Consider the following 103,269-nt stretch of genomic DNA (forward strand, 5'->3'; position numbering starts at 1 on the left):
GTCGCGGCATCCTGCGCGGTCAGCGTCACCAGGCGGCCGATCAGCTGCGCCCGCTCGCTCTCGAGCGCCGCGAGCCGCGTGGCCGAGCCGCTCGCGGTCGCCTCGGCGCGCACGCGGTCAAAGCCGGGGGCGATGCCTGCGTCCTCGCGCACCTTTGCCAGCGCGGCGAGCTGGCGCGCAGCCTCGCCGTCGGCTTTGATCGCCGCGGCGCGCGCGTCGAGCACGCGCCAGTCTGTGATGCTCGCGGCGATCTCGGCGAGCAGCGCGAGGCGCACGCCCTGCGCCTGTGCGGTGGCGCCGTCGATCCGCGCGAGCGCGGCGCGTTCCTGCGCCTTCAACTGACCGAAGATGTCGGGGTCCCAGCTGGCGGTGATGTTGGCGCCGTAGGAGGTCTGCTCGCGGGGGATGAAGCCCTGCTGCCCGGCCTGCCCGAACTGCGCGGGGTTGATGCGATTGCGTGTGACATCGGCATCGGCGGTGATGTTCGGCAGGCGCGCCGCGCTCGCGCTACGGGCCCCGGCGCGTGCGGCATCGATGCGCGCGGCGGCCTCGGCGAGGTTGGGCGCATTTTCGAGCGCGGCCTGCGACAGCGCGGCATAGGCCGGATCGCGTGTTGGCATCAGTGCGGCAAGCGCGGTGCCGGTCGCGGCCTCGGGCTGATTGAAGAAGGCGCGCGGCATTGCGGGCTGCGGCGTGGCGACATCCGGGACGCTCGCGCAGGCGGCGAGCAACAGGGGGAGCAGCGTGGTCCCCGCAAGTGACAGGCGGCGCATCGCCTCAGCCCTCGCTCTTGGCGGGTGCGCCCGCGCGGGCCGGGATGAAGGCGTCGATCTGCTGTCCGACCCGGAAGGCTTCCGAGGGCGGCAGGGCGTAGATCAGCTGGAGCACCCGCACGTCGACGCGCTCGGCGGCCGAATTGGTGAGCGAGCGCTTGGGCACCACCTGCGGCTCGGCGCGCACGAAGCGGGCGTTGACGTGGAGCTCGGCCGCTCCGCGTGGGGAGACCACTGCCGGCTCGCCCAGCGCGACGCGGGCGATCTCGTTCTCGTCGATGTCGATGCGCACGTGGAGGGGGTTGGTCTCGCCCATCTGGATGAAGGGGGAGCTGTTGCCGCCACCCTGCGTCGAGACGAACTCGCCGGGGCGGATATTGACCGCCAGGATCTCGCCCGAGATCGGCGCGCGCACGGTCAGCCGGTCGATCTCGGTGCGGGCCGCGGCTGCGGCGGCCTGGGCTGCGGCAAGCCGCGCGCGGGCCGAGCCGAGGCGGCTGGTGGCGGCGGCCTCGTCGCCCTCGGCGCGGATCACCTCGGCGCGGCTCACCGCCGCCGGATCGGCGAGACTGCGGTAGAGCGCGAGCTGCTGGCGCGCGGTCTTCTGCGCGGCGCTCGCCTCGGCGATGGCGGCGTGCGCCTCGCCCATCTGCGCCGTGGCCTGATCGAGGCTCGCGCGAGCGGCGCGGGCATCGACGAGGAACAGCACGTCGCCCTTCGCCACCCGCTCGCCGGGCTGGACCCGCACCTCGGTGACGAGACCCGACAGCGCCGAGCCGATGTCGATCACCTCGCTTGCCGGCTCGACCACGCCCGCTCCGGCCACGCGCGGGCCGTTCGCGAGCTTGCCGACCGCCTTGGCCGGTTGGGCTGCGGGCTGCGTGATCGAGCGGTCGGGCAGCCCGGCGACGACATAGGTCGTCGCACCGAGCAGGCCGATCACCGCTGCGACTGGCAGGATCTGGCGGGAAAAGCTCACGTTGCGGGGCAGGAGGGCCATGGGTCGTCTCGAAGCAAAGGGTGAGAGGGGAGGGCTCAGTGGTCGTCCGGCATTTCGGTGCCGTCATGGGTGACGCGGCCGTCCTCAAGGACGAGGATCCGGTCGGCGAGATCGAAGATGCGGTTGTCGTGGGTGACGATGATGCACGCGCGGTCGGGGGCGACCGCGACCTCGCGCAGCAGGTCCATCACGCGCCGGCCCGAGGAGGCGTCGAGCGCCGCAGTCGGCTCGTCGCAGACCACGAGGCGCGGCTCGTGCACCAGCGCGCGGGCGATGGCCACGCGCTGCTGCTGTCCGCCCGAAAGCTGACGCGGCAGCTTGTCTGCCTGGTTGCCGATGTTGAGCTTGTCGAGCAGCACCTTGGCCCGCTCGCGCGCTTCTTCGACCGGCATCCCCTGCGCGATCAGCGGCACCGCAGCGTTGGCAGCCACGTCGATGGAGGGGATGAGGTTGTACTGCTGGAAGATGAAGCCGATGTTCTTGAGGCGGAAATTCACGAGCTCGGTGTCCGACAGCTTGTAGATGTCGGTGCCGAACACCTTCACCTCGCCTTGCGTCGGCCAGAGGATGCCGCACATGATCGAGATGAGCGTCGTCTTGCCCGATCCGCTCTCGCCCACGACATAGGTCATCTCGCCCGGGCGAATGTCGGTGTCGATGCCGTGGAGGACGCGGATGGTCGATTGCCCTGCCTCGAAGTCGCGCACGATGCCGCGCGCGCAGATCGCCGCCTCGGCCCCGCAGCCGCCGATCGCCCTCGTGTCCATGATATCTGCCTCGCTCACCGGAACACCGCCGCCGGTTCGGTGCGCATGACGCTGCGCAGCGACACCCAGCCCGTGAGCGCGAGGATCAGGACCACCGCGACGAGACTGATGAAGGGGATCTGCCAAGGGATGTAGAAGGCCTTGAAGGTGGGATTGCCCGAAAAGCCCCAGATGAACAGCACCGTGCCGATCACCCCGAGCGCATAGCCGATAGCGCCCACCATGCTGGCTTGCACGATCACCATCCGCACGATCTTGCCGTTGGTCACGCCGATCGCCTTGAGCGCGCCGAACTGCTTGATGTTGTCGCGGATGAAGAGGCTGAAGGTCAGCCCGACGATCGCCACGCCGACCAGGAAGCCCAGGGCCACGGTGATCCCAAAGTTGAGCGGGATGCCGGTGTTCTGGATGATGAAATCGACCCCGGCCTGCGCGAAGTCCTCGCGCGGCATGGCCTTGAGCCCGGTCTGCGCCTCGATCCGCTTGGCGACCACGGCCGGGCTCTCGCCTTCGCGCACGCCGGCCAGCACGAAGGTGAGACGGTTGCGCGTGCCGGGCACGTAGTTCAGCGCGTTGCTGTATTTGGTGTAAAGCGTGACCTGGCTGGTGAAGCTCGGGATCGCGTCGGCAATACCGCGGATGACAGCGCGCTGGTCGTTCAATTCGAGCCGCTGTCCGATCGGGCTCTCGCCCTTCTCGAACAGCTTTTCGGTGCCCACATCGTCGATCACCACCGTGTCGGGCATTGATAGGATACGCTTCTGCCCCTCCGCGAAGCGATTTGGGAGACCGATCAGCGTGGCATCGTCGACCCCGACGATGAACACCCCCTCGAGATCGCCGGTGGCCGTGCGCACCGAGGCGCCTGCGCGCAGATGCGGCACGGCCCATTCCACCCCGTCCACCGACCGCACCTCGTCGAGCGCCGTCGAGGGCATGGCGTAATTGACCTCGGTGGTGCGGCTCACCGGGTCCATGACCCAGATCTCGGCCTCGGGCGCATTGTAGACCGCGCTCGCCCCGCGCTCGATCAGGTTGACGAAGATCGTCAACTGCTGGGTGATGAGGAGCGTGGAGAATGCGATGCCGAACAGGAGCCCATAGAACTTCTGGGCATCCCCGGTGAGCATCCTGATGGCGATCCAGAGCACGTGAGCGAACACCTTCTGCGTGGCGTCCAAGGTTGCACCAAGGAGCGAATCGGCGCATTACTGAACGGCAGCGTTTAACTGAACGGAGCCGTTCACTTTGTCAATCGGTCGTTCATCCGATCCCGAAAAAGAAGCGCCTCGCCGTCGGGTGGGACGCCCGCTCGATGCCGCCAAACGCGCGGCGATCGTCAATTGTGCCGCGCACCACTTCTTTCGTAATGGCTATGCTGCGACCGCGATCGAGCAGGTCGCTGCCGATGCCGGCGTGTCCAAGGTCACGATCTACAACCAGTTCGGAGACAAGCGCGCGCTGTTCACCGCGGCAGTCGAGTGCGAATGCGAGAAGATTCGCGGGCACTTCTCGCTCGATGATGCCGACCGCGGGCCTGTCGGGCAGCGGCTCACCGCAATCGGGCAGGCGATCTTCGCCTTCCTGTCCCGGCCCGAAATGCTTCGCTTCGAACGCCGCGTCGCCGCCGAAACCGAGGAAGATCCCGCGATCGGCGTCGCGTTCCTCGAGGCCGGGCCGTGGCGGATGAAGCAATCCTTCGCAGCATGGCTCGCACGCGAGGTGGAGGCCGGCGTGCTCGCGATCGACGACCCCATGCTCGCCGCCGAGCAGTTCGTGTCGATGTGTAAGGGCATGGGCGATCTCGAGCGCCGCTTCGGCTCGACCGTCTGCGCCGAGGCGCGGGACCGGCGGATTGCAGGCGCGGTCGAGGTGTTCCTCGCCGCCTATGGCCTCGCGGACGAGGGCCGCGAGGATCGATGAAACGCATCAGCGTGTTCGATTCTTCTCACCATACGCGAAGCCGCGCATTATCTTGCCATTCACCCGCGCTCTCCTACATTGCGCGGGACGAAAGGAATCTCCGGCGATGAGTCAGCAGAACGATCCGCAGCCCCAGGGCGATGGGCCCAACCCCTGGGTCAAGCAGCTGATGATCTGGGGCGGGATCTTCCTCGCCCTGCTGCTTGTGGTCACGATGTTCAGCAATGCCGGGCAGAGCTCCGGCACCGCGATCCGCTATTCCGACTTCCGCGCCGCCGTGGCCGAAGGCAACGTCCAGGACGTGCAGATGGGCCCGGAGCTCATCACTGGCACGCTCAAGAACGGCGAGAGCTTCAGCACCGTCCCCGTGCCCAACGATGTCGAAATCACCAAGCTTATGGAAGACAACGGGGTGCGCTTCACCGGCAAGCAGCGCGAGGGGCAGAACGTGCTTCTCTTCATCCTGCTCAACTCCTTGCCCTTCATCCTGATCCTCGGGATCGCCTTCTTCGCGCTGCGCCAGGTCCAGAAGGGCGGCGGCGGCGGGGCGATGGGCTTCGGCAAGTCCAAGGCCAAGCTGCTCACCGAACGCTCGGGCCGCGTCACATTCGACGATGTCGCGGGCATCGACGAGGCGCGCGAGGAGCTTCAGGAAATCGTCGAGTTCCTGCGCGACCCGCAGCGCTTCTCGAAGCTCGGCGGCCAGATCCCCAAGGGTGCGCTGCTGGTCGGCTCGCCCGGCACCGGCAAGACCCTGCTCGCCCGCGCCATCGCGGGTGAGGCGGGCGTGCCGTTCTTCACCATCTCGGGTTCGGACTTCGTCGAGATGTTCGTCGGCGTCGGCGCCAGCCGCGTGCGCGATATGTTCGAACAGGCCAAGAAGAACGCGCCCTGCATCGTCTTCATCGACGAAATCGACGCGGTCGGCCGTTCGCGCGGGCACGGCCTTGGCAATTCCAACGACGAGCGCGAACAGACCCTCAACCAGCTCCTCGTCGAGATGGACGGCTTCGAGGCCAACGAAGGCATCATCATCATTGCCGCCACCAACCGGCCCGACGTGCTTGACCCGGCGCTGCTGCGTCCGGGCCGCTTCGACCGTCAGGTCGTGGTCCCCGTGCCCGATATCGACGGGCGCGAGAAGATCCTCGCTGTCCACATGAAGAAGGTGCCGCTCGCCCCCGACGTGAACCCGCGCGTGATCGCCCGCGGCACCCCCGGCTTCTCGGGCGCGGACCTTGCCAACCTCGTCAACGAGGCTGCCCTGCTTGCCGCGCGCCGCAACAAGCGCCTCGTCGCCATGCAGGAGTTCGAGGACGCCAAGGACAAGGTCATGATGGGGGCCGAGCGTCGCTCCATGGTCATGACCGACGACGAGAAGCGCATGACGGCCTATCACGAAGCCGGCCACGCGATCGTGTCGGTGCACGAGGCTGCCTCGGATCCGATCCACAAGGCGACGATCATCCCGCGCGGCCGCGCGCTGGGCATGGTGATGCGCCTGCCGGAGCGGGACAGCTATTCCTACCACCGCGACAAGATGCACGCGAACCTGTCGGTCGCGATGGGCGGGCGCGTGGCGGAGGAGATCATCTTCGGCCACGACAAGGTGAGCTCGGGCGCCTCCTCCGACATCCAGTACGCGACGAACCTCGCGCGAAACATGGTCACCCAATGGGGGATGTCCGAAAAGCTCGGCCCGCTCCAGTACGAGGAGCAGTCGGAAGGCTATCTCGGCATGGGCGCCGCACAGCGCACCTTCCGCTCGGGCTCGACCAACGAGCTAATCGACACCGAGATCAAGGGCCTTGTCGAAGGTGCGCACAAGCGTGCCACCGATATCCTCACCACCCACGAGGATCAGCTCCACCTGCTTGCCCAGGCGCTGCTCGAATACGAGACGCTGAGCGGCGAGGAGATCAAGTCGCTGCTCGAAAGCGGCAAGATCGATCGCCCCGATGCCCCACGCGGGCCGATTGTGGCCAATCCGGTGCGCGGCTCGGCGATCCCGCGGGCGGGCAAGCGCTTCGGCGGCCAGACCGGCGGCGACGAGGCACCGCAGGGGGCCTGAGGCCAGCCGCAGTCGGCATCTTTACCAAGGGGGCGTCCGGAGTGGTCCGGGCGCCCCTTTTCGCGTGTTCTCAGCGCCTGTTCATCATTGCAAATCAATCAGTCGGGGTGGAGGTCGACAATGAGAAGTGCTGTTCCTTCCCTCGCACTATGTGTCGCCGTGATGGCGCTCATCCCGCCGGTCGAGGCACAGGTCGCTGCCGAGCAAAGACAGACTCACCCTACCCTTTTGGAATGGATCCAGCGCGATCAGGCTGTGGGCCGCATGGTCGATTCGCCCGAGCGCGCCGCAGCTGGGGCAACTTTGCATCGCGATGTCATCGCGGCGGTGAAAGCGGTGCGGGTGGCCGAGGATGCCAAGGCCGCCGCCGGTCTGAAGAGCGCCCTGTGTTTACCGGCGCCGGGCACGACTGAATTGGACTCAGCCGAGATCGGGAAGTGGTTCTATAGCCGCCCGCCAAGCGAATACAGCGGGACGCTGGATCAAGTTATTGCAGGCTTTCTCGCCGATCGTTTCCCCTGCCCCTGACGCCTAAAACGCCCCCAGCACGCCGAGGATCAGCAGGAACGCCGTCAGCACGATCTGGATGCAGAACAGCAGCACGAACCAGCGCCACAGCGCCGAGAAACGCGACAGGCCGTAGGCGTTGCGTAGCTGCTTGTAGAGGTGCAGCGGTCCGCCGATCACAAACAGCAGCGCCGCCCAACCCGCTCCGCCAGGAACGGTGCTGAGGATCGACATGGCGATGAACAGCAGCGACATGAAGCTCAGCGAATAGGTGACGAACACCGCGTGATCGTAGGCCTTGTACTGCCGGCGCCATGCGAACAGCAGCCACAGGAAAGGGATCGATAGCGGGATCAGCAGCCAGCTGAATTTGTAGCCATTCGACTGGAGCTTATAGAGCATCAGCCCGGGGTTCTTCTTCCACTTTTCGGTAAGGTGCTTGCCGAACCAACTGTTGCCGGTCTTTACAGAAATCCCGCTATCTGATTTGACCGAATTGGTAACTTCGGCGAGAACAAGGTTGAGACCCTTGAGCTTGTCGTCCAGTTCTTTCCGCCGCGGATCCGCCGAGGCGAGCGCGGCACGCTCCTGCTCGAGCTTGGCGATCTGCTGCTTTATGTTGCGCGTGACGGGCGTGTTCTCGTCGGTGAGCCCGTCGAATACCCCCTGACCGAAATCGGTGGGTGCCGTCACACCGACCATCTGGAACACCGCGAACATGGCGAAGACGGTGAACAGGAACATCGACATCGGGCTGACGAACTTCGCGCGCTCGCCGGCGATGAAGCGGCGGGTCAGCTCGCCCGGCCTCATGACCAGCATCGGCAGCGTGTTCCAGAGCTTGCCGTCGAGGTGCAGCACCCCGTGCATGATGTCGTGGCCGATCTCGGCAAGGCTGCGATGAAGATGCGCCTTCTGCCCGCATTCGGGGCAGAAATTCCCCCGGAAACTGGTCCCGCAATTGGGGCAGTCGGTCTGCGTTGCGACGTGCCGTGCGGCCTCGCCTGCGCGCGGCTCCACTGCCCGGCCGAGCAGTCCGCCCTCGACCATCGTCCCGATGCTGTCGCCGATATCGCCCATCGCGGGTGCGCCCCTGTGGCCCTTGATGGAGCGGGTATATCCGCAATCCGGCGCTTGCCATAGCGGCTATTCGCCCGCCCTCACAGCCGCGCGAGCTTCCTTTCGATTGCGGTCCAGAGGGCGGCCATGGCGCGCGCGGCGGGGGAGCGCGGAGCGAAGGCGCCGACTGGGCGCCGCTCGACGGCGCATTGCTCGACCGCGCTGGCGAGGGGGATGGCGGGCCAGGTCGGGTTCGCCTCGCGCGCCGCCTTGTGCAGCGAGCGGCGCAGGTCGAGCATCGAGAGCACCGGCAGGATCGGCGGGTGGCCTTTGCCGGTCCCGCGCACCCCTTCGACCACCACCTCGAAGGCGCGTGCGGACAGCGGCGAGGGCGGCAGGGGGACGATCACGAGGTCGGCGGCGCGGATCACCTGTTCGCTCAAGCTGTTGAGAACAGGCGGACAATCGAAGATCACCCGGTCGTAATCCTTGCCCAGCATCGCGCCCAGCTTGGCCAGCCGTTTCTTCTTCCCGAGCCGGTCTAACTGCCGGTCGAGCGCGCGTATGCTTTCGTCCGCCGGAAGCAGGTCGAGCCCGGGATAATCGGTCTGCCGGATCAGCCGCGCCGGGTCGCTCCCGTCGGCGAAGATACTGTCTGCGCTGCGTTTCTTGCGCGGATCGACCCCCAAGAGAAAGCCCGATCCGCTCGAGGCGTCGAGGTCCCACAGCAGCGTCCTGCGCCGCGAGATGCTCGCCGCGGCCCATGCAAGGTTGACCGCAAGGGTGGTCTTCCCGACCCCGCCCTTGACGCTGTAGATCGCGATCGATGCCATGCGTCCTGCGACCCCCGAATGTTGCAGATCGATTACAAAAGCCCATCGTGACCGCTCCAAAAGCCCATGGCAAGCGCGGTTTAAGGCCCGTCAAGAAGTGGTCAACCGGGGGTCTGGAGGGGTGCGAGGCAAGGTCAAACGGGGTCTGAAAGGTGGCTGAAACAGGCACGGAAACGAAAAAGGGCGGCCCGAACCTCGCGTCCGGACCGCCCTTCGAAAACTGGCGTCGCTGTCAGGAGAGCCGCAGTTTACCCGTCGTAATCCCCGCCCAGCGAGGAGGTGCGCGCCGGGGCCGAGGCGGTGATCCGCAGCGCTTCGGCCGACTGGCTGAGCGAGCCGATCTCGTCGGCCTCGTCCTCGTCGTCGGGCAGGATCTTCTGGAGTCCGGTGACCAGCGATTCGTGCAGGCCCGCCGGCGTCACCGTCTGTTCGGCGATCTCGCGCAGCGCCACGACCGGGTTCTTGTCGCGGTCGCGGTCGATGGTCAGCTCGCTCCCGCCGGAGATCTCGCGCGCGCGCTGTGCCGCGAGCAGCACGAGGTCGAAGCGGTTCGGAACCTTGTCGACGCAATCTTCAACGGTAACGCGTGCCATGGGCAGCCTTCTGACAGAATCGGGGGGAGGGGCGAGCTAAGAGCGCGCCTGCGCAAAGTCAAGGACAAGGGCCCGCACCGCGACCGCTCAACCCGCGGGGAAGCTCGCGCGGGTGCGGTTGGCGATGGCGACCAGCGAGAGCATCACCGGCACCTCGACGAGCACGCCCACCACCGTCGCCAGCGCCGCTCCGCTCCCCAGCCCGAAAAGCCCGATGGCGACCGCGACCGCCAGCTCGAAGAAGTTCGAGGTCCCGATCAGCGCGCAAGGGGCGGCGATCGCGTGGGGGACGCGCCACGCCTTGGCCCAGCCATAGGCGATGAAGAATATGCCGTAGGATTGGAGGATGATCGGCACCGCGATCAGCGCCACCAGCAGCGGGCGGGTAACGATGGTTTCGGCCTGAAAGCCGAACAGCAGCAGCACGGTCGCGAGCAGGCCGACGATCGAGAGCGGCTTGATCCGCCCGGTGAAGTCGGCGACCGCGGCCTCGTCCCCGCCGCTGCGGGCGAGCAGCCGGGCGCGCACCCAGGCCCCCGCGGCGAGGGGCACCACCACATAGAGCACGACCGACAGCAGCAGCGTCTCCCACGGCACGGCGATGTCGGTGACGCCCAACAGCAGCGCGACGATGGGCGCGAAGGCGACGATCATCACGAGGTCGTTCGCGGCCACCTGCACCAGCGTGTAGGCGGGGTCGCCGCGGGTCATCTGCGACCAGACGAAGACCATCGCGGTGCAGGGCGCGGCGCCCAGGAGGATCAGCCCGGCGATGTATTCCCGCGCGTCGGCGGGCGTGATGAGATCGGCGAAGACCACCTCGAAGAACAGCACGCCGAGCGCGGCCATGGTGAAGGGCTTGACCAGCCAGTTGACCACCAGCGTGATGACGAGCCCGCGCGGCCGCTCGCCCGCGCGCCGCACCGCGCCGAAATCGACCGCGACCATCATGGGCAAGATCATCGCCCAGATCAGCACCGCGACGACGAGGTTGACCGAGGCATATTCGAGCGCGGCGAGCGCGGCGAAGGCCCCCGGAACGACATTGCCCAGCGCGACCCCGGCGAGGATCGCGGCGGCGACCCACAGGCTCAGCCACTTCTCGAACAGGCCGAGCCCGGCGGCGGTGGCGGCGGCTTCGGCTTGCGGAGAAGGGGCGGCGAGGGTGCTCATGCGGTCTCGGCCCTCTTGCCGATGGCCTTGAGTTCGGCGGCGAACGCCTCGGGCGCAAGGGTTTCGAGCGGCAGGGCGAGCAGCCGTTCGATGCGGCTTTTCATCCGTTCGAAGGCGAGCGCGAAGGCGGCCTCCTTCTCGGCATCGCTGCCGGTGACCGCGGCGGGATCGGGGATGCCCCAATGCGCCGAGACCGGGCGGCCCGGCCAGACCGGGCAGGTCTCGGCCGCGGCGCTGTCGCAGACGGTAATGATGAGGTCGAATTCGGGCCCTTGCGCGAAGGCATTCCAGCTTTTCGAGCTGAAGCCGCTTGCCGGATAGCCGCGGCCCTCGAGGGTGCGGAGCGCATAGGGGTTGACCTTGCCCGCGGGCTGGCTCCCCGCGCTGTAGGCGGAAAAGCGCCCCGCCCCGTCATGGGCGAGGATCGCCTCGGCAAGGATCGAGCGGGCGGAATTGCCCGTGCACAGGAACAGCACCTTCATCGGGCGGGCTCTCAGCAGCAAAAAGAGGCGGGAGCAGCGGGGGCGGCGGCGGCTTCGGCCGTGCCTTGGGGCACGCAGCAGGCCCCCGCCGCCGCGCCGGCATTGGCGAGCTGTTCGAGATCTGGGCTGCCGCCATAGGTCGTGCTGCCGCCGGTGGTGAGGAAAGCCTCCCACACCACCCCGTCGGGATCGGCGATCCAGCTCTTCTCCGAACGGGCATAGCAGCAGGTCGTCGCGCCTTCCTCCAGCACGGGGCGGTCGGCCGCCTTCATTCGCGCATAGACCTCGGCAAGCTCGCCTGCGTCCTCGACCTGCAGGCCGACGTGTTCGATCCCCTTGACCGCGCCCTCGCGCATCGAGATCGCGAAGTTGATGCGCGGGTCATCGAGCATCCACTTGGCGTAGTCCGCCTTCGCCACCGACGGCGCGGCGCCGAACAGGTGGGTGTAGAAGGCGATCGAGGCCTCGAGGTCGGTGACGCCGACGTGCAGGTGGAAGCGTGTCATCGGGCATTCTCCCTTGCGGCTTGCGGAGCGCAGCTTGCGGCATCGGAGCAGGAAACGCCGCCGCAGCAGTTGTCGGTGAGGTATTGCATCAGGCCGTTCATCGCGCCGTAGTCGGCAGCGTAGATGATGCTGCGGCTTTCGCGGCGATGGGTGACCAGCCCGGCATTGGCGAGCTGGGCCAAGTGGAAGCTCATCGAGGATGCGGGCACGCCGATCCGCTCGGCGATCGAGCCGGCGGGTATGCCCTCCGGCCCGGCTTCGACCAGCAGGCGGAAGGCGGCGAGGCGGTGCTCCTGTGCCAGCGCGGCGAGCGCGCGGATGACGTGATCGGCCTGCATTGTCGCTCCGATAATTCAAGAATTATCGAAATACACGCGTCGGCGTCGTAGTCAAGGGTGGCGGGGCCGGTCAGGTTTGCGGCGCGTCGGAGCCCGGCCTGAACCTGACCCGCCCGTTCTCGACGCCGGTCGTCAGGCGGGTGATGAACACCGGCACGGGCTCGGCAAGGTCGATGCGCTTGTCGGGCAAGGGATCGCTGCCGACGATCTCTCGGCCGAACAGCCAGCGGGCGAGCCTTGCGGCATCCTCCGCCCGCACGCAGCCCGAACTGAGGCGACGGTCGGCGCGCTGGATCAGGCTCTTGTCGAGGGTGTCGTGGAGGTAGATGCCCATGTAGTTGGGCAGCATGAACTTGACCGCGCCCATCATGTTGCGCCCGCCGGGCAGCTGGCGCACCCACACGCCGGCGCGGCCCTCGGCGACGGCCCGCCAATCGACGGCGGCGGGATCGAGCCGCCCGGTCGATCGCCAGTCGGCGCACAGGACATAGCGGCGCCGGGCGAGCACCCCGGTGCCCTCGCGCCGCACCGCCGGGGCGACGGTGCGGCGGACGAGGTTTGGCGGGATGTTCCAGTAGGGATTGACGATGGCATAGCGGATGAAGCCGGCAACCAGCGGCGTCGCCATGCCGGGCTTGCCGACCACCACTCGCATCGCGTCGACCTGCCGCCCGCCCGCGATCAGCAGCAGCTGCGCGGCGGCGGTGTCGACGACGATGTGGCGGCGCCGGTCGGCGGGCAGGCCGCACAGGCGATCGAGATCGGCGAGGATGCGCGCTTCGTAGGCGGGAGCGCCGCGGTTGAGCGCGGCGATCGCTTCGCCGTCGGCGATGGGTCGCGCTGCGAGCCCGTGGGCGACGCCGCCGCCGATCGCGGCCAGCGTGGGCCGCGCACGCGGCAGATACCGTGGGACGGGTGAATCCGGCGCTTGTCAGCCGCGCTCTCCGGCGCCGGTCGTGGTCGTCGGCGTGCCCGTGGTGGTCTGCGTTCCCGTGGTGCCGGTCGTCCCGGTCCCGGTGGTCGACTGCGCGACCGTGATGGTGGTGGTGAGGAAAGCGGCCGCGGCAACTCCCGCGTAGAAGATCTTGCTGGTCATGACGTGTTCCCTTGTGCAGTTTCGCCGCGATGGCATGAACCAACCGGCTCCGGAGAGCCAAAGCTCCGGCGAAGGCCACGTCTCGTCCGACACCGCAGGAAACTGGGCGATCAGCTTCTTTGTGTCTGAAGAAGCTCGATTTCTTGGTGATCCATGGCCCTTCGATCAGGTTGCATTCCAACGTGCCTTAGGCCGTCGGCCGGCACTGCGCGGCAGCCACCCTCTTGCGCGCGGAGCGGGGCTTGCTTAGCATCGTGTGCACGGGGTTCAGCAACCTCCCGTCCAGGCCTTCGGCGAAGGCCCAAGCGTTGCCTCGTCATCACCCCTTGCCGTGCCGGTTGTCGCGGCAAGGCTTGCACACGAGGTAGGCATGGCCGGACCCGACGTTTCGCTCACCTTTCCAGCCGCGGCCCCGCAGGCACCCGCGCAACCCGCCTTTTCCGAGCTGCTGCGCGTCTTCGCGCGTATCGGCCTGCTCAGCTTCGGGGGCCCCGCCGGGCAGATCGCCCTGATGCACCGCGAGCTGGTCGAGGAGCGATGCTGGGTCGTCGAGGAGGACTATCTGCACGCGCTCAATTTCTGCCACCTCCTGCCCGGCCCGGAGGCGCAGCAGCTCGCCACCCTGGTCGGATGGCGGTTGCACGGCTGGCGGGGCGGGCTTGCGGCGGGGCTGCTGTTCGTCATCCCCGGCGCCGCCATCATTCTCGCGCTCTCGGTGCTCTATGCACTCGCCGCGAATCTCGGCTGGGTGGCAGCGCTGTTTCTGGGCGTGAAGGCGGCGGTGCTCGCGATCGTGGTGCAGGCGCTGCTCAGGATTGCCGGACGCGCGCTCGACACGGGGGTGAAGCGCGCGCTGGCAGCGGCGGCCTTCGGAGGGCTGTTCCTGTTCGGCCTCCCCTTCCCGGTGATCGTCCTCGGCGCGCTGGCGGTCGGCATGGCGATCGCCCGCACCCGGCCGGACCTCCTCGCGCTAAAGCCGACCACGCGCGCCGGCACCCTCCCGGCGCGGCCGTGGCGGACCACCATCACCGCCGTGCTGGTGTGGGGCGCGATCTGGGCCGCGCCGATGGTGCTGATCGCCGCGACGCTGGGCCGGGGGCATGTCCTGTGGGAGATCGGCGCGTTCTTCTCGCAGCTCGCGGTCGTCACCTTCGGCGGGGCCTATGCGGTGCTCGCCTACATGGCGCAGGAGGCGGTGCAAGGCTTCGGCTGGCTCGAGGCGGGCGAGATGGCGGATGGGCTGGGCCTCGCCGAGACCACCCCGGGGCCGCTGATCCTGGTGACCCAGTTCGTCGGCACCCTCGCCGCCTTCCGCGCGCCCGAACCCTTCACGCCGCTGGTGGCGGGGCTGCTCGGCGCGGGGCTGACCACCTGGGTGACATTTGCGCCCTGCTTTCTGTGGATCTTCGCGCTCGCGCCGTGGATCGACCGGATGGGGCGGGCGGTGTGGCTGAAGGGCGGGCTTGCGGCGGTGACGGCGGCGGTGGTCGGCGTGATCGCCAACCTGACCGCGTGGTTCGCGCTTCACGTGCTGTTCGGCGTTGTCGAGGACGCGCGCTACGGTCCGCTCAAGCTGAGCTGGCCAGACCTCGCCAGCTTCGACTGGCGGGCGGGCGTTCTCGCCGCGCTCGCGCTGGGGCTGGCATTCGGGGCGAAATGGTCGGTGCTGCGGCTGCTCACGGTGTGTGCGGCGGGCGGCCTGCTCCTCGGCGCGCTCTAGAGCCAGCCCGCCGCCCAGGCGATCGCCACCGCGGCGGGCACCAGCAGCACCTGCGCGGCGAGCGTGCCGGCGAGGCGGCTCAGCGAGACCCAGATCATCGCCCGGCGGAAGGTCGCCTCCGACACGCTCCCGTCGACCACGTCGTCGGTCAGGGCGGAAATCTGCGGGTCGATCAGGGCGAACAGCAGGATCGTCGCGAAGCCGTTGACGATCGCCGTCATCTGCGAGGCGGTGACCCGGAACTCGGGCACGAGGTAGCCCGCATAGAGCGAGGCAATGACGCCCACCGCCAGCAGCCCCTGCGCCACGGCGTTGGCGGCGAGCACGCCCCAACTCACCCCGCGCGGGGCCTTGAGCGACTGGAGTGTCTGCTTCTTCGGGATGGCGACGGATTCCCGGATGGTCCGCAGCCCCGCCGGGGTCGCGGCGCGCAGCAGCAGGCGGCCCGTCGAGCGGGTGTGTTGGAACGAGGTGATGGCTGCCGCGAACAGGCGCTGGAAGCTCGGCACCAGCAGGATCCCGACGAGCACCGCCCCCGCTGCCGAGGCGAGCACCAGCCTCAAGTCGAACAGCAACGCGTCGCCGTTTCCCGCCGCCAGCGCCGTCTCGATCCGCTTGGCGAGGAAGGGGCCGAGGAAGCCGTTCGAGGTCCGGCTGACCAGTAGCAGCACGTTGAAGAGGGCAAAGGACAGCGCGATGCGCCCGGTCCGCACCCCGGCGATGCGCGCCGCATAGGCGAGCGCGCCGATCAGGTTGATCACGCCCGTGAGCGCGCAGATGAGCAGAAGGTCGGTGTCCATCGGGGAGCTCCGCCGGCCCCTAGACAATGGGCCAGGCTTTCCAGATGCTGTAGGCGCTGGTGACGATCAAGACCAGCGAGACCGCGAACAACAGTGTGCGCGGATCGACGCGGGCGGCGAGCACCGCGCCGAACGGAGCGGCAACTACGCCGCCCAGGATCAGGCCGACGGTGATGAGCGTGAAGGCTGCCGGGCCGAGGGTCAGGAGGAAGGTCAGCGAGATCGACAGGGTGAGCAGGAACTCCGCCGTGTTGACCGTGCCGATCACCTTGCGGGGGTCGCCGCCCTGGATCAGCAGGTTGGAGGTGACCACCGGCCCCCACCCGCCGCCGCCGGCCGCATCGAGAAAGCCCCCGGCGAGCGCCAGCGGCGCGGTGTAGCGCGGGTCCTCGAAGCGCGGCTTGGCGAGGCGGATCGCGCGCCACAGCAGGTAGAAGCCGATACCGGTGAGATACAGCATCACGAAGGGCCGCGCAGCGCTCGCGTCGATGTTCGACAGGAGGTAGGCCCCCGTCACCCCGCCCAGCACGCCGAACGGCACCAGCCGCCGGAACAGCGGCCAATCGACATTCCTCTGCCAGGCATGGCTGACGCCCGAAGCGCCGGTGGTGAACAGCTCGACGAGGTGGACGCTCGCCGATGCACTCGCCGGGGGCACGCCCATCGCGCTCACCAGCAGGGTCTGGGTGGTGACCCCGAAGGCCATGCCGAGCGCCCCGTCGATCATCTGCGCGGCAAAGCCGATGGCAATGAACGGGGCGATCTGCATGAGGAGCGCGGTAAGGTCGGGCATGAGGTTGTCCTCTCTGCGGATGCGGGTTGTGTCAGGTCAGAAGGTGACGCTGACGGTGCCGCCCCAGGTGTGCGGGTCGCCGGGCAGGCCGGCGATGAGTCCGGTGTTGCCCGGGGCGATGAAGAGCTGCTCGAAGTAGTCCTCGTCGAAGGCGTTCCTCACCCAGGCGAAGATGTTGAGTCCGCGGTCGCTGCGGAAGCCCGCGCGGAAGTTCGAGAGGCTGTAGCCTGCCACCCGCGTTGCCGGCGAGGGCGAGGCGTTGGAGGAGAAGTCGGAGCGGTAGCTGCCGTCGTAGCCGAGGTAGAACTGCCCCGCCTCGCCGAACAGGCTGCCGGGCGCGTTGGCCTCGGCACCGAAGGCGAAGGCCCATTTGGAGACGCCCGGCAGGCGCTGGCCGGAGATATCGCAGTTCGCCGGGCTGAGGCCGCCGGGCGTGCCGGCCGGCGAGGGCGTCTGGCCGGGGCCGACGGTGGTGCCGCCTGCAAGCTCGGGCGGGCAGGGCGCGTCGACGAAGCGGACATATTTCGCGTCGGTGTAGGCCCCGTTGGCATAGGTCGAGAATCGCGCGCTCGGGCGGACCGAGACGTCCGCCTCGATCCCCTGCGAGCGCACCTTGCCGGCATTGGCGAGGAAGCCGCGCAGCACCCCGAACTGGCCGTTGGTGACGGTCGCCTGATAATCCTTGATGTCGGTGCGGAAGGCCGCGAGGTTGAGCGTCACCCGGCGATCCCACACTTGCGACTTCAGGCCGATCTCGAAGTGGTCGACCTGCTCCGGCCGGATCGTGCCCGCCGCCGCGATCGGCACGCCATTGGCGTCGGTCGGCAGGCCGTTCTGGTTGATGCCGATGGTCTTGAAGCTCCTCGCATAGGTGCCGTAGGCAAGCACATCGGGGGCAAGCCGATAGCTCAGCGTCAGGTCGTAGGTGAAGTTCCAGTCGCTGTCTTGCGGCGCGCTCAGCTGCGGCTGGAAGATGCCGAGCTGCGCGCGGCTCCGGGCGTCGGTCTCGGTGCCGCGCAGTTCCACGCCCGTCCCGGTGAACACGCGGCGCTGATAGAAGCCCTCCTTCTTGTCGTAATTGATCCGCGCACCGGGCTGGATGGTGAAGGCGTCGGTGACCTTCCAGCTCAGCTGGCCGAACAGCGCCGCGCTGGTCGACTTCAGGAACTGCGTGTTCCGCGCTGTCAGGCCGTCCAGAACTGTGGGATCGAAGGCCAGCGCATTGTTCGGCGCGATCGACCAGCGGCTCGCCGCCGCGCCCTGGCTTTCGGTGCCTTGCGTGTCGATCCGCTGGTGGAAGGCGAAGGCGCCCACCACGAAATCGAAGCGGGTGCCGGTGTAGGCGTAGCGGAATTCCTGCGTGTACTGGTCCTGCTGCGAGGGGTTCTGCGAGCGCGCAACGATGGCGAGGCCGGTGAAGTCGCGGTCGTTCTGCGGCTTCCAATCCCAGTGCCGCCAGGCGCTCACCGAGGTGAGGGTGCCGGGGCCGACGTCCCAGTTGATGCGCAGCGACACGCCGCCGATGACGTTGCCGGCCTCGAGCGTGGAATCAAGGTCGGTCAGGCGGTCGAAAGGATTGCGGCTCGGCGGGGCGTAACCCAGTGCGCTCGCGAGCGCGGCGAACTGGCGGTTGAGGGGACGCTGGGTCGCGACCGTGCGCACGAACACCGATCCGCAGCAATCGGCGTCCTGCTTGTTATAGTCTCCGGCCAGCGTTACGCGCAGGTTGTCGGTCGGCTGCCACAGCACCTGCGCGCGCAGGCCGAGGTTGTCGAGGCTCTGGATGTCCTGCCCGCTGGTCACGTTGAAAATCGTGCCCCGCCGGTCGGTCAGCGAGGCCGCCACGCGCACCGCGATGGTGTCCGACAACGGCCCGGATACGGCGGCGCGGGCCTGCTTGAATTCGTAGTTCCCCAAGGACAGCTCGGCGTTGCCCTCGAAGGTGAAGGTCGGCTGGTTGGTGCGGATGTTGACCGCGCCCGCCGTGGTGTTCTTGCCGTAGAGCGTGCCCTGAGGCCCGCGCAGCACCTCGACCTGCGCGATATCGAGGAAGTCGAAGGTCGCGGCGGCCACGCGCGAATAGTAGACGTCGTCGATATAGATGCCCACGCCCTGCTCGAAGCCGTCGCTGGTGAGGCCGAAGGGCACGCCCAGCCCGCGGATGTTGAGCGAGGTGTTGCGCGGGTTGGAGGAATAGAGCTGGAGCGTCGGGGCGATCTGCTGGAGGCGGGCGACGTTGAATGCCCCGGTCTCGGCCAGTTGCTGCGCGCCGAGCACGGTGACCGCGAGGGGGATATCCTGCGCGCTTTCGGAGCGGCGGCGCGCCATGACAAAGATCTCGCCGCTGTCCTGCGCGGCGGTAGCGGTTTCGGGTTGATCGGCGTCCGGGGCTACATCCTGCGCATGGGCAGGAAGGGCGGCCAGCCCGGAGAAAGCTGCCCCGCCAAGCAGCAGGGTGGTGCGGGATGCATGGAATGTCACGATGTCTCGCCTTTGCAAGCGGGCATGCATCCGGCGGTCCGGTTTGCCAGTCCCCTGTTGATGGGTGTGTCCTGAAACCTGTCCTCAGACGGACAGGCGCTTTCTTTCGGTGACGTCGATCTGCATCACCCGGCCATCATGGACGGTCAGCTGAATCGTGCCGTAGCGCAGGCGCGCAAGCGCCTCGTCGACGACGGCCAGCGCCTCAGGGATGGCCGCGCGGGTGGCAGAACCTGTCTCGTCTCGGTCCATGGATGGGCCTTTCGTTGCGCGGGATCGGCCCGCACCGCAGGAATTAAATTCAAGCGATGTGGTTGACAATAGGCCGGCGAGACAGAAATTCTGTTGCGGGCTGAAAGGTGGGCTTTGTGCGGCAGGGCGCCGCGGCGCTCAGCTTGTCTCTTCCGAGAAGGATGGCACCGGCGTGATCGGGTCCGACAGGCGGATGCCGTCGAGGATCTGCGCTGTCCTGTCCCGCACGTCGAGCAGCAGCGCCCGAGTGCGGCATTCGCCTTCCTCGAGACAGTTGTTGCACTTCTCGTGCGCATAGCGGCTGGCGCAGGGCACCAGCGCGAGGCTGCCGCGCATATGGCGGATGAGATCGCCGTAGGTGATGTCGATCGGCGGGATCGCGAGCCAGTAGCCCCCGTCGCGCCCGCGCTGGGACTCGACTAGCCCCGCCCGGGTCAGTTCGGAGAGGATCACCGTCAGGAACTTGGCCGGGATCTTCTGCGCCTCCGCGATCGCGCCGAGTTGCACTGGCCCTTCGCCATAATGATCGGCAAGATGCTGCATGGCGCGGATCGCATAGCGGGTCTTCTGCGAGAGCATGGTCATTGTCTATCGTGGGGGTAGGCAATGAGGTCAAGGCCTGCGCCGCAATGTTGCCGCAATCCTTGCGCGGCTTGCGCGGTGAACCGTTCGTCGCATGGCGCTGTCCCCTTGCCCCGGACGCGTCCTACACGCGGTGCCCATGGCCGCCGCTCCCGACCGCAATGCACCCAAGCCCGACGATGGAGCGCCGGACTATTGCGACCTCGATCCGTTCACCGTCTCAGCGGCCGGGCACGACTTCACCTTCTATCCGCATGGGCAAGACCGGCTGAAGGCGCTCGTCGAAGAGATCGACAGCGCGCGCGAGAGCCTCAGGGTCTTCTACTACCTGTTCGATTCCGACACCTCGGGCACCATGGTGCGCGACGCGCTGATCCGCGCGGTGCGGCGCGGGGTGTCGGTCGATCTCATCGTCGATGCCTTCGGCAACGATGCGGGCGCGGCCTTCTTCGAGCCGCTGGTCGAGGCGGGCGGGCATTTCGCGGTGTTCTCGCCCAAGTGGGGGACGCGCTATCTGGTGCGCAACCACCAGAAGTTCACCATCGTCGACAACGCGCGGGTGATGACCGGCGGGGCGAACATCTCGGACCATTACTTCGCGATCCCTGCCGAGAACGGCTGGTGCGACCTGTCGGTGCTGGTCGAAGGGCCGGTGGTCGAACAGTTCACCCGCTGGTTCGGCCTGCTGAAGAACTGGGTGGCGAGCGCGGCGGACGGCCGCACGCGCCAGCTGCGACGGCTGCGCGGCATCGTGCAGGACTGGCAGGGCGGCGATGGTCCGGTGCGCCTGCTGGTCGGCGGCCCGCTGGTGCGCAAGGGGCACTGGGCCTGGGTGTTCCGCAAAGATTTGGTCGCCGCGCGGCGGCTCGATGCGGTGTCGGCCTATTTCTCGCCGCCAAGGAGCTTCCGGCGTCTCATCGCACGCGTCGGGCGCCGGGGCGAGGCGCGCTTCATCATGGCCGGCAAGTCCGACATTTCCGCCGCGATCTCGATGGCGCGGATGCTCTACGGCCAGCTCCTGCGCGCGCGGGTGAAGATCTACGAATTCGCGATCTGCAAGCTCCACATGAAGCTGCTGGTGGTCGACGACAAAAGCTACTTCGGCAGCGCCAATCTCGACAAGCGGTCCTTCCGCATCAATGTCGAACTGATGGTGCGGGTCGAGGATGCGGGGCTTGCCGCCAAACTGCGCGAGATGATCGACCACCTCGAGGAATCGAGCGATCCGATCACGCCTGCCTGGTATGCGAAGAACAGCACTCCGCTCACCCGGCTGCGCTGGCGGATCGCCTACTGGATGAGCCTCGCCGATTACCGGATCAGCAAGGTCGGCACGCGCTAGTCTGGATCAGCGGCAGCCATGCAGCGCCCGGTCGATCTCGCGCTGGGCGGCGAGGAGATCGAAGGTTTCGTGCAGGATCGCCATCGTCCGGTCCTTCGACCCGTCATTGACGACGATCACTACAAGGTCGGGGTATCGCAGCGACTGGATCGACAGGTGATCGCAATCGACCGGCCCTTCGCCCAGCACATAGGGCGCAAGCTCGCGCACCGCGAAAAGGTTCGCCGCGTGGCGGGTCTCCTGCCGCCGCGCGGCACCGATGCGGCGGATCATCAGCACGGCGCACAGGCCCGCCAGCAGCGCACCGCCGGCCATCGCCGCCCACGCCCCACTGCTCGCGCAAGGGCTCGCCGCCGCTGGCGGAGACCTGGAGAGAAGCCGCGGTGCCCTCCGCAACCTGATAATCGTGGGGAAATTCGGTGCGAACAATGGTGAGGCCGGGGCGCGCGGTGCGCTGCATCCCGACGACCGCGACGCCGCGCTCGGCCGTGTTGAACGCGGCCCCGGCGCTGGTCAGCGAACACGTGCTGTCGCGGCCGCGCAGGTCCACAAAGGAGACGGAGGTCGATCCGACAACGGTGCGCAACGCCGGGCGAGCGGGCGGCGACTAGGCAGAATGGTTAAGATCTGCGTGGATCAATAGCTTGCGGGGCGAAGGGCAGGCCACCTATCCTTTCGCGCTGATACCAATGCGATAGCTTTCAGAAGACGTGCTTTGCAATTTTTAGCGCTGTCGATGCCAATTCTCCGCGAAGCCGTGAAGGCGTCAACCTACGCTTGACGTTTAGCCGTCAATGAGGCATTGACGATTCGTCAACATGGAATTGACGGAGAGTGTCATGAACTACATAAGGGAACAGGATATCCGCGACCAGACAGCGGCGGTGATGGTCGCATGGGCGCAAAGTTGCGATCCGCCCTTCACCGGCGAGACGATTGACGGGTACCGCGAAGCAATCAGCGCCGCCCACTGCATTGCCGACGAAGGACGTCTGATCCTCCACCGCTGGGTCGATGCCGCCCGTCGCACCGGCATGAGCTGGGCCGAGATCGGCGCGGTGCTGGGCATTTCAAAGCAGGCCGCGCAGCAGCGGTTCCGCCCCGCAGCCGACCTTGAGGAGTTCGGCGTGGACGAAGGCGAGATCGTCGTGCGCTCGGGCGCCACCGCGTTCAACGAGATGACCATCCTGCGCGAGGAGGGTCGCAAGGGCAACGAGCTGATCGGCGTCGGCCCGCTGGTGCTCAGATTTCGCCGCACCCCGCAAATCTGGGAGTACCGCCGCGACATCGGGCTCGCCTCGTTCGTCGATCTCGAGCGGCAGGGCTGGACGCTTGCGGCAAGCTGGCTGCCGTTCCGCTACTGGAAGCGGCCCGTCGCCGCAGACTGACCCGCCGCGCGCTATTCGTGGCCCCAGTCCGAATAGTCCTTGAAGTTGGGCGAGGTGAACTTGGTGATGTCGCTCTGGAAGTGGAGCGGCACGTTGCCGGTCGAGCCGTGGCGCTGCTTCGCGACGATCAGCGTCGCGCGGCCCACGAGCCCCTCGAACTTCTCCTCCCACTGGCGGTACTTCTCTTGCACGTCGGGCGTCGAGGAGGCGTCGGGCGTGTCGGGCTTGACCAGCAGGTGGTAATAGTCCCCGCGGAAGATGAACCACACCATGTCCGCGTCCTGCTCGATCGAGCCTGATTCTCTGAGGTCTGACAGCTGCGGGCGCTTGTCCTCGCGGCTTTCAACGGCGCGGCTGAGCTGCGAGAGCGCGATCACCGGGACCTGCAATTCCTTCGCCAGCGTCTTGAGGCCGCGGCTGATCTCGGAGATTTCGTTCACGCGATTGTCGTTCGCCCGGCCCGAGCCCTGCAGCAGCTGCAGGTAGTCGACGATGATGAGCCCGATATCGTGCCGCCGCTTCATCCGGCGCGCGCGGGTGCGCAGCGCGGCGATGGTCAGCGCGGGGGTGTCGTCGATGTAGAGCGGCAGTTCGGCGAGGCGCTGGCTGGCGTAGGAGAGCTTCTGGAAGTCCTCGCGGGTCAGCTTGCCGCTGCGCAGGGCTTCGGAGGAAATCTCGGCCTGTTCGGCGAGGATACGCGTCGCCAGCTGGTCAGAGCTCATTTCGAGGCTGAAGAAGGCGACCGGCGCGCCGTAGTTGAACTCGCCGCCCTCGCGCTGCCAGTTGAGGTGGGCCTCTGCGCAGTTGAAGGCGATGTTGGTGGCGAGCGAGGTCTTGCCCATGCCCGGGCGCCCGGCGAGGATCACGAGGTCGGAATTGTGGAGGCCGGATGTCTTCTGGTCGATCGTGGCAAGGCCCGTCGTCTTGCCCGACAGGCCCCCGCCCGAGTTCATCGCGGCCTCGGCCATCTTGATCGCGGTCATCGCCGCTTCGCGGAAGGTCGCGGCCTCGCGCCCCGTCGCCGCCCCTTCCGCAACCTTGAACAGGTCCGCTTCGGCCTGCGCGATGCGCTCCATCGGCGAGGTGTCTTCCGAGGTATCGAGCGCGCCTTCCACCAGGCCCCGCCCGACGCTGACCAGCTCGCGCAGGAGGGCAAGGTCGTAGACCTGCTGGGCCAGCTCGCGCGGCACCAGCAGGCCCGCACCGCTCGCGGTGAGCTGCGCGAGGTACGACGTGCCACCCAGTTCCTTCAGCGCCTCGTCGGCCTCGAAGAACGGGCGAAGCGTCACCGGCGAGGCGGTGGCATTGCGCTCGATCAGGGTGAGCACGCGGTCGTAGATTCGGCTGTGCAGGGGCTCGAAGAAGTGCTCGGGCCGGATCGGGACCTGCAATTCCTCGATCACCCGGTTGTCGATCAGCACCGCGCCGAGAAACGCAGCCTCCGCCTCGAGGTTGGCGGGCAGCTTGCGCGCGACGAGGTCGCTTTCGCCGGCTTGCGGCTTGATCGGGGTCACTTTTTCGGGTTCGGCCATGGCCCGCCTGATGCGCGCGTGGGACGCGCGCGGCAAGGGCTCGGGGCGGCGATATTTTTTTCGCGCGCTGTGGATAGTGGGGAGAGCGTGTCGAAGTGCTTGAAGTGCGTGCCCTCCATCTGCGAAGGCGTGACGTCATGGCCGAGCCGCCGTCCGATTCCCTGCCTCCCTCCCTCGCGCCCGGCGGTGCGGGCGCGCATCGCATCGCCCACATTACCCTGGACGAGGCGACGATCCTGTGGCGCAATGCCGATGTGGAGCAGGAGCGCCGGGTCGCGATCTACGACCTGATCGAGGAGAACACCTTCAAGCCGCTGCGTTCCGCCGAACGCGGGGCGCCGGGTCCCTATCACCTCCACCTGTCCGTCACCGACGGGCGACTGGCGATGGATATCAAGGACACGGGCGAGCAGCTGCTCGAGACTCTGCTGATCGGCATGGCCCGCTTCCGCCGCCCGATCCGCGAGTATTTCGCGATCTGCGACAGCTATTACCAGGCGATCCGCAAGGCGACCCCGGCCGAGATCGAGACCATCGACATGGCGCGCCGCGGCATCCACAACAACGCCGCCGAGCTGTTGCTGGAGCGGCTGGACGGCAAGGTCGCGACCGATTTCGCCACCGCGCGGCGGCTGTTCACGCTGATCTGCGTGCTGCACATCAAGGGCTGAGGGGCATGGCAAGAGGGGGCAAATCGCGCGCGCGCGGCGCGCCGCGGCGCTGGTTGTGGCGCCTTGCGGCTCTCGCGGCCCTGTTCGGCCTCGCCTTCGCCGCGTGGCTGTGGTGGGACATGCGCTCATGGCGTCCCGACCCCGGCCTCTACCCCGAACAGGGCGCCTTCCTGCCCGCGGGCGGCGGTGAGGTGCGCTTCGCGACGCTGAAGGCGGTCGGCGCGCAGTTCGTCTACCTGCCGCTTGCGCCGGGCGATCCCCGGGCCGAGGCACCCGGCGGCTTCGCCGATCGCTTCGTGCGCGCCCGCGCGGCAGGCCTGAGGGTCGGCGTGGTGCTGGAGTTCGACCCATGCCTCGGCGCCGACGCGCAGAGCGGCGTGTTCGCGCAGATGGTGCCGCGCGACGCCGATCTGCTGCCGCCGGCGCTGGGCCTTTCCTCGCTGGCCGAGAGCTGCGCGCCCAAGGTCAGCGATGCCGCGGTGGAGAGCGAGCTGATGACGCTCATCAACCAGATCGAGACCCATGCGGGCAAGCCCGTGATCCTCAAGCTGTCGCGCGGCTTCCAGGAACGGCACGGCACCGCCACGGCGCTCGCGCGAGACCTGTGGCTGTCGCGCGACCGGGCGCGGCCCGACTATGCAGGCCGCCCCTGGCTGCTATGGAGCGCCAACGGCGCGCTCGTCACCGAGGCAAGTGCAAGCCCGGTGGAGTGGGTGGTGGTCCAGAAATGAGCCTCTCGGACAAGCAGGAAGCCGATCTCATCGCCGCCGCCCAAGCTGCGGCCGAGCACGCCTATGCGCCCTATTCCGATTATCCCGTGGGCGCCGCCCTGCTGTTCGAGGACGGTGCGGTGATCACCGGCTGCAATGTCGAGAACGCCAGCTACGGCCTTGCCCTGTGCGCGGAGACGGTGGCGGTGGCCAAGGCCCTGGGCGAGGGCCGGCGCGGGGGGCTCGCGGCGGTGGCGGTGGTCGGCCTCAAGGCCGATGCCGAGCCGATCACGCCGTGCGGGCGTTGCCGCCAGGTGCTGAACGAGGTTGCGGCGCTCGGCGGCACGGACCCGCTGGTGCTCTGCGTGAGCAAGGACGACGTGCGGCGGGTCAGCCTGTCCGAGCTGCTCCCGCACGCTTTCGGACCGGGGCACCTCGGCTGATCCCGTTCGCCTCAAGCGCAGTCGAGAGGCCGAGCGCAGGTGTCTCGACTTCGCTCGACACGAACTGACCAAGACTTAGGCGTCGCGATCCTCCAGCCACTCGACCAGAGCGGCGAGGCATTCGCGCCCCAGCAGCTTGCAGCGTTCCGGCGACCAGCCCTGTTCGGGCTCCGGGAAATCGGCCAGATCCTTGTAGGGCATCTCCAGCGTCATCGACACCGCGCCGAAGCGTTCGGCGAGCTGGTTGGTGCTCATGCTGAGGTTGGCCTTGCCCGCAGGGGCCTTGGGATACCCGAGCTTCGTCTGGAAATCGGGCGTGCGGCGCTCGAGGATGCGCTGGTAGCGGTAGAAGCCCTCACCCTGTTCGTCCTTCCACGAAGGGATGCCCTCGAACCCGGCGAGGAACACCGCCGGGATCGCCTCGTCGGCATGGACGTCCATCGCGAAGTCGACGCCGGTCTGGTCCATGCGGCCCCGGATGGCGAGCACTTCGGGTGACCGATCTGCCGAGGGTTCGGCCCATTCACGGTTGAGGTTGGTGCCGACCGCGTTGGTGCGCAGGTGCCCACGGCGCGAACCATCGGGGTTGCAATTAGGCACGATATGCAGGCGGCACTTGGCCCGCAGCGCGCGTGCGACCGGATCGGCGGGATCGGTCAGGCAATCGAGTGCGCCTTCCATCCACCATTCCGCCTGCGTCTCGCCCGGGTGCTGGCGGGCGTAGAGCCACACCTTGACCGGCCCCTCGCCCATCTCGAGGCAGTCGATCGGCTGGCCGTCGAGCGTGGTGCCGAGCCGGACGTAGTCGACCCCTTCGCAGGAGGCGGCGTCGGCGATGAGATCGTGGTGGCGCTCCATCGAATAGGGCGCAAAATAGGCGCACCAGAAGACGCCGCCTGACGGCAGGAAGCGGATTGTCAGGGTGCCGCCGTCCTCGTCCTTGTCGTAGGTCGACCGGGCGCGCTCCCAGTAGTCGCGGTCTTCCGAGACGCAGGCGTCATAGCCGGGCCAGCCGCCCGGATAGGCGCTGGCGCCAAGGCCGGTGAGCTTCAGCACCACCTCCTCGCCGGCGGGCGAGGAGACGCGGAAGTGGAACCACTGGAAGAACTCGGAACCGTGGTCGCGGCGGATCGCGAGGCGGGCGGTCCGCCCCTCGATCCCCAGCACGTCGATATTGCCGCTGTCGAAGCCGGCATCGATGAAAAGAGCGGTCATTGGGTTCCTTGCAGCTTCCGGACGTCGATCGTCACGGTCTCGCCATTGCCACCGGGGAAGTCCCGGAACAAGGCCGCGGCGAGCGTGCGGGCGCTGGCGTCGACCTGCGCATAGGGCGACTTCACCCCGGTCGCGATCTGCGCCCGGCCTTCCCACAGGGTGGTCCCGCCGCTGCGGGCGATGCGCAACTCGAGCGTGGTCGTCGCCTGAGGGCTCTCGCGGCCGCCGCCGAGATTGAGCCCGACGCCGACCCCGGCGCCCGATCCGAAACCGCCCGTTCCGCCGCCGACACCGACGCTGACCGGCCCGCGCCGGTCGACGGGGGCGGCGACGATCGGCGCGCGAGAGGTGCGGATCGCGGCGGTCTGCGCGCCAGGCGCACCTTCGGGAACGACGGTGTAGCCGAGCCGCGTCAGCTCGCTCGTCACCGCTGCCGCAAAGGCGCGCCGCGCGGCCTCGTTGGCGATCGGTTCGGGGAAGGTGATGGCGATCGTGCCGCTGCCGAGACCCTCCCGCTCGGCCGGGGGTGCGACAAAGCGGGTCACCTCGACCGGGCCGGTGTAGGGGGTGGTCGCGCAGGCCGAGAGGATGAGCGCGGCGGCGGCGGGGGCGATCAGGGGAAGGCGAGGCATGGGGCGTGTCCTTTCGTCGGGGGGCGGCAGTATAGGCCGCTACCCGCGCCTGCGACACCTACCGTTTGTCTGCTTCAGGTTGAGATTTTGTCGACCGGTTTCGTGCTAAAGGCCCGCGCCATGACAACACAAAGCAAACCTTCCGTCCTCGTCACCGGCGGTGCCGGCTATATCGGCAGCCACGCTGTCCTCGCTCTCAAGGACGCCGGTTGGCCCGTGGCGGTGATCGACAATCTCACCACCGGCTTCCGCTTCGCGATCCCCGAAGGCGTGCCGCTCTACGAGGGCGATATCGAGGACGCGGACCTTCTCGCCCGGATTTTCGCCGAGCAGGGGACGGGCGCGATCATGCATTTCGCGGGCTCGATCGTGGTGCCGGAGAGCGTCGAGAACCCGCTCAAGTATTATCACAACAACACGGCCAAGAGCCGCGCGCTGATCGCTGCGGCGGTCAAGGCGGGCGTTGCGCACTTCATCTTCTCATCGACCGCGGCGACCTACGGCATCCCCGATGTCGCCGCTGTCTCGGAGGACACCTCGCAGCGCCCGATCAACCCCTATGGCTGGTCGAAGCTGATGACCGAGCAGATGCTCGCCGACGTCGCCGCGGCGCATCCGATGAACTACGGCGTGCTGCGCTACTTCAACGTAGCGGGCGCCGATCCGCAGGCGAGGAGCGGGCAATCGACCGCCGGGGCGACCCACCTCATCAAGGTCGCGATCGAGGCGGCGCTCGGCAAGCGCGAATCGGTGAGCGTGTTCGGCACCGATTACGCAACGCCCGACGGCACCGGGGTGCGTGACTACATTCACGTCAGCGATCTTGCCGCCGCCCACGTCCTGACGCTGGAGGCGCTGATTGCCGAGCCGGACCGATCGCTGACGATGAATTGCGGCTATGGGCGCGGCTTCTCGGTCAACGAGGTGCTCGATGCGGTCGACCGGGTGACGAACCGCAAGCTCGATCGCCGCATCGAGGGGCGGCGCGCGGGCGATCCCGATTCGCTGATTTCCGATCCCTCGCGATTGAAGGCGACGCTCGGCTGGGAGCCGAAAAACGCCGATCTCGACACGATCATCGCCCATGCGCTCGCCTGGGAGCGCCGATTGACCGACTTGCGCGGGTGACTCGGGCAGACTCGCATTGACGCCGCAGGGGCTTGCCGCTATCGGCCGCCCTCGAATTTCCGCGCGTCGGACCCATCCGGCGCGCTTTGCATTTGGAAAAGAGCCATGAAGATCGTCAACAGCCTGAAGTCGCTGAAGGGCCGTCACCGCGACAACCGCGTGATCCGTCGTCGCGGCCGCACCTACGTGATCAACAAGACCGACCGTCGCTTCAAGGCCCGCCAGGGCTGAACCGGCGCGGCTGCCCGGAAGGGCGGCTGAGGGATTGGCGGCCCGCCTCCTTGCCGGAGCGCGGGCCGCAGGCTTTTGGGGCGGTGTACCCGGGGGATCGCGATGGGCAAGGCGCCAAACCAGCGAGCGGTAGTGTTCGACATCGGGCGGGTGCTGTTCCAGTGGCAGCTGCGCGTGCTGTTTGCGAAGCTGATCGACGATCCGCAGGAGCTCGACTGGTTCCTCGAGCATGTCGTGACCGAGGACTGGCACTACGAACACGATCGCGGGCGCCCGCTGGCCGAGATGGTGCCCGAGCGGATCGCCCTCTACCCGCGCTACGAAAGCCACATCCGCGCCTATGTGCAGCGCTTCACAGAGTCGATCCCCGGCCCGGTCGAGGGCTCGCACGCGCTGGTGGAAAGGCTCGCCGAACGCGGCGTGCCGCTTTACGGCCTCACCAATTTCGGTGACGAGTTCTGGCAAATGTTCCGCCCGACCGCGCCGATCTTCGATCTGTTCGATGACATCGTCGTCTCCGGGGTGGAGAAGCTCGCCAAGCCCGACCCGCGCATCTACGCCATCTTGGAAGCACGCGCCGGGCGTAGTGGGGCCGAGCTGTTTTTCACCGACGATAGCCCCGCCAATGTCGCCGCTGCCCGGGCACGGGGATGGGATGCGCACGTGTTCACCGATGCCCGGTCGCTGGAAGCGCAGCTGACGGCGGCGGGGCTGCTCTGAGGCTGGGCCGCACGGCACGGGCGAAAAAAATCCCCCGGCGCGCTTCGGGAACGGCGCGCGCCGGGGGTTCTGGAAGCTCCATCCGGTGGAGAGAGGGGGACAGTTCCGGACGGAGGATGCGGATCAGGCCGCTATCAGGCGTTGCACTTCGCCAGTTCTTCGGCCTCCAGCACTTCGCCGTTGACCTTGAACTCGGCGACTTCGCCGAACTTGCGGTTGAGGCCGCGGCACACGCGCAGCGGGCGCGCCGAGGCCTTGTTGGCGACGCAGGTCGCGTCCTTGCAGGTCCAGGCGACGCTGTCGCTGACCAGGCGGGTTTCGCTCGCCGGAGCGACGAGCTTGGCGCTGTAGTAAGGCGCGCCCGCGGCTTCCACCGGCGAGGCGCCGGTGGCGACGGTGAAGGTCAGGCCGGTGTAGATCAGCGCGGAGGCGAGAACCGCGAACTTGCCGGTGCGGGGGAGGGCGGAGAAGCTGTCGATCATTGTGGGTCCTTTGCCTTTTCTGAGGGGCATTTGCCCCGTGGTCTCTGTGACCGTGTTTTGCAATGCAACATTTCGATTCGAAACCAGTTGCTATTCACCACTTACATACCTAAGTTGCGAGTTGCAACTGAAAACTGAAAAATTTTGTGAGGCGCTCGAAAAGCGGTTACACACAACCCCGGAAGGGGAAGGGACGAGACGATATGGGCGAGCTTAGAGAACCGCTGCGGGAACTGATCGAATGCGGCTTGCCGCAAGCGCTCGAAGTGATGGGCGAGCGCTGGTCGTTCATGATCCTGCGTGCGAGCTTCAACGGGCTCAAGCACTTCGAGGAATTCCTCACCGAACTCGGGATCGCCCGCAATATCCTCTCCAACCGCCTCGCAAAGCTGGTCGAACACGGTATCTTGAAGCGCGAGCCGTGCGCCGACGATCGCCGCAAGATCGAATACCGCCTGACCGAGAAGGGCTTCGATCTGCTGCCCGCGATGGTCGCGCTGCGCCAGTGGGGGCAGAAATACGGCGGCGAGCGGGTGGTGGAAGACCCCGTGCTGGTCGACGAGCGCGATCGGCTGCCGATCGGCCCGGTCTCGATCCTTGCCCATGACGGGCGCATCCTCGGCCCGCAGGATCTCTGGCTGGTTCGCCCCGCCAACCTCGGCAAGCGCGCCGATGGCAGCATCGCCACGCCGGCGAGTGCGCTGACGACCGGCGACGTGGTCGACCTTGCCGCCAAGAAGGCCTCGATCGCCCGATAATTCGGGGGTAGCCGCGCCGTATCGGGTGCCGTTGGGCGCCCGGCTGCGCTATGGGCCGCGACCATGAGCGCGGTCGCCCACCCTGACATCCTCGGCATCCTGCGCCGAACCTTCGGCTACACCGCCTTTCGCGGCCAGCAGGAGGCGGTCATCGACCGCGTCATGGCGGGCGAGCATACGCTGGCGCTGATGCCGACCGGCGCGGGCAAGAGCCTGTGCTACCAGATCCCGGCGCTCGCCCGGCCCGGCACGGCGGTGGTGATCTCGCCCCTGATCGCGCTGATGCACGACCAGATTCGCTCGGCAGAAGCGGCGGGCATCCGCGCCGCCTCGATGACCTCCGCCGACACGGGCAATGCCGCGACTGCCGACGCCTTCCGCCGGGGCGAGCTCGATCTTCTCTACGTCGCCCCGGAACGCGCCTCGACCGCGGGGTTTCAGGCGCTGCTCGACGAGGCGCGAATCGCGCTCTTCGCCATCGACGAGGCCCATTGCGTCTCGGAGTGGGGCCACGATTTCCGCCCCGATTACCGGATGCTGCGGCCGGTGCTCGACCGCTTCCCCGAGGTGCCCCGCCTGGCCCTGACCGCCACCGCCGACCGGACGACGCGGGCCGATATCCTCAAGCAGCTCGGCATCCCCGACCGGGGCCTGATCGTCGCTGGCTTCGACCGTCCCAACATCCGCTACGCCATCACGCCGCGCGATTCGGGCGCCCGCCAGATCGTCGACCTGCTGCGCCGGCTCGAGGGGGCGGGGATCGTCTATGCGCCGAGCCGCAAGGCGACCGAGGATCTCGCGGCCCAGATTGCCCGCTCCGGGCGCGAGGCGGCGTTCTACCACGCGGGACTCGAGCCGGAGCGCCGCGCCGCGGTGCAGCGCGCCTTCGTCGCCTCCGAGGACATGGTGATGGTCGCGACCATCGCCTTCGGCATGGGCATCGACAAGCCCGACGTGCGCTTCGTGATCCACGCCGCGATCCCCAAATCGATCGAGGCCTATTACCAAGAGACGGGCCGCGCCGGGCGCGACGGAGACCCGGCCGAGGCGCACCTGTTGTGGGGCGCGAGCGACTTCCTTCTCGCCCGGCAGCGCCTGTCAGAAGTCGAGCCTGCGCGCCTGCCGGCCGAACAGGCGCGCCTCAGCGCGCTCGCCGCGCTGGTCGAGGCGCCGACCTGCCGCCGCGCGATCCTGCTGCGACACTTCGGCGAAGACCCGCCCGAGGCTTGCGGCAATTGCGACAATTGCCTCGTCCCGCCGCAGGTCGTCGATGCGACCGAGCTGGCGCGCAAGCTCCTTTCGGCGGTCTATCGCACCGGGCAGAGCTTCGGCATCGGCCATATCGAGAAGGTGCTGACCGGCCAGAGCGACGAGCGGATCGCCGCGCGGGGCCATGACGCGCTGTCGGTGTTCGGGATCGTCGGGCCGGGCGAGGCTGGGCTGCTGCGCCCGCTCGCCCGCACGCTCACCGCGCGCGGGATGCTGGCGACGACCGAGCATGGCGGGCTGATGCTGGGCCCCGCCGCGCGCGCCGTGCTCAAGGGCGAGGCCGGCGTGCAGATCACCGAACCGCCGCCCCGCCAGCGTCGCAGCCGCCGCGGGGGGGCGCAGAGCGAGGCCCTCCCCAACCCGATCGGCAACCCGCTGTTCGAGGCGCTGCGCGCCAAGCGCAAGGAACTGGCGAGCGCCAACGGCCTGCCCGCCTATGTCATCTTCCACGATTCGGTGCTGCGCGACATGGCGCACCGCTGCCCGGAAACGCTCGGCGAACTGGCGAGCATCCCCGGGGTCGGTGCGAAGAAGCTCGAAACCTGGGGCCCGGACTTCATCGCCGTGGTGCGCGAGCACCTCGCGGCGTCAGGCTGACGGTTTACTCGTCGCCGCCATCGTCGCCACCATCGTCATCGCCGCCGTCGTCATCGCCGCCGTCGTCATCGCCGGCGTCGTCGGCGTCATCGGCCTCGTCTGCGTCACTTTCCTCGGCCGCTTCGGCGGTCTCCTCCTCTTCGGAGCTTTCCTCGACGGAAGTCTCTTCCGATGAGGTCTCCTCAATGGACGATTCCTCGGTCACTTCCGAGGTCATCGTGGATTCGAAGCTCGAAGATTCGACGGTCTCGGTGATGACGGTCTCCGAATAGGAATACTCCTCGACGATCACCGAACTGTATTGGGTATAGTATTCGGTGTAGCTGAAGCCGCCGTAGTCGTAGTAGCCCCACGAGCCGATCGTGGCGAGGTCGATCACCGCATCGAACAGCGCCAGGGTGATCTGCGCGGCGGTGTTCCACGGGTTCCCGCCGCGATTGCCGGTGAACTGGAAGGCGGTGTCGCCCTTCTTGAGGTAGTAGAGCACGTGGGTGTCGACATCGATCGGCTTGGCGACCGGCCGGCCCCGGATGTCGGTGATGACGTCGCCGGGCAGGATGTTGTTCTTGGCCGCGATGCCCGTGGGGTCGGTCGAGAGCACCAGCACGCCCCGCACGTTCGGCTTGATCCCGAATTGCGACCGGACCGCCGGGGTCAGCTCCATCAGCGTGGCATCGACCGCGCGCGACACGTAGGGCTTGGGCAGGCTCGCGGCAGCGCCTTGCGCCGCGGCTTGCGGGACCCCGAAAGTACCCTCGAGGATGGCTGGCCCAAATGCGCCCAATGCGATGGCCGACGCGGACACTACAAGCGCGCGCGGCAGGCGGCGCCCCGATACAATCTTCATATTGTTGCCCCCATGATTTTGTCAGCCCGGCTGACGCGCTGCGCGGGGGGTGAGCCGAGCGACTCGCATCCTCTGGGCCCGCCCAATAGCCACAAGCCGCCGCGCCATGGCAAGGCCATGGGGCATCGTCCTTCACGTCCGTGAGAACATCAGCGCGATCTTTGGCGCACCGAATAGGTGATCTGGATCCGCACCCACGAGCCGAACTGCTCCTGCCCGCCGATCCGCGCCGGTCGCACCCGGAACTGCCACGCGGCGGCGAGCACGGCGCGGCCGATCTGCGAGCCTTGCGGGCTTTCGCTCAAAAGCACGCAGTCCTCGACATAGTAGCCGCTCACCGTCTTGCAGGCGATCAGCGCCACCCCGGGGCCGCTGGCGGTGGAGAGGTAGCCGGCGAGCTCCTGGTCGGTCGGTTCGCGATACCAGCGCGCGGCGTAGAGCGGCTCGCCGTTGGGCGCGGTGCCGACGCGCTCGCTGTCACCGGCGGTGCGCGGGTTGCCGGTGTCGACCGGGCCGTAGCTCTGGCTCGGATTGACCCGTGCGCCGATCCTGGGGCGCGCCGGGGCTGTGGTGGGCTGCGGTTCGGGCGCGGGCTGCGGCTGCGGCGGAGCGGGGGGCGGGGGCGACGGTGCGGGCTGCGGGTTCAAGGACAGCGGCGAGGGGCGCATCGGCTGCGGCGGGCTGACCGGGGTGGTCTGCTGCGGCGTCTCGGCGCTGGCGGTTTCCTGTGGCTGCTCGGGCGCGGCCTCAGGCGGGGGCGGGGCGGCGAATTCGACCGACTTGAAGGTGGTGACCTTCTCCTTGCCGTCCTCCACGCCGGCGATCTTGGCGCCGATCGTCAGCAGCAACAGCAGGAGCAGCGCCTCGAGCCCGATCGCGATCCCGAGCGCCGTGAGCTTGCGCCGCCGCGAGGCGTCGCGCACCGCCGCCACGAGCGCGGCCAGCCCGCGCGGCGCTTCGCTCGCCTGTGCCGAAGAAAGGTCGGTAATCGCCACTGCGCCCTTGATCGCAGCCACGCGGGAACGGGGGGAGGGGGTGCGCGGCCTTGCGCTGGCCCTTAGCCCGTCATCAGCCGATAGGATAGCGCCTCGGCGATATGCGCGCGCCCGACGGTCTCGGCCCCGGCCAGATCCGCGATCGTGCGCGCCACCCGCAGCATCCGGGTGTAGCCGCGAGCCGAGAGCCGCAGCTTTTCGGCCGCCTGGAGGAGCAGCTTGCGTCCCGCTTCGTCGGGCGCGGCGAAGGTGTCGAGCTTTCCGCCCTCCAGTTCGGCGTTCGAGCGCACCCCGCGCGCGACCTGCCGGGCGCGGGCGGCGGCGACGCGGCGGGCGACCTCGGCGCTACCCTCCGCCGGGGGCGGCAGGGTCATGTCGAGCGCGCTCACCGCGCCGACATGGACGTGGAGATCGATACGGTCGAGCAGCGGCCCGGAAAGGCGCGCCTGATAGTCGCCGATGCAGCGCGGATACTTGTTGCAGTTCCTTGCGGGATCGCCCGCATAGCCGCAGCGGCACGGGTTCATCGCCGCCACCAGCTGCACCCGCGCCGGGAAGGTCACGTGGGCATTGGCGCGGGCGACGTCGACCGACCCCGTCTCCAAAGGCTGGCGCAGCGAATCGAGCACCGGGCGCTGGAACTCGGGCAGCTCGTCGAGGAACAGCACGCCCAGATGGGCGAGGCTGACCTCTCCGGGTCGCACCTTCAGCCCGCCCCCGGTCAGCGCCGCCATGCTCGCCGAATGGTGCGGGGCGCGGAAGGGGCGGGAGCGGCTGATCCGGCCGGCCTCGAGCGTGCCGGCCACCGATTGCACCATCGACACCTCGAGCGCCTCGGCCGGGGTCATGGGGGGGAGGATGCCGGGCAGGCAGCTGGCGAGCAGGCTCTTGCCCGATCCGGGCGGGCCGACCATCATCAGGTTGTGCCCGCCGGCGGCCGCGATCTCCAGCGCGCGCTTGGCGGTCTCCTGCCCGCGCACTTGCCTCAGGTCATTGCCCTCCACCGTCTCGGCAACCTCGCCGCGCGGGGGTTCGGGCAGAACCAGACTGCCCTTCAAGTGGCCGAGCAGGCCGACCAGATCGCGCGGGGCGAGCACCGGCACCCCGCTCGCCCAGCGCGCTTCGGGCCCCTGCGCGGCGGGGCAGATCAGCCCGCTGCCGACCTCGCTCGCATGAAGCGCGGCGATGAGCACGCCGGGGCTCGGCACCACCCGGCCATCCAGCGCGAGTTCGCCGACCGCGATCCAGTCGCCAAGCTGCTCGGCATCGGTCACGCCCATCGCGGCGAGCAGGGCGAGGGCGATCGGCAGGTCGTAGTGCGACCCGTCCTTGGGCAGGTCCGCAGGGCTGAGGTTCACCGTGATCCGCTTGGGCGGCAGCGCGAGGCCCATCGCCGCGAGCGCCGCCTGCACCCGCTCGCGGCTCTCGCTCACCGCCTTGTCGGGCAGGCCCACGAGGTTGAAGCGCGGCAGGCCCGGCCCGACCTGACACTGCACCTCCACGCTGCGCGCCTCGAGCCCGAGGTAGGCAACCGTCTTCACCAGCGCGACCATGCTGCACCCCCGATTGTCCGCCCTGGGCGCGATTGTGCAGGCTTGTGAGGGGCTTGTCGAGCGTTCCCGGTGGCGCGGCCAAGTTGACGAAAGTCATGCGCTTTCCGGTTTCGCGCGCGCAGGCTGTTGGAATGCCCCCGGGCGTTTCCAACTGTTGGACACCCTGGCTGTCTCACCGCGAACTTGCGGCCGCCCTCCGCAACACCACGCAGGCAAATCGTAAGGATAAATCTTGGCGAATTGGCAGGGTGCCGCAGGCGACACAGGCTGCGATGAAACGCGCATTCGCCCTCTGCCTTGCCGCCCTCGCGCTGCTGCTGCCGCACGCGGCAGCGACCGCGCAGAGCCATGCGCCGGGCGGCCGGGTGGTCTCGGTGACCCGCTGGGTCGAGGAATGGGACCCGGCCAGCCGCCAGTGGGTGAGGGTCGCCGACGCGCCCGCTGGCCTCGCGCTTGCCGGGTTCGAGAGCGCCGCGGCGCGTCCCGCCGCGACCCACCGCAACGGCAGCGCCGTCGTCGCCGAGACCGTCTTCGAGGAGCCGATACGCTTCATCGCCGCCCCGCGCGGCGCGATGGCGGGCGCCCGCGCCCCGATCGCCCGCTTCGGGCCTTTCGCGGTGCTCGATTCCGGGCGCGCTGCCGTGGTCGACGCCACCGACGCCTCGAGCCCGCAGGCCTTCGCCGCGATGATGGCCGCCTATCCGAACCTTGCCGTTCTCGAGTTCCTCGATGCGCCGGGAACGAGCCACGATCTCGCCAACCTGAAGCTGGGCCGCGCGATCCGCAGGGCCGGGCTCGCCACCCACGTGCCCGCCGGCGGCTCGGCGCGATCGGGCGCGGTCGAGCTGTTCCTCGCCGGCACCCGCCGCACGGTCGAGCCCGGCGCGATGTTTGCCGTCCATTCGTGGCGCGACGGGCTCGGCCGCGAACCAGCCGACTTCGCCCCCGACGCGCCCGAGAACCGGCTCTACCTCGATTACTACGCGGAAATGGGCATGAGCCCTCAGCAGGCGCGCGCCTTCTACGCCATGACCAACTCGGTCCCCCATGCCGGCGCGAAGTGGCTGGACGGCGCGGAGATGGCGCGCTGGATCGCCCCTGCCGAGCGGGAAAACCGCGCGCCGGCGGACCGACTGCTCGAGCCTCGCCTCGAACAGGCCCTCCGCGTCGCGCTCGCCCGGTCGGGCGAGGCGCTGGCCGGCGCCTTCCGCCCGTCCGTCCGCCTGCCGGCCGCGCTGCCCGCACCCGAACCCGCCCCGCGCCTTGCCTATGCGCTCGGCACCACGGGTCTGCTTGACTCGGGGGCGGCTTTCCCATAACGGCCCCGGTCTGTTTTGCGGCTCGCTTGTCGGTGGGCCCCGGCTCCCCATGCCGGTCTGCTTTTTCGAGGATGACATGAAGCGTACCTTCCAGCCCAGCAATCTCGTGCGTGCCCGTCGCCACGGTTTCTTCGCGCGCAAGGCCACCCCGGGCGGCCGCAAGGTGCTCCGCGCCCGCCGCGCCCGCGGCCGCAAGAAGCTCTGCGCGTAACCTGTTTTTCGCACCCGCATCCGCGGGTCCGATCCTCGCTCGTGCGACCTGAAGGTCGCGTCGCTGCGGGCGCGCGTTCGCGCTTGCGGGCTCCCTTCGGGAGCCCGTTTTGCGTATGGGAACCCCAATGATCTCGGTTCTTACCAAGCGCGCCGATTTCCTCGCGGCCAATTCCGGCACCCGCAACGCGCGGGCCGGCTTCGTGCTGCTGACCCGGCCGAACGGGGGGCAGGGCATCCGCTACGGCATCACCGTCACCAAGAAGATCGGCAGCGCCGTCACCCGCAACCGCATGAAACGGCGCTTTCGGGAACTGCTGCGCGCCGCGCTCCCCGTGCAGGGCCTTGCCGACCACGATCACGTCCTGATCGGCCGCGCGGGCGGGATCGAGCGCGACTTCCACCTGATGGCGGACGAACTCGCCAAGGCGCTCGAGCGCGCCCGCGAAGGCCGCGGCGATCCGGCGGGCGGGCGCCGCCCGCGCAAGGGCAACCGGGGCGGGAGCGGGCGGAGATGAAGCAGCTCCTCATCCTCGTCGCGCGCGCCTGGCAGATCGGCCCCTCGCGCATCCTGCCGCCTTCGTGCCGCTACTATCCCTCGTGCAGCCAATACGCGATCGAGGCGATCGGGAAGCACGGCGCACTCAAGGGTGGATGGATGGCCTTCAAGCGGCTAATGCGCTGCCACCCGTGGGGCGGGCATGGTCACGATCCCGTGCCCTAGGCGATCGCGCCGGGGACTGGAAACGAGACTGTTCTATCCCCATAACACACCAACTTGCCGCAATTCTCGAGAGTGTCACCTTGGACAACCGCAATCTTCTCCTTGCCGTCGTGCTTTCGGGCCTGCTGATCCTCGGGTGGGACGTGGGGTTGCGCTATTTCTACCCCGAGGCCGCGATGTCCGGGCAGGCGACCCCGCCCAGCGCCGCGCAGACGGCGGCGGCGACCCAGTCGCGGGGCGGCAGCGGGACCGCCACGCTCGGCCCCGATGCGGCAGCGGCTGCGGCGGCCCCGCGCAAGGTTGACCTGACGGCCGCGCTCTCCGGCGGCAACCGGGTCGCGATCGACACGCCCCGCCTTGCCGGCTCGATCAACCTCGTCGGCGCGCGGATCGACGATATCGAACTGAAGGACTACCGCGAGACGGTGAAGAAGGATTCGGGACCGGTCCGCCTCTTCGCGCCCGAGGGCACGCCGAACCAGTATTTCGCGGAGTTCGGCTTCGTCAGCGGCGGGGTGCGCCAGCCCTCGACCACGCTGTGGCAGGCCGACGGCGCCAAGCTCACGCCCGCGAGCCCGGTGACGCTCACCCACACCGACGCGGCCGGAACCACCTATCGCATTCGTTTCGCGGTCGATGCCAACTACATGATCACCGCGACGCAAAGCGTGAGCAACACCGGCGGCAATGCGGCGATCGTCCAGCCCTTCGCGCTCATCAAGCGCACCGACAGGACGGCGACCATCGACCAGTTCGCCTCGCATTCCGGCCCGGTCGGGGTGTTCGGCGGCACGCTGTGGGACCCGCATTCCTACGCCGAACTCGCCGAGCTCGGTGCCGACAAGGGCGAGGGCAAGCCCGACTGGCTCGGCTTTGTCGACCAGTACTGGCTCGCCGCGCTGGTCCCGGGCGACGGCAAGGGCAATGTGAACGTCGACGATGCGGGCTTCCGCTCGCTCGGGGGCGGGCTGTTCCGCACCGACCTGCTCTATAGCGCCACCACCGTTCCCGCCGGCGGCAGCCTGTCGCAGGAGACCCGGCTCTACGCCGGCGCCAAGGAGAGCGAGGTGCTCGACGCCTACGAGGCGAGCGGCATCACCCGCTTCGGCCTCGCGATCAGCTGGGGCTGGTTCTGGTTCTTCGAGAAGCCGATCCTGTGGCTGCTGCGCACCCTGAACGGGCTCGCCGGCAATTTCGGCGTGGCGATCATCCTGCTGACGGTCGTGATCCGCGGCCTGATGTTCCCGATCGCGCAGAAGGGCTTTGCCTCGATGGCGGCGATGAAGGCCGTGCAGCCGAAGATGAAGGAGATCCAGGAGCGCTTCAAGGACGACAAGCAGCGCCAGCAGCAGGAGATCATGAAGCTCTACAAGGACGAGAACGTGAACCCCTTGTCCGGCTGCCTGCCGATGCTGATCCAGATCCCGGTGTTCTTCGCGCTCTACAAGGTGCTGCTGCTGTCGATCGATATGCGCCACGAACCGTTCATCCTGTGGATCCGCGACCTTTCCGCGCCCGATCCGGCGCATATCCTCAACCTGTTCGGCCTGTTGCCCTACACCGTCCCGGCCGGGTTCCTGGCGATCGGGCCGCTCGCGGTCCTGCTGGGGATCACCATGTGGCTGACCTTCCGCCTCAACCCCACCGCGATGGACCCGGTGCAGAAGCAGGTCTTCGCGATCATGCCGTGGATGCTGATGTTCGTGATGGCGCCCTTCGCCGCGGGCCTGCTGCTTTACTGGATCACCTCGAACATCCTCACCGTGGCGCAGCAGAGCTACCTCTATTCGCGCCACCCGCAGCTGAAGGCGGCGAACGCGGCGGCGGCTGCGGCGGAAGCGAAGAAGACCTGAGGGCGCGCTTTGGACGAAGCCGAACAGCAGGCCCGCGAGGAAGCGGCATCGCGGCTCTTTTCCGGGCCGGTCGATTTCCTGCGCTCGGCGCCGGCGCTCCAGTTCCTGCCCGACCCGCAAGTGCCCGAGATCGCCTTCTGCGGGCGCTCCAACGTCGGCAAGTCATCGCTCCTCAACGCGCTCACCGGCAGGAAGGCGATCGCGCGGGCCTCGGTGACGCCGGGGCGGACGCAGGAGCTCAATTTCTTCGACGTCGGCAGGCCCGAGGAAGAGGGTGCGCTGCCGCTGTTCCGGCTCGTTGACATGCCCGGCTATGGCTTTGCCAAGGCACCGGTGAAGGTCGTCGAGAAGTGGAAGGCGCTGGTCAATTCCTACCTGCGCGGGCGGCAGGTGCTGGCCCGCACGCTGGTGCTGGTCGACAGCCGGCACGGCCTCAAGGAGGTCGACCGCGAGATGATGACGATGCTCGACAAGGCCGCCGTCGGCTACCGGATCGTCCTCACCAAGACCGACAAGATCAAGGCGAGCGAGCTTGCCGCCGTCGCCGAGAAGACGGCGGCCGAGGCCAAGAAGCACGTTGCCGCTCATCCCGCAATCCACCTCACCAGCTCCGAGAAGGGCATGGGCATCGCCGCCCTCCGCGCCGCAGTCCTCGCCGATGCCCTCGGCGAAGGCTGGGCAGGCTAGGACGAGCCCGCCGCGCGACGACCTCCTCAGGTCGTCGCGGCAAGGGTACAAAACGGTTGTCGCCCGGCCTTCAGGCTCTAAGGTCCCCCCACCCAAGTGGATGACCCCAATCCGGGTCCTGCGACACGACATAAGGGACTCAATGCCGACATCGATCGACAAAGCCGGTCCGCAGACCGTCGGGCAGATCAGCTTTCGCCAGCTGGCCGACGCGATGCCGCAGATGGTCTGGTCGACCCTGCCCGACGGCGCGCATGATTACTACAACGCCCAGTGGTATGCCTTCACCGGCGTGCCCTATGGCTCGACTGACGGCGAGGGCTGGAACGGAATGTTCCACCCGGACGATCAGGAGCGCGCCTGGGCCGTGTGGCGGCACAGCCTCGAGACGGGCGAGCCTTACGAGATCGAGTACCGCCTGCGCCACCACAGCGGCGAATACCGCTGGACACTCGGCCGTGCCCTGCCGATCCGCGGCGACGACGGGGCGATCATCCGCTGGGTCGGCACCTGCACCGAGATCCACGAGCACAAGCAGATCGCCGAGCAGAACGCCATCCTCAGCCGCGAATTGAGCCACCGGATCAAGAACATCTTCGCGGTGCTCAACGGCATCATCGGGATTTCCGCGCGGCACTATCCCGCCATCAAGGATCTCGCGCGCCAGCTCCAGGCGCGGGTCGCGGCGCTGGGCCGGGCGCACGACTACGTGCGCCCGCACAGCATGGAAAGCGCGCCGCATGACGGCCCGCACCAGCTTTCCGAACTGCTGCAACAGCTCCTGCGGCCCTATCCGGCGCTCGAGGAAGGGCGCGTGGCGATCGAGGGCGAGGAATTCACGGTCGACGATCGCGGCGCTACCCCGCTCGGGCTCGCCTTCCACGAACTGGCCACCAACTCCGCGAAATATGGCGCCCTGTCCGTGCCGGAGGGGCGGGTGCACATCCGCACCGCGCGCGAAGACGGGGACGTGGTCATCACCTGGCAGGAAAGCGGGGGCCCCGCCGTCACCGCACCGGCCAAGACCGGGTTCGGGACGCAGCTCACCGACATTAGCATCGTCAACCAGCTGGGCGGGGAGATCGAGCGTGAATGGGCGCCCGAGGGGCTGACGGTCAGGGTGCGGGTGCTGGCGGAGCGGCTCTACCGCGAATGATCAGCCGAAGCAGCGGATGAACGGCGGCGCTTCCGTCGCCTCGCCGCTGCGCCGCGCCAGCGCGAACCGCACCGCCGACAGCAGGCTGCGCTCATCGGTCGGCTTGGTGAGCACGCCGATCGTTCCGGCAACGCCATCACCCAGGAGGCGCGGGTTGGCGGTGACGAACAGCACCGCCGTCTTGAACTGGTTGGCGAGACGCGCGCCGATTTCCGGCCCGGTGAGGCCATCGCGCAGGTTCAGATCGACGAGCGCGAGGGCGACGCCGCGTTCGGCATAGGCCATTGCGCCTTTCAGATCGGCGGCAAGGCCCAGGACCTCATAGCCGTGATCTTCGAGGATGCTTTGCATCTCGAGCGCGACGAGCATCTCGTCTTCGACGATGAGGATAGCGTTGGACATAAAGTTCAAACTGTGCAGCGGCCCGATCGGTTCCATCATTTGACCCAGATTGAGCACTTTGTTCGCATTACTGTCCCCGATGGGCGCCGGCGCGCTGGTCAGCGGGCGTTTTGCTGGCAACGTTTCGCGGGTCGGCAAGGTCCTGCGGCCCGCCCGGCGGGGCAGGTCAGGCGGTCGCGAACAGTTTGGCGGGATCGGCAAAGGCCTTGAACTCGAGTGCGTTGCCTGCCGGGTCGCGCAGGAACATCGTCGCCTGCTCGCCCGGCAGGCCCTTGAAGCGGATGGTCGGCTCGATCACGAACGCGCAGCCCCCCGCGCGCAGGCGCTCGGCGAGCGCCTCCCACGCCTCCATCGTCAGCACCAGGCCGAAGTGCGGAACGGGGACGCCGTGGCCGTCGACATGGTTGCTCGCCCGGTCCCCGGCCTGACCGGGTGCGAGGTGCGCGACGATCTGGTGGCCGTGGAAATCGAAATCGATCCATTCGTCGGACGAGCGTCCCTCCGCGCAGCCCATCACTTCGCCGTAGAAGCGGCGCGCGGCGGCGAGATCGTCGACCGGGAAGGCGAGGTGGAAGGGGGGCAGGGTCATCGATTTCGCTCCGGCAAAGGTTGATTTGCGATAGACCGTTCAGCCTCGACAGCGCCAGCCTGAATATCTACGGCAGCCGCAAATCGGTCCCGGCAAGGTGGAGCAGGCGGACATGAAACTCATCATCGGCAACAAGAACTATTCGAGCTGGTCCCTGCGCGGCTGGCTGGCGGTCAAGCAATCGGGCCTCTCGTTCGAGGAACTGACCGTGCCGATCATGGGCGAGGAGTGGGACCGGCTGAAGCACGACATGGGCGAGGTGCAGCCCTCCAGCGGCAAGGTGCCGATCCTGTGGGACGGCGAGGCGGTGGTGTGGGACAGCCTTGCGATCCTCGAATACCTCGCCGACAAGGTGGGGCGGACCCGTTACTGGCCCAAGGACGAGGCGGCCCGCGCCATGGCCCGGGCGATGGTCTGCGAGATGCACTCGGGCTACGTCACCCTGCGCAAAGAACTGCCGATGAACATCCGCCGCCGCGTGGAACTGCCCGGCCTCTCGGAGCAGACCCGCGCCGATATCGTGCGGATCCTCACCCTGTGGGCCGAGGCGCGCGCGCGGCACGGCAGCGCCGGGCCCTATCTGTTCGGCACCTTCGGCGCGGCGGACATCTTCTACGCTCCGGTGGTGACGCGCTTCGTCACCTACGGGATCGGCGTCCCCGGCTTCGCCCAGGCCTATATGCAGGCGATCTGGGAGCATGACTGGATGGCCGAATGGATCGGCGCGGCGGAGCACGAGGAATGGGTGATCGAACAATACGAGCAGGTGTGATGCGGCGGCTGGCGCTTGCCCTTGCGGCGCTTGCCGCGCTGCTGGCTCCGGTGCAGGCTGGCGCATGGGGTGAATATGGCCACCGCCAGACAGCCTCGATCGCGATGGCCAACGTGTCGCCGCAAGTGCGCGCCAAGGTCCGCGCGCTGCTCGTGCACGAGAAGGCGCTGGGCACGCCCGAATGTCCGCTCAAGACGCTCGAGGATGCGGCGGTGTGGGCCGATTGTCTGCGCGGGCAGAGCTGGCGCTGGGGCTACACCTTCGCCTGGCATTATCGCACTGCGCCGATCTGCAAGGCCTTCGACCCGAAGGCGAACTGTGCGGGCGGCAACTGCGTGACCGCGCAGATCGTCCGCGCCCACCGCGTCCTCGCCGACGAGCGCCTGCCGGCGGCGGTGCGTTTGGAGGCGCTCGCCTTCATGGTCCATTTTGCGGGCGATGTGCATATGCCGCTCCATTCGGGCGATAACGACGATCAGGGCGGCAACGCGGTGAAGGCCGATTACGGGATCAAGCCGGGGCTGAACCTGCATTCGATCTGGGACGGCCCGCTGGCCGAGCGGGCGATCAGCGATCCGGCCGACCCAGTGGTGCGCGCCTATACCCCCGCAGAGCGCGCGGAGTTTGCCGGGGGCACGCCCGACGACTGGGGCCGCGAGAGCTGGGAGATCGCGCGCAGTTTCGTCTATCCCACCGCCTTCGACACGCAGGCGCCGTGCGACGAGACGCTGCCGGAACGCATCGTTCTGTCCCAGGACGATATCGCGCGCGCCGTGCCGCTTGCGCGGTCGCGCGTCGTGCAGGCGGGGCTCAGGATCGCCGGCCTCCTTGAAAGCGCCTTCGCTCCGGGCCCGCTGAATGTGCCCGAGGCACCGCGGCGCCCCTAGGCGAAGGCCTTCGCCAGGAACCAGGCGGCCACGCCGAGCATCGCGAGCGCCAGCACCCGGCGCACCATCCCGGCGCTGGCCTCGGCCATCAGCACTCCCCGCGCGCGTCCGGCACCGAGCACCAGCGCGAGGTGAATGGCGGTGGCTATGGTGACGCTGACCGCGCCAAGGGTCAGCCCCTCGGCGAATGTGGGCCGCCCGCCGCTGACGAATTGCGGCATGACGGTGATGAGGAACAGCGCCGATTTGGGATTGAGCAGGTTGATGACGAAGCCCGCGAGCGCGTGGCGGCCGGTTGCGGCCCTGGGTGCGGCGGCCTGCGAGCTCTCGCCGCTGTCGCGCCACGCCTCCCACGCGAGCCATGCCATCATCGCCGCCGCCGCCAGCGACACGCCCCGCGAGATCGCCCCGTCACTGGCGAGGATGACGCCCGCCGCCAGCACGCTCAGCACGGCGTTGCCGGCGAGGCCGAGAGCGATCCCCGCAACCGCCCCCACGCCGGCGCGGCGTCCCTCGGCGATTGTCAGCGTCGCCAGCCATGCCATGTTGGGGCCCGGCGTGATCTCGACGATCAGCACCGCAAGGGCAAAGCCGGCGAGGTCGATCACGGCAGGCGCCGGGCCTCGTAGCGGGTGCCGTCCTTGCGGGCATAGCCGGCGGCGTCGAAGACCATGTCGATGTCGGGATATTCGCCGCTGTCGGCCTCGCGCGCACCGGCGCTGATCGCCACGAACACGCAGGGGGTGTCCGAGCGGTTATGGAGGTGGTGCCCGTTCGCCTCGCCCGCGGGGAAGGCAAGAATGTCGCCCCGCCCCACGGGTGTCTCGCCCGCGTCGTCGATCAGCACCGCCTCGCCATCGAGGATCACCACCAGTTCGTCTTGCCCCCTGTGCCAGTGGCGCTGCGACGAGAACGCGCCGGGGAGAAGGGTGACGTGGCTCGCGCCCATCAGGGTGAGGCCCGCCACCGGCGCGAGGCGGCGATACCAGCGCCCCTCCACCGCCGTATCGAAGGGCGGCGGATAGCCTGTCGCGTTGGTGTGCGGGATGCTTGCGAGATCGAGCTTGGGCATTTCCGGCAACTCCTGCTAGGCCCGGCAAACCATGCTCGACGCTCTCGACCTTGCCAAGCGCCTGATCGCCGCGCCTTCCGTGACCCCCGCAACCGGGCCGGTGTTCGCCGAGCTCGAGGCGATGCTGGTACCGCTGGGCTTCGCGGTCCACCGCTTCACCCGCGGCGCGGGGGCGGACGGCAGCGACGAGGCGCCGGTCGAGAACCTCTTCGCGTGGCGGCCCGGTCCCGCAGGCTCGCGCCATTTCGCCTTCGCCGGCCACCTCGACGTCGTGCCGCCGGGCGAGGGGTGGTCCTCCGATCCTTTCGAACCCCAGGTGCGCGGCGAATTGCTCCACGGGCGCGGGGCGGTCGACATGAAGGGGGCGATCGCCGCGATGGTCGCCGCCGCTGCCGAGGTCCCGCGCGAGGCCGGCACGATCAGCTTCATCATCACCGGCGACGAGGAAGGTCCTGCGCTCCACGGCACCCGCGCGCTGATCGACTGGATGGAAGGCGAAGGCCACCGCCCCGACCTGTGCCTCGTCGGCGAGCCCACCAGCGTAAACCGGCTCGGCGACATGGTGAAGATCGGGCGGCGCGGCTCGGTCAACATCTGGATCACCGTCGAGGGCACGCAGGGCCACGTCGCTTACCCGCACCTCGCCGACAACCCGCTGCCCCGGCTGGTCGCGATCCTTTCCGAACTCGACGCCCTGACGCTCGATACCGGGACGGCGTGGTTTCAGCCCTCCAACCTCGAGATTACCGACATCGCGGTGGGCAACAAGGCGACCAACGTCATCCCCCCGCTGGGGCAGGCGCGTGTCTCGATCCGCTTCAACGACCTCCACACCGGCAAGAGCCTGTCCGACCGCGTCTGCGCGATCGCCGAGCGGCACGGCGGCAAGGCGCGGCCCGTAATCTCGGGCGAGCCGTTCCTGACCGAGCCCGGCGCCTTCTCGAAGCTGGTCAGCGCGGCCGTGGAGGCCGAGACGGGCATTGTCCCCGAACTCAGCACCACCGGCGGCACCTCGGACGCGCGCTTCCTGCGCAGCCTGTGCCCGGTGATCGAATTCGGCCTCTGCAACGCCACCATGCACAAGCGTGACGAGGCCGTGGCGATCCCCGACCTTGCCGTGCTCGCCCGCATCTACGCCCGCATCGCCCGCGCCGCGCTGGCGCTCGCCCCGACGGACGGCTAGCGCGCGGTCACGCGCAGGAGAGACTTCAGGACAATGGATCGCAAGCTCACCCTCTACATCCTGATCGGCATGGTGCTCGGCGTCCTAGTCGGCCAGGCGCTGAACACCACGCTTCCCGCCGACGTCATCAAGTCCGACGTCGCGCCGTGGCTGAAGCTGCTGTCCGACATCTTCTTGAACCTCATCAAGATGCTGGTCGCCCCGCTGGTGCTTTCCACCATCGTGGTCGGCATCGCCCACATGGGCGACAGCGCCGCGCTGGGCCGGATCGGGGTGCGGGCGCTCACCTGGTTCATCACCGCCAGCCTCATCTCGATCGGGCTCGGGCTGCTCCTGGTCAATGTCTTCCAGCCGGGCATCGGCGCGCCGATCCCGGACGTCGCGGCCGCCACGGCTGCGGTCGGCGAGGTCAAGGAGCTGAAGGCGACCGACTTCATCCTCTCGATCTTCCCCAAGAACGCGGTCGAGGCGCTGGCGACCAACAACATCCTGCAAATCCTCGTCTTCGCGATCTTCGCCGGCGTCGCCCTATCGGCGATCGGCGAGCGGGGGCAGGCGCTCGTCAAGGGCGCCGATGCGCTGGCCGAGATGATGCTGCAAGTGACCGGCTATGTGATGCGCTATGCGCCTGTCGCGGTGTTCGGCGCGCTCGCCAACGTGGTCGCGGCGAGCGGCCTTGCGATCCTCGGCACCTACCTCACCTTGCTCACCGAGTTCTATTTCTCGCTGGTGCTGCTGTGGATCATCCTGCTTTCGGCCGGGGCTGTGTTCCTCGGCAAGCGCATCTGGACGCTGATCCGCTACATCCGCCAGCCGTTGATGATCGCCTTCTCGACCGCGTCCTCCGAAGCCGCGCTGCCCAAGCTGTTCGAGCAGCTCGACCGCTTCGGCGTGCCGCGCCGCATCTCGGGGTTCATGCTGCCGCTGGGATACAGCTTCAATCTCGACGGCTCGATGATGTACATGAGCTTCGCGACGATCTTCATCGCGCAGGCTTACGGCATCGAGCTCAGCATCGGCACGCAGATCATGATCCTGCTGACGCTGATGATCTCGTCGAAGGGCATCGCCGCCGTGCCGCGCGCGTCGCTGGTGGTCATCACCGGGACGCTGGCGATGTTCGGCCTGCCGGTGGAAGGCGTGGCGATCATTCTCGCCATCGACCAGTTCCTCGACATGGGCCGCACCGCGACCAACGTGGTCGGCAACGCCGTGGCGACGGCGGTCATCACCAAGTGGGAAGGGATGCTCGAGATCGAGGAGGCCGAGGACATGGACCTCCCCCACGCCCCGGCCCACACCGCCGCCGATGGCCGCGCGGGGCTGGAACTCGATCCGAGCAACTTCGAGGAAGGCAAGGGCTGAGGCCGCCGCCGCCGGGAGGGCCGCGCCGCGTGAGGCGCTGGCCGACCCGCCATCCGGGACCGGCGGCCTATTCCCCCTGCGGGCGATATCGCTACCGGCTCGAACGGATCATGGGGCCGGGGCCGATGCTGGCCATCGTGATGATGAACCCGTCCGAGGCGACCGAGGAATTCGACGACCCGACCATCGCGAGCGTGCAGACCCTGTGCGCGCGGCTCGGCTTCGGGCGGGCTATCGTCGGCAACCTCTTCGCCTGGCGCTCGCCGCAGGTGGCGCGGCTGGCGGAGGTTGCGGATCCCGTCGGGCCGGAAAATGATGCGCACCTCGCCGCGATGGCCGCAGAGGCGGACGTGATCGCCGTCGCCTGGGGGGCGGCCACCAAGCACCCGAAGAGCCATCCGGATCGCTGGCGCGAGGTCGCCCGCATTCTGGAGAGCGCGGGCAAGCCGCTCCATTGCCTCACCCACTTGAAGGGCGATCATCCCCGCCACCCGCAGATCCTGATCCACGAAACGCCGCTGCCGCGCTGGCGACGGCCGGCTTGACGATCCGGCAAAACGCGGCATCCTCATGCGCGGGAGATCAGGGAAATTATTCCGGGGGGACAGGGGATGGAGCTCGATCCTTACGCAGAGCGGCGAAGCAATTGGCTGGAGGTCGAGACGGGTAAACCCGGGCAGTCGATCGATCGTCTCGCAAGCGCCAACGTGGCGGTTATCGTGCGTGAAGGCTGCACGGCCAAGGCAGGTCCCGGGGGCCTCGCCTACGCTGGAGCCAAGGGTAATGCGACAAGCCTCGCCAAGGTGGAACGTTACGGCGTCGCCATATGCGGGAACGAGGGCACAGCGGAAGGCGGTGCCGGCTGCGTCGTGTTCGCTTACGATGGCGGGACAGCCACGGGCGGCGATGGGGCTGTCGCGATCGCACGGCGCGGGGGCGGCGGGGCTTCATGCGGTGTGCACGGGATCGCGAGCGCGCTTGACGCCAACGCCACGGCAACGAGGCCGGCTTCGGTCGCAATCGTGCGGCGGCAGAATGGCGGCAAGGGCGGGGCTCAGGTCGTCGCGCAGGTCGAATCCGGCGGCGTCGCCATCGCGCGCGACTATCTCCCCAAAGCACTAAGACCCGCATTGGCCAAGGCAGCGGCGGGCGCAATTGCCATCGCCTTCGAGAACAACCTTGTGTGGGGCGAGGTCGGGGCGCTGCTGGTGGGCACCTATGTCGCAGGCGGTCAGACGCGCTTCGTGGCCGCCATGGTCGATGGCAAGGAGATCAGGGCTCGCACCCCGTACAGGGTCGACGAGAACGGGCGCTTCGTCACCGCCTGACAGGCGTCATCCCTTCGAGGTCTTCGCGTAGCTGACCGGCACGAAATCGCCGAGCGAGCAGCCGGCGCCGCGCTGGAAGTTGCCGCCGAAGTTCTGCAGCACATAGACGATCTGCGGCCGGCACAGCTGATCAATCGATGTCTCGTAGGTGATCGATCGTTCGAAGCCGAGGCCCGGGCAGCGATCGCGCAGCGTGTTGCGGTAGACCTTGCCGCCCAGCATCTCGAAATCGATCACCCGGTCCGAACGCACCACCGTGTTGCGCACTTGTGAGCGGTTGATGCAGCTTTCGCCCGGCCCGAGCACGGTGACTGCGGGTGTCCTCGCGCCCTCTGCCTGCGCGCGCGCGGCATCGGCGGCGGGGTCCGGGGCGCAGGCCGCAATGGCGAAGAGGCTGAAGGGAGCAAGAGCGAGGAAGCGCGTGGTCATGGCGAGACTCTCCACCTGATCGGCCCGATGATCCGCCCGCCGCTTGAACCGCGCCTTAATCCACGCTGGCATCACCCGTTGCGGCGCGGCCCTTCGGCGGTGCGAGCACCTTCTTGCGGAAGCTGCACAGGTCCGCGACCTTGCATCGCCAGCACTCCGGCGTCCTCGCCTTGCAGACATAGCGCCCGTGCAGGATCAACCAGTGGTGTGCATGGAGGCGGAAGGGCTGGGGGACGCGCCTTTCCAGCTTTGCCTCGACATGATCGGGGGTCTTGCCCTTGGCGAGCCCGGTGCGGTTGCCAACCCGGAAGATGTGGGTGTCGACCGCGAAGGTCTCCTGCCCGAACCAGCAGTTGAGCACCACGTTGGCGGTCTTGCGCCCGACGCCCGGCAGCCGGACGAGGTCCTCGCGGGTCGCCGGCACCGCGCCGCCATATTCCTCCACCAGCAGCCGCGAGAGAGCGATGACGTTCTTGGCCTTGGAATTGAACAGGCCGATGGTCTTGATGTGCTCCTTCAATCCCTCCTCGCCGAGCGCCAGCATCTGCTGCGGCGTTTCGACCTTGGCGAACAGCGCCCGCGTGGCCTTGTTCACGCCGACGTCGGTCGCCTGCGCGCTCAGCGCCACCGCCACGACGAGCTGGTAGGCATTGCCGTATTCGAGTTCGGTGCGCGGCGCCGGATCGTCCTCGGCGAGGCGGCGGAAGAACTCGAAAATCTGGTCGCGGGTCATGGCTCAGACGCTATTGAACCAGTCAGCGTCGACGATGACGCGCTCAATCATCTCCGTCGACACGCCTAACCGATTCTCTTTCAACAAGTCGCAAAGTCGATCTCCGTCTATAAGGTCGATGGCGATAGCTCCATCTCTCGTAGCCTCATCAGATGCTTGGCTGGTAAAGTGGCCCGTTGTGATGAACAGCCCTTTGTCGGCACGCCCTTGGACCGCGCCGCGAAAGTCTCGAATTTCCTTCGATCCGACGCTTCCGATCCAGCGCTTGCACTGAAAGTAGACTTGGAACGAAACTAAGTTCACACGCAGAACACCAAGTCCGTCTATACCACCATCATTTGACTTCCCGCGTACTTCTACCTTCGTAAAGCCTGCTTCACGCAGCAAGCGCTGCGAAAGGCGTTCGAATGCGCTGGGGTGCATCGCTCCCAATACAGTTAGGAGCTTTCCTTTCCAGTCCTCCTCCTCACCCGGCCCTTGATCTTCCAGTTCTTCGATGGGCGGAGCAGCATTTTTCTGGGCAAGGCGCTTTAGCCGAGCTTTCTCGCGCTCTTCCAAGCCGACTTGGTCGTAAATCGCTTGCGTTTCTTTGACCGAACGAATGCCTTGGCCTTGATCCGTAAGCGCCCATACACCACGAGCTGAATTCTCGATCGCGCCGCCTCGGCGGAGGTATGTCCTTGCCCAAGCGAGATAGTAGTTAACGCGCGGACGATTGTCAGATCCCTTCATCTGGTAGGATTGTTCAATCTCGGTGACGCCTTCAAGCTCTACAACTCTTTCGTCGAGCTCTTGGATCGTTGCCGATCCGCCTAGATCTTTGAGCGCTTCGATGACAGCCAACATCATTCCGGGCAGATATGGCAATGATTCTTCATCGACTTCGAACCTGCGACCCATCATTGACTTTCCCTAAATCACAACCCCAGTACGTCATTCATCGTGTAGCGGCCCGGGCTTTGGCCGACGAGCCACTCCGCCGCCTTCACCGCGCCGCGCGCGAAGATCATGCGATTTTCCGCCGAGTGCGACAGCACGAGGCGCTCCTCGCTTCCGGCGAAGATCACCGAATGCTCGCCCGCCACGGTGCCGCCGCGCAGGGTGGCAAAGCCGATCGCGCCCTCCTTGCGCGCGCCCGTCATGCCGTGGCGGCCGCTCTCCATGTTGTCCGCGAGCGCGATGCCGCGGCCTGCCGCCGCCGCCTCGCCGAGCAGCTTGGCGGTGCCCGAGGGGGCATCGACCTTCATGCGGTGGTGCATCTCGAGCACCTCGATGTCCCAGTCGCTCCCGAGCCGCGCCGCCGCCTCGCGCACGAGGTGGGCCAGAAGGGTGACCCCGAGCGAGAAATTGCCCGATTGCAGCACGGGCACGGCGCCCGCCGATTCGTCCAGAAGCGCGAAGTGCGCGGCCTCCAGCCCCGTGGTTCCGACCAGGATCGGCTTGCCCGCTTCCCGCGCTGCGGCAAGGCTGTCGGCGAGCGCGGCAGGTGCCGAGAAGTCGATCAGCACATCGCAACCGCCGGCGTGCGGCGCGAGGCTCTCGCCGGCATCGATCCCGACCGCGAGCACGTGCCCGGCATCGGCGATTGCGGCCTCCAGCGCGCGGCCCATCCGGCCCTTGTGCCCGATCACCCCGAATTGCAGCATCTTCGCCAATTCCCCGTTCGTCCTGAGCTTGTCGAAGGACCGTCTTTCCTTCTACCCCCTTTGAAGAAACGGCAGGGCTTCGACAAGCAGGCCCTGAACCCGACGAAGGGCTCCGCCCGAACGGAGTGGGATTTGAGCGCAAGCGCGAACAGCATCGTCATCCTCACCGGCGCCGGGATTTCGGCGGAGAGCGGGATCGACACTTTCCGCTCGGCCGGGGGGCTGTGGGAGCAGCACCGCGTCGAGGACGTCGCCACGCCCGAAGGCTTCGCGCGCGATCCCCATCTCGTGCTCGGCTTCTACGATATGCGGCGTGCGGCGCTCGCCGGGGTGGAGCCCAACCCGGCGCACGTGGCGCTCGCGAGGCTGGAGCGAGAATTTGCGGGCGAATTGCTGCTCGTAACGCAAAACGTCGACGACCTCCACGAACGCGGCGGTGCGGCGCGGGTGCTGCACATGCATGGCGAGCTCAAGAGCGCCCTGTGCAGCGCCTGCGGGATGCGCTCGCGCTGGGAGGCGCCGCTCATCGACCGCCCGCCGTGCCCGGTCTGCCAGGCCCGCCATCTGCGTCCCGACGTCGTGTGGTTCGGCGAGATGCCCTACCGGATGGAAACGATCTACGCGGCGCTCGAGACGTGCGACCTCTTCGTCAGTATCGGCACGAGCGGCGCGGTCTATCCTGCCGCCGGCTTCGTCGCCGAGGCGCGTGCCAACGGGGCGCGCACGCTCGAGCTCAATCTCGAGCCCTCGGAAGGCTCGCGCCTGTTCCATGAGAGCCGCCTCGGCCCGGCGAGCGCGCTGGTGCCCGCCTGGGTCGAGGAGGTGCTCAGTCGGGAGACGTCTGGGTAGTCGGCGTCGGCGGGTTGGCGCCGCGCTCCTTGCTCCAGCTGCGTCCGCCATCGGTCGGCGCGACGCGATCGGCGGGCAGCGTGCTGTCGGGGTCGGTGGAGCGCTGATCGCGGACGGCGCGGCCGTCGTCCATGCGCTGCCGATCGGCAACCGCAGCGCCCTCGTGATGGTCCTTGGCCTTCTTGGCGCGCATCCACGAGATGATGCCGAACACCAGCACGGCACCGATCGTGAAGAACGCAAGCGCCCCGACGATGTCGAAATTCTGCATGGGTAGCCTCCTTGGGTGGGGTGAGGCTGACCGGTTGCGGGCTCGCGATGTTCCGTGTCGCGCACACAAAGCGTGCCGCGCTGTGGCGGGCGCGAGGCAGGACGATGCCTCAGGCGCCGCAGGTGCGGCAGGCAGGATCCTTGGCGATGCGGATCGTGCGCAAGGACGGCTCGAGCCCGTCGAGCACGTGCAGGCGCCCCCAGCCGGGCTCGCCAAGAGTGCTTACGCCTTGGAGCAGCACCTTCACCGCCTGGAGCGCCGCGAAGGTGCCGGCCCAGCCGGCCATCGCGCCGAGCATCCCGTCGTCCGCGCAGGTGTCGCAATCCTCGGCGTCGAAGGCATCGCCGACGAAGCAGCGGTAGCAGGCCTCTTCGGCCAAGTGCCCGGCAAAGGCGGCGACCTGGCCCTGGAAGCGGCCCACGGCGGCCGAGAGCAGCGGGATGCCGGCCGCGACGCAGGCATCCGAGACGGCAAGCCGCGTGGCGAAGTTGTCCGTGCCGTCCAGCACGAGGTCGGCCCCGGCGATCAGGCTGGCGGCATTGTCCGGCGTGATCCGCGCGTCCGAGACGTCGACCGTGAGGGTGTCGTCGAAGTTCGCGAGCCAGCGCCGCGCCGAGACCGCCTTGCCGTAGCCCACGTCGCGGGTGGTGAAGATCGTCTGACGCTGGAGGTTGGAAGTCTCGACCACATCATCGTCGACCAGCGCGAAGTGGCCGATCCCGCTCGCCGCGAGATATTGAAGCGCGGGCGAGCCGATCCCGCCGAGGCCGATCACCGCCACCCGCGATTCGGCAAGGCGCACCTGCCCCGCGCCGCCCACCTCGGGCAGCACGATGTGGCGGGCGAAGCGGTCGAGCCGCGCCGGGGACAGGCTCATTCGCGCAGGTCCTCCGGCACGCGGCGCTCCTGGCGGAAGGCGCCGATGCCCTGCCACCACATGAAGGCGATCACCGCGCCCTTGGACGGCTGGAGCATCGCGACGAGCATGACGACCGCGACCGGCAGGGTGATTGCGAGCGTGAGGGCAGCGGACAGATGCCACGTCGCGATCATCGCGATCACCACCGGCGCAAGCAGGTGGCCGACCACGAAGATGCCGATATAGGCCGGAAAGTCGTCGGCCCGCTGGAGCGACCAGTCCTGGCCGCAATGGGCGCAATGATCGACGGGCTTCAGCCACTTAGCGAACAATCGTGCCTCCCCGCAGCGCGGACAGCACCCCTTCGCCCCGCGCAGGAGGGCGGGAACAGCCGCCGAAGGCAGGTCGACAAGGTCAGGGGAAAGGCGTTCGGAAGCCATGGAAAAGCTGTTTACAGCCTGTGGACCGCCTGTCGACAACCCTGTTGAGGGGGTTGTCGAAAGTGCGGGGAGAAGGTGGTGAAGTCTTGCCGTTCCCACCCCCAAGCCCCTCCCGCAGGCGGGAGGGGAGTTGGTCGCGCTTCCAATCCCCCTCCCGCCTGCGGGAGGGGTTAGGGGTGGGTGCGAAAAATCAGCTCTCCAGCTGGCGCAGCAGGCTTCTGACGTCGCCGTCCATGTCGGCATCGCGCTGGCGCAGGTCCTCGATGAGGCGCACCGCGTGGATCACCGTCGAGTGGTCGCGCCCGCCGAACTTGCGGCCGATCTCCGGGTAGGAACGCGGCGTGAGCACCTTGGAGAGGTACATCGCCACCTGCCGCGGGCGCACCACCGCGCGGGCGCGGCGCTTGGAGCTCATCTCGGAGCGGTCGATGCGGTAGAACTGGCAGACCGTGCGCTGGATCTCGTCGATGGTGATGCGGCGCCGGTTGGCCGAGAGGATGTCGGTGAGCTGCTCCTCGGCGAGTTGCAACGAGACATCCTGGCCCGTCAGCTGCGCATAGGCGATCAGCTTGTTGAGGCCGCCCACCAGCTCGCGCACGTTGCGGGTGATGGTGCGGGCGAGGAAGTCCACGACGTCCTCGGGCACGGAGAGTGGCGCGAAGCGGACCAGCTTGCTGACGAGGATCTTCTTCCTCAGCTCGATGTCGGCGGGCTGGATGTCGGCGACGAGGCCCATCGACAGGCGACTGAGGAGGCGCGGCTCGACCCCGTCGAGCGCCTGCGGGGCACGGTCGGCGGCGAACACCAGCCGCTTGCCCTCGGCGAGCAGCGCGTCGATCGTGTAGAGCAGCTCTTCCTGCGCGCTCGCCTTGCCGATGATGAACTGGATGTCGTCGACCAGCAGCAGGTCGAAGGACCTGAGGCGCGCCTTGAACTCGATCGTCTGGCTCGACTTCAGCGCCTGGACGAATTCGACCATGAAGCGCTCGGCCGAGCAGTAGAAGATGCGCGCCCGGGGGTGGGCGTGGAGATAGCCGTGGCCGATCGCATGGAGCAGGTGGGTCTTGCCCTGACCCGTCGCCGCCTTGAGGTAGAGCGGCGAGAACTGCGGCTGTTCGAGCGCGGCCATGCGCTGCGCCGCGTTGCAGGCGAGGACGTTCGCCTCGCCGGTGACGAAGGCGGCGAAGGTCAGCGAGGGATCAAGGCCCACCGACGAGGTGAAGGTCGCATCGCCCAGCGCGCCTGCCGCCATGGCAATGGCGCTCGCGCCGTCGTTGGCGGGTCGGCGGCCATCGTCGAGACGCAGGTCGGGCAGCTGGCGGCGGCCCGGGTGGACCATGATGTTGACCTTGCGCACTTCCGAGCGCGCGATGCTCCAGGCGAGCTGGAGCCGGTCGTGGAAACGATCACGCACCCAGTTGGCAGAAAACTCGGTCGGCAGGTACAGGTCGAGCGTGCCGCACTCGCGGTTCAGCGCGCCCAGCTGGATCGGCTTGATCCACTGGCTGTGCAGCTGGTGGCCCAGATCCTTGCGCAGGCCCTGGCTGATATCGGACCAATCGGCGGCGAGATTAACGGCTTCGGCATCTTCCATCAGATGTTCGTCGGCATGGCGGCCGGCAACGCGCGCCTTGTCAGTCCTGTGCACAAGCTCATCCCCAATTCACACGCGGTCCGCGCAGCCATGCGGCCACGCAAACACCTTCGACATCCCACTGCGACAGGCACTGCCTTTCCCTACCGCGGAATCATCGATTCCGCGGAACCCCCCTGTCGGCCAGTTTGTAAAACACCCGGACTGTCCCGCGCCGGGTGGAGGTCCTTGTTAGGAAGCCTCGGCGGCTTTGCGCAAGCGCGGACTTTTAAAAAAAGTGAAATATTCAGGTTGACTCGGTGCTGTGCCGCAGACTTGCGTTGAAGCCTTTGAAATTGTTGAAAAACACTCGGTCAGCCATCGCGAATCGCGAGAATTCCTAGGATTTGCTACTGAGTGGGCGGTTGCAGTTTGCACAAGCAAAGGGGCCGCGCCCGAAGAGCGCGGCCCCGCTAAATCCTCGAACCCTCCCGAAGCGGGAATCCTGCTTCAGGTTAGGACCGAATCGCGTCCCGAATCAGAGCGTCGCGACGCGGCGCGTCAGGCGCGACATCTTGCGCGCCACGGTGTTCTTGTGGAGCACGCCACGCGCCACGCCGCGGGCCATCTCCGGCTGGGCCGCCTTGAGCGCCGCGGCAGCCGCTTCCTTGTCGCCCGCTTCGCAGGCCGCTTCGACCTTCTTGATGAAGCTGCGGATGCGGCTGATCCGCGCGCCGTTGATGGCGGCGCGGTTGGCATTGCGGATGATGCGCTTCTTGGCTTGCGGCGTATTGGCCATGATGTCTCGTCTGTCTCGCGTTTGGTTCGGGGCCGCGGCAAGCGACCGGGGATGGGGTGGCGGTGTGCTCGAAAAAGGGCGAGCGGACGCAGGGCCCAACCGCCGGAAAGCGGCGCACATAGTCAGAATGGCCCCGAAGGTCAACGATTCCCTTGGAGCCTTGCGCGAGCGGGCCTCACTTCTGGCAAACGGGACAGTACCATGTGCTGCGCCCGCCCTGCGCGATGCGCCTGATCGTCCCGCCGTCCGCGCGCCGACAGGGCTCGCCGTCGCGGCCGTAGACGTCGAAGGAAGAGGCGAAGTAGCCGAGCTCGCCATCGGGCCGGGCATAGTCGCGCAAGGTCGAGCCGCCGTCGCGGATCGAGGCCTCGAGCACCGCGACGATCGCGGGCACGAGCCTTGCAAGCTGCGGCCCGGTGACCTTGCCAGCGGGCTTGGTGGGCCGGATGCCCGCCCGCCACAGCGCCTCGCACACGTAAATATTGCCGAGCCCGGCGACGATCCGCTGGTCGAGGAGGGCGAGCTTGATCGAGAGCACCTTGCCCTTCAGCGCGGCCTTGAGATGCGCCGCCGTCAGCCCCGGCCCCAGCGGCTCCGGCCCGAGCGCGGCGAACTGCGGCCAAGCCTCCAGCGCCTCGGTCGCCACCAGGTCGACCGAACCGAAGCGCCGCGGATCGCACAGCGCGAAGCGGTGCGCGGCGGTGTCTAGCAGCAGGTGATCGTGGCTGTCCGGCGTCTCGGGATCGATCCGCCAGCGCCCGCTCATACCGAGGTGGAAGATCATCGTCATGTCGCGGTCGAGGTGCACGAGGCCGTACTTGGCCCGCCGCCCGAGCGCGGTGATGGTGGCGCCAGTCATCACCTGCACGAGATCGGCGGGGAAGGGGCGGCGCAGGTCCGCGCGGTTCAGCGTCACGCGGGTGATCCGCTCGCCCTCGAGGAACCGGGCGAGGCCGCGGACGGTGGTCTCGACTTCGGGGAGTTCAGGCATCTTGCTTGTGTTCGCTTTCGCTCACGGACCGCGCCGCCGGCTCCCCGGCCCTTCCGACCGGAGCCTACCGGGACATCATCCGGGTGGAAGGGCGGGGGGCGGGCGGCGCGGCGAACGCAACTCCGATTGCCTCTATCACCCTTTGCCTATGGGGCAATTCCCTCTAGGGAACCGCGCATGAGCGACACCACCGACGAAACCGTCTCCTTCGGCTACCAGCAAGTCACCCCGCAGGAAAAGACCCGCAAGGTCGGCGAGGTCTTCTCCAGCGTCGCGAAGAAGTACGACATCATGAACGATGCGATGTCGGGCGGGATGCACCGGCTGTGGAAGGACCGCTTCGTGCGCCGCGTGAAGCCCCGGCCCGGCGAGCAGATCCTCGACATGGCGGGCGGCACCGGGGACATCGCGTTCCGCATGGCCGCCCGCGGCGCGCACATCACGGTCGCCGACATCAACCAGGACATGCTCGACGTCGGCGCCGAACGCGCGCTGGAGCGGGGTTTCTCGGAGGAGGACGGCAGCCTCGTCTTCACCCGCCAAAACGCCGAGGAGGTGACCTTTGCCTCGAACAGCTTCGACGCCTACACCATCGCCTTCGGCATCCGGAACGTCACCCACATCGACCGCGCCCTGAAGGAGGCGCTCAGGGTGCTGCGCCCCGGCGGGCGGTTCTTCTGCCTCGAGTTCTCGACCGTCGAGTGGTCGGGGCTGAAGGAGGCCTACGACCTCTATTCCGAGCACCTGCTGCCGCGCATGGGCCAGGCGATCGCGGGGGACGCGGATTCCTACCGCTATCTCGCCGAATCGATCCGCAAGTTCCCGCCGATGCCGGCCTTCGAGCAGATGATCGCCGGCGCGGGCTTCGCCAACACCCGGGTCGAGCCGATCATGGGCGGGCTGGTGGCGATCCATTCGGGGTGGAAGATTTGAGCGGTGCGCCTGAATTCTCCCCTCCCGCTCGCGGGAGGGGCCGGGGGTGGGCGTGGGCCGTAGCGGCCCACCCCGCTGCGACTAGGCTCGCCTGCGGCTCGCCAAGTCTCGCTGCCCCTCCCGCAAGCGGGAGGAGGTAGGGCATCATGACCTCCTCTCTCGTCCACCTCTCCCGCCTGTTCCGCTGGGGCGTCACGCTCGCGCGGCGTCGCGCGCTGGTGGGGATCGAGAACGATCCCAACGCGCCCGCCGCCGTGCGCCAGTTCGTCCGCCTCGCGCGCCTCGCAACGATGACCGGCAAGCGCGGCAAGCCCGACTATGCGGGCGCCTTCCGCGCCATCGGCCCGGCGGCGATCAAGCTCGGGCAGAGCCTCGCCACCCGGCCCGACCTCGTCGGCGAGGAGGCGGCGAACAACCTCCTGTCCCTTCAGGACAGTCTCCCCCCCGTACCCTTTGCGCAAATCCGCGCCGCCATCGAATCGAGCTTCGGCCAGTCGCTCGAGAACCTCTTTGCCGAGATCGACCCCGAGCCGGTCGGCGCGGCCAGCATCGCGCAGGTCCACAAGGCCGTCACGACCGACGGACGCAAGGTCGCGGTCAAGGTGCTGCGCCCGGGCATCCGCGAGAAGTTCGCGCGCGATATCCAGACCTATGAATGGGCGGCCGCCCATGTCGAGCAGATGGGCGGCGAGGCGCAGCGCCTGCGCCCGCGCCTGACCATCGCCAATTTCAAGCGCTGGACCAATTCCGAGCTCGACCTGAGGCGCGAGGCCGCCTCGGCTTCCGAACTCGCCGAGCAGATGGCGGGCGTCCCCGGCTACCGTATCCCGCAGATCGACTGGGACCGCACCAACGGGCGGGTGATGACGGTCGAATGGATCGACGGGATCAAGATCAGCCGCACCGACGAGCTGCGCGCGCGCGGCCACGACCTCGCCGCGATCTCCGAGCGGCTCGTCATCAGCTTTCTCACCCAGGCGATCAGCACCGGCTTCTTCCACGCCGACATGCACCAGGGGAACCTGTTCGTGGAGGACGACGGCACGATCGTCGCCATCGACTTCGGGATCATGGGCCGCATCGACCGCCGCGCGCGCCAATGGCTCGCCGAGATCCTCTACGGTCTCACCACCGGCAACTACCAGCGAGTCGCCGAGATCCATTTCGAGGCGCAATACGTGCCCTCCTACCACTCGGTCGGCGAATTCGCGACGGCGCTGCGCGCCGTGGGCGAGCCGATGCGGGGCAAGCCTGTGAAGGAGCTTTCGGTCGGTCAGATGCTCGACGGGCTCTTCGCCATCACCCGCGACTTCGACATGCAGACCCAGCCGCACCTGCTGCTGCTGCAAAAGACGATGGTGATGGTCGAAGGCATCGCCACCCAGCTCAACCCCGACATCAATATGTGGGACACCGCCGCACCCTATGTGCGCGAATGGATCCGTGACGAGCTGGGGCCGGAAGCGGCGCTCGCTCAGCGCATCAAGGACGATACCGAGACCCTGCTGCGCCTGCCGGGACTGATCCGCCGGCTGGAGGAGAAGTTCCCGCCGAAGGGCGGGGCACCCGAAGCGCCGCCGCTCCCCGAGATCGTGCTGCTCACCGACAAGCGCGAGGGGAGCGGCTGGTTCGGCTATCTCGTGGCCGCGCTGGCAGGCGGGGGCGCGATGTGGGGCGCATTGGCAGCCGGCTGGATCGGATGACGCGGGCCTCGCGCGCATCGCTCCTCGAGCGGTGGGACGCGCTGGGACGGCCTTTCGCACGATTGCCGCGCCGGGGCGCGATGCTGATGCTGGCGGCGCTCGCGGCAGCGATGGCGTGGAGTGCCTTCGCGGTCGTGCCCCGAGGCGGCGATGCAGCCACGACGAGCGCCTCCTCGAGCGCGGCCTCCGCGCCGCGGAAAGGCAGCGGCGACCTTGCCCTCTACGCCGCCATCCACGCCCGAATGGCGAGGGGCGAGGGCTATTACGACGCCGCATTCGCCGAGCACCGCGCGCGCAATTACCCCACGCAACCTTTCGTCGCGGTGCGCCTGCCGACGCTGGCATGGCTCCAGATCGCGGTGGGGCTTGGGGGGGTGCGCTATTGTATGATCGGGCTGGTCGCGGCGAGCCTCTTCGCGCTGCATCGTGGTTTGCGGGGCATCGCGGCGTGGCACGAGGAGGCGCTTGCGCTGGTGATCCTGGCGCTGGGCGGGGCGGCGGTGATGGCTCTACGCGCGGGGCTGATCCACGAGCTGTGGGCGGGACTGTGTCTGACCCTCGCGCTGCTGCTCTACCGCGAACACCGCTGCGCGCCGGCACTCCTCGCCGCCGCGGGCGCGTTGGCGGTGCGCGAGCTGGCGCTGCCCTTCGTCCTGCTGTGGCTGGCCTTCGCCCTCGCCGGCAAGCGCTGGCGCGAGGCGGCGGGGGTGGTGGGGCTGCTCCTGGCCTTTGCTGTCGGCATGGCGCTGCACTTCATGGCGGTGGATGCCCTGCGCCTGCCGGGCGATCCCGTCTCGCAGGGGTGGAGCGCTTTCGCCGGTGCCGCCCTGCCCCTCACCGCGGTGTGGCGGCTGACCGGGCTTCACGACCTGCCGCTCGCGCTCGGTGCGCCGCTGGCGATCCTCCCGCTGCTTGGATGGCTTTCGCTCGGCGGCCGCTTGGGGCTGCTCGCCGCGCTGTGGTTTGCAGGGCTCGGCCTGATGACAGCGCTGTTCGCGCGGCCCGAGAATTACTACTGGGTGCAGCTGGCCCTGCCCGCCTACGGCATCGGCCTCGCCTTCGCCCCCCGCGCGCTCGGCGAACTTGTGCGCGCGGCGGCAAGGCAAACTTAACCAAGCTTTGCGAAGGCTGATGCAAAGCACTATGTCTGTCACCCCAAGGGCGAGGCGCGAGAGGCGGTAGCACAATGAGCGTTGCGGAAGCGGACGCCGGTCACGGTCCGCGCATCCTGCTGGTCGTCGGCGGCGGCATCGCGGCCTACAAGGCCTGCGAGCTCGTGCGCCTGATCCGCAAGGGCGGCGGCGAGGTGACCTGCGTGCTCACCAAGGGCGGGCAGCAGTTCGTCACGCCCATGTCCCTCGCCGCGCTGAGCGAGAACCAGGTCTACACCAACCTCTTCGACCTCAAGAACGAGGCGGAGATGGGGCATATCCAGCTCTCGCGCGAGGCTGATCTCGTGGTCGTCTGCCCGGCGACCGCGGACCTTGTCGCCAAGATGGCGAACGGGATCGCCGACGATCTGGCGACGACGCTGATCCTCGCCACCGACAAGCCGGTGATGGCGGTGCCGGCGATGAACGTCAGGATGTGGGAACACGCCGCCACGCAGCGCAACATCGAATTGCTGAAAGCCGCCGGCGTCACCGTGCTCCACCCCGACAAGGGCGCGATGGCCTGCGGCGAGTTCGGCTATGGCCGCCTGCCCGAACCCGAGGCGATCTGGCACGCGATTGCCGACCATTTCGGCATCGCCGTGCCCGAGCCCCAGCCGCAGCTCGCGCCACCGCTTTTCGAAGTCGAGGCGCTCGAGCCCGAGGAGGAGGATGACGGCGCTGCCGCCATGCCCGAAGGCAAACTCGGCGGTTTCCTGTCGCGCATCATCCCGCGCTCCACCGCCAAGCGCAGCCATGCCGAGATCGAGGCCGAATACGAGGATCTCCCCGCGCCCGACCTTGCCGATTTCCCGCTGCCCGAGGCCGAGCCCGCCCCCGATTTCGCGCCCGATTTTTCCGGTCCGCTGCTGGCCAAGAAAGGCAAGGCCGGCGCCGCCCCGCCGATCGACCTCGCCGCGCTCAACCACGTCATCGACCCGCGCAAGGCCCCGCCCGAACAGCTCGCCCCGGCCGTGCCCGACCCCATCGAGGCAGAGCTCGGCGCCGTGGCGGAGGGCGCGGACTTCGGCATCGCCGCATCGCACCGTCCGCTTGCCGGGCGGCACGTTCTGGTCACCGCCGGGCCGACCTGGGAGGCGCTGGACCCGGTGCGCTACATCGCCAACCGATCGAGCGGGAAGCAGGGCTTCGCCATCGCCGCCGCCGCCGCCGCGCTGGGCGCGCGGGTGACATTGGTGGCAGGGCCGGTCGCCCTGAAGACCCCGGCGGGCGTGCGCCGCGTCGATGTCGAGAGCGCGCTCGACATGGCCGAGGCGGTGCGCCGCGCGCTTCCCGCCGATGTCGCGGTGATGGTCGCCGCTGTTGCCGACTGGCGCCCGAAGGACTACCGGGCCGAGAAGATCAAGAAACGCGGCGACGCCCCGCCGGCGCTGATGCTGACCGAGAACCCCGACATCCTCACCAACCTTGCCGGGGCCCCGCGCCGCCCGGAACTGGTGATCGGCTTTGCCGCCGAGACCGACAACGTGCTCGAACACGCCAAGGCGAAGCGCAAGCGCAAGGGCGCCGACTGGATTGTCGCCAACGATGTTTCGGGGGACGTGATGGGCGGCGACAACAACCGCGTCGCGATCATCAGTGCCGACGGGGTCGAGACGCTCGAGGAAATGCCCAAGGCTGCCGTTGCCATGGCGCTGGTCGAGCGGATCGCCGCATCGCTGCGTGCCGAGGCCGCCGAGTGAGCGCAACTGTCGATGTCCAGGTTAAGCGCCTGCCGCATGGGGCGGGCCTGCCGCTCCCGGCCTATGCCACCGCGGGCGCGGCGGGGATGGACGTGGTGAGTGCCGAGACCGTGACCCTTGCCCCCCGCGCGCGCCACGCGGTCGCCACCGGCCTCGCGCTGGCGATCCCGCCGGGTTACGAGATTCAGGTGCGCCCGCGCTCGGGGCTCGCATTGAAGCACGGCATCAGCGTGCCCAACACGCCCGGCACGATCGATTCGGACTATCGCGGCGAACTAAAGGTGATCCTCATCAACCTCGGGGATGAGCCCTTCGCCATCCAGCGCGGCGACCGCATCGCCCAGCTGGTTCTCGCGCCGGTGGTGCAGGCGGCGTGGGCCGAGGTGGCGGAGCTTGATTCGACCGGGCGAGGCGAGGGCGGCTTTGGCTCGACCGGGGGCCACGCAAGGCTCTGAACGCCTCGCCCGGAAAAATCGCACCGCCTGTCGCCAGTCACTTGTCAACCGGATTGGTTGAGTTATCTTTAGGCCCGTCGGACCATACCAATGGACGGCCATTCACGCCCTTCAAGGAGCGCCGACATGGCCCATACGCACGAACTCGACACCACCCGCATGGCCGAAGATCCGCTGATCCTCACCATCCCCGGTCTCAACAACTCCAACCCGCAGCACTGGCAATCGCGCTGGGAGGCGACCATCCCCGATTGCGAGCGGGTGGAGCTGGGGATGTGGGACGATCCGCATCGCAACACCTGGGTGAACAAGATCAACCTCGCGGTGCACCGGGCGCGGCGGCCGGTGATCCTCGTCGCGCATTCGCTGGGCTGCCATGCGGTCGCGTGGTGGGCGGAATACGAGCAGCCCGCCCACGGCAACCCCGTGGTGGGCGCGCTGCTGGTTGCTCCGCCGGACGTGGAGCGCGATGGCGTGGACGAGCGGCTCGCCCGCTTCGCCCCGCTGCCGCGCCGGCCGCTGCCGTTCCCCGCCTTCCTCGCCGCGAGCGAGAACGATCACTACTGCTCGCTGCGCACAGCGCGCGGGCTGGCCACGGACTGGGAGGCGACCTTCGCCTATGCCGGCTCGGTCGGGCACATCAACGCCGACAGCGGGATCGAGGACTGGGCGTTCGGCCAGCTGCTGCTCGCCCAACTGCTGCGCGAGCATCGCAACCGGCAAGGCATCGGCCGCGAGGACGAGACCGCCACCCGCCGCCGGGCCGCGGCGCGCTACACCCGGCTGCCGTGGATCCACAGCGCCGCGCGGCAGGATCACGCGGCCGAAGTCTGATCCGCGCCGAGCGGGCAACAAAAAAGGCGGCGCGATCCCCTGCGCCGCCTTCTTGTTCCCGTCCAAGGGTCTCTTGAATCGTTTGTTACACCATCAGTCGACGGGACGCACGGTCTTTTCGTCGTCGCGGATGGTGATCCGCACCGTCTCGCCCGAATTCCCGGGGAAGTCGGTGAACAGCGCGTCCACCAAGTTCGGCACGAGACGTGGCAGGCGGTTCGATCGCGACACGGCTTCCGCCTTGCCCTCGAAAAGGCGCACGCCATCGACCCGGCGATCGATCTTCACATCGACGCCGCTCGTATAGATCGTGTAGCTGCGCACGTCCGGACCGCCGAAGAACGGATCGTTGAAGCCGAAGCCCCAACCGCCGCCCCAGCCGCCCCAACCACCCCACGGGCCCCACGGACCCCAAGGACCGAAGCCTCCGAATCCGCCCACCCCCGGACTGGTCCGCACCCGCTCGCGCCCGCCATCGACGCGATAGTCGAGGCGCACCAGCATGTCGGCGCTCTCGGGCGAAGCGGCGCGGGTGTAGCCGAGTTTCTGCAGCTCTTCGGCCACCTCGTTGGCGTAGGTTCCGAACTCAAGTCCGCCAGCGAGGCGCGGGTTCTCGGCGACCACCGCGAAAGTCTGGCCGGCGGGTGCGGGCAGCGGCACGGCGAAGCGCGACACGTCGGCCTTGAAGGGTGCCGGTGCGCAGGCGGAAAGCCCGAGTGCGATGGCCGCAGGAAGGGCGATACGGGTCAGGGTTTTGATCGGCAACATGTGGCAGAACATGACACAACCTCAAAGTGGGAGCCATTGCAATTGCAGCAATGGCGTTTGACCGCGATATCCTATTACATGCCCCTGAACGCTATTTGAATATTGTCCACGCTGAGCAACGGCTCGTCGCGGGTTCGCCCTCGGGCGGTGCCGGTCAGTGGCGGACAAGCCCCAGCGCCCGGTAGGCAGCGGCCAGCGTCGGCGCGCCGCGTTCGCGCGCTTTCGCCGCCCCGCGGGCGAGGATCGCGTCCAGCGCCTCGTGATCGCCCTTCAGGGCCACGAAGCGGTCGCGGATCGGCGTGAGCTTCGCGACTAGCAGCTCGGCTAGCGCGGGCTTGAAGGCGCCGAAGCCCTGCCCGCCATGTTGCGCGAGCACCTCTTCCACCGACTGGCCGGCAAGCGCCGCGTAGATGCCGACCAGATTGCGCGCCTCTGGCCGATCCGCCAGTCCGGCTTCCTCGGACGGCAGCGGCTCGGGATCGGTCTTCGCCTTCTTCACCTTCTGCGCCATGGTGTCCGCATCGTCGGAGAGGTTGATCCGGCTCATGTCGGACGGGTCCGACTTCGACATCTTGGCGGCGCCATCGCGCAGGGACATGATCCGTGCGGCTTCCGCCGGGATGATCGGCTCGGGCAGAGTGAAGACCGGCGCGTCTTCCGAGGCAAAATCGTTGTTGAACTTCTGTGCGATGTCGCGGGCGAGCTCGAGGTGCTGCTTCTGGTCCTCGCCCACCGGCACGTGGGTCGCCTGGTAGAGCAGCACATCAGCGGCCTGCAGTACCGGGTAGGTGAAGAGCGCGACTGACTGGCCCTCGCGGTTCTTGCCGGCCTTGTCCTTCCACTGGGTCATGCGGTTCAGCCAGCCCATGCGGGCCGTGCCGTTGAGGAGCCATTGCAGTTCCGGGTGCTGCGGCACCTGCGCCTGGTTGAACAGGATCGCCTTGTCGGGATCGAGGCCGCAGGCGACCAGCGTCGCCACCAGTTCGAGGGTGGAGGCGCGCAGCTCCGCCGGATCGTGCGGCATCGAGATCGCGTGCAGGTCGGCGATGAAGATCAGGCACTCCCCGCCCGCGGCATGAGCATCGTCCTGCAGCTTCACGTAATTGCGGATCGCGCCCAGGTAATTGCCGAGGTGCGGCTTGCCGGTCGGCTGGATGCCGGAAACCACGCGCATTGTCACTCAACCTCCAGAATGTCGTCGTCGGCCTTGGTGCGGGCCGGTCTGCGCCGCCGCAGTAGCTGGCCGATGATGGCCTTGTCGAGCGCGCCGAGCGCGAAGGCGGCGGCGAAGAAGGTGGCGCCTCCGGCGGCGACCAGCAGGCCAAGCGACCAGATGCGCCCATACCACGGCCCGCCGTAGTGATCGGCCATCAGCGGCATCAGGACCCACAGCACCCCCGTCATCGCCGCCGTGGCGAGCAGCTGGCGCGCGACCTTTCCGAACAGCGGCGCGGTGAAGTGGAACCAGCCGCGGCGGTGGAGGATCGCGTAGAGCAGCAGGCAGTTGAGGCTCGCCGAGGCGGCGGTGGCGCCGGCAAGCCCGACGATGCCGAAGCGCTCGACCACGTAGAGGTTCACCGCGATGTTGAAGATGAGGGATGCGAGCGCGGTCCACACCGGCGTCCTTGTGTCCTCGCGCGCGAAGAAGCCGGGGTTCAGCACCTTGACGATCACGTAGGCGGGAAGGCCGGCGACCAAGGCAACGACGATGTTCGCCATGATCGCGCCGTCCGCGGGGGTGAACTTGCCGCCCACGAAGAAGGCCGTGCAGAACGCGGGCGCGCACACCGCCAGTGCGGCGGCGGCGGGGAAGGTGAGGAGCGTCGCGATCTCGAAGGCATTGGCCTGCAAACGCTGCGCCTCGGCATTGTCGCCGGTGTGGATGTGGCGGCTCAGCATCGGCAGGATCGCCGTGCCCAGCGCGATCCCGACGATCCCGAGCGGCATCTGGTTCAGCCGGTCGGCGAGCTTCAGCAGCGTCAGCGAGCCCTGCGGCAGCGATGTCGCGAAGAAGGTGTCGACCAGCTGACTGATCTGGTAGATCCCCGCCCCGAAGGTCGCCGGCAGGATCAGCGCGCCGAGCCGCCGCACCTCGGGCGTCAGGCGCGGCCATGTGACCTTGAGCCTGACCCCGGCGCGCCGCGTCTCCCACGCCAGGTAGGCAAGCTGCGCAACACCCGAAAGCGACACGGCGCCCGCGAGGGCATAGACGACCAGCACGTCGTTGCCGGTCCCGCCCCGCAGCCGGTCGCCGATGATAATCGCCGATATCAGGCAGATGTTGAGCAGGATCGGCGCCGCCGCCCCAGGCCCGAAGCGCGACCGGGCATTGAGCAGCCCCGAGAGCATCGCCACCAGGCTGATGAGGCCCAGGTAGGGGAAGGTCACGCGGCTGAGGAACACCGAGAGCTCGAACTTGCCCGGCACCTCCGCATATTCGCGGGCGAGCAGCCACACGATCCCCGGCATCGCGACCATGCACAGCGCCGAGAAGCCGAGCAGGACCCACAGGAACACCGAGAGCACGTCGTTCGCGAAGCGGTTGGCGGCCTCCTCGCTTCCCGGCTGGCCGTCATTCCCGTGCAGCGCGCGGCTGTAGAGCGGCACGAAGGCGACGCTGAAGGCTCCTTCCGCGAAGAGGCGGCGGAAGGTATTGGGCAGGGTGAAGGCGAGCTGGAAGGCGTCCGCCGCCAGCCCCGCACCCAGGGCGCGGGCGAGCAGGATGTCGCGGGCAAAGCCGAACACCCGGCTCACCGCGGTCAGCCCGCCGATCGTGCCGACGTTCCTTAAAAGCCCCATCGCCTGCCCCGCCCCCGGGCGCCCGGTATCAGGCGTTGCCCGTCACCGGCTTGATCGGCTCGCCCCCGGAAGCCTCCTCGGCGCGGCGCGCGGCGAGCTGCTGGGCGTAGATGCCGTTGAAATCGACCGGGTCCACCATCAGCGGCGGGAAGCCCGCATCGCGCACGGCATCGGCAACGACGCGGCGGGCGAAGGGGAACAGGAGGCGCGGCGCTTCGGCATAGAGGAAGGCGTGGGCATGGTCCTCGGGCACGTTGCGCATACCGACAAGCCCGCAGAAGGCGAGATCGACCATGTACATCGTGCCGCGCTGCGAGGTCGCGGTGAGCGTCAGCTTGAGCGTCACCTCGTGCACGCCCTCTTCGATCGGCTCGGCGGCGATGTTGAACTGGACGTCGATCTGCGGCGGTTCGGGCCACTGGTAGACGTCGGGCGCGCTGGGGTTCTCGACCGACAGGTCCTTGACGTACTGGGTGATGATCCCCGCCGTCGGCAGGGTGTCGGCGCCGTTCGGCTTCGGCCCCTCGCCGGTTCCCGTGTCGAGGTTGGTGAGGACGCCTTCTTCTTCGGCCATGATCGCTGTGGTCTTTCGCTTGCAATGGATTGGGGGCACCGGCCGCACGCGTGATGAACGGGCCCTGCGCGCGGCGCGTAGCAGGCGCGCAGGGACGCCGCAACCGCGCCGGCGTGCGGCCCGGCGGATTCAACCCGCGCGTCAACCTAACGGACGTTGGCGAATTGTAATGAAGCCCTATTTAAGGCACTGTCGTATTTCCTGCGGCGGCCGGGGCGTTTCTCCGTGCGCCGTTATCGATGATCGGATTGCTACAGTGCTCGAAATCGTACTTCTCGCCATGGTCGCCGCGTTTCTCGGCCTGCGCCTCTACTCGGTGCTCGGACGCCGCGCCGAGCACGAGGAGGAGCCGGCCGTCCAGCGCTTCGAATCGGAGGAGAAGCCGGCGGTTCGCCCTGCCGCCATCCCCGCTCAGCCCGTGGCCGCGCGTCCGGCCGAGCTGGACGGTGTCATGCCTGCGGTCGAGCGCGCGCTGCGCGACATTGCGGCGGCCGATCCGATGTTCAATCTCGCCCAGTTCCTCGATGGTGCCAAGGGCGCCTACCGGATGATCCTCGAAGCCTTCTGGAAGGGCGACCGTGAGACCCTGCGCGAACTGTGCGACGACGATGTCTATGCCGGATTCGTCGGCGCCATCGACGCGCGCGAGGCGGCAGGCGAGACCCTCGACAACACGTTGATCCGCATCGAGGAGGTGCGCATCCACTCGGCTGTGCTTGATGGCCGCATGGCGCGCATCGCGCTGCTGTTTGTCGCCGACATCGCCGCCGTCACCCGCGACCGCGAGGGCACGGTGATCGCCGGCTCGCTCGACGATGCGATCGAGAGCCGCGACGTGTGGACCTTCTCGCGCAATGTCGGCGCGCGCGATCCCAACTGGCTGCTCGACGAGACCGACGAGGGCTGAACCGGGTTCGGGGTTTGGATCGACGGCCGGCCTTCGGCTCCGGCCTCCGGAGGATCGCTTGATGCGCGCGGCTCTTGCCCTCGCCCTGCTTCTGGCCCTGACGGCCTGCGGACGCAGCGCTCCGCAGCGCGCGCTGCCGCCGCCGGCGGTGACCGCACCGGCTGGCGTCGTCGCCGCCAATGCCGTGCTCGCCGGGGTGGCGCTCGGGCCGACGCTCGCCGCGCTCCGCCTTGGCGATGGTGACGCGCGCGGGGCGCTCGCCAGCTTCGTCGAATCCTGCCCGCGTCTGCTCGCCCGCGACGACGTGAGCGGCCTCACCCGCCGCGAGGACTGGCGGCCGGTGTGCGATGCCGCCCGCAGCGCCGATCCGGGCCGCGCGCGGGCGTTCTTCGCCGAGCAGTTCACGCCGGTGCGGATCGGCGATGGCAAGGCCTTCGCCACCGGCTATTTCGAGCCGGAGATCGCCGGCAGCCGCACCCGGCGCGCAGGGTTCGAGGTGCCGGTCTATGCCATGCCGACCGACCTCGTGCGCGGCTGGCCGGACGATGTGAAGCCCTCCGAGCGCACCGGCCGCCCGCCGCTCGGCCGCTATGACGAACGGGGCCGCTTCGTGCTTTACCACGACCGCGCGGCGATCGAGGACGGGGCGCTTGCCGGCAAGGCGCAGGTGATCGCCTGGGCCGCCGATCCGGTCGAGTTCTTCTTTCTCCAGATTCAGGGCTCGGGCCGGCTGCGCACGCCCGAGGGCGAAGTGATCCGGATCGGCTATGCCGGGCAGAACGGGCGCGAATATGTCGGGATCGGCGGCGTGATGCGCGACCGCGGGCTGCTCGGCAGCGGGCCGGGGAAATACTCCGGGTCGATGCAGGGGATCATGGCCTATATCCGCGACAATCCGCGCGAGGGGCGCGAGCTGATGCGATTGAACAAGAGCTGGATCTTCTTCACCGAGCTGAAAGGCGACGGGCCCCTCGGCGCATTGGGTGTGCCGGTGCGGCGCGAAAGCTCGGTGGCGGCGGACCCCGCCTATGTGCCTCTCGGCGCGCCGGTGTGGCTCGACCTCGACCGCCCAGAGGCTAATGGTCTGTGGATCGCGCAGGACACCGGCGGCGCGATCAAGGGCGCGAACCGCTTCGACACTTTCTGGGGCGCGGGCGAGGATGCGCGCCGCATCGCCGGCGGCATGAGCGGGCGGGGCCAGGCCTATGTGCTCTTGCCCAGAGACGCAGCCGCGCGGCTGGTCGCCAGCCGGCGATGAGGCCGCCGCGGGGGCTGACGGCGGGCGAGCAGGCCGCCTGGGCGCACCTCGCCGCCAGCGTGAAACCGCTGCCCGGAAAGACGCGGCCCATTCCTCCCCTTCAGGGGAGGGGGACCAGCGAAGGTGTTGGAGGGGCTCGCGCCGCTGCTGCAAAGGCCCCGCCCAAATTCGTGAAGCCCGCTAAGCCAGCCTCCGGAGCCTCTCGCCTGCCCCTCAACCAGTCTGCGGCTGGTACCCCTCCCCGTCCCGGGGAGGACAAGGGTCTCGACTCGCACTGGGACCGCCGGGTCAAGTCCGGGCGGCTCGAGCCGGACCTGACGCTCGACCTGCATGGCCACACGCTCGACGGCGCCTATGAGCGGATCATGACCGCGCTCGATCAGGCGCGGGCGATGGGCGCGCGGGTTGTGCTCGTCGTCGCGGGGCGCGAGCGCCCTGTCGATCCCGCCGACCGCATGACGCGTCGCGGGGCGATCCGCGCCAAGCTGCTCGACTGGCTCGCCGCCAGCCGCCACGCCGGGGCGATCGGCGCGATCCGCCGCGCCCATATCCGCCACGGCGGCGAGGGCGCGCTCTACCTGATCCTCAAGCGCCAAGGCTGAACGCGCGGCATGGCCGCCAGCGGCGAAAGCGGCTTGTCGGGTAGAGGGGGCTCTGGCATCAGCGCCCCTGCAGCGGCAGGTACGGCAACGGGGATCTTCAGTGTGAACGTCCGTCTGCATCATCCGGAGGCCGGGACTTCTGCCACCGTTCGGGTCCTGCACGTGTCGGCGGACTTTCCCGATCCAATCGCCCCCGACAAGACCCGCGTGATCCAGAACCTGCTCGCCCTGACGCAGGATCGCTTCGTGCACCGCGTGATCTCGCTCAACCGGAAGAGCCCCGATCTCGCGGCGCTGTTGAGAGGGCCCGCGGCCGCTGTGCCGCCTGCCGCCGTGCCGTTCGACTGGGGGGAGGCCCTCACCTATGAAGCGCCGGGTCGTGGGCTGTTCCACCGCAGCTATCTGCTCCGGACTGCCGATGCCATCGCCGAGCGGATCGAGGGGCAGCTGCGGCCTGACCTCATCGTCGGGCACAAGCTCACGGTCGAGGGGATCGTTGTCCAGCGCCTCTCCGCCATCACCGGCGTGCCCTTCGCGATCACGATCCAGGGCAACACGGACGGCAAGATCCTCGCCGCGCGGCCCGATCTTGCGCCCGTGTTCCGGAGCATCTTCCGCCAGGCCGCGAGCGTGACGGCCTTCGCGCCATGGGCGCTTGCGCAAGTGGCGGCGCGGCTGGGCGAGCGGACGGGCCCCACCGCGATCGTTCCCTGCCCGACCGAACTCGACACGCCCATGCCCCCGCGTCCTGGCGGCCAAGGCCTTCTCAGCCTGTTCCACCTGCGAGGCCATGCGAACAAGAACCTCAAGGGCATGGCCGATGCCTTGCGCCTCCTCGATGCGCGCGGAACGCCGCAGACGCTTGCGATCTGCGGCGGCGGAAGCGCGCAGGACGCCGCGGCAGCCCGCCATAGCGCAGCAGCCGCGCCGGGACTTTCCTTCGAAGGCGCGCTCTCTCGCGACGCGGTGCCGGCACGCATGAATGCGGCCAGCGCCTTCGTCCTGCCATCCTTTCGGGAAAGCTTCGGCCTCGTGTTCATCGAAGCGTTGTTTGCCGGACTGCCGATCATCTATCCGCAGGACCGGGCAGTGTCCGGCTGGTTCGACGATTGCCCCTTCGCGATTCCCGTGCCGCCGCGCGACACGCGAGCGATTGCTGATGCGATGGCACGAGCGGTGCGCGAGGAGCGGGCGCTCAAGGAGGCGCTCGCCGCGTGGCAGGTCTCGAGCGATGCGCAGCGCTTCGGCCGGACCGCAATCGCGCGCGCCTATGCCGAGGCGCTGGAGGCGGCGCTGCCGTGCGCTGCGGATTCCGAACGGAGCGAGAGGCAGTCGTGACCATGCCCGCCGCACCCCGCGAGGCGGACATCGCACCCGATGTCAGCATCCTCATCGTCGCCTACAACTCGCGGGATTTCATCGGCAAATGCATCGAGACCGTGATCGCGCACACGCGTGAGGTGCGCTACGAAATCCTGCTGGTGGACAACGGCACGGACGGGACGGCGGACTTGGTGGCGCAGCGATTTGCGGAGGTGCGGATCGTTCCCGGAATGGGGAACATCGGCTTCGGACGCGGCAACAACCTGCTCGCCGATTATGCCCGCGGACAATACCTGCTGCTGCTCAATCCCGATACCTGGCTGGTCGATCCCGCGATCGACCGATTGCTCGCCTTTGCCCGTTCGCACCCCGGTGCAGCCTGGGGCGGCATCGCCACGACGCCCGACGGCGCCCTTCAGCCGGGCAGTTTCCAGTCGCTTCCCACCGTGTGGAGCGCCTTCTGGGAAGCAGCAGGACGCTCGGCGCCGGCCGAGAACCTGGCGCGGTTCCGCAAGGACCCCGTGGCCCGCCGCGTCGAGGTGCTGAGCGGCGGGTTCATGCTGATCACCCGCGCGGCCTGGGAAAAGGTTGGGGGGTTCGATCCCTCGTTCCTGCTCTATGCCGAAGAGGTCGATCTCTTCGCCCGGTTGAAGGGGGTTGGAGGGGAGGTGTGGCTGGTTCCCGACAGCCGCATCATCCACGATGTCGGCAGCGGCAGCTTCTATTCGCCCGTGCGCATGAACCTCGCCCAGACCGGGCGGATGCACTATGCCCGTCGCCATTGGCGCGCGCCTGCGGCACAGATCGCCGGGTTCGCCTATTGGCTCGTCGCGCTGCGCCGCTGGCTGGTGAGCGCCCTCATGAGCCCGGTCTCGGCAACCCACCGCGCGCGTCGCCGCGCGTTCGCTCCGCTTGTCCTGCGCCCCGGCGGCTGGTGGAACGGTTACGCAGGACGCAATTCGCTCGATTGAGCGGAGCCATAAACACCTTCAAGCTATAGAAAAATCCAGACGCAGATGCCGTCAGCAACGACGCTCCTCGCAGGTCTTGCAAATATAGAAACATAAGTGAGAGCGCAAAACCGCCACGATGGCACCTCTTTGCTGGTCGATTACGTGGATCCAGCGCCTGCGGCGTCCCGGAGCGTGCGTGAAACCCCCTCGGCAAGGAGAACCGAAATGAATCTCATTCTGATCATCATCGTCGGTGGCATCCTGGGCTGGCTTGCCAGCATGGTGATGCGCACCGATGCCCAGCAGGGCATCTTCCTCAATATCGTCGTCGGCGTCGTCGGTGCGCTGGTCGCCGGCTTCCTGATCAATCCGCTGATCGGCGGCGGCACCATCACCCAGGGCGATTTCTCGATCAGCGCGCTGATCGTCTCGTTCCTCGGCGCGCTGGTTCTTCTGGCGATCGTCAACCTGTTCCGTCGCGGCGCTGTGCGCTGATACGGACAGCTGCAAAGGCGACGCGGCAGCTGGCGCTGATTGCGGCGGCGAGCGCGGAAAATCGCGCTCGCCACTTGCAATTGGGGGCCGACAATCTCGTAAATGGCTGAGCGGCGCGGCTTCGGTGCCCAAACGGCGCCCGAGAGTCCGGCGCAGGCCGTCCGCGAAGAGACGGACCAAACGTCCGGCGCAATCAAGCAGAAGACGGGATAAGGGTCTCCATCCCGATCCGGCATTCAGGTGGAAGCGGTTGCGAGGCACGCCGACCACCCCCCTGATGCGGGCCCGCCTCCCCGAGGCGGGCCCGTAAGTCGTTCAGGACAGGGGCGAAGGCTCAGGCGGCAATCTCGGTTCCATCGATGATGGCGCGAATAGCCGCCCGGCCGCGGTTGATGCGGCTCTTGACGGTGCCGAGCTTGCAGTCGGCCGCCTGTGCGGCCTCTTCATACGTCATGCCGGCACCCGCGATCATCAGCAGCATCTCGCGCTGGCCGCGCGGCAACTGGTTCATCGCCCCCTCGATATCCTCAAGATGGATGCGCGCTTCCTGCTCGGGCTCCTGCACGAGCAGCCGCTCGGCAGCCTCGGGCTCCCAGGTCACCAGCCGGCCCTGCTTGCGCATGGCGTTGTAGAACTGGTTGCGCAGGATCGTGAAAAGCCAGGGGCGAAAGTTGCTCCCGGGCAGGAAGGTGTGACGCGACGACCAGGCGCGCACCATGGTTTCCTGCACCAGATCCTCGGCCATGTCGTTCTGACGGCACAGCGAGCGCGCAAAGCTGCGCAGCGCGGGCAGCGAAGCGGTCATCTCGTCCGAAAAGCATGGGAGGGTACGCTCGCAAGTATCGCCCGAGATTGACATGAGTATCGCACCTTTTTGCATTGTGATCCTCCCACGCCCTTCTCGTCGAACGCCCTGCGCGCTTCCCTAAACTCGGAAAGGATTTCGCGACCACGGCTGCGACTATCCGCGTAAAGCGGGTGAGTGGCCTATGTGAGTTCGCCCGGCGCAGGCTGCCCCTAGGACAGCCCGCATTGCCCTGCGGGGGACGCTGATCTGAAAGGATGTAGGATGCGCATTGCACTACTGATCGCGGCGAGTCTGTTGGCCACGGCCTGCGGCAACCGTCAGGCCGAGGGCGAACCCGAACGCGCCGATGCCGGGACCGGCATCGCTCAACCCGATGCCGGTGGCGCTTTTGCCGCTGAGGCTCCCACCGCACAGAACTTCGCGCAGATGGCCGCGATGTCGGATATGTTCGAGATCGAATCCTCGAACATCGCGCTCAAGAAGGTCCGGTCGGGGCCGGTGCGCGAATTTGCGCAGATGATGATCGCCGACCACACGAAGTCGACAGAGGCGCTCAAGAGCGCGGTCGCTGCGTCGGGCATGAGCCTCGATATGCCCGCCAGCCTCGATGCCACGCGGCAGTCGCAGATCGCCGTGTTGAATCGCCTCGAAGGGCAGGACTTCGAGCGCGAATACATGAACCAGCAGATGGCGGCCCATCGTCAGGCGCTCGACCTGCTGAAGTCCTATGCCGGCAACGGTGATACGGCCGAACTGCGCCAGTTCGCGCAGAGCACCATTCCGGCCGTGCAGAAGCATTACGACTGGCTCGAGATCAACGCGCCCGGCACCTCCCCCGCCCGGGCGACGCCCGATGCCAGCGGCGGCACGCCCGGCCAGGCCGAGCGCGGCGTGACGACCGGTCAGACCGCCGCACCCGGCCGAACGGCGACCGGCGCAACGCCGATGCCCTAGGACGAGCCTCTCGCCCGACCGCTGGACCCCCGCACGAGCCTTGGGCTCGTGCGGGGGTTCGCCTATGAGGCGCCCGAGGGGCTCCCGCTGGCGATCAGGCACGGCCCGGCCGTCTGTTCGGAGTTATCGCCAAGCGCATCGAGAAAGCGGTTCGACCACCAGCGCACGTCCTGGGCCGTGATACCGGCCATCATCGCTCTGTGGCGCTCCTGCCGTTCGGCCAACGGCATGGTGAGCGCGCGTGCCAGGGCTTCGGCGATGTCCTCGGGAGAGTGCGGGTTGACGATCAATGCCTCGGTCAACTGTGCCGCAGCGCCGGCAAAGCATGACAGCACCAGCACCCCCGGATCGGCGGGGTTCTGGGCCGCGACGTACTCCTTGGCGACGAGGTTCATGCCGTCGCGCAGCGGGGTGACAAGCCCGACCCGCGCGGCACGGTAGATACCGAACAACTCGTCGCGCGAGAACAGCTGGTTGACGTAGTGGAGCGGCACCCAGTCGAGCGTGGCGAAAGTGCCATTGATCCGCCCCGAGGAGGCATCGAGCGCGTCGCGGATCCGGCGGTAGCTCGGCGCGTCCTCGCGTGCGGGCGGGGCGATCTGAAGCATGAACACCTTGTCGCGCCATTCCGGGCGATCGGCGAGCAACCGCTCCAACCCGGCGAAGCGTTCCTCGAGACCTTTCGATGGGTCCAGGCGGTCGACGCCCACCACCAGACTGCGTCCCTGCGCGCTCACGGCGAGCCGCGTTTCGGCCTGGCGGGCGATCAGGCTGTGCACCGCGCCGCTGAAGTCGTCGGCGTCGAGGCCGATCGGGCACACCATCGCCCGCGTGCGCCACTCGCCGAGGACGACGTGCTCGCCGTCCAGCGTCGCTCCGAGGTGGTTCACCGCATAGTCGAGGAAGGCTGCGCGCCATTCGTCGGCCTGAAATCCGATCACGTCATAGGCGAGCATCGCCAGCGCAAGCTCGCGGTGCTCGGGCAGCGACAGCAGCAGACTGGCAGGCGGCCAGGGGATGTGCAGGAAGAAACCGATCCGGTTGCCGAAGCCCTGTTCGCGCAGGTGCCGGCCGAGCGGAATCAGGTGATAGTCGTGCACCCACACCAGATCGTCGGGCTCGATCAGAGGGGCCAGCGTTTCGGCGAAGCGCCAGTTCACCCGGGCGTAGCCTCCGGCGAAATCGCGGGTGATCTCGGTGAGGTCCGGCCGGTAGTGGAACAGCGGCCACAGCGTGCGGCTGGCAAAGCCGTCGCAATATTCGCGGGCGTCCTGCGGTTCGAGATCGATTGCGGCGGTCGCTACTCCATCCATCCGGCGGAACGTGATCTGGCCGGTAAACGTCTCGATCTCGCTACCCGACCAGCCGAACCAGAAGCCGTTGCTCTCGCGCAGCGCAGCGGCGAGCGCCACGGCGAGCGCGCTGCGGTCGCGCTGTTCGCCCTGGCTCTCGATCTGCACGCGGTTGGAGACGGCGATGAGACGGGGCATGACAAGCCTTTCAGCAGGTTGGAATGGTGGCGACGGGCAAGCTGTCGCGCCGGCCGCGTGAGCGCCGCCCTTGGGCTGGGACGCGGTGGCAGAATAGCGCCTATGTGATGAAAGCCGCGTCCTCGCCGCGCAGCAGGGCGCCGAGCCGCTCGTGCACCTCGCCGGGAGAGGCGACGGTCGCATCGGCGTGCCCGGCGATGCGCTCGCCGACCGCGAAACCGAACCCACCGAGCGCGCGGGCAGCGGCAATCGCCGGGATGTCGGTAAGGTCGTCGCCGAAGTAGATCGGGCGGCTGCCGGCAAACGGCGGGAGCTGCATGATCGCGCGCACCGCATCGCCCTTGTCGGGGCCGGGCAGGCGGAGTTCGTAGACCATGTCGCCCGGCTGGATGACAAGGTCGTGCTCGGCTGCCGCCGTCTCGGCGAGGGCGCGCACCGCCTCGCGGCGGGCGGGAGCGAGGCGATAGTGGAGGCCGATGCCGAAGCTCTTCGCCTCGATCACCACCCCTTCGCTGGGCGGGAAGCGGTGCTGGATCTCCCGGATCAGCCGCGGGAAGATGCTCGGCGGTGGGGGTCCGCGGCGGTGCCCATCGTGGCGCAGCTCGAGCCCGTGGCTGGCGGCGACCGTCATCGGCCACAGGCTGCGGCCCCACATCGCATCGAGCTGATCGAGCGAGCGCCCGCTGATCAGCGCAAGGCGCCCTTCGAGGCGCGCTGCCGCCGCGCTGACGAGCGTGCGCACGTCATCCGACACGGCGACGGCATCCGGCACGGGGGCGACGGGCACCAGCGTCCCGTCGAAGTCGAGGAGGAGTGCAAGCGGCGGGCCGGTCATAGGGTGCGCTCCACCTGCGGCGCGGCTTCCTCGCCGGTGACGGGCACATCGGCGCGGATGCGCTGGAGCGCCGTGCCCGAAGTGAGGCCGTGCACCACGGCGGACATGGCGATGGTGACGAGCACCACGACCCACAACTCGCCGACGCTCGGCATTGCGGCGGCCGATCCGGCCGCGAAGGCGAGGTAGTAGACGCTGCCGATCCCGCGCACGCCGAAGGCGGCGGTGACGAGGCGCTCGCGGACGTCGAGAGCGGTGCCGGCCAGCGAGATCCACCCGGTGATCGGGCGAACCACGAAGATGAGGCTCGCCGCGATGACGACGTGCCGCCATTCGACCAGTGGCAGGTAGGTGCCGAGCGCCGCGCCGACCATCAGCAGCAGCACGGCGGTGAGGGCGTGCTCGATCGCAAGGTTGAACAGGTGGAGAGCGCTGTGGAAGTGGTGCTCGGATTCGATATGGCGGAACACGAGCCCGCCGACGAAGCAGGCGATGAAGCTGTAGCCGTGGACGAACTCGGTCGCACCGTAGCAGACCAGCACCCCGGCGAGGGCGAGGACGCCCGAACCCGTGTCGGCAAGCATATTCCTGGCAGGCCAGCGGAACACCACCTGCCCCAACAGCCAGCCGACGAGCCCACCCATCGCCACCCCGACCACGATCCGGTAGACGAGATCGTAGGCCGCCCATTGCAGGGCCTCCGTCGCCGTGAGGCCGGCGATCGCGGCGATGGCGAGATACACGAAGGGGAACGCAAGGCCGTCGTTGAGGCCCGCCTCGGCGGTCAGGGCGAAGCGCACCGGGTGTTCGCCGCCCTCGGTGGGCGGGCCGACCTGCACGTCGCCCGCCAGCACCGGATCGGTCGGCGCGCACACTGCGCCGAGCAGCAGCGCGGCCGCCAGCGGGAGGCCGGCGGCGAACCCGACCAGCACCATCGCACCGATGCTCAGCGGCATGGCAATCGCGAGCAGCCGCCATGTCGCCTGCCACCGTGCGAAAGGCCGCACCACATCGAGCCGCATCCCGGTGGCAAACAACGCGACGACGACGGCAAGTTCGCTGAGGATCTCCCACCATTCGGGGTCGGACATCGGCGCGAAGAGGGGGGGCGGCTCGTCGATCAGGAGTGCGACCGCGACGCCTGCCAGGATCAGCAGCGAAGAGGACGCAGGCTCGCGCCCCGATACGAAGCGGGGCAGCCATGTCGCGGCGACGATCGCGAGGCCGACGAACAGCAGGAATTCGTGATAACCCATGAGCCCTGATCGCTTGCCCCCGCTTGGGCAGGCATGGGGGGCCGCTCATCGGTTGGCCCTAAAGGGGATTAGGAACGCAGGAAAAGGCTCTCCGACGCAGATTTTCTAAGGTTGCGGCACGACCTCTCTAAGGAGAAATGCCATGTCTTTCCTCGACCGCATCGCCGCCGCCATCGCGCCCGCCGCCACCGACCAGCAGCGCATGGAAGCCCGCCAACAACTTGAACAGCTGGCTGCCAGCGAACCCTTCGCGCAGGACATTCTCGACCAGCACCGCCAGATCGAGGCACTCTTCGCCGAAGCCCGTGCCGGCAATGGGGACGGCGCCCAGGCCGTGGTCGAGGAGCTCGCGATCCTCCTTAACGCCCATTCGATGGCCGAAGAGGCGGTGATCTATCCGGAGATCTCCGACCATTCGAGCAAGGCCCATGCCGGCATGGCTTATGAGGAACACGCCATGACCAAGGTCCAGCTCGCCGCCTTGCAGAAGCTCGCCCCCGGCACGCAGGAATGGCACGAGAAGCTCGATCATATCGAAAGCGCCGTGCAGCAGCATGTCTATCAGGAAGAGAGCAGCTGGCTCCCCGACGTGATCCGCTATGCGCCCATGGAAGAACGCCAGCGGATGAGCATGGAATACCGCGACTATTTCGAGCGCGTCGATATCGGCTGATCCGCCGGCTCGACCCACCAAACGCCTGCGGGAGCGAGACGCTTCCGCAGGCGTTTTCCTGCGCAAGGGCGCGGCACGCAAAAAAAGACCCCCGCCCATCGCTGGGCGGGGGAGTTGCTTTGGGGCAAATGATCAGGCGAAATGGAAACCTTGGCGACCTGACCATCCAATGCCGGAGAGATCGGGAACCCTCGGGCGTCGACCACTCTGTCCACCCTACGTGCAGCACGCTCTAACCTGTGTTGGGTTCTCATGCCGCCCGCCGATTTTCCTGCCGACGTTCGAAAAGGAAGCGCCCCGAACCACGTGGGTCCGGGGCGCCGGAGGAAGCGGGCGACGAGCAGCCAAGCCCGCCGGTCGGTTCAACCGGGGGACGAGCCCGACTTGCCGCTCGTCTGCGAGCCGGAGTTGCCCGACGAGGCGGGATTGCTGCTGCCGCTTTCCTGGCTGCTGCGCTGCTTGCGCCATTCGTCGAACTTGGTGTTGAACTCGTCCTGCTGGGTCTGACGGAACTCGTGGTAGTCGTTGTCGAACTGTTCCATCTGCTTCTGGCGCCACTGACTGTAGCTGTGGTCGTGATGGTGGCCCTGATGGCCCTGGCCCTGCATACTGAGGTTCTGCGGCCCGGACCCCTGCTGGCCCTGCCCCCAGGCGCTCTGGCCATGTTGCGCGCTGCCCATCAGCGCATCGTTGCCGCCCTGGCCGCTATGCCCGAAGCCGCCCGCCCCGCCGGCGCTCTGGTGGCTGCTGCCGTAGCCGCTCTGACTGCCGTAGGACCCCTGACCATAGGTGCCTCCGGTGCCGATCCCGTAGGAGCCTTGCCCGCCCTGGCCATAGGAGCCTTGCCGCTTCTGGCCGTAGCTGCCCTGAGGACCGTCGCCGCCCTGGCCGCCATGGTGGCTTTGTCCGCCGAAGCTGCTGCCGCCGCCGAAATTGCTCTGGCCGCCATAGCCCTGATCTCCGTAACCGTCGCCCTGGCCGCCATAGCCGCCATAGCCGCCCTGACTGCCGTAGCCGCCTTGGTTGCCTCGGTTGCCTTGGCCACCGTAGCTGCCCTGGCCCTGCTGGTCGCGCACATAGCGGTCGTTGTCACCCTGCTGGCTGTCCCCCCAACTGCGTCCGCCCTGCGAGCCCGCCCCTCCGCCGCGCTGATCTTCGCTGGCGTGCATCTCTTCGCCTTGGCGGCCGCTCTGTCTTTCGTTCTCGCGGTTCGAATTGCGATCTTGTGCCATGTCAGTTCCTTTCCGTGTTCCGGCTCCCGACGTGCGTTGCGCACGTCCGAATCCTGCGAGAAGGCTCTCATCAAGGGGACAGCCACCCCCTATCCTGCATTACTGATGGACGGCCGCCCGCCGTCATGCGGCGGCTGTTCACCGCGCGGGGCCTTCGTCCGTCGCAGGCCACGCCTCGTCGGAAAACGCTGTTGACAGGCGAGCATTTGCGCGAGCCTCCCAACGCAGAGGGCGGCGGCCGAGGGACGTGCGGTTCGTAATCTGCGATAAATTGCAGGAACCGGCTGCGCTTGGCATCGTTCTCTTCCCGACGGGTCGACAGGCGATCGTCTGGACACGTAGCTTTTGAGTGAGCAAATTTTCGGCCAATAGGGGACATTGGGATCCCGTATCCAATGAAGGAGCACGCAAGTGTCCAACGCCTTTCTGCTTAGACTGATGCATGCTGCCGAACTGAACGAGCAGGAGATCGAAGCCGTCGAGGAGCTGTGCAGGCAGCCCCGGGAAATCGGAGCGAAGAAGTACCTTTCGCGCGATGGCGACGAGATGGTCTCTTTTCCGGTGATCCTGAGCGGTTGGGCCGCGCGCTACCAGATCCTGCGCAACGGAGCCCGTCAGATCACCCGCCTATTGTTGCCCGGGGATGCATTCTACTTCGACTCTTCTCCCGACGGGATCGCGATCGAGGAGGTCATCACCCTCAGCCCCTGCAAGATCGTCAACATCCTGCATTCCGATATGCGCCGCGTGATCGACCGCTTCCCTGCCGTCGGCGAGGCGATGCGCAGCTACGGCTGCATGGAGAATGCGGTGCTTTCGTCCTGGGTGGTCAATGTCGGCAGGCGCGATGCGCTCGAGCGGATGGCGCACCTTATCTGCGAATCGCATTATCGCCTGTCGATGGTCGATCCGAAGATCGGCAACCAGATCTATTTCCCGCTGACGCAGGACGATCTGGCCGACGTGCTCGGCCTCACCCCGGTGCACATCAACCGCAAGCTTCAGCAGTTGCGACAGGAGGAACTGATCACGCTGCGATCCAAGCAGCTGGCGATCCTCGATTTGCGGACCTTGCAGCAGATTGCCGGGTTCGATCCGGCCTATTTGGCGCCCCGCACCCAGATGGAATTCGAGCGCGAGCACCTCCGGGTCGTCGCGGCCTGAGCTTCCCGAGCGAGAAAGGCGTGATCAGGACTGACCGGCGATAAGCTCGGTCAGTCCTTTCACGATTCTTGCCCGGTCGGCAGGCTTGCTGATGTAGGGGCTTGCCGCGAGATCTTCGGGCAGCATCCCGGCATCGTAGCCGGTCAGGAACAGAAACGGGATCGCGTTGCTGCGCAGGGTCCGCGCGAAGTCGAAGGACAGGCTGCGCCCGAGGTTGATATCGATCAGCACCGCATCGATCGGTCCGCCTGCAAGATGAGGGGCAAGATCGGGCACGGTCGCCGTGACGGCGATCACCGTCGCCCCGGCTTCCTCCAGCGTGTCCTTGCTGTCGTGCGCCTGGTAATAGTCGTCCTCGAGGATGATGATGCGGCGGCCGGCGAGCGGATTGTCGGTCATGGTCGTGTCCTTCGTCACGAGCGCGTTTCGAGGATGCTGCCGGTGTCGGACAGCGGGAATTCGAGTTCCGCCAGCATTCCGGTATCGTGCACCGTGAAACGTCCCATGCCCTCAAGCTCGTAAGGCACGCGCTCCTCGATCAGGCGGCGACCGAAACCCTTGCGGTTGTTCTTCGTCTTGCCGCGCGGTGCTGTCTCCTGCCAGCGTAGCGAAACCCAGGTCCGGGACTCCTTCTCTTCGGTCGACCAGATGATGCGGATGTAGCCGGTATCGCCCAGCGCGCCGTACTTGACCGAATTGGTGGCAAGTTCGTGGATGGCAAGCGTCACGATCTCGGCGGCGTGCGGCGAGAGTGCCACCTCCGGTCCGTCGACATGGCACATATCGGGCTGGACGGCGTGAACTACCAGCTCCTCGCGCACCAGTTCCGATAGGTCGACGGTGCGCCCCGGCGAGCGGGTCAGGGTGCTCTGCGTTCGTCCCATCGCCTGGAGGCGGCCGATGAGGTGATCGACATAGTCGTCGACATTGCGGTGCGAGGGCGCCGACAGCCGCGCCACCGATCGGACCATGCCGATCAGGTTGCGGACCCGGTGCTGGAGCTCGGCCACCAGCAACCGCTGCCATTCCTCCTCGCGCCGCCGCTGCGTGATGTCGATCAGCGCCCCGAGCATCCGGATCGGTCGATGCTGTTCGTCATAGAGGAACCGGCCGCGGGCCGACACCCAGCGCACATCCCCGCCGGGCTGGCAGATGCGGTATTCGTTGACGTAATCCCCGCCGCTGCGCATCGCCTGCGCCACCTTGCGGTCGCACTCGGCGCGGTCCTCGGGATGGACCCGTTCGGCCCAAAGCTCGTAAGTCGGGGTGACTTCGCCGACCTCGTAGCCCTCGATCCGGAAGTGCTCGTCGGACCAGACGAGTTCGCCGCTCTCGACGTTCCAGTCCCACAGCGCGACCTTGCCGATCTCGCTGGCCATCCGCAGCATCTGCGCGCCGTGATCGATCTGCTGCTCGCTGTGGCGGCGCGCGGTGATGTCGGTCGCCATGCCGAACCATTCGGTGATCGTCCCGTCCTCGTCGAAGACCGGGACCGCGCGCGATGACAGCCAGCTGACCGCGCCATCGGCGGTCCTCACGCGGTTCTCGACATGGAACGGGCCGCAGCGCGCCTTGGCGTCGTCGATCACGGAGCGGACCAGTTCGCGGTCGCTGTCGATCACGAAGCGCTCGAGCCAGTCGCTCTGCTCGCCGACGTCGCCGAGCAGCTGCTTGCCCCCGACCTGCTCCATCAAGGAGCAATCGGGGCTCAAGCGGAAGATAAGGTCCGACGTGGCGTCGATCAGCGATTGCAGTCGCTTCTCGCTGTGGCGCAGGGCGAGTTCCATCCGCTTGCGCTCGCCGACGTCCTCGAACAGGATGCCGACCTGGTTCGGGGCATTCTCGCCGATAGGAAAGGCGAAAACGTCGAACCATCGCCCAAGGGCGGGCGAGGCACTTTCGAAGCGCTCGGCCACTCCGCTTCGCGCGATGCGTCCGTAGGTCTCTGCCCAGTAATCCTCGATATCGGGCTCGAGGCTGCGCATCGTCTTGCCGATCGGATCGATCAACCCGGTCTGGCCGACGAAGGCGTCATTGGCCTCGATGAACCGGTAATCGCGGCCTTTGCCGGCATCGTCGAAGATGACCTCGACGATGCAAAAGCCTTCGTCGATCGTGTCGAACAGCAGCTTGTAGCGCGCATCGGCCTCGCGGTGGCGGGCGCGGGCGCGATGCTCGTTCGAGACGTCGCGGATCGTTGCCATCACTGCGGTCGTGTCGCCAAAGGGCACCGGGGTGAGCGTCGTCTGGTAGTAGTTGTCATCGCGCGAGCTCTGGCGGATCACCACCACGGGCTCGCCCGAGGCGAAGACTTGCGCGAAGTCGCGGATCCAGTCATCCGCGATGTCCGGCCAACGTCTGCGCAGCGTCTGCCCCGCGATATTGTCCACCCCGAGCTGCTCAGCCATGCGATCATTGGCCGTCACATAGGCCAGATCGACGAGGGTGCCGTCTTCGCCGAAGATCGGCTCGACCAGGCAAGCCGGCTCGGGAAGCGCCTGGAAGGCGGCGGCGAACAGCGTTTCGCCAGGATCGTGGAGTCTGTCCGCCATGCGCTCGATTTTTCCGGGTCTCGTCGGATAGTAGATCGTGCCGAAACGCTTGCTAACATAGGTTGACGAGCGGGCAAGTCCACCATTGCCCTGATGCAGGATAAGGACTTGCGCCGCGCGCAATGGAAGAACCGCCGCAACTGTCGCGTCGCCCACTGCGCCGACTATTCGAGGACCCTTTCCATGCGTATGATCCTGACCTTGTTCGCCGTCGGCGCCGCCGCTTACGTCTTTGCGCAGCGCCAGCAGACCGGACGCGCCGCCCCGCGCGCCGCATTCGCCCCCGATCAGTCCGGTCATGGCGCGAGCCCTGTGCGGGATGCTGGACCCGAGGCGATGCGAGACACGCCCCCGGGCACCTGGACGCAAGTCGACGAAGCGAGCGATCAGAGCTTCCCTGCCAGCGATCCGCCGGCGACGTACTGAACCTCGCGAACGGTCCGGGGCTGTCCGCTGTCGCCGGGGCACCGGGGTGCTTCGCACCTCATCGCGCAGCTAATGTGCGTTAAGGCGCGTCCTTTCGCCATTCGGTTTTCTGCGCCCGCTGCCCATTCTGGGCGAGGATCAGGACTGACGAAGATGACGACACTGACCGCTGCCGGAATCGAACCCCTGTTTCGCCTGCTGGGCCGCTATATGCCCTTGCAGGAAGAAGATCGCACGGCGCTGTTGACGCTCGAAGCAGGGCCCGTGTGCGTCGGCGATGCCCGCAGCGATATCGCGCGCGAAGGCGAAAACCCTTCGGTAGTGCGTCTGCTCGTGTCGGGCTGGGCGTGCCGTTACAAGGATTTGCCCGACGGGCGGCGCCAGATCGTCGGCTTCTTCCTGCCGGGCGATTTCTGCGACCTCAACATCTACATCCTGAAGGAGCTTGATCACTCGATCGGCGCGCTCACCGCGGTGCGTTACTACGAGATCCAGCCCCAGCAATTCCAGTCCGTCATCGAGGAGCGCCCGCAGCTGCTGCGTGCGCTGCTGTGGCACGAGATGGTGACGAGCGGCATTCAGCGCGAATGGCTCCTGTCGATCGGGCAGCGCTCGCCGCTGGAGCGGCTCGCGCATCTGTTCGTGGAGCTTTACTACCGGCTCCAGGCGGTCGGGCTCGCCACGGGCCACAGTTTCGATTTCCCGATCACCCAGAACCATCTCGCCGAAGCCAATGGCCTCAGCCTCGTGCACCTCAACCGCACGCTTCAGGAGATGCGTCGCGAGGGGCTGATCGAGCTGTCGGACAAGCAACTGCGGATCGGCGATCTCGACCGGCTGAAGCGGGTTGCGATGTTCAATTCCAATTACCTGCACTTCAACCGCGCCGAGCGGGCCTAAACGTCGGGGAGGTTCTGTGCGGCGAACCCCCAGCCCTTGAGCGCAGGGGATGCGGCGCGTTTCGTGAGGGCCTCCGCGTCGCCGATGGCAAAGGCTTGGGCGCTGTCGAAGCTGGCGAGTTCGTCCCAGGTGATCGGCGCCGCGACCGGCGCGCGCTCCCGCGAGCGGGCAGAGTAGGGCACCACGGCGGTGGCACCGCGCTGGTTGCGCAGCCAGTCGATGAAGATCCTGCCCGTGCGCTTCGCCTTGCTCATCGTCGCGACGAACCGGTCGGGTTCGGCCTGCGCCAGCGCCTCGGCGAAGCGGCGTGCGAAGTCCTTGTGCGTCTCCCAGGTGTGGCCGGGGGTCAGCGGCACGACCACATGAACGCCTTTGCCGCCGGACAGCATCGGCACCGAGGCAAGGCCGATATCGGCGAGGTGCTTTGCGATGTCCTGCGCGGCCTGCCGGACGTCGCCAAAGCCGAGCCCCGCATCGGGATCGAGGTCGAAGATCATCCGGTCCGGCCGCTCGACGGCATCGGCGCGCGAGCCCCATACGTGGAACTCGATGGTGCCCATCTGGACGCATTGCAGGATGCCGCGTGTGTCGGTGACGTAGAGGTAATCCTCGTTGCCGCCGTCCTTCTCGCGGATCGGGACATGGCGGACCGCATCGCCCATGCTGCCGGTGTCGTGCTTCTGGAAGAAACACTTCTTCGCCCGCCCCTGCGGGCAGCGCACGAGGCTGATCGGACGATCGCCGAGGAAGGGCAGCATCAAGGGGGCGATGGCAGCATAGTAATCGGCCAGGTCGCCCTTGGTCTCGCCGCTTTCGGGGAAGATGACCCGATCGCGGCTGGAGATGGCGACATCGCTTGCCGCCTTCGGAGCGGGCCGGGGGCGCTCGGGCCTGACGGCCGTTGCGGGCTTGTCGGCGCGCAGGCCAATGAAGCTTGCATGGCGCACGCTGCCGCTGGCGGTGAATTCGGCGAAGGCGACCTCGGCGACGAGCTTGGGGGTGAGCCATGTCACCCCCCGCGCAGCGGCGCGATCGACATCGATCGGCGGGGTCAGCCGCACGAGCGGCTTCATCCGCGCGGCGAGGTCGGCCATGGTATCGGTGTCGAAGCCGGTGCCGACATTGCCCTTGTAGACAAGAGCGCCGCCCTCGTTCTGCGCGAGCAGCAGCGAGGCGAAGGGGCGGGCGCGCGCGGTGGAGGCCTTGAAGCCGGCGATCACGAACTCCTGCCGCCGGGTGCATTTGACCTTGACCCAGCTCCTCGTGCGCCGCCCCGCGTAGGGCGCGTCGATCGCCTTGGCGATGATCCCCTCCTGCCCGGCCTTGCACATCGCCTCGAACAATCGCTCGCCCGCGCCTATGACGCGGTCGGCGACGTGGATCGGCGCTTCGGCATTGGCGAGGAGGGCGGCGAGACGCTCCTTGCGCTCGATGTTGGAGAGCTCTGTCAGGTCCTCGTCGTCCGCCTCCAGCAGATCGAAGGCATGGAAGGCGAGGGCATCCTCCGCACCCTGCGAGCCGTGCCCGCGCTTCAGGACGTTCTGCAACGTCGAGAAATCGGGATTCCCGTCCTTGCCCGGCGCGACGATCTCGCCGTCGATCAGGGCGGGCGGCAGGTCGAGCGCGGCGATGGCGCGAACAAGCGGGGCGAACTTGTCGGTCCAATCCTGCCCGGTTCGGGTGTAGACCCTGACCTCATCCCCCGCGACCGCGACGAGCGCGCGATAGCCGTCGAATTTGATCTCGTGCATCCAGTCGTTCCCCGTCAGCACGGTGTCGACAAGGGTGGCGAGCTGGGGCTTGCGGAAGGCGGGGAGCTTGCCGGCTCGCTTGCGCTTCGCCTTCTTCGACCTCGCGCCACCTCCGTTCGCCTCGAGCGAAGTCGGGGGGCTGGGCGGGGTGTCTCGACTGCGCTCGACACGAACGGACTTCGAGGGTAGCGCCTTGCCCCTCTTACCCGCCTCGATCTCGGCCATCGAGCGGCCTGTCACGACGCTCGTGAGCGCCTGCTCGACGAGAGTGTCGCCCTCCTCGGCAAAATCGTCCGTGACCTTCCTGAGCAACCAGTTCTCGCGCTTCTCGCCGGGCTTGCGCTTGAGGCGGATCAGCATCCATTCGCCTTTCATCCGCTCGCCTTCGAGGATAAAGTGGAGGTGGCCTTCCTCAAGGTCCTTCGCGCTCTTGCCCGCGATCGGGGTCCAGATGCCGCGGTCCCATAGCATCACCGTGCCGCCGCCATATTCGCCCTTGGGGATGGTGCCCTCGAACGTGGCGTAGGAGAGCGGATGGTCCTCGGTGCGCACCGCGAGGCGCTTTACCGCTGGATCGAGGCTCGGCCCCTTGGTGACCGCCCAGCTCTTCAGCACGCCGTCCACCTCGAGCCTCAGGTCCCAGTGGAGCCGGGTCGCGGCGTGCTTCTGGACCATGAAGGTGTTGCCGGTGCCCTTCGCGGCCTCGCCTCTGGGCTCGGCGGTGCGCGCGAAGTCGCGCTTGGCGTTGTAGTCCGCGAGCGGATCGGCGCGTCGTGCCATCCGCGTCCGCTCAGGCCCGCTTGCGAGCGGCGGCGGCGGGCGCCTTCTTCGCCGGAGCGGCCTTTTTCGTCGGCGCCTTCTTGGCGGGAGCCTTCGCGGCTGCTGCCGGCTTCTTCGCGGCGGGTGCCTTCTTCGCTGCGGCTGACCCGCCGGTGGTGCCGACCGACTTCTTGAGCGCCGCCATGAGGTCGACGACATTGCTGCCGCGGCTGGCGGGTTCGCCCGCGTCCTCGATGATCGCCTTGCCGGTCTTCGATTTCGCCTTCTTGTCGATCAGCGCGCGCAGCGCCTCGACATAGCGGTTCTCGAATTCGCCCGCTTCGAAGGGCGCGGTGCGTTTGTCGATCAAGGTCGTGGCGAGGTCGAGCAGCTCGGCGTCGGGCTTGATATCGTCGATTTCGCTGAAGAAGGCGCGGCCGGCGCGCACCTCGTCGGCATAGCGCAGCGTTTCCAGCAGCAGCCCCTTGCCGCAGGGCTTCAGCGCCACGAGCTTCTCGGTTCCGCGCAGCGCCAGCTGTCCGAGCGCGACCTTCTTCGACGTCCTGAGCGCCTCGCGCAGCACCACGAAGGCTTCTTCCGCGAGCTGGTCCTTGGGCGCGACGTAGTAGGGCTTCTCGAAATAGAGCGGGTCGATCTCGTCCGCGCCCACGAATTGCACCAGCTCCAGCGTGCGCTTGCTCTCCAGCTTCACCGCCTCGATCTCGCGCTCCTCTAGCAGGACATATTCGCCCTTCTCGACCTCGTAGCCCTTGATGATGTCCTCGCGCTTCACCGGGCCGATGCCGGGGACGACCTTTTCATAGGCGATGCGCTTGCCGCTGGGCTTATGGACCTGGTTGAAGCGGATTTGCGCACCCGTCTTGGTGGCGCTGAAAATCTCGACGGGGATCGAGACCAGCGCGAGGCGGATCTGGCCGGACCAGTAGGCGCGGGCTGCCATGCGTCGTCCTTTACGTGAAGGCTGAGGTCGAGCGGAGTGGTGGCGCAGGTGGGTGGAGTGGGCATTAACATAGGCGTGTGCCGCCGCGCTGCCCCGGCGCGACACTGGGACGCACCCCACCCCAGCTTCGATGGACCTTCCGCCATGCCCCAATTCGCGATCTGCGCTTCATGACCGACAACGTACTGGCGCTCGCCGAGCGCCCCGTTCCCGAGATCGGGGAACTTCATGCGGCCGCCAAGGCATTGCTCGAGAAGCTCGAGGAAAAGGACATCGCGCTGGTCACGGCGGAGAGTTGCACCGGCGGCTTCCTCGCCTCGCTGTGCACCGATATCGAGGGGCTGAGCCACGGTTTCGACCGCGGGTTCGTGACCTACACCAAGGACGCCAAGCGCGAACTGCTCGGGGTCGATGGCGATATGCTTGAGCGCGAGGGCGCCGTCAGTGAGCCGGTCGCCCGCGCGATGGCGGAAGGGTGCCTGAAGCGCTCGGGTGCAGGGCTGGCGCTGGCCGTAACGGGCTTTGCCGGCGCGTCCGATCCCGAGGAGGACGAGGGGCCGGGCGTCACCTTCGTCGCTGCCGCAGTGTCGGGCCACACCTCGGTGACCCGAATCGACTATGGGGAGCGTCCCCGCCGCGACGTGCGCAACCTCGTCAGCCTGGCGGCAGTGGAGATCGGGCTGCGGACGCTCGCCGGCGAGCGGGGTTAGCAGCCGCCGGGCTGGAATGTGACGGCGAGCGCAATGTCCTGCACGCCGGCCATGGTCAGCACCACCAGTGATCCGTCCTGCCGGGTGTGCACCTGGCAAGCCTCGCGGGCGCCGGTGATGGTGTTGACCTGGGTGACGTCGTAGCACCCTGCAGCGAGACCCTTGATGTCGAGCTGGCGCGAGACCGCGCCGTCGGTCTCGCTGCCCAGCAGCACGATCACCGCCTGGCGCTCGTCGGCGCAGCCGCAGGCGAGCCCGGCGAAGTCGTGGACCGTCAGGCGATCGCCCAGCGGCTCGCGCCGGAAGCTCTGCCAGTCGATCAGCGGAAGGAAGTCGGCGAAGATCGCCTGTGCCCGGTGCATCGCGGGCAGGAGATGGTGGGGGTGGCGGTATGGCCAGCGCATCCCTCCCCCCGCGCCGCCGGCGGCGATGTGCGCCCATTGGGTGCGGCGGAAGCAGGCGGTGTCGAAGCTGTCGGGCAGGGTGACGCGGCGATCGACGAAGGTATGGACCGGGCCATGCTCCGTATCGAGCACCGGGCGACCCTGCGGCGTCTCGGCAAGCGCTTGGGTCATCAGCCGCACCGTCGCCTCGGCCGGCTCGAGCGAGGAGCGCGGCGCATCCAGCGGCCCTTCCTCGTAAAGGTGCACGCTCACGAAATCGATCGCGGGGTGGCGGAAGATCACCTCGCCCAGAGCCGGGGTGGCGACGAGGTTGGGGTGGAACACCGACACGGTCTGGAGATGCGCACGTCCGTAGAGCCGCTCCTCCTCCGCGCGCAGGGCTGTGGACACGTCCGTGACGAAGTCGTGTGTCGCTGCAAGGTCGCCGTCGGCATAGTAGGCGTCGATCTCGTTCCACAGGTCCCAGGCGAAGACCGCCGGGCTGTGGCCCCAGCGGCGGGTGGCGAACAGCAGCCGGCTGATCACTGCGGCGCGGGTCTCGCGGCAGGTGAACATATCCTCTAGCCGCGCGGCCGGCCCGCCCCGGTGCCGGGAGTAGGGGTGATGCTTCCAGCGCTTGACCATGAAGAAGGTGTCGAAGGGGGTGAGCAGGAAGCGGATATGATGCTTCTCGCCCAGCGCGATGAGATCGTCCCACATTCGCACCATCGCCGGACTGAACGCCCCCACCCGGTGCTCGAGCGCGCGGTGATGAACCTGGCTGTAGTCGAGCATCACTCTGAGGCAGTTGACGCCGTGCGCCTCGAGATCGGCGAAATGCGCTTCGACCGCAGCGGCGTCCCGGCGGCGGTGGAGGCCCGCGAGGCGCGGCCAGGTGACTGCTTCGTTGTGGCCAACCGGCATCCACGGCTCGCCCGCCTCGGTCTCGAAATAGGGCGCGCCCGGAGCACAGCGGATCCACGCCGCCCCGTCCGCTGGAGGGGCGACGCGGCGGGCCGCCCCGCGATCGAGCGCGGCGGCCTCTTTCATTCGGCCGCCACCGCCCCGGTCCCGGCAAGGGCCTCCTCGCGCCAGCGCGCATCGAGCCGCCGCCACGTGGCGAGCGCCTGGCCCACGATCTGGTCCATGTTGTAGTAGCGGTAGGTCGCCAGCCGCCCGACAAAGGTCACGTCGCGCTGGGCGCGGGCGAGCGCGTCGTAGCGCTTGTACATCGCCTGCGCCTCGTCATTGGGGATCGGGTAGTAGGGATCGCCCTCGTCCGCCGGATATTCGCGCGTGATGCTGGTGTTGGGCGCGACCTGGCCGGTGAGCTGCTTGTATTCGGTGATCCGGGTGTAGGGCACGTCGTAGTCAGGATAGTTCACCACCGCGACGGGTTGCACCTGCTCGACAGGCAGGTGCTCGTGCTCGAAGCGCAGCGAACGGTAGGGCAGCTTGCCGAGGCGGTGGCCGAAATACTCGTCGATCGGGCCGGTCCACACGAGGTGGTCCCAGGTGATGTCGGCGGGCAGCTCGTCGAAGGCGATCCCGGTCATGACCGTGATGCGCGGCTCGTCGAGCATGGCGGCGAACATCGCGGTGTAGCCGTTCAAGGGCATGCACTGGTAGGTGTCGGTGAAGTAGCGGTCGTCGGTGTTGGTCCGGGCCGGCACGCGCGCGGCGACCGACTTGTCGAGCTCGCTCGGGTCCTTGGCCCACTGCTTCCTGGTGTACCCTTGGAAGAACTTCTCGTAGAGATGGGTACCTACCTGCGCGACGACCTGGTCGCGCGAGGTCTTGATCTCCGGCACGTCCACGGCGACGGACTTCAGATAGGCTTCCGCCTCCTCCTCCGTCTTCAGGTCGAGCCCGTAGAGCGCGTTCAGCGTCGTGCGGTTGATCGGCATCGGCACCAGCTGGCCCTCCACCTCGGCGAGCACGCGGTGCTCGTATTGCCGCCAGCGGGTGAAGCGCGACAGGTAGTCGAGGATGTCGCGGCTGTTGGTGTGGAAAATGTGCGGCCCGTATTTGTGGATCAGGATGCCGCCCTCGTCCTTGTGGTCGAAGGCATTGCCCGCAATGTGGTCGCGCTTGTCGATCACCAGGACCGAACGGCCCGATCCGGCGGCGAGGCGCTCGGCCATGACCGATCCGGCGAAACCGGCACCGACCACGAGCACGTCGTAATGCCGCTTGGCGCGACCGGGCGCTGCGCCGGGCGAGGAGGCACGGCTGCGCAGCGCGAATCCGTTCTCGATCTCGCGGGCGATGCGGGCGGCGATGCCGTCCCAGCTCTGGTCGGCAAGGCAATCGCGCGCTTCGCTGCGCCAATGCGCGCGGGCCGTGTCGGATGCGCGCAGGAAAGCCGCGCAGGCAGCCACGAAGCCATCCGCGTCGGCAGCGATGGCGACGCTGTCGAACTCTCCGTATCCCGACACGACGTCGCGCACCGGGGTGGAGACCACCGGCAGGCCGCTCGCCATGTATTCGGGGGTCTTGGTGGGGCTGATGAATTCTGTCGCAGCGTTGATCGCGAAGGGCATCAGCGCGACGTCCCAGCCGGCGGCGTAGGCGGGCAGCTCGGCATAGTCCTTGCGCCCGAGCCAGTGGATGTTGGCGGCGCGCGGGAGATCGCCTTCCGCGATCTTCACCACCGGGCCAACCATGACGAAGGACCAGTCGGGGCGCGCCGCCGCGGCGGCGGCGAGCAGGTCCAGATCCATGCGTTCGTCGATCACCCCGTAGAAACCAAGGCGGGGGCGGGGGATGCCGGCTTGGTCAGCAGGATCGGGCAGCCCGCCCGCCCCGCGCGCGAAATGCGCGACGTCCACGCCCGAAGGCACGCAGTGGATGTTGTGGTGACGGTTGGCGCGCGCTTCGTAGAGGCTCCGGCCGCCGCACAGCACCAGATCGGCCCGCGCCATCAGCGCAGCCTCGCGCCGGGCGATGTCCTCCGGCGCGAAGGCAAAATTGGCGAGTTCGTCCATGCAGTCGTAGACGACCAGATCGGGCGTGATGCCGCTGCTGAAGGACAGCATCATCGCGGTGTAGTACCAGAACACCAGCGGCCGGGTTTCGCCTTCGAGCATCGTCGCGAGCAGGTCGCGCAGGGCCGCATCGCTTGCCTCGGCATCGAGGCCCGCCGGCAGCACCGGCTCGGCGCGCACGAGGCCGTCTTCCATCAGCGTCCAATCGAGCCACGCCGCCTCGCAGCCCTCCTCGTGGCGCGGTTCCTCCCAGTAGATCACGTCGAACTGGCCGAGCAGGCGGGTGAGGATGTGCTGCGGTCTCTGGAACACGAGGTTCCAGCGCAGATGCGAGAAGCAGACGATCACCGGACGCCGCGCGGGGTTGGCGAGGGAGCAAATCTCGGTCGGGCGATGCATCGTGTCGGGCCTTTTTGAAGGAGTCGCCGTCTGCCCGGGATCTGGCAGGCGGCATCGCGTATCGGGCGATGGCCCTGATCTAGCCCATTATTACATCTGTCAGTCTCACCTATGTGAATCACGCTGTTAGGCGGATGAAAGGAAGGCGTTTCGAACTCATGTTATGGGGTCCGATCGGTCGGCAATACAATCTAGGCAAATGGAGCGGACATAAACTTTTGACACGACCAAGGGAGGAATTGGTATGTCTTCTATGATTGGCCCCATTCTGCCGCTCTGGATACTCGGTGTGCCGCTTGTCGTGGCAATAGTAATTTGGTTGAGGATGCCAAAGCAGGGTGATCTGACCCACGCCGATCGCGGTCGCCACGCTCCCCGTTGATCATCGATACGGAGCCGCTGGCGCGCGGCTCCCTCAAAACTGCAAAGGAGGCTGCGACAATGTTCAGCCACAACAAGCGTCTGCAATACACCGTCCGCGTCGCCGAGCCCAACCCGGCGCTCGCCTCGCTCCTGCTCGAACAGTTCGGCGGGCCCGACGGCGAGCTCGCCGCGGCGATGCGCTACTTCACGCAAGGCCTTGCCGAGGAAGATCCGGGCCGCAAGGATATGCTGCTCGACATCGCCACCGAGGAGCTTTCCCACCTCGAGGTGATCGGCTCGATCGTCGCCATGCTCAACAAGGGCGCCAAGAGCGACCTCGCCGAGGCGGCGCTCGAGGAGGCGGAGCTCTACCGGTCGCTGACGGCGGGCGGGAACAGCCACACCCAGGCGATCCTTTACGGCGGCGGCCCGGCGCTCACCAATTCCTCGGGCGTGCCCTGGACGGCGGCCTATGTCGATTCGCGCGGCGATCCGACCTGTGACCTCAGGTCCAATATCGCCGCCGAAAGCCGGGCGAAGATCATCTACGAGCGGCTGATCGCGATCACCGACGATCCGGGCATCAAGGACGCCCTCGGCTTCCTGATGACCCGCGAGATCGCCCACCAGAAGAGCTTCGAGAAGGCGCTCTACGCGATGGCGGACAATTTCCCACCGGGCCGCCTGCCGGGGATGGAGCCTTACGACCGGCTCTACGTTAACGCCTCGACCGGCCCCGGCGACATGGACGGGCCGTGGAGCAGCGGACCGGAGTGGGAGCGCACCGACGAGGAGGAGATGACCGTCCCTGCCGACGGCGGCGAGGGCATGGCCGAGGTCAAGCTGCCCTCCGACCAGATGAAGACCGTGGAGGCGATGACGCTGCGGACCAAGTCCGACCCGAACAGCGATCCGCTCACCGGGGTCGACCTCGGCGCGGGGCCGCCGGTCGAAGACGACGCGGACTGACGCAAGGCGGCGATGTCGCAGGCGGCGTTCCTCGGGCTGGCGGCGAGCCTCCTTGCCGGTGCCATGACCGGCATCGGCGGGCTGCTCGTCGCCGCCTCGGGGCCGCCCGATCCGCGCCGGCAGAACCTCCTCATCGGCTTCGCCGCGGGGGTGATGATCGCCGCCGCCATGTTCTCGCTGATCCTGCCGGCCTGGCACCGGATGCTGGGCGGGGGCGCCTCGCCCGCCTTCGCGGCCCTCGCCGTGCTCGCCGCGGTGTGCCTGGGCGCGCTGGCGATGGGGCGGCTCGGTGTCTTCGCCGAGGCATTGGCTGCCGGAGGCCGCCTCCCCGACCGGCTCGGCGCGGCCCTCGGTGTGGCGGACGAGCGGCGCGTTGCGCTGTTCGCGCTCGCCATCACCTTGCACAACCTGCCCGAAGGTGCGGCGGTCGGCATCAGCTTCATGGGCGGCGATGCAGCGCTCGGCTGGGCGACGGCGCTGGGCATCGGTCTTCAGAACATTCCCGAGGGCATGGCGGTCGCTGCGCTTCTCGCCAGCCTCGGCTGGAGCCGCACCCGCTCCACGCTCGCCGCGCTCGCCAGCGGCCTTGTCGAGCCGCTGGGCGGCGCGCTCGCGGTCACGCTTGCCGGGGTGTCCGCCGCGATGCTGCCCTGGGCGCTCGGCTTTGCGGCGGGCGCGATGCTGTTCGTCGTCGTCTCCGAGATCATCCCCCACACCCGCCGCCAGATCGCCCACGGCTCGGCCACGCCCGCGCTGATGGCGGGGCTGGCGTTGATGATGGTGCTCGACGTCACCCTTTCCTGATCCCCCACCCCAAACAAGGAACCACCCCCATGTCCAAGATCGTCTCCAAGATGCACGAGGGCGACCTGCCCGGTCTCGAGGCCGACCTTCAGCCCAAGCCCGATTGGGAGCCGCGCTATCCCGGCTCCGGCCGGCTCGAGGGCAAGGTGGCGATCGTCACCGGCGGGGACAGCGGCATCGGCCGCGCCGTCGCCGTGCTCTTCGCCCGCGAGGGCGCGGACATCGTCATCTCCCACCTCGAGGAAGAGGAGGACGCGATGGCCACCGCCGAGATGGTCGAGGACGAAGGCGCCAAGGCCGTGACCATCGTCGGCGACATCGGCGATCCCGATCACTGCCGCGAGATCGTCGACCTTGCCGTGCGCAAGTTCGGCAAGATCGACATCCTCGTGAACAACGCCGGCGAGCAGCACCCTGACAAGGAGGTGACCCAGATCAGCAAGAAGCAGCTGAAGCGCACCTTCCAGACCAATGTCTTCGGGATGTTCTACATGGTGCAGTCGGCGATGCCGCACCTCAAGGAGGGCGCCGCGATCATCAACTGCACCTCGGTGACCATGTACAAGGGCGCCGACGAGCTGCTCGACTATTCGGCGACCAAGGGCGCGATCACCGCCTTCACCCGCTCGCTCTCGCAGAACCTCGCGAAGAAGGGCATCCGCGTGAACGGCGTCGCGCCGGGGCCGATCTGGACGCCATTGAACCCGTTTGGAGGGGCGAGCGAGGAGAAGCTCGAAAGCTTCGGCGAGGACACCCCGATGGCCCGGCCCGGCCAGCCCAACGAGGTCGCGCCCAGCTTCCTGTTCCTCGCCTGCGAGGATTCGAGCTACATGAGCGGGCAGGTTCTTCACCCCAACGGCGGAACGATTGTCGGCAGTTGAAGGTATGCGAGGGAGCCCGGTGGGGCGACGCTGCCGCGTCGCCCCGCCGGGTCCGCTTGTCACCCGCGATTGTCAGGAGCGCGCATGGAATTCGACTGGACGACCGTGATCGGCACCATCGGCGCCTCGGCCTCGGTGGCGAGCTTCACCCCGCAGGCGTGGAAGATCATCCGCGAGCGCTCCACCAAGGGATTGAGCCTCGCGATGTTCGCGCTGACGTGCCTCAGCTTCGCCTCGTGGACCACCTTCGGGGCGCTGAAGGGGGAATGGACGCTGATCATCCCCAACGCGATCTGCCTCGTCTTTGCGCTGTTCATCTTCGGCATGATCGCGCTGCCGGCGCGCAAGACCAGGGAAGTGGCCGAAACGCTCGACCCGACGGAGTGACGGCCCCGCTCCCGCTTCGGGAACGGGGCCGAAGCGCGGCGATCAGTAGGTCACGCCGTAGTAGGTGTTGACCGCGCGGTCGTAGTCCGCGTCGTACAGCGGCGCATCGTCGTCGCCGGCATAGCGCGGGGCTTCTTCCAGCATATCCTTGTCGAGATCGACCACATAGCCGCCGTGGTCGGTGCTGTAGCTCAGCATCTGCTAGGGCACCGGGTAGTAATCGGCCCCGATGCCGAGGAACCCGCCGAACTGCAGGACGGCGTATTCAGCCTGCCCGGAGCGCTTGTCGACCATGAAGCTCGTGATCGTGCCCAGACGCTCGCCCTCGAAATCGTAGACGGCGGTGCCCTCGACCTTGTTCGAGGAAATCAGCTCGCGGGTTTCGTCGGTGTTGATGGTGTCGTCGGCCATGGCATTTCCTCCTGTGCTTGGCGGGCGCGAGGCTGGGGATGCGAGGGCAGCGCGGCATTCACATAGGTCAGCCGCGCCGGGCGGGGACGGCGATGTGCCCTGAGCCGCCCCGAGCCTGCGATGAGGCCGGAGGGCGCTGTCACGCGAGCGGAGGCGGAAGGCGGAAGAGACGGGCGAAGCGGACCGCCAGCGCGCTGTCGCCGGTGATCGCGAGGCCGCTGTCCTGCGCCAGCGTCCACCACGGCACGCCCGCATAGATCCCGGCGGCGATCACATCGGCACTGGGCGCGCGGAACACCGCGTCGGCGTCGTCCGCGCCGGCGCGGCGGATCGGCAGCTCGCGTGCCTGCGGCTCGGCGAGGAAGCTCTCCGCACCGATCACGAAGCCGATCCGCTTGCCGGTAAAGGGCGCGAGGCCGTCACGGTCGAGCATGGTGCGCAAGCTGAGCATCAGCGACACCGCCGAAAGCGGCAGGCGCGGATCATGGGCGCGCGACTGCGCCGCCCAGCGCCCCAGCTCCTGGATCAGCGGCTCGGCGGCGAGGCCCCAGGGGGTGAGGGCATAGACCTGCGCCTTGCCCGGCGGGGGCAGGATGCGCCGCTCGACCACACCCGCCGCCTCGAGCGCGGCGAGCCGCTCGGTCAGCACCTTGGCGCTGATGCCGGGAAGGGCGCTGCGCAGGTCGGAGAAGCGCCGGGCCCCGAGCATCAGCTCGCGCACCACCAAGAGCGCCCAGCGCTCGCCGATCACCTCGAGTCCGAAGGCGGTGCCGCAGGCATCGTTATACCACCGACCGTGGCCGACGGCGGGAGCCGCGCCTCGGCTCGTCTCGTTTTTGGTTTCCTTTGGTAACTCCATAGTTGACGAAAGTAACCCCCGGGCGGACAAGGCGCAAGGGGACGAGTCGCGCGACAATCGACCGTCCGAGGAGAGGAGAACACCCATGTATATCGACGGCTTCGTCATTCCCGTGCCGGCAGGAAACCGGCAGGCCTTCATCGATCATGCCACCAACGCGGACAGCGTGTTCATCGAGATGGGCGCCCTGCGCGTTGTCGAGTGCTGGGGCGACGAGATCCCCGACGGCAAGGTCACCGACTTCCGCCGCGCGGTCGATGCCCAGGAGGGCGAGAGCGTCGCCTTCAGCTGGATCGAATGGCCCGACAAGGCGACCCGCGATGCAGCCTTCGCCAAGATGATGGCCGAGGATTTCGACGACCCGCGCATGGACCAAGCGAAGAACGCCATGCCCTTCGACGGCAAGCGGATGATCTTCGGCGGCTTCGTGCCGGTTGTGGACATCGGGCAATGAGCGCCGCCGCCCCCGCGCCCGCCGACATTGCGGACGCCCCGCCCCGCCACGGCGATTTCACCTGGTACGAGCTCCTGACGCCCGACCCCGCCGCCGCCGAGGCCTTCTACGGTCCGCTCGTCGGCTGGTACTTCGCGACCGGCGACGCCGTGAACCACGGCTATCGCATGGTCCTTGCCGGCGGCGAGCCCATCGGCGGGGTCCTTGCCTTGACCGAAGGCATGGCGGCGAAGGGGGCGCGGCCCGTCTGGATCGGCTATGTGCAGGTCGACCGCCTCGCCACTGCGATCGATGCGCTTCGGGCGGGCGGGGGCCGGGTGCTGATGGAAGGCCTCGCCATCCCCGGGGTCGGCCCCTTCGCGATGGTCGCCGATCCTCAAGGCGCGCCCCTCTACCTCATCGAGGACCGCTCGGGCCGCCCGGCGCGCGCCTTCTCGAAATACACGCCCACCCCCGGCACCTGCGCCTGGAACGAGCTTGCCGCGACCGATCCGGATGCGGCCATTGCCTTCTACACCGGCCTGTTCGGCTGGCGGCAGGAAGGCGCGATGCCGATGGGCGAGCACGGCAGCTACCGCTTCCTCGTCCACGGCGACCACGCGGTCGGCGCTGCGATGGCCTGCAACGACGTCACCGGGCAGAGCGGCTGGCTGTTCTACTTCCGGGTGCCCGACATCGATGCCGCCGTCGCGCAGCTTGCCGCGAGCGGGGGAACGCTCGTCGAGGACCCGGGCGAGATCCCCGGCGGGGACTTCTCGCTGGTGGCGCGCGATCCGCAGGGCGCACTGTTCGGTCTCGTCGGGGCGCGGCTCACGCGAGGGAGGCAGTGATGCACAAGAACACCATCTGCCTGTGGTACGACGGCGCTGCCGAGGACGCTGCGTGCTTCTATGCCGGGGTCTTCCCCGACAGCCGGGTCGAGGCCGTCCACCGCGCGCCGACCGATTTTCCCGGCGGCAAGGCGGGCGACGTGCTGACCGTCCAGTTCACCGTGCTCGGCATCCCCTGCCTCGGCCTCAACGGCGGGCCGATCTTCCCGCACACCGAGGCCTTCAGCTTCCAAGTGACGACCGAGGACCAGGCCGAGACCGACCGCTACTGGGACGCGATCGTCGGCAATGGCGGCGCGGAGAGCGCCTGCGGCTGGTGCAAGGACCGCTGGGGGCTCAACTGGCAGATCACCCCGCGCACCCTCACTGAGGCGCTGGCGGCGGGCGGCGACGAAGCTGCGCGCGCCTTTGCGGTGATGATGACCATGACGAGGATCGATGTCGCCGCGATCGACGCCGCACGGAAGGGAGAAGCCTGATGCGCAGGATCAACGCCGCCGCCTTCGTCTCGCTCGACGGCGTCATGCAGGCCCCCGGCGGGCCGAGCGAGGACCCGACCGGCGGCTTCGATGCTGGGGGCTGGGTGTTTGGCGCTTGGGACCCGGGGGTCGAGGAGGAACTCGGCCGCATCTTCGGCCGTCCCTATGACCTGCTGCTGGGGCGGCGCACCTACGACATCTTCGCCGCCTACTGGCCCTATGTCGCAGGCGAGGAAGCGGCGATGGGAGAGGCGTTCACGCAGGCGGGAAAATATGTCCTCTCGCGCGGAACACCGCAGCTCGACTGGGCGAACAGCCATCACCTGCGCGGGATCGCGGAGGTCGCCGCCTTGAAGGAGACCGACGGGCCGGACCTGCTGATCCAGGGTTCGAGCACGCTCTACCCGCCGCTGCTTGCGGCGGGGCTGATCGACCGGCTGACGCTGATGATCTACCCGCTGGTGCTCGGGCCGGGCAAGCGCCTGTTCGGCGAGGGCACGGGCCCGGGCCGGCTGGAGCCGCTCGAACAGCGGGTCACGGCGCAGGGCACGATCATCGCCACCTATGGACCCGGCGGCCCCTTGCCCGCCGTCGATCCCTCGGCGCACCCGCCCAGCACCAGCGAACGCGAGGCGGCCCGCCAGTGCGCGATGGCAAACGGGCTCTGGTGACGGAGGTGCCTGTGCGGCGTCGGTGATGCCGCACGGCCAAATGGCTCTTGAAAATCCTAACCTGGGTTACGATCTGCACTGGAGGTCGTCGGGGAGGCATCGTACCTGTCCGGCGTAACGCCTGAAAGTATTGGGCTCCTCTTTCCGGGCACGGGTGCATGGCGACTATCGGGACTGTCTTGATCCTGGCGGGCAAACGGCCCGACCGGCGCGACCCGCTCGAAGAGGCGCTGGGGATCGCGCACAAGTGCATGACGCCGGTGCTGGGCCGCGCGGCGATCGCCTATGTCGCCGAGACGTTGGCGCACGCCTTGCCGACTGCGCGCATCCTCGTGGCGATCGAACAGGAAGACGTGCTGTGGCGCGACCCGACCTTGGTGCGGCTGCGCGCTTCGGGCCGCCTCGAGACCCTGCCCGCGCGCCGCACGCTGCTCGGCAGCGTGCTCGCCGCAGCCGAGATGGCGAGTTTCCCGCTGCTCGTCACCACCGCCGACAACGTGCTTCTGACCGAAGACGCGATCCTCGCCATGGATGCGGCCGGTTCGGGCGCGGCCCACGCTCTCGTCGCGCTTGCCCCGCGCGAGGCGATCCTTGCGGCGCATCCGGGCGGCAAGGGCCGCTATTACGAGTTCCGGGACGGCGCCTTCTCGAACTGCAACCTGTTCTGGCTGCGGGACCGCGCAGCGCTGCGCGCTGCCGAGCCTTTCGCCACCGGCGGGCAGTTCTTGAAGACCAAGGGCCGGATACTCAAGGCCTTCGGGCCGCTCAACGCGCTGCTCTTCGCCACCCGCCTCCTGAGCCTGCGGGCGATGTTCGCCAGTGTCTCGCGCCGCCTCGGTGTGAAGGTGGAACCGCTCGTCCTTGCCGACGGACGCCTTGCGATCGACGTCGACGACGTGAAGTCGCTCGGCATGGTCGAGGAGATCCTCCAGCGCGCCGCGCCGATCGCAGAACCCCGGCGCGCGGCGGTGCGCTGAGGCAGGCCCTGTGCGCGCGGCGGCGCGTTGACACAGGCCCTGCGCGGCTAGCTGCGCGCCCGCACCCGGCGCTCGCCCCACCACAGC

The 103,269-nt window shown here is 68.0% G+C and carries 112 protein-coding genes and 1 pseudogene; 56 read left to right on the forward strand and 57 right to left on the reverse strand.

Annotated features, from left to right (window positions below; all coding sequences use genetic code 11):
- From OPU67_RS06330 to OPU67_RS06345, 4 genes are all read right to left on the reverse strand, one after another.
- A partial coding sequence (locus OPU67_RS06330; RefSeq protein ID WP_267618443.1) for a TolC family protein occupies nt 1-773 on the reverse strand: 773 nt, incomplete at its 3' end.
- Nucleotides 774-777: 4 nt separating this feature from the next.
- Complete coding sequence (locus OPU67_RS06335) at nt 778-1,773, reverse strand: efflux RND transporter periplasmic adaptor subunit (RefSeq protein ID WP_267618444.1); 996 nt, start codon at nt 1,771-1,773, stop codon at nt 778-780.
- A gap of 35 nt (nt 1,774-1,808) precedes the next feature.
- Entirely contained in the window at nt 1,809-2,540 is a 732-nt protein-coding gene (locus OPU67_RS06340) for an ABC transporter ATP-binding protein (protein WP_267618445.1), read from the reverse strand.
- Nucleotides 2,541-2,554: 14 nt separating this feature from the next.
- Nucleotides 2,555-3,691, reverse strand: a complete 1,137-nt coding sequence (locus OPU67_RS06345; protein ID WP_267618447.1) for an ABC transporter permease — start codon at nt 3,689-3,691, stop codon at nt 2,555-2,557.
- A 148-nt stretch (nt 3,692-3,839) separates the two neighbouring features.
- Between OPU67_RS06345 and OPU67_RS06350 the strand changes: the two genes are divergently transcribed.
- The 3 genes from OPU67_RS06350 (at nt 3,840) to OPU67_RS06360 (ending at nt 7,062) form a co-directional block, all read left to right on the forward strand.
- The gene (locus OPU67_RS06350) at nt 3,840-4,463 is read left to right on the forward strand and encodes a TetR/AcrR family transcriptional regulator (protein WP_267618448.1); all 624 of its coding nucleotides are present in this window, start codon (nt 3,840-3,842) and stop codon (nt 4,461-4,463) included.
- Between the two features lie 106 nt (nt 4,464-4,569).
- Nucleotides 4,570-6,534 (forward strand): ATP-dependent zinc metalloprotease FtsH, encoded by a 1,965-nt coding sequence (gene ftsH / locus OPU67_RS06355; protein ID WP_267618449.1) that lies wholly within the window; start codon nt 4,570-4,572, stop codon nt 6,532-6,534.
- Nucleotides 6,535-6,693: 159 nt separating this feature from the next.
- On the forward strand, nt 6,694-7,062 hold the full coding sequence (locus OPU67_RS06360; protein WP_267618451.1) for a hypothetical protein: 369 nt from the start codon (nt 6,694-6,696) through the stop codon (nt 7,060-7,062).
- A gap of 3 nt (nt 7,063-7,065) precedes the next feature.
- Here OPU67_RS06360 and OPU67_RS06365 read toward each other — a convergent pair whose 3' ends face one another.
- The 8 genes from OPU67_RS06365 to OPU67_RS06400 form a co-directional block, all read right to left on the reverse strand.
- Nucleotides 7,066-8,121 carry a DUF3667 domain-containing protein gene (locus OPU67_RS06365; RefSeq protein WP_267618452.1) on the reverse strand — a complete coding sequence of 352 codons (1,056 nt, stop codon included), beginning with the start codon at nt 8,119-8,121 and terminating at the stop codon, nt 7,066-7,068.
- Between the two features lie 80 nt (nt 8,122-8,201).
- Nucleotides 8,202-8,933 carry a ParA family protein gene (locus tag OPU67_RS06370; protein WP_267618453.1) on the reverse strand — a complete coding sequence of 244 codons (732 nt, stop codon included), beginning with the start codon at nt 8,931-8,933 and terminating at the stop codon, nt 8,202-8,204.
- Between the two features lie 248 nt (nt 8,934-9,181).
- Nucleotides 9,182-9,526: a DNA-directed RNA polymerase subunit omega gene (rpoZ, locus tag OPU67_RS06375; protein ID WP_267618455.1), complete on the reverse strand. Its 345-nt coding sequence runs from the start codon at nt 9,524-9,526 to the stop codon at nt 9,182-9,184.
- A gap of 87 nt (nt 9,527-9,613) precedes the next feature.
- The gene (gene arsB / locus OPU67_RS06380; RefSeq protein WP_267618457.1) at nt 9,614-10,699 is read right to left on the reverse strand and encodes an ACR3 family arsenite efflux transporter; all 1,086 of its coding nucleotides are present in this window, start codon (nt 10,697-10,699) and stop codon (nt 9,614-9,616) included.
- Nucleotides 10,696-11,181 (reverse strand): arsenate reductase ArsC, encoded by a 486-nt coding sequence (locus OPU67_RS06385; protein WP_267618458.1) that lies wholly within the window; start codon nt 11,179-11,181, stop codon nt 10,696-10,698. Before OPU67_RS06385 ends, arsB begins: the two co-directional genes overlap by 4 nt.
- 11 nt (nt 11,182-11,192) lie before the next feature.
- Nucleotides 11,193-11,687, reverse strand: a complete 495-nt coding sequence (locus OPU67_RS06390; RefSeq protein WP_267618459.1) for an ArsI/CadI family heavy metal resistance metalloenzyme — start codon at nt 11,685-11,687, stop codon at nt 11,193-11,195.
- On the reverse strand, nt 11,684-12,025 hold the full coding sequence (locus tag OPU67_RS06395; protein WP_267618460.1) for an ArsR/SmtB family transcription factor: 342 nt from the start codon (nt 12,023-12,025) through the stop codon (nt 11,684-11,686). The genes OPU67_RS06390 and OPU67_RS06395 overlap by 4 nt, the downstream gene beginning before the upstream one ends.
- Nucleotides 12,026-12,095: 70 nt before the next feature.
- A complete protein-coding gene (locus tag OPU67_RS06400; protein WP_324255350.1) occupies nt 12,096-12,839 on the reverse strand; it encodes a L,D-transpeptidase family protein in 744 nt (247 codons plus the stop codon).
- On the opposite strand from OPU67_RS06400, the gene OPU67_RS06405 reads away from it, so the two are divergent.
- Nucleotides 12,744-12,944 (forward strand): hypothetical protein, encoded by a 201-nt coding sequence (locus tag OPU67_RS06405; protein ID WP_267618461.1) that lies wholly within the window; start codon nt 12,744-12,746, stop codon nt 12,942-12,944. The genes OPU67_RS06400 and OPU67_RS06405 overlap by 96 nt on opposite strands.
- Before the next feature lie 12 nt (nt 12,945-12,956).
- Here OPU67_RS06405 and OPU67_RS06410 read toward each other — a convergent pair whose 3' ends face one another.
- Nucleotides 12,957-13,121, reverse strand: a complete 165-nt coding sequence (locus OPU67_RS06410) for a hypothetical protein (protein WP_267618462.1) — start codon at nt 13,119-13,121, stop codon at nt 12,957-12,959.
- Nucleotides 13,122-13,491: 370 nt separating this feature from the next.
- Between OPU67_RS06410 and chrA the strand changes: the two genes are divergently transcribed.
- Complete coding sequence (chrA, locus tag OPU67_RS06415; RefSeq protein WP_267618463.1) at nt 13,492-14,841, forward strand: chromate efflux transporter; 1,350 nt, start codon at nt 13,492-13,494, stop codon at nt 14,839-14,841.
- On the opposite strand, the gene OPU67_RS06420 is transcribed toward chrA, so the two are convergent.
- From OPU67_RS06420 to OPU67_RS06440, 5 genes are all read right to left on the reverse strand, one after another.
- Entirely contained in the window at nt 14,838-15,641 is an 804-nt protein-coding gene (locus OPU67_RS06420; protein WP_267618465.1) for a lipid II flippase Amj family protein, read from the reverse strand. The two genes, chrA and OPU67_RS06420, sit on opposite strands and share 4 nt — an antisense overlap.
- Nucleotides 15,642-15,660: 19 nt before the next feature.
- Nucleotides 15,661-16,434 (reverse strand): sulfite exporter TauE/SafE family protein, encoded by a 774-nt coding sequence (locus OPU67_RS06425; RefSeq protein WP_267618467.1) that lies wholly within the window; start codon nt 16,432-16,434, stop codon nt 15,661-15,663.
- A 36-nt stretch (nt 16,435-16,470) separates the two neighbouring features.
- Nucleotides 16,471-18,945 carry a TonB-dependent receptor gene (locus OPU67_RS06430; protein WP_420708969.1) on the reverse strand — a complete coding sequence of 825 codons (2,475 nt, stop codon included), beginning with the start codon at nt 18,943-18,945 and terminating at the stop codon, nt 16,471-16,473.
- Between the two features lie 54 nt (nt 18,946-18,999).
- Complete coding sequence (locus OPU67_RS06435) at nt 19,000-19,167, reverse strand: YezD family protein (protein WP_267618469.1); 168 nt, start codon at nt 19,165-19,167, stop codon at nt 19,000-19,002.
- Nucleotides 19,168-19,305: 138 nt separating this feature from the next.
- Entirely contained in the window at nt 19,306-19,746 is a 441-nt protein-coding gene (locus OPU67_RS06440) for an RrF2 family transcriptional regulator (RefSeq protein WP_267618626.1), read from the reverse strand.
- A 142-nt stretch (nt 19,747-19,888) separates the two neighbouring features.
- On the opposite strand from OPU67_RS06440, the gene OPU67_RS06445 reads away from it, so the two are divergent.
- A complete protein-coding gene (locus OPU67_RS06445; protein WP_267618471.1) occupies nt 19,889-21,091 on the forward strand; it encodes a phospholipase D-like domain-containing protein in 1,203 nt (400 codons plus the stop codon).
- A 6-nt stretch (nt 21,092-21,097) separates the two neighbouring features.
- Here OPU67_RS06445 and OPU67_RS06450 read toward each other — a convergent pair whose 3' ends face one another.
- The gene (locus OPU67_RS06450) at nt 21,098-21,406 is read right to left on the reverse strand and encodes a hypothetical protein (RefSeq protein ID WP_267618472.1); all 309 of its coding nucleotides are present in this window, start codon (nt 21,404-21,406) and stop codon (nt 21,098-21,100) included.
- Nucleotides 21,407-21,930: 524 nt separating this feature from the next.
- Between OPU67_RS06450 and OPU67_RS06455 the strand changes: the two genes are divergently transcribed.
- Nucleotides 21,931-22,479 (forward strand): hypothetical protein, encoded by a 549-nt coding sequence (locus tag OPU67_RS06455; RefSeq protein ID WP_267618473.1) that lies wholly within the window; start codon nt 21,931-21,933, stop codon nt 22,477-22,479.
- An 11-nt stretch (nt 22,480-22,490) separates the two neighbouring features.
- Here the strand turns inward: OPU67_RS06455 and OPU67_RS06460 are convergent, their stop codons facing one another.
- Nucleotides 22,491-24,011 carry a replicative DNA helicase gene (locus OPU67_RS06460; protein WP_267618474.1) on the reverse strand — a complete coding sequence of 507 codons (1,521 nt, stop codon included), beginning with the start codon at nt 24,009-24,011 and terminating at the stop codon, nt 22,491-22,493.
- A gap of 137 nt (nt 24,012-24,148) precedes the next feature.
- On the opposite strand from OPU67_RS06460, the gene OPU67_RS06465 reads away from it, so the two are divergent.
- From OPU67_RS06465 to OPU67_RS06475, 3 genes are read left to right on the forward strand one after another with little or no spacing between them, the layout of a single operon-like run.
- Nucleotides 24,149-24,682 (forward strand): UPF0262 family protein, encoded by a 534-nt coding sequence (locus OPU67_RS06465; RefSeq protein ID WP_267618476.1) that lies wholly within the window; start codon nt 24,149-24,151, stop codon nt 24,680-24,682.
- Nucleotides 24,683-24,687: 5 nt separating this feature from the next.
- Entirely contained in the window at nt 24,688-25,413 is a 726-nt protein-coding gene (locus tag OPU67_RS06470; RefSeq protein WP_267618478.1) for a glycoside hydrolase family 25 protein, read from the forward strand.
- Nucleotides 25,410-25,835: a cytidine deaminase gene (locus OPU67_RS06475; protein WP_267618479.1), complete on the forward strand. Its 426-nt coding sequence runs from the start codon at nt 25,410-25,412 to the stop codon at nt 25,833-25,835. The genes OPU67_RS06470 and OPU67_RS06475 overlap by 4 nt, the downstream gene beginning before the upstream one ends.
- A 75-nt stretch (nt 25,836-25,910) precedes the next feature.
- Here the strand turns inward: OPU67_RS06475 and OPU67_RS06480 are convergent, their stop codons facing one another.
- Nucleotides 25,911-27,050 (reverse strand): M14 family metallopeptidase, encoded by a 1,140-nt coding sequence (locus tag OPU67_RS06480; RefSeq protein ID WP_267618480.1) that lies wholly within the window; start codon nt 27,048-27,050, stop codon nt 25,911-25,913.
- On the reverse strand, nt 27,047-27,682 hold the full coding sequence (locus OPU67_RS06485) for a hypothetical protein (protein WP_267618482.1): 636 nt from the start codon (nt 27,680-27,682) through the stop codon (nt 27,047-27,049). Before OPU67_RS06485 ends, OPU67_RS06480 begins: the two co-directional genes overlap by 4 nt.
- A gap of 120 nt (nt 27,683-27,802) precedes the next feature.
- Here OPU67_RS06485 and galE point away from each other — a divergent pair, with 120 nt between their 5' ends.
- From galE to OPU67_RS06500, 3 genes are all read left to right on the forward strand, one after another.
- On the forward strand, nt 27,803-28,810 hold the full coding sequence (gene galE / locus OPU67_RS06490) for a UDP-glucose 4-epimerase GalE (protein WP_267618483.1): 1,008 nt from the start codon (nt 27,803-27,805) through the stop codon (nt 28,808-28,810).
- Between the two features lie 105 nt (nt 28,811-28,915).
- On the forward strand, nt 28,916-29,041 hold the full coding sequence (gene ykgO / locus OPU67_RS06495) for a type B 50S ribosomal protein L36 (RefSeq protein ID WP_017666014.1): 126 nt from the start codon (nt 28,916-28,918) through the stop codon (nt 29,039-29,041).
- A 102-nt stretch (nt 29,042-29,143) separates the two neighbouring features.
- Nucleotides 29,144-29,761, forward strand: a complete 618-nt coding sequence (locus OPU67_RS06500) for an HAD family hydrolase (protein ID WP_267618487.1) — start codon at nt 29,144-29,146, stop codon at nt 29,759-29,761.
- Nucleotides 29,762-29,895: 134 nt separating this feature from the next.
- Here the strand turns inward: OPU67_RS06500 and OPU67_RS06505 are convergent, their stop codons facing one another.
- Nucleotides 29,896-30,243, reverse strand: a complete 348-nt coding sequence (locus tag OPU67_RS06505; protein ID WP_267618489.1) for a CC_3452 family protein — start codon at nt 30,241-30,243, stop codon at nt 29,896-29,898.
- Nucleotides 30,244-30,446: 203 nt separating this feature from the next.
- Between OPU67_RS06505 and OPU67_RS06510 the strand changes: the two genes are divergently transcribed.
- The gene (locus OPU67_RS06510; protein ID WP_267618491.1) at nt 30,447-31,001 is read left to right on the forward strand and encodes a winged helix-turn-helix transcriptional regulator; all 555 of its coding nucleotides are present in this window, start codon (nt 30,447-30,449) and stop codon (nt 30,999-31,001) included.
- 63 nt (nt 31,002-31,064) lie between these two features.
- Nucleotides 31,065-32,867 (forward strand): DNA helicase RecQ, encoded by a 1,803-nt coding sequence (gene recQ / locus OPU67_RS06515; protein ID WP_267618494.1) that lies wholly within the window; start codon nt 31,065-31,067, stop codon nt 32,865-32,867.
- 4 nt (nt 32,868-32,871) lie between these two features.
- On the opposite strand, the gene OPU67_RS06520 is transcribed toward recQ, so the two are convergent.
- The 3 genes from OPU67_RS06520 to OPU67_RS06530 form a co-directional block, all read right to left on the reverse strand.
- Nucleotides 32,872-33,714, reverse strand: a complete 843-nt coding sequence (locus OPU67_RS06520; RefSeq protein ID WP_267618496.1) for a PDZ domain-containing protein — start codon at nt 33,712-33,714, stop codon at nt 32,872-32,874.
- A 149-nt stretch (nt 33,715-33,863) separates the two neighbouring features.
- Nucleotides 33,864-34,730 (reverse strand): hypothetical protein, encoded by an 867-nt coding sequence (locus OPU67_RS06525; RefSeq protein WP_267618498.1) that lies wholly within the window; start codon nt 34,728-34,730, stop codon nt 33,864-33,866.
- A gap of 41 nt (nt 34,731-34,771) precedes the next feature.
- Nucleotides 34,772-36,262 (reverse strand): YifB family Mg chelatase-like AAA ATPase, encoded by a 1,491-nt coding sequence (locus tag OPU67_RS06530; protein ID WP_267618500.1) that lies wholly within the window; start codon nt 36,260-36,262, stop codon nt 34,772-34,774.
- A gap of 272 nt (nt 36,263-36,534) precedes the next feature.
- On the opposite strand from OPU67_RS06530, the gene OPU67_RS06535 reads away from it, so the two are divergent.
- From OPU67_RS06535 to OPU67_RS06565, 7 genes are all read left to right on the forward strand, one after another.
- Complete coding sequence (locus tag OPU67_RS06535; RefSeq protein ID WP_324255346.1) at nt 36,535-37,581, forward strand: hypothetical protein; 1,047 nt, start codon at nt 36,535-36,537, stop codon at nt 37,579-37,581.
- A 76-nt stretch (nt 37,582-37,657) separates the two neighbouring features.
- On the forward strand, nt 37,658-37,792 hold the full coding sequence (rpmH, locus tag OPU67_RS06540) for a 50S ribosomal protein L34 (RefSeq protein WP_057884309.1): 135 nt from the start codon (nt 37,658-37,660) through the stop codon (nt 37,790-37,792).
- Between the two features lie 127 nt (nt 37,793-37,919).
- The gene (gene rnpA, locus OPU67_RS06545) at nt 37,920-38,309 is read left to right on the forward strand and encodes a ribonuclease P protein component (protein ID WP_267618508.1); all 390 of its coding nucleotides are present in this window, start codon (nt 37,920-37,922) and stop codon (nt 38,307-38,309) included.
- Nucleotides 38,306-38,515: a membrane protein insertion efficiency factor YidD gene (gene yidD / locus OPU67_RS06550; protein WP_267618511.1), complete on the forward strand. Its 210-nt coding sequence runs from the start codon at nt 38,306-38,308 to the stop codon at nt 38,513-38,515. Before rnpA ends, yidD begins: the two co-directional genes overlap by 4 nt.
- Before the next feature lie 80 nt (nt 38,516-38,595).
- Nucleotides 38,596-40,368: a membrane protein insertase YidC gene (gene yidC / locus OPU67_RS06555; RefSeq protein WP_267618513.1), complete on the forward strand. Its 1,773-nt coding sequence runs from the start codon at nt 38,596-38,598 to the stop codon at nt 40,366-40,368.
- 9 nt (nt 40,369-40,377) lie between these two features.
- Nucleotides 40,378-41,055, forward strand: a complete 678-nt coding sequence (gene yihA, locus OPU67_RS06560) for a ribosome biogenesis GTP-binding protein YihA/YsxC (protein ID WP_267618515.1) — start codon at nt 40,378-40,380, stop codon at nt 41,053-41,055.
- 142 nt (nt 41,056-41,197) lie between these two features.
- Nucleotides 41,198-42,211 (forward strand): PAS domain-containing protein, encoded by a 1,014-nt coding sequence (locus OPU67_RS06565; RefSeq protein WP_324255347.1) that lies wholly within the window; start codon nt 41,198-41,200, stop codon nt 42,209-42,211.
- On the opposite strand, the gene OPU67_RS06570 is transcribed toward OPU67_RS06565, so the two are convergent.
- Nucleotides 42,212-42,751, reverse strand: coding sequence for a response regulator (locus tag OPU67_RS06570; RefSeq protein WP_267618517.1), 540 nt, complete (start codon nt 42,749-42,751; stop codon nt 42,212-42,214).
- Between the two features lie 28 nt (nt 42,752-42,779).
- A complete protein-coding gene (locus OPU67_RS06575) occupies nt 42,780-43,202 on the reverse strand; it encodes a VOC family protein (RefSeq protein WP_267618519.1) in 423 nt (140 codons plus the stop codon).
- A gap of 112 nt (nt 43,203-43,314) precedes the next feature.
- Between OPU67_RS06575 and OPU67_RS06580 the strand changes: the two genes are divergently transcribed.
- Together OPU67_RS06580 and OPU67_RS06585 are read left to right on the forward strand one after the other, a co-directional pair.
- Nucleotides 43,315-43,974 (forward strand): glutathione S-transferase family protein, encoded by a 660-nt coding sequence (locus tag OPU67_RS06580; RefSeq protein ID WP_267618520.1) that lies wholly within the window; start codon nt 43,315-43,317, stop codon nt 43,972-43,974.
- Nucleotides 43,974-44,861 (forward strand): S1/P1 nuclease, encoded by an 888-nt coding sequence (locus OPU67_RS06585; RefSeq protein WP_267618521.1) that lies wholly within the window; start codon nt 43,974-43,976, stop codon nt 44,859-44,861. The genes OPU67_RS06580 and OPU67_RS06585 overlap by 1 nt, the downstream gene beginning before the upstream one ends.
- Here the strand turns inward: OPU67_RS06585 and OPU67_RS06590 are convergent.
- Nucleotides 44,858-45,469 carry a LysE family translocator gene (locus tag OPU67_RS06590; RefSeq protein WP_267618524.1) on the reverse strand — a complete coding sequence of 204 codons (612 nt, stop codon included), beginning with the start codon at nt 45,467-45,469 and terminating at the stop codon, nt 44,858-44,860. The two genes, OPU67_RS06585 and OPU67_RS06590, sit on opposite strands and share 4 nt — an antisense overlap.
- Nucleotides 45,466-45,933: a cupin domain-containing protein gene (locus OPU67_RS06595; RefSeq protein WP_267618525.1), complete on the reverse strand. Its 468-nt coding sequence runs from the start codon at nt 45,931-45,933 to the stop codon at nt 45,466-45,468. The genes OPU67_RS06590 and OPU67_RS06595 overlap by 4 nt, the downstream gene beginning before the upstream one ends.
- Nucleotides 45,934-45,964: 31 nt before the next feature.
- On the opposite strand from OPU67_RS06595, the gene dapE reads away from it, so the two are divergent.
- The 4 genes from dapE (at nt 45,965) to OPU67_RS06615 (ending at nt 49,809) form a co-directional block, all read left to right on the forward strand.
- Nucleotides 45,965-47,116, forward strand: a complete 1,152-nt coding sequence (dapE, locus tag OPU67_RS06600) for a succinyl-diaminopimelate desuccinylase (protein ID WP_267618526.1) — start codon at nt 45,965-45,967, stop codon at nt 47,114-47,116.
- A 33-nt stretch (nt 47,117-47,149) separates the two neighbouring features.
- Entirely contained in the window at nt 47,150-48,481 is a 1,332-nt protein-coding gene (locus OPU67_RS06605; RefSeq protein WP_267618527.1) for a dicarboxylate/amino acid:cation symporter, read from the forward strand.
- A 29-nt stretch (nt 48,482-48,510) separates the two neighbouring features.
- Entirely contained in the window at nt 48,511-49,026 is a 516-nt protein-coding gene (locus OPU67_RS06610) for a DUF1643 domain-containing protein (protein ID WP_267618528.1), read from the forward strand.
- 66 nt (nt 49,027-49,092) lie between these two features.
- A complete protein-coding gene (locus OPU67_RS06615; protein WP_267618530.1) occupies nt 49,093-49,809 on the forward strand; it encodes a hypothetical protein in 717 nt (238 codons plus the stop codon).
- A gap of 6 nt (nt 49,810-49,815) precedes the next feature.
- On the opposite strand, the gene OPU67_RS06620 is transcribed toward OPU67_RS06615, so the two are convergent.
- From OPU67_RS06620 to dapB, 4 genes are read right to left on the reverse strand one after another with little or no spacing between them, the layout of a single operon-like run.
- Nucleotides 49,816-50,238 carry a hypothetical protein gene (locus OPU67_RS06620; protein ID WP_267618531.1) on the reverse strand — a complete coding sequence of 141 codons (423 nt, stop codon included), beginning with the start codon at nt 50,236-50,238 and terminating at the stop codon, nt 49,816-49,818.
- Nucleotides 50,239-50,293: 55 nt separating this feature from the next.
- Nucleotides 50,294-50,971, reverse strand: a complete 678-nt coding sequence (gene nth, locus OPU67_RS06625) for an endonuclease III (protein WP_267618533.1) — start codon at nt 50,969-50,971, stop codon at nt 50,294-50,296.
- A 3-nt stretch (nt 50,972-50,974) separates the two neighbouring features.
- On the reverse strand, nt 50,975-51,874 hold the full coding sequence (locus OPU67_RS06630) for a restriction endonuclease (protein WP_267618534.1): 900 nt from the start codon (nt 51,872-51,874) through the stop codon (nt 50,975-50,977).
- Nucleotides 51,875-51,888: 14 nt separating this feature from the next.
- A complete protein-coding gene (dapB, locus tag OPU67_RS06635) occupies nt 51,889-52,617 on the reverse strand; it encodes a 4-hydroxy-tetrahydrodipicolinate reductase (RefSeq protein WP_267618537.1) in 729 nt (242 codons plus the stop codon).
- Between the two features lie 132 nt (nt 52,618-52,749).
- Between dapB and OPU67_RS06640 the strand changes: the two genes are divergently transcribed.
- The gene (locus OPU67_RS06640) at nt 52,750-53,466 is read left to right on the forward strand and encodes an NAD-dependent deacylase (protein ID WP_267618538.1); all 717 of its coding nucleotides are present in this window, start codon (nt 52,750-52,752) and stop codon (nt 53,464-53,466) included.
- Here the strand turns inward: OPU67_RS06640 and OPU67_RS06645 are convergent.
- The 6 genes from OPU67_RS06645 to mutM form a co-directional block, all read right to left on the reverse strand.
- Nucleotides 53,444-53,737 (reverse strand): hypothetical protein, encoded by a 294-nt coding sequence (locus OPU67_RS06645; RefSeq protein ID WP_267618539.1) that lies wholly within the window; start codon nt 53,735-53,737, stop codon nt 53,444-53,446. The two genes, OPU67_RS06640 and OPU67_RS06645, sit on opposite strands and share 23 nt — an antisense overlap.
- 109 nt (nt 53,738-53,846) lie before the next feature.
- Nucleotides 53,847-54,614 carry a HesA/MoeB/ThiF family protein gene (locus OPU67_RS06650; protein ID WP_267618540.1) on the reverse strand — a complete coding sequence of 256 codons (768 nt, stop codon included), beginning with the start codon at nt 54,612-54,614 and terminating at the stop codon, nt 53,847-53,849.
- Nucleotides 54,611-55,036 (reverse strand): DUF983 domain-containing protein, encoded by a 426-nt coding sequence (locus OPU67_RS06655; protein ID WP_267618541.1) that lies wholly within the window; start codon nt 55,034-55,036, stop codon nt 54,611-54,613. The genes OPU67_RS06650 and OPU67_RS06655 overlap by 4 nt, the downstream gene beginning before the upstream one ends.
- A gap of 190 nt (nt 55,037-55,226) precedes the next feature.
- Complete coding sequence (gene dnaA / locus OPU67_RS06660) at nt 55,227-56,630, reverse strand: chromosomal replication initiator protein DnaA (protein WP_267618543.1); 1,404 nt, start codon at nt 56,628-56,630, stop codon at nt 55,227-55,229.
- Nucleotides 56,631-57,147: 517 nt separating this feature from the next.
- Nucleotides 57,148-57,408, reverse strand: coding sequence for a 30S ribosomal protein S20 (rpsT, locus tag OPU67_RS06665; RefSeq protein WP_267618544.1), 261 nt, complete (start codon nt 57,406-57,408; stop codon nt 57,148-57,150).
- 175 nt (nt 57,409-57,583) lie between these two features.
- Entirely contained in the window at nt 57,584-58,399 is an 816-nt protein-coding gene (mutM, locus tag OPU67_RS06670; RefSeq protein WP_267618545.1) for a bifunctional DNA-formamidopyrimidine glycosylase/DNA-(apurinic or apyrimidinic site) lyase, read from the reverse strand.
- A 177-nt stretch (nt 58,400-58,576) separates the two neighbouring features.
- Between mutM and OPU67_RS06675 the strand changes: the two genes are divergently transcribed.
- From OPU67_RS06675 to OPU67_RS06700, 6 genes are all read left to right on the forward strand, one after another.
- Nucleotides 58,577-59,332 carry a class I SAM-dependent methyltransferase gene (locus OPU67_RS06675; protein WP_267618546.1) on the forward strand — a complete coding sequence of 252 codons (756 nt, stop codon included), beginning with the start codon at nt 58,577-58,579 and terminating at the stop codon, nt 59,330-59,332.
- A 146-nt stretch (nt 59,333-59,478) separates the two neighbouring features.
- Complete coding sequence (ubiB, locus tag OPU67_RS06680; protein ID WP_267618548.1) at nt 59,479-61,035, forward strand: 2-polyprenylphenol 6-hydroxylase; 1,557 nt, start codon at nt 59,479-59,481, stop codon at nt 61,033-61,035.
- On the forward strand, nt 61,032-62,147 hold the full coding sequence (locus OPU67_RS06685; protein WP_267618549.1) for a hypothetical protein: 1,116 nt from the start codon (nt 61,032-61,034) through the stop codon (nt 62,145-62,147). Before ubiB ends, OPU67_RS06685 begins: the two co-directional genes overlap by 4 nt.
- A gap of 74 nt (nt 62,148-62,221) precedes the next feature.
- Nucleotides 62,222-63,889 (forward strand): bifunctional phosphopantothenoylcysteine decarboxylase/phosphopantothenate synthase, encoded by a 1,668-nt coding sequence (locus OPU67_RS06690; protein ID WP_267618550.1) that lies wholly within the window; start codon nt 62,222-62,224, stop codon nt 63,887-63,889.
- Nucleotides 63,886-64,344, forward strand: a complete 459-nt coding sequence (gene dut / locus OPU67_RS06695) for a dUTP diphosphatase (protein ID WP_267618551.1) — start codon at nt 63,886-63,888, stop codon at nt 64,342-64,344. The genes OPU67_RS06690 and dut overlap by 4 nt, the downstream gene beginning before the upstream one ends.
- A 126-nt stretch (nt 64,345-64,470) precedes the next feature.
- On the forward strand, nt 64,471-65,178 hold the full coding sequence (locus tag OPU67_RS06700; RefSeq protein ID WP_267618553.1) for an RBBP9/YdeN family alpha/beta hydrolase: 708 nt from the start codon (nt 64,471-64,473) through the stop codon (nt 65,176-65,178).
- A 93-nt stretch (nt 65,179-65,271) separates the two neighbouring features.
- Here the strand turns inward: OPU67_RS06700 and OPU67_RS06705 are convergent, their stop codons facing one another.
- The 4 genes from OPU67_RS06705 to secB form a co-directional block, all read right to left on the reverse strand.
- On the reverse strand, nt 65,272-65,946 hold the full coding sequence (locus tag OPU67_RS06705) for a DUF4136 domain-containing protein (RefSeq protein WP_267618556.1): 675 nt from the start codon (nt 65,944-65,946) through the stop codon (nt 65,272-65,274).
- A 154-nt stretch (nt 65,947-66,100) separates the two neighbouring features.
- Nucleotides 66,101-67,120 carry a tryptophan--tRNA ligase gene (gene trpS, locus OPU67_RS06710; protein ID WP_267618558.1) on the reverse strand — a complete coding sequence of 340 codons (1,020 nt, stop codon included), beginning with the start codon at nt 67,118-67,120 and terminating at the stop codon, nt 66,101-66,103.
- Between the two features lie 2 nt (nt 67,121-67,122).
- Complete coding sequence (gene murJ, locus OPU67_RS06715) at nt 67,123-68,745, reverse strand: murein biosynthesis integral membrane protein MurJ (protein WP_267618560.1); 1,623 nt, start codon at nt 68,743-68,745, stop codon at nt 67,123-67,125.
- A gap of 28 nt (nt 68,746-68,773) precedes the next feature.
- Complete coding sequence (secB, locus tag OPU67_RS06720; RefSeq protein WP_267618562.1) at nt 68,774-69,319, reverse strand: protein-export chaperone SecB; 546 nt, start codon at nt 69,317-69,319, stop codon at nt 68,774-68,776.
- Between the two features lie 280 nt (nt 69,320-69,599).
- Between secB and OPU67_RS06725 the strand changes: the two genes are divergently transcribed.
- The 6 genes from OPU67_RS06725 to OPU67_RS06750 all read left to right on the forward strand — a co-directional run bounded on the left by OPU67_RS06725 (nt 69,600) and on the right by OPU67_RS06750 (nt 74,857).
- The gene (locus OPU67_RS06725) at nt 69,600-70,226 is read left to right on the forward strand and encodes a Tim44/TimA family putative adaptor protein (protein WP_420708970.1); all 627 of its coding nucleotides are present in this window, start codon (nt 69,600-69,602) and stop codon (nt 70,224-70,226) included.
- Between the two features lie 61 nt (nt 70,227-70,287).
- Nucleotides 70,288-71,484, forward strand: coding sequence for a murein transglycosylase A (locus tag OPU67_RS06730; protein WP_267618566.1), 1,197 nt, complete (start codon nt 70,288-70,290; stop codon nt 71,482-71,484).
- 170 nt (nt 71,485-71,654) lie between these two features.
- Nucleotides 71,655-72,086, forward strand: a complete 432-nt coding sequence (locus OPU67_RS06735) for a Smr/MutS family protein (protein WP_324255348.1) — start codon at nt 71,655-71,657, stop codon at nt 72,084-72,086.
- Between the two features lie 102 nt (nt 72,087-72,188).
- Nucleotides 72,189-73,424 carry a glycosyltransferase gene (locus tag OPU67_RS06740; protein WP_267618571.1) on the forward strand — a complete coding sequence of 412 codons (1,236 nt, stop codon included), beginning with the start codon at nt 72,189-72,191 and terminating at the stop codon, nt 73,422-73,424.
- 2 nt (nt 73,425-73,426) lie between these two features.
- Complete coding sequence (locus OPU67_RS06745) at nt 73,427-74,380, forward strand: glycosyltransferase family 2 protein (RefSeq protein WP_267618573.1); 954 nt, start codon at nt 73,427-73,429, stop codon at nt 74,378-74,380.
- A gap of 207 nt (nt 74,381-74,587) precedes the next feature.
- Nucleotides 74,588-74,857 carry a GlsB/YeaQ/YmgE family stress response membrane protein gene (locus OPU67_RS06750; protein WP_267618576.1) on the forward strand — a complete coding sequence of 90 codons (270 nt, stop codon included), beginning with the start codon at nt 74,588-74,590 and terminating at the stop codon, nt 74,855-74,857.
- A 334-nt stretch (nt 74,858-75,191) separates the two neighbouring features.
- Here OPU67_RS06750 and OPU67_RS06755 read toward each other — a convergent pair whose 3' ends face one another.
- Nucleotides 75,192-75,662, reverse strand: coding sequence for a sigma-70 family RNA polymerase sigma factor (locus OPU67_RS06755; protein ID WP_267618579.1), 471 nt, complete (start codon nt 75,660-75,662; stop codon nt 75,192-75,194).
- A 264-nt stretch (nt 75,663-75,926) separates the two neighbouring features.
- Between OPU67_RS06755 and OPU67_RS06760 the strand changes: the two genes are divergently transcribed.
- Nucleotides 75,927-76,619 (forward strand): DUF4142 domain-containing protein, encoded by a 693-nt coding sequence (locus OPU67_RS06760; protein WP_267618582.1) that lies wholly within the window; start codon nt 75,927-75,929, stop codon nt 76,617-76,619.
- Between the two features lie 62 nt (nt 76,620-76,681).
- Here OPU67_RS06760 and OPU67_RS06765 read toward each other — a convergent pair whose 3' ends face one another.
- From OPU67_RS06765 to OPU67_RS06775, 3 genes are all read right to left on the reverse strand, one after another.
- Nucleotides 76,682-78,109: an alpha,alpha-trehalose-phosphate synthase (UDP-forming) gene (locus tag OPU67_RS06765; RefSeq protein ID WP_267618584.1), complete on the reverse strand. Its 1,428-nt coding sequence runs from the start codon at nt 78,107-78,109 to the stop codon at nt 76,682-76,684.
- A gap of 100 nt (nt 78,110-78,209) precedes the next feature.
- Nucleotides 78,210-78,944 (reverse strand): trehalose-phosphatase, encoded by a 735-nt coding sequence (gene otsB, locus OPU67_RS06770; protein ID WP_267618586.1) that lies wholly within the window; start codon nt 78,942-78,944, stop codon nt 78,210-78,212.
- The gene (locus OPU67_RS06775; RefSeq protein WP_267618588.1) at nt 78,941-80,200 is read right to left on the reverse strand and encodes a cation:proton antiporter; all 1,260 of its coding nucleotides are present in this window, start codon (nt 80,198-80,200) and stop codon (nt 78,941-78,943) included. Before OPU67_RS06775 ends, otsB begins: the two co-directional genes overlap by 4 nt.
- Nucleotides 80,201-80,342: 142 nt before the next feature.
- Between OPU67_RS06775 and OPU67_RS06780 the strand changes: the two genes are divergently transcribed.
- Complete coding sequence (locus OPU67_RS06780; protein ID WP_267618590.1) at nt 80,343-80,873, forward strand: hemerythrin domain-containing protein; 531 nt, start codon at nt 80,343-80,345, stop codon at nt 80,871-80,873.
- A 362-nt stretch (nt 80,874-81,235) separates the two neighbouring features.
- Here OPU67_RS06780 and OPU67_RS06785 read toward each other — a convergent pair whose 3' ends face one another.
- Entirely contained in the window at nt 81,236-82,105 is an 870-nt protein-coding gene (locus tag OPU67_RS06785; protein WP_267618593.1) for a hypothetical protein, read from the reverse strand.
- Nucleotides 82,106-82,516: 411 nt separating this feature from the next.
- Here OPU67_RS06785 and OPU67_RS06790 point away from each other — a divergent pair, with 411 nt between their 5' ends.
- Complete coding sequence (locus OPU67_RS06790; protein ID WP_267618595.1) at nt 82,517-83,269, forward strand: Crp/Fnr family transcriptional regulator; 753 nt, start codon at nt 82,517-82,519, stop codon at nt 83,267-83,269.
- Nucleotides 83,270-83,293: 24 nt separating this feature from the next.
- Here OPU67_RS06790 and OPU67_RS06795 read toward each other — a convergent pair whose 3' ends face one another.
- Entirely contained in the window at nt 83,294-83,668 is a 375-nt protein-coding gene (locus OPU67_RS06795) for a response regulator (RefSeq protein ID WP_267618596.1), read from the reverse strand.
- Between the two features lie 14 nt (nt 83,669-83,682).
- A complete protein-coding gene (locus OPU67_RS06800) occupies nt 83,683-85,821 on the reverse strand; it encodes a PAS domain-containing protein (RefSeq protein WP_267618597.1) in 2,139 nt (712 codons plus the stop codon).
- A gap of 93 nt (nt 85,822-85,914) precedes the next feature.
- On the opposite strand from OPU67_RS06800, the gene OPU67_RS06805 reads away from it, so the two are divergent.
- Both OPU67_RS06805 and OPU67_RS06810 read left to right on the forward strand, forming a co-directional pair.
- Nucleotides 85,915-86,247 (forward strand): hypothetical protein, encoded by a 333-nt coding sequence (locus tag OPU67_RS06805; protein WP_324255349.1) that lies wholly within the window; start codon nt 85,915-85,917, stop codon nt 86,245-86,247.
- Nucleotides 86,248-86,400: 153 nt separating this feature from the next.
- Nucleotides 86,401-87,147: a Crp/Fnr family transcriptional regulator gene (locus OPU67_RS06810; protein WP_267618599.1), complete on the forward strand. Its 747-nt coding sequence runs from the start codon at nt 86,401-86,403 to the stop codon at nt 87,145-87,147.
- Here the strand turns inward: OPU67_RS06810 and ligD are convergent.
- The gene (ligD, locus tag OPU67_RS06815) at nt 87,144-89,678 is read right to left on the reverse strand and encodes a DNA ligase D (RefSeq protein ID WP_267618601.1); all 2,535 of its coding nucleotides are present in this window, start codon (nt 89,676-89,678) and stop codon (nt 87,144-87,146) included. The genes OPU67_RS06810 and ligD overlap by 4 nt on opposite strands.
- 10 nt (nt 89,679-89,688) lie before the next feature.
- Nucleotides 89,689-90,618, reverse strand: a complete 930-nt coding sequence (locus tag OPU67_RS06820; RefSeq protein WP_267618602.1) for a Ku protein — start codon at nt 90,616-90,618, stop codon at nt 89,689-89,691.
- Between the two features lie 170 nt (nt 90,619-90,788).
- On the opposite strand from OPU67_RS06820, the gene OPU67_RS06825 reads away from it, so the two are divergent.
- A complete protein-coding gene (locus OPU67_RS06825) occupies nt 90,789-91,328 on the forward strand; it encodes a CinA family protein (protein WP_267618603.1) in 540 nt (179 codons plus the stop codon).
- Here the strand turns inward: OPU67_RS06825 and OPU67_RS06830 are convergent.
- Nucleotides 91,325-92,761, reverse strand: coding sequence for a hypothetical protein (locus OPU67_RS06830; protein ID WP_267618605.1), 1,437 nt, complete (start codon nt 92,759-92,761; stop codon nt 91,325-91,327). The genes OPU67_RS06825 and OPU67_RS06830 overlap by 4 nt on opposite strands.
- Nucleotides 92,758-95,097, reverse strand: a complete 2,340-nt coding sequence (gene glf / locus OPU67_RS06835; RefSeq protein ID WP_267618606.1) for a UDP-galactopyranose mutase — start codon at nt 95,095-95,097, stop codon at nt 92,758-92,760. The genes OPU67_RS06830 and glf overlap by 4 nt, the downstream gene beginning before the upstream one ends.
- Before the next feature lie 441 nt (nt 95,098-95,538).
- On the opposite strand from glf, the gene OPU67_RS06840 reads away from it, so the two are divergent.
- The 4 genes from OPU67_RS06840 to OPU67_RS06855 all read left to right on the forward strand — a co-directional run bounded on the left by OPU67_RS06840 (nt 95,539) and on the right by OPU67_RS06855 (nt 98,501).
- Complete coding sequence (locus OPU67_RS06840) at nt 95,539-96,429, forward strand: manganese catalase family protein (RefSeq protein WP_267618607.1); 891 nt, start codon at nt 95,539-95,541, stop codon at nt 96,427-96,429.
- A gap of 12 nt (nt 96,430-96,441) precedes the next feature.
- Nucleotides 96,442-97,233 (forward strand): ZIP family metal transporter, encoded by a 792-nt coding sequence (locus tag OPU67_RS06845; RefSeq protein WP_267618609.1) that lies wholly within the window; start codon nt 96,442-96,444, stop codon nt 97,231-97,233.
- Between the two features lie 29 nt (nt 97,234-97,262).
- Nucleotides 97,263-98,114, forward strand: a complete 852-nt coding sequence (locus OPU67_RS06850; protein WP_267618611.1) for an SDR family oxidoreductase — start codon at nt 97,263-97,265, stop codon at nt 98,112-98,114.
- An 84-nt stretch (nt 98,115-98,198) separates the two neighbouring features.
- On the forward strand, nt 98,199-98,501 hold the full coding sequence (locus OPU67_RS06855; RefSeq protein ID WP_267618613.1) for a SemiSWEET family sugar transporter: 303 nt from the start codon (nt 98,199-98,201) through the stop codon (nt 98,499-98,501).
- A gap of 42 nt (nt 98,502-98,543) precedes the next feature.
- Here OPU67_RS06855 and OPU67_RS06860 read toward each other — a convergent pair.
- Together OPU67_RS06860 and OPU67_RS06865 are read right to left on the reverse strand one after the other, a co-directional pair.
- Nucleotides 98,544-98,912: pseudogene (locus tag OPU67_RS06860) on the reverse strand (PRC-barrel domain-containing protein).
- Between the two features lie 139 nt (nt 98,913-99,051).
- Nucleotides 99,052-99,771 (reverse strand): winged helix-turn-helix transcriptional regulator, encoded by a 720-nt coding sequence (locus OPU67_RS06865; RefSeq protein WP_267618615.1) that lies wholly within the window; start codon nt 99,769-99,771, stop codon nt 99,052-99,054.
- A gap of 85 nt (nt 99,772-99,856) precedes the next feature.
- On the opposite strand from OPU67_RS06865, the gene OPU67_RS06870 reads away from it, so the two are divergent.
- The 5 genes from OPU67_RS06870 (at nt 99,857) to OPU67_RS06890 (ending at nt 103,182) form a co-directional block, all read left to right on the forward strand.
- A complete protein-coding gene (locus tag OPU67_RS06870; RefSeq protein ID WP_267618617.1) occupies nt 99,857-100,225 on the forward strand; it encodes a DUF1428 domain-containing protein in 369 nt (122 codons plus the stop codon).
- Entirely contained in the window at nt 100,222-101,055 is an 834-nt protein-coding gene (locus tag OPU67_RS06875) for a VOC family protein (RefSeq protein ID WP_267618619.1), read from the forward strand. The genes OPU67_RS06870 and OPU67_RS06875 overlap by 4 nt, the downstream gene beginning before the upstream one ends.
- Nucleotides 101,055-101,534: a VOC family protein gene (locus tag OPU67_RS06880; RefSeq protein ID WP_267618620.1), complete on the forward strand. Its 480-nt coding sequence runs from the start codon at nt 101,055-101,057 to the stop codon at nt 101,532-101,534. The genes OPU67_RS06875 and OPU67_RS06880 overlap by 1 nt, the downstream gene beginning before the upstream one ends.
- The gene (locus tag OPU67_RS06885) at nt 101,534-102,205 is read left to right on the forward strand and encodes a dihydrofolate reductase family protein (RefSeq protein WP_267618622.1); all 672 of its coding nucleotides are present in this window, start codon (nt 101,534-101,536) and stop codon (nt 102,203-102,205) included. The genes OPU67_RS06880 and OPU67_RS06885 overlap by 1 nt, the downstream gene beginning before the upstream one ends.
- Nucleotides 102,206-102,363: 158 nt before the next feature.
- A complete protein-coding gene (locus OPU67_RS06890; RefSeq protein ID WP_267618624.1) occupies nt 102,364-103,182 on the forward strand; it encodes an NTP transferase domain-containing protein in 819 nt (272 codons plus the stop codon).
- The last annotated feature ends 87 nt before the right edge of the window (nt 103,183-103,269 follow it).

Source organism: Erythrobacter sp. WG, from assembly GCF_026586795.1.
GTDB lineage: Bacteria > Pseudomonadota > Alphaproteobacteria > Sphingomonadales > Sphingomonadaceae > Erythrobacter.

What these genes read in the sequence shown, in the direction of transcription:
- galE (WP_267618483.1), top strand. Translation starts at nt 27,803, where the DNA reads ATGACAACACAAAGCAAACCTTCCGTCCTCGTCACCGGCGGTGCCGGC.
- OPU67_RS06655 (WP_267618541.1), bottom strand. Translation starts at nt 55,036, where the DNA reads ATGGCTTCCGAACGCCTTTCCCCTGACCTTGTCGACCTGCCTTCGGCG.
- OPU67_RS06830 (WP_267618605.1), bottom strand. Translation starts at nt 92,761, where the DNA reads ATGAAAGAGGCCGCCGCGCTCGATCGCGGGGCGGCCCGCCGCGTCGCC.
- dapE (WP_267618526.1), top strand. Translation starts at nt 45,965, where the DNA reads ATGCTCGACGCTCTCGACCTTGCCAAGCGCCTGATCGCCGCGCCTTCC.
- OPU67_RS06630 (WP_267618534.1), bottom strand. Translation starts at nt 51,874, where the DNA reads ATGATGGGTCGCAGGTTCGAAGTCGATGAAGAATCATTGCCATATCTG.
- OPU67_RS06445 (WP_267618471.1), top strand. Translation starts at nt 19,889, where the DNA reads ATGGCCGCCGCTCCCGACCGCAATGCACCCAAGCCCGACGATGGAGCG.
- OPU67_RS06510 (WP_267618491.1), top strand. Translation starts at nt 30,447, where the DNA reads ATGGGCGAGCTTAGAGAACCGCTGCGGGAACTGATCGAATGCGGCTTG.
- OPU67_RS06795 (WP_267618596.1), bottom strand. Translation starts at nt 83,668, where the DNA reads ATGACCGACAATCCGCTCGCCGGCCGCCGCATCATCATCCTCGAGGAC.
- nth (WP_267618533.1), bottom strand. Translation starts at nt 50,971, where the DNA reads ATGACCCGCGACCAGATTTTCGAGTTCTTCCGCCGCCTCGCCGAGGAC.
- OPU67_RS06370 (WP_267618453.1), bottom strand. Translation starts at nt 8,933, where the DNA reads ATGGCATCGATCGCGATCTACAGCGTCAAGGGCGGGGTCGGGAAGACC.
- OPU67_RS06690 (WP_267618550.1), top strand. Translation starts at nt 62,222, where the DNA reads ATGAGCGTTGCGGAAGCGGACGCCGGTCACGGTCCGCGCATCCTGCTG.
- ligD (WP_267618601.1), bottom strand. Translation starts at nt 89,678, where the DNA reads ATGGCACGACGCGCCGATCCGCTCGCGGACTACAACGCCAAGCGCGAC.
- OPU67_RS06575 (WP_267618519.1), bottom strand. Translation starts at nt 43,202, where the DNA reads ATGACCCTGCCCCCCTTCCACCTCGCCTTCCCGGTCGACGATCTCGCC.
- OPU67_RS06865 (WP_267618615.1), bottom strand. Translation starts at nt 99,771, where the DNA reads ATGGAGTTACCAAAGGAAACCAAAAACGAGACGAGCCGAGGCGCGGCT.
- rpsT (WP_267618544.1), bottom strand. Translation starts at nt 57,408, where the DNA reads ATGGCCAATACGCCGCAAGCCAAGAAGCGCATCATCCGCAATGCCAAC.
- OPU67_RS06890 (WP_267618624.1), top strand. Translation starts at nt 102,364, where the DNA reads ATGGCGACTATCGGGACTGTCTTGATCCTGGCGGGCAAACGGCCCGAC.
- OPU67_RS06745 (WP_267618573.1), top strand. Translation starts at nt 73,427, where the DNA reads ATGCCCGCCGCACCCCGCGAGGCGGACATCGCACCCGATGTCAGCATC.
- OPU67_RS06750 (WP_267618576.1), top strand. Translation starts at nt 74,588, where the DNA reads ATGAATCTCATTCTGATCATCATCGTCGGTGGCATCCTGGGCTGGCTT.
- OPU67_RS06650 (WP_267618540.1), bottom strand. Translation starts at nt 54,614, where the DNA reads ATGAGCCTGTCCCCGGCGCGGCTCGACCGCTTCGCCCGCCACATCGTG.
- OPU67_RS06335 (WP_267618444.1), bottom strand. Translation starts at nt 1,773, where the DNA reads ATGGCCCTCCTGCCCCGCAACGTGAGCTTTTCCCGCCAGATCCTGCCA.
- arsB (WP_267618457.1), bottom strand. Translation starts at nt 10,699, where the DNA reads ATGAGCACCCTCGCCGCCCCTTCTCCGCAAGCCGAAGCCGCCGCCACC.
- OPU67_RS06435 (WP_267618469.1), bottom strand. Translation starts at nt 19,167, where the DNA reads ATGGACCGAGACGAGACAGGTTCTGCCACCCGCGCGGCCATCCCTGAG.
- OPU67_RS06800 (WP_267618597.1), bottom strand. Translation starts at nt 85,821, where the DNA reads ATGGCGGACAGACTCCACGATCCTGGCGAAACGCTGTTCGCCGCCGCC.
- OPU67_RS06460 (WP_267618474.1), bottom strand. Translation starts at nt 24,011, where the DNA reads ATGGCCGAACCCGAAAAAGTGACCCCGATCAAGCCGCAAGCCGGCGAA.
- OPU67_RS06765 (WP_267618584.1), bottom strand. Translation starts at nt 78,109, where the DNA reads ATGCCCCGTCTCATCGCCGTCTCCAACCGCGTGCAGATCGAGAGCCAG.
- OPU67_RS06395 (WP_267618460.1), bottom strand. Translation starts at nt 12,025, where the DNA reads ATGCAGGCCGATCACGTCATCCGCGCGCTCGCCGCGCTGGCACAGGAG.
- OPU67_RS06505 (WP_267618489.1), bottom strand. Translation starts at nt 30,243, where the DNA reads ATGATCGACAGCTTCTCCGCCCTCCCCCGCACCGGCAAGTTCGCGGTT.
- dnaA (WP_267618543.1), bottom strand. Translation starts at nt 56,630, where the DNA reads ATGGAAGATGCCGAAGCCGTTAATCTCGCCGCCGATTGGTCCGATATC.
- secB (WP_267618562.1), bottom strand. Translation starts at nt 69,319, where the DNA reads ATGGCCGAAGAAGAAGGCGTCCTCACCAACCTCGACACGGGAACCGGC.
- OPU67_RS06585 (WP_267618521.1), top strand. Translation starts at nt 43,974, where the DNA reads ATGCGGCGGCTGGCGCTTGCCCTTGCGGCGCTTGCCGCGCTGCTGGCT.
- mutM (WP_267618545.1), bottom strand. Translation starts at nt 58,399, where the DNA reads ATGCCTGAACTCCCCGAAGTCGAGACCACCGTCCGCGGCCTCGCCCGG.
- OPU67_RS06385 (WP_267618458.1), bottom strand. Translation starts at nt 11,181, where the DNA reads ATGAAGGTGCTGTTCCTGTGCACGGGCAATTCCGCCCGCTCGATCCTT.
- OPU67_RS06340 (WP_267618445.1), bottom strand. Translation starts at nt 2,540, where the DNA reads ATGGACACGAGGGCGATCGGCGGCTGCGGGGCCGAGGCGGCGATCTGC.
- OPU67_RS06880 (WP_267618620.1), top strand. Translation starts at nt 101,055, where the DNA reads ATGCACAAGAACACCATCTGCCTGTGGTACGACGGCGCTGCCGAGGAC.
- OPU67_RS06825 (WP_267618603.1), top strand. Translation starts at nt 90,789, where the DNA reads ATGACCGACAACGTACTGGCGCTCGCCGAGCGCCCCGTTCCCGAGATC.
- OPU67_RS06810 (WP_267618599.1), top strand. Translation starts at nt 86,401, where the DNA reads ATGACGACACTGACCGCTGCCGGAATCGAACCCCTGTTTCGCCTGCTG.
- OPU67_RS06885 (WP_267618622.1), top strand. Translation starts at nt 101,534, where the DNA reads ATGCGCAGGATCAACGCCGCCGCCTTCGTCTCGCTCGACGGCGTCATG.
- OPU67_RS06450 (WP_267618472.1), bottom strand. Translation starts at nt 21,406, where the DNA reads ATGGCCGGCGGTGCGCTGCTGGCGGGCCTGTGCGCCGTGCTGATGATC.
- OPU67_RS06500 (WP_267618487.1), top strand. Translation starts at nt 29,144, where the DNA reads ATGGGCAAGGCGCCAAACCAGCGAGCGGTAGTGTTCGACATCGGGCGG.
- OPU67_RS06820 (WP_267618602.1), bottom strand. Translation starts at nt 90,618, where the DNA reads ATGGCAGCCCGCGCCTACTGGTCCGGCCAGATCCGCCTCGCGCTGGTC.
- OPU67_RS06485 (WP_267618482.1), bottom strand. Translation starts at nt 27,682, where the DNA reads ATGCCTCGCCTTCCCCTGATCGCCCCCGCCGCCGCCGCGCTCATCCTC.
- OPU67_RS06425 (WP_267618467.1), bottom strand. Translation starts at nt 16,434, where the DNA reads ATGCCCGACCTTACCGCGCTCCTCATGCAGATCGCCCCGTTCATTGCC.
- OPU67_RS06365 (WP_267618452.1), bottom strand. Translation starts at nt 8,121, where the DNA reads ATGGGCGATATCGGCGACAGCATCGGGACGATGGTCGAGGGCGGACTG.
- OPU67_RS06850 (WP_267618611.1), top strand. Translation starts at nt 97,263, where the DNA reads ATGTCCAAGATCGTCTCCAAGATGCACGAGGGCGACCTGCCCGGTCTC.
- OPU67_RS06480 (WP_267618480.1), bottom strand. Translation starts at nt 27,050, where the DNA reads ATGACCGCTCTTTTCATCGATGCCGGCTTCGACAGCGGCAATATCGAC.
- OPU67_RS06855 (WP_267618613.1), top strand. Translation starts at nt 98,199, where the DNA reads ATGGAATTCGACTGGACGACCGTGATCGGCACCATCGGCGCCTCGGCC.
- OPU67_RS06685 (WP_267618549.1), top strand. Translation starts at nt 61,032, where the DNA reads ATGACGCGGGCCTCGCGCGCATCGCTCCTCGAGCGGTGGGACGCGCTG.
- OPU67_RS06580 (WP_267618520.1), top strand. Translation starts at nt 43,315, where the DNA reads ATGAAACTCATCATCGGCAACAAGAACTATTCGAGCTGGTCCCTGCGC.
- OPU67_RS06725 (WP_420708970.1), top strand. Translation starts at nt 69,600, where the DNA reads ATGGTCGCCGCGTTTCTCGGCCTGCGCCTCTACTCGGTGCTCGGACGC.
- OPU67_RS06390 (WP_267618459.1), bottom strand. Translation starts at nt 11,687, where the DNA reads ATGACACGCTTCCACCTGCACGTCGGCGTCACCGACCTCGAGGCCTCG.
- OPU67_RS06700 (WP_267618553.1), top strand. Translation starts at nt 64,471, where the DNA reads ATGGCCCATACGCACGAACTCGACACCACCCGCATGGCCGAAGATCCG.
- OPU67_RS06870 (WP_267618617.1), top strand. Translation starts at nt 99,857, where the DNA reads ATGTATATCGACGGCTTCGTCATTCCCGTGCCGGCAGGAAACCGGCAG.
- OPU67_RS06430 (WP_420708969.1), bottom strand. Translation starts at nt 18,945, where the DNA reads ATGCATGCCCGCTTGCAAAGGCGAGACATCGTGACATTCCATGCATCC.
- OPU67_RS06530 (WP_267618500.1), bottom strand. Translation starts at nt 36,262, where the DNA reads ATGGTCGCGCTGGTGAAGACGGTTGCCTACCTCGGGCTCGAGGCGCGC.
- glf (WP_267618606.1), bottom strand. Translation starts at nt 95,097, where the DNA reads ATGCATCGCCCGACCGAGATTTGCTCCCTCGCCAACCCCGCGCGGCGT.
- OPU67_RS06705 (WP_267618556.1), bottom strand. Translation starts at nt 65,946, where the DNA reads ATGTTGCCGATCAAAACCCTGACCCGTATCGCCCTTCCTGCGGCCATC.
- ubiB (WP_267618548.1), top strand. Translation starts at nt 59,479, where the DNA reads ATGACCTCCTCTCTCGTCCACCTCTCCCGCCTGTTCCGCTGGGGCGTC.
- OPU67_RS06520 (WP_267618496.1), bottom strand. Translation starts at nt 33,714, where the DNA reads ATGAAGATTGTATCGGGGCGCCGCCTGCCGCGCGCGCTTGTAGTGTCC.
- ykgO (WP_017666014.1), top strand. Translation starts at nt 28,916, where the DNA reads ATGAAGATCGTCAACAGCCTGAAGTCGCTGAAGGGCCGTCACCGCGAC.
- OPU67_RS06785 (WP_267618593.1), bottom strand. Translation starts at nt 82,105, where the DNA reads ATGGCACAAGATCGCAATTCGAACCGCGAGAACGAAAGACAGAGCGGC.
- OPU67_RS06420 (WP_267618465.1), bottom strand. Translation starts at nt 15,641, where the DNA reads ATGGACACCGACCTTCTGCTCATCTGCGCGCTCACGGGCGTGATCAAC.
- OPU67_RS06875 (WP_267618619.1), top strand. Translation starts at nt 100,222, where the DNA reads ATGAGCGCCGCCGCCCCCGCGCCCGCCGACATTGCGGACGCCCCGCCC.
- OPU67_RS06760 (WP_267618582.1), top strand. Translation starts at nt 75,927, where the DNA reads ATGCGCATTGCACTACTGATCGCGGCGAGTCTGTTGGCCACGGCCTGC.
- OPU67_RS06475 (WP_267618479.1), top strand. Translation starts at nt 25,410, where the DNA reads ATGAGCCTCTCGGACAAGCAGGAAGCCGATCTCATCGCCGCCGCCCAA.
- OPU67_RS06675 (WP_267618546.1), top strand. Translation starts at nt 58,577, where the DNA reads ATGAGCGACACCACCGACGAAACCGTCTCCTTCGGCTACCAGCAAGTC.
- OPU67_RS06605 (WP_267618527.1), top strand. Translation starts at nt 47,150, where the DNA reads ATGGATCGCAAGCTCACCCTCTACATCCTGATCGGCATGGTGCTCGGC.
- OPU67_RS06805 (WP_324255349.1), top strand. Translation starts at nt 85,915, where the DNA reads ATGCAGGATAAGGACTTGCGCCGCGCGCAATGGAAGAACCGCCGCAAC.
- OPU67_RS06840 (WP_267618607.1), top strand. Translation starts at nt 95,539, where the DNA reads ATGTTCAGCCACAACAAGCGTCTGCAATACACCGTCCGCGTCGCCGAG.
- OPU67_RS06755 (WP_267618579.1), bottom strand. Translation starts at nt 75,662, where the DNA reads ATGACCGCTTCGCTGCCCGCGCTGCGCAGCTTTGCGCGCTCGCTGTGC.
- OPU67_RS06730 (WP_267618566.1), top strand. Translation starts at nt 70,288, where the DNA reads ATGCGCGCGGCTCTTGCCCTCGCCCTGCTTCTGGCCCTGACGGCCTGC.
- OPU67_RS06455 (WP_267618473.1), top strand. Translation starts at nt 21,931, where the DNA reads ATGAACTACATAAGGGAACAGGATATCCGCGACCAGACAGCGGCGGTG.
- rpoZ (WP_267618455.1), bottom strand. Translation starts at nt 9,526, where the DNA reads ATGGCACGCGTTACCGTTGAAGATTGCGTCGACAAGGTTCCGAACCGC.
- OPU67_RS06775 (WP_267618588.1), bottom strand. Translation starts at nt 80,200, where the DNA reads ATGGGTTATCACGAATTCCTGCTGTTCGTCGGCCTCGCGATCGTCGCC.
- OPU67_RS06410 (WP_267618462.1), bottom strand. Translation starts at nt 13,121, where the DNA reads ATGACCAGCAAGATCTTCTACGCGGGAGTTGCCGCGGCCGCTTTCCTC.
- OPU67_RS06470 (WP_267618478.1), top strand. Translation starts at nt 24,688, where the DNA reads ATGGCAAGAGGGGGCAAATCGCGCGCGCGCGGCGCGCCGCGGCGCTGG.
- OPU67_RS06645 (WP_267618539.1), bottom strand. Translation starts at nt 53,737, where the DNA reads ATGCAGAATTTCGACATCGTCGGGGCGCTTGCGTTCTTCACGATCGGT.
- OPU67_RS06565 (WP_324255347.1), top strand. Translation starts at nt 41,198, where the DNA reads ATGCCGACATCGATCGACAAAGCCGGTCCGCAGACCGTCGGGCAGATC.
- rnpA (WP_267618508.1), top strand. Translation starts at nt 37,920, where the DNA reads ATGATCTCGGTTCTTACCAAGCGCGCCGATTTCCTCGCGGCCAATTCC.
- trpS (WP_267618558.1), bottom strand. Translation starts at nt 67,120, where the DNA reads ATGCGCGTGGTTTCCGGCATCCAGCCGACCGGCAAGCCGCACCTCGGC.
- dapB (WP_267618537.1), bottom strand. Translation starts at nt 52,617, where the DNA reads ATGCTGCAATTCGGGGTGATCGGGCACAAGGGCCGGATGGGCCGCGCG.
- OPU67_RS06615 (WP_267618530.1), top strand. Translation starts at nt 49,093, where the DNA reads ATGGAGCTCGATCCTTACGCAGAGCGGCGAAGCAATTGGCTGGAGGTC.
- OPU67_RS06845 (WP_267618609.1), top strand. Translation starts at nt 96,442, where the DNA reads ATGTCGCAGGCGGCGTTCCTCGGGCTGGCGGCGAGCCTCCTTGCCGGT.
- ftsH (WP_267618449.1), top strand. Translation starts at nt 4,570, where the DNA reads ATGAGTCAGCAGAACGATCCGCAGCCCCAGGGCGATGGGCCCAACCCC.
- recQ (WP_267618494.1), top strand. Translation starts at nt 31,065, where the DNA reads ATGAGCGCGGTCGCCCACCCTGACATCCTCGGCATCCTGCGCCGAACC.
- OPU67_RS06535 (WP_324255346.1), top strand. Translation starts at nt 36,535, where the DNA reads ATGAAACGCGCATTCGCCCTCTGCCTTGCCGCCCTCGCGCTGCTGCTG.
- murJ (WP_267618560.1), bottom strand. Translation starts at nt 68,745, where the DNA reads ATGGGGCTTTTAAGGAACGTCGGCACGATCGGCGGGCTGACCGCGGTG.
- yidD (WP_267618511.1), top strand. Translation starts at nt 38,306, where the DNA reads ATGAAGCAGCTCCTCATCCTCGTCGCGCGCGCCTGGCAGATCGGCCCC.
- OPU67_RS06620 (WP_267618531.1), bottom strand. Translation starts at nt 50,238, where the DNA reads ATGACCACGCGCTTCCTCGCTCTTGCTCCCTTCAGCCTCTTCGCCATT.
- OPU67_RS06595 (WP_267618525.1), bottom strand. Translation starts at nt 45,933, where the DNA reads ATGCCCAAGCTCGATCTCGCAAGCATCCCGCACACCAACGCGACAGGC.
- rpmH (WP_057884309.1), top strand. Translation starts at nt 37,658, where the DNA reads ATGAAGCGTACCTTCCAGCCCAGCAATCTCGTGCGTGCCCGTCGCCAC.
- OPU67_RS06440 (WP_267618626.1), bottom strand. Translation starts at nt 19,746, where the DNA reads ATGCTCTCGCAGAAGACCCGCTATGCGATCCGCGCCATGCAGCATCTT.
- OPU67_RS06780 (WP_267618590.1), top strand. Translation starts at nt 80,343, where the DNA reads ATGTCTTTCCTCGACCGCATCGCCGCCGCCATCGCGCCCGCCGCCACC.
- chrA (WP_267618463.1), top strand. Translation starts at nt 13,492, where the DNA reads ATGGCCGGACCCGACGTTTCGCTCACCTTTCCAGCCGCGGCCCCGCAG.
- otsB (WP_267618586.1), bottom strand. Translation starts at nt 78,944, where the DNA reads ATGACCGGCCCGCCGCTTGCACTCCTCCTCGACTTCGACGGGACGCTG.
- OPU67_RS06465 (WP_267618476.1), top strand. Translation starts at nt 24,149, where the DNA reads ATGGCCGAGCCGCCGTCCGATTCCCTGCCTCCCTCCCTCGCGCCCGGC.